Origin of the sequence: Idiomarina aquatica (assembly GCF_003987185.1) — a bacterium.
Classification (GTDB): Bacteria; Pseudomonadota; Gammaproteobacteria; order Enterobacterales; family Alteromonadaceae; genus Idiomarina; species Idiomarina aquatica.
This window is the reverse complement of sequence record NZ_PIPS01000002.1, coordinates 459,753-566,030: the sequence shown is the minus strand read 5'-3', so window position 1 is coordinate 566,030 and position 106,278 is coordinate 459,753. Positions and strand designations below refer to the sequence as shown.

97 protein-coding genes and 1 tRNA gene (1 of these 98 cut by a window edge) are annotated in these 106,278 nt (G+C 52.0%); 57 read left to right on the top strand and 41 right to left on the bottom strand.

The window, feature by feature from the left end; genetic code table 11:
* Nucleotides 1–233 precede the first annotated feature (233 nt).
* Nucleotides 234–422 carry a LysR substrate-binding domain-containing protein gene (locus CWE23_RS09500; protein ID WP_241970605.1) on the top strand — a complete coding sequence of 63 codons (189 nt, stop codon included), beginning with the start codon at nt 234–236 and terminating at the stop codon, nt 420–422.
* Nucleotides 423–517: 95 nt separating this feature from the next.
* Nucleotides 518–1,765, top strand: a complete 1,248-nt coding sequence (locus tag CWE23_RS09495) for an amidohydrolase family protein (RefSeq protein ID WP_126820085.1) — start codon at nt 518–520, stop codon at nt 1,763–1,765.
* A 3-nt stretch (nt 1,766–1,768) separates the two neighbouring features.
* Here CWE23_RS09495 and CWE23_RS09490 read toward each other — a convergent pair whose 3' ends face one another.
* The 6 genes from CWE23_RS09490 to CWE23_RS09465 form a co-directional block, all read right to left on the bottom strand.
* Nucleotides 1,769–2,158: a YdbL family probable chaperone protein gene (locus CWE23_RS09490; protein ID WP_241970604.1), complete on the bottom strand. Its 390-nt coding sequence runs from the start codon at nt 2,156–2,158 to the stop codon at nt 1,769–1,771.
* 17 nt (nt 2,159–2,175) lie between these two features.
* The gene (locus tag CWE23_RS09485; protein WP_105307717.1) at nt 2,176–2,346 is read right to left on the bottom strand and encodes a YnbE family lipoprotein; all 171 of its coding nucleotides are present in this window, start codon (nt 2,344–2,346) and stop codon (nt 2,176–2,178) included.
* Nucleotides 2,347–2,388: 42 nt separating this feature from the next.
* Nucleotides 2,389–4,692, bottom strand: coding sequence for an intermembrane phospholipid transport YdbH family protein (locus CWE23_RS09480; protein WP_126820084.1), 2,304 nt, complete (start codon nt 4,690–4,692; stop codon nt 2,389–2,391).
* Between the two features lie 2 nt (nt 4,693–4,694).
* Nucleotides 4,695–5,486, bottom strand: a complete 792-nt coding sequence (dkgB, locus tag CWE23_RS09475) for a 2,5-didehydrogluconate reductase DkgB (RefSeq protein WP_105306378.1) — start codon at nt 5,484–5,486, stop codon at nt 4,695–4,697.
* Nucleotides 5,487–5,587: 101 nt separating this feature from the next.
* Complete coding sequence (alkB, locus tag CWE23_RS09470) at nt 5,588–6,235, bottom strand: DNA oxidative demethylase AlkB (RefSeq protein ID WP_126820083.1); 648 nt, start codon at nt 6,233–6,235, stop codon at nt 5,588–5,590.
* A gap of 5 nt (nt 6,236–6,240) precedes the next feature.
* On the bottom strand, nt 6,241–7,128 hold the full coding sequence (locus tag CWE23_RS09465) for a LysR family transcriptional regulator (protein ID WP_241970603.1): 888 nt from the start codon (nt 7,126–7,128) through the stop codon (nt 6,241–6,243).
* A gap of 99 nt (nt 7,129–7,227) precedes the next feature.
* Between CWE23_RS09465 and CWE23_RS09460 the strand changes: the two genes are divergently transcribed.
* The 3 genes from CWE23_RS09460 to CWE23_RS09450 are packed head-to-tail and all read left to right on the top strand — an operon-like array spanning nt 7,228 to nt 9,604.
* Nucleotides 7,228–7,866 (top strand): LysE family translocator, encoded by a 639-nt coding sequence (locus tag CWE23_RS09460; protein ID WP_105306379.1) that lies wholly within the window; start codon nt 7,228–7,230, stop codon nt 7,864–7,866.
* A gap of 36 nt (nt 7,867–7,902) precedes the next feature.
* The gene (locus CWE23_RS09455; protein ID WP_126820082.1) at nt 7,903–8,787 is read left to right on the top strand and encodes a 6-carboxytetrahydropterin synthase; all 885 of its coding nucleotides are present in this window, start codon (nt 7,903–7,905) and stop codon (nt 8,785–8,787) included.
* Nucleotides 8,780–9,604 (top strand): M23 family metallopeptidase, encoded by an 825-nt coding sequence (locus CWE23_RS09450; RefSeq protein ID WP_126820081.1) that lies wholly within the window; start codon nt 8,780–8,782, stop codon nt 9,602–9,604. Before CWE23_RS09455 ends, CWE23_RS09450 begins: the two co-directional genes overlap by 8 nt.
* A 26-nt stretch (nt 9,605–9,630) precedes the next feature.
* Here CWE23_RS09450 and CWE23_RS09445 read toward each other — a convergent pair whose 3' ends face one another.
* Entirely contained in the window at nt 9,631–11,427 is a 1,797-nt protein-coding gene (locus tag CWE23_RS09445; RefSeq protein WP_241970602.1) for a M61 family metallopeptidase, read from the bottom strand.
* Nucleotides 11,428–11,481: 54 nt separating this feature from the next.
* Between CWE23_RS09445 and CWE23_RS09440 the strand changes: the two genes are divergently transcribed.
* From CWE23_RS09440 to CWE23_RS09425, 4 genes are read left to right on the top strand one after another with little or no spacing between them, the layout of a single operon-like run.
* Nucleotides 11,482–12,210: a flagellar brake domain-containing protein gene (locus CWE23_RS09440; RefSeq protein ID WP_126820080.1), complete on the top strand. Its 729-nt coding sequence runs from the start codon at nt 11,482–11,484 to the stop codon at nt 12,208–12,210.
* A gap of 17 nt (nt 12,211–12,227) precedes the next feature.
* On the top strand, nt 12,228–13,319 hold the full coding sequence (locus CWE23_RS09435) for a sensor histidine kinase (protein ID WP_241970601.1): 1,092 nt from the start codon (nt 12,228–12,230) through the stop codon (nt 13,317–13,319).
* The gene (locus CWE23_RS09430; protein WP_105306384.1) at nt 13,316–14,143 is read left to right on the top strand and encodes a LytR/AlgR family response regulator transcription factor; all 828 of its coding nucleotides are present in this window, start codon (nt 13,316–13,318) and stop codon (nt 14,141–14,143) included. The genes CWE23_RS09435 and CWE23_RS09430 overlap by 4 nt, the downstream gene beginning before the upstream one ends.
* The gene (locus tag CWE23_RS09425) at nt 14,143–14,976 is read left to right on the top strand and encodes a DUF6279 family lipoprotein (protein ID WP_126820079.1); all 834 of its coding nucleotides are present in this window, start codon (nt 14,143–14,145) and stop codon (nt 14,974–14,976) included. The genes CWE23_RS09430 and CWE23_RS09425 overlap by 1 nt, the downstream gene beginning before the upstream one ends.
* 40 nt (nt 14,977–15,016) lie before the next feature.
* Here CWE23_RS09425 and pyk read toward each other — a convergent pair whose 3' ends face one another.
* Nucleotides 15,017–16,447 (bottom strand): pyruvate kinase, encoded by a 1,431-nt coding sequence (pyk, locus tag CWE23_RS09420; protein ID WP_105306386.1) that lies wholly within the window; start codon nt 16,445–16,447, stop codon nt 15,017–15,019.
* Between the two features lie 87 nt (nt 16,448–16,534).
* Here pyk and msrB point away from each other — a divergent pair, with 87 nt between their 5' ends.
* A complete protein-coding gene (gene msrB, locus CWE23_RS09415) occupies nt 16,535–16,948 on the top strand; it encodes a peptide-methionine (R)-S-oxide reductase MsrB (protein ID WP_198678824.1) in 414 nt (137 codons plus the stop codon).
* Here the strand turns inward: msrB and CWE23_RS09410 are convergent.
* Nucleotides 16,923–17,741 carry a DUF2989 domain-containing protein gene (locus tag CWE23_RS09410; protein ID WP_126820078.1) on the bottom strand — a complete coding sequence of 273 codons (819 nt, stop codon included), beginning with the start codon at nt 17,739–17,741 and terminating at the stop codon, nt 16,923–16,925. The genes msrB and CWE23_RS09410 overlap by 26 nt on opposite strands.
* A gap of 101 nt (nt 17,742–17,842) precedes the next feature.
* Between CWE23_RS09410 and CWE23_RS09405 the strand changes: the two genes are divergently transcribed.
* The 16 genes from CWE23_RS09405 (at nt 17,843) to CWE23_RS09330 (ending at nt 39,096) form a co-directional block, all read left to right on the top strand.
* Entirely contained in the window at nt 17,843–19,288 is a 1,446-nt protein-coding gene (locus CWE23_RS09405) for a glyceraldehyde-3-phosphate dehydrogenase (protein WP_105306388.1), read from the top strand.
* Nucleotides 19,289–19,352: 64 nt separating this feature from the next.
* Nucleotides 19,353–20,480, top strand: coding sequence for a M14 family metallopeptidase (locus tag CWE23_RS09400; protein ID WP_105306389.1), 1,128 nt, complete (start codon nt 19,353–19,355; stop codon nt 20,478–20,480).
* Between the two features lie 51 nt (nt 20,481–20,531).
* Nucleotides 20,532–22,208, top strand: a complete 1,677-nt coding sequence (locus tag CWE23_RS09395) for an alanine/glycine:cation symporter family protein (RefSeq protein WP_105306390.1) — start codon at nt 20,532–20,534, stop codon at nt 22,206–22,208.
* A gap of 146 nt (nt 22,209–22,354) precedes the next feature.
* A complete protein-coding gene (locus CWE23_RS09390) occupies nt 22,355–22,684 on the top strand; it encodes a hypothetical protein (protein ID WP_105306391.1) in 330 nt (109 codons plus the stop codon).
* Between the two features lie 10 nt (nt 22,685–22,694).
* Nucleotides 22,695–23,000: a YeaC family protein gene (locus tag CWE23_RS09385; protein WP_105306392.1), complete on the top strand. Its 306-nt coding sequence runs from the start codon at nt 22,695–22,697 to the stop codon at nt 22,998–23,000.
* Between the two features lie 8 nt (nt 23,001–23,008).
* Nucleotides 23,009–23,479, top strand: coding sequence for a GAF domain-containing protein (locus CWE23_RS09380; RefSeq protein WP_105306393.1), 471 nt, complete (start codon nt 23,009–23,011; stop codon nt 23,477–23,479).
* 3 nt (nt 23,480–23,482) lie between these two features.
* On the top strand, nt 23,483–23,773 hold the full coding sequence (locus tag CWE23_RS09375; protein ID WP_105306394.1) for a hypothetical protein: 291 nt from the start codon (nt 23,483–23,485) through the stop codon (nt 23,771–23,773).
* A complete protein-coding gene (gene proQ, locus CWE23_RS09370; RefSeq protein WP_105306395.1) occupies nt 23,766–24,425 on the top strand; it encodes an RNA chaperone ProQ in 660 nt (219 codons plus the stop codon). Before CWE23_RS09375 ends, proQ begins: the two co-directional genes overlap by 8 nt.
* 29 nt (nt 24,426–24,454) lie before the next feature.
* The gene (prc, locus tag CWE23_RS09365) at nt 24,455–26,518 is read left to right on the top strand and encodes a carboxy terminal-processing peptidase (protein ID WP_105306396.1); all 2,064 of its coding nucleotides are present in this window, start codon (nt 24,455–24,457) and stop codon (nt 26,516–26,518) included.
* Nucleotides 26,519–26,637: 119 nt separating this feature from the next.
* A complete protein-coding gene (locus CWE23_RS09360; protein ID WP_105306397.1) occupies nt 26,638–28,020 on the top strand; it encodes a sodium-dependent transporter in 1,383 nt (460 codons plus the stop codon).
* 12 nt (nt 28,021–28,032) lie between these two features.
* Nucleotides 28,033–29,493 (top strand): Na+/H+ antiporter NhaC, encoded by a 1,461-nt coding sequence (gene nhaC / locus CWE23_RS09355; RefSeq protein ID WP_126820077.1) that lies wholly within the window; start codon nt 28,033–28,035, stop codon nt 29,491–29,493.
* A 13-nt stretch (nt 29,494–29,506) separates the two neighbouring features.
* Complete coding sequence (pepN, locus tag CWE23_RS09350; protein ID WP_126820076.1) at nt 29,507–32,116, top strand: aminopeptidase N; 2,610 nt, start codon at nt 29,507–29,509, stop codon at nt 32,114–32,116.
* A 44-nt stretch (nt 32,117–32,160) separates the two neighbouring features.
* Nucleotides 32,161–32,388: a DUF2835 family protein gene (locus tag CWE23_RS09345; protein ID WP_105306400.1), complete on the top strand. Its 228-nt coding sequence runs from the start codon at nt 32,161–32,163 to the stop codon at nt 32,386–32,388.
* A gap of 198 nt (nt 32,389–32,586) precedes the next feature.
* Nucleotides 32,587–37,431 (top strand): NAD-glutamate dehydrogenase, encoded by a 4,845-nt coding sequence (locus CWE23_RS09340; protein WP_105306401.1) that lies wholly within the window; start codon nt 32,587–32,589, stop codon nt 37,429–37,431.
* Nucleotides 37,431–38,447: a quinone-dependent dihydroorotate dehydrogenase gene (pyrD, locus tag CWE23_RS09335; RefSeq protein WP_198678823.1), complete on the top strand. Its 1,017-nt coding sequence runs from the start codon at nt 37,431–37,433 to the stop codon at nt 38,445–38,447. Before CWE23_RS09340 ends, pyrD begins: the two co-directional genes overlap by 1 nt.
* Nucleotides 38,448–38,541: 94 nt before the next feature.
* A complete protein-coding gene (locus tag CWE23_RS09330) occupies nt 38,542–39,096 on the top strand; it encodes a cell division protein ZapC domain-containing protein (protein WP_105307722.1) in 555 nt (184 codons plus the stop codon).
* A gap of 116 nt (nt 39,097–39,212) precedes the next feature.
* Here CWE23_RS09330 and CWE23_RS09325 read toward each other — a convergent pair.
* A tRNA-Met gene (locus CWE23_RS09325) sits at nt 39,213–39,289 on the bottom strand.
* A gap of 191 nt (nt 39,290–39,480) precedes the next feature.
* Here CWE23_RS09325 and rlmKL point away from each other — a divergent pair.
* From rlmKL to rmf, 5 genes are all read left to right on the top strand, one after another.
* Complete coding sequence (rlmKL, locus tag CWE23_RS09320) at nt 39,481–41,604, top strand: bifunctional 23S rRNA (guanine(2069)-N(7))-methyltransferase RlmK/23S rRNA (guanine(2445)-N(2))-methyltransferase RlmL (RefSeq protein ID WP_126820110.1); 2,124 nt, start codon at nt 39,481–39,483, stop codon at nt 41,602–41,604.
* Nucleotides 41,605–41,610: 6 nt separating this feature from the next.
* Entirely contained in the window at nt 41,611–41,841 is a 231-nt protein-coding gene (locus tag CWE23_RS09315) for a glutaredoxin family protein (protein ID WP_105306404.1), read from the top strand.
* On the top strand, nt 41,838–43,763 hold the full coding sequence (gene uup, locus CWE23_RS09310; protein ID WP_105306405.1) for an ATP-binding cassette ATPase Uup: 1,926 nt from the start codon (nt 41,838–41,840) through the stop codon (nt 43,761–43,763). Before CWE23_RS09315 ends, uup begins: the two co-directional genes overlap by 4 nt.
* Nucleotides 43,764–43,766: 3 nt before the next feature.
* Complete coding sequence (locus tag CWE23_RS09305; RefSeq protein ID WP_241970600.1) at nt 43,767–45,497, top strand: DUF3466 family protein; 1,731 nt, start codon at nt 43,767–43,769, stop codon at nt 45,495–45,497.
* 177 nt (nt 45,498–45,674) lie between these two features.
* Nucleotides 45,675–45,851 carry a ribosome modulation factor gene (rmf, locus tag CWE23_RS09300; protein ID WP_105306406.1) on the top strand — a complete coding sequence of 59 codons (177 nt, stop codon included), beginning with the start codon at nt 45,675–45,677 and terminating at the stop codon, nt 45,849–45,851.
* A gap of 87 nt (nt 45,852–45,938) precedes the next feature.
* Here rmf and fabA read toward each other — a convergent pair whose 3' ends face one another.
* The 3 genes from fabA to CWE23_RS09285 form a co-directional block, all read right to left on the bottom strand.
* The gene (gene fabA, locus CWE23_RS09295) at nt 45,939–46,451 is read right to left on the bottom strand and encodes a bifunctional 3-hydroxydecanoyl-ACP dehydratase/trans-2-decenoyl-ACP isomerase (protein ID WP_105306407.1); all 513 of its coding nucleotides are present in this window, start codon (nt 46,449–46,451) and stop codon (nt 45,939–45,941) included.
* Nucleotides 46,452–46,527: 76 nt separating this feature from the next.
* Nucleotides 46,528–48,441, bottom strand: a complete 1,914-nt coding sequence (locus tag CWE23_RS09290) for an AAA family ATPase (protein WP_105306408.1) — start codon at nt 48,439–48,441, stop codon at nt 46,528–46,530.
* Between the two features lie 166 nt (nt 48,442–48,607).
* A complete protein-coding gene (locus CWE23_RS09285) occupies nt 48,608–49,519 on the bottom strand; it encodes a LysR substrate-binding domain-containing protein (protein WP_126820074.1) in 912 nt (303 codons plus the stop codon).
* A gap of 105 nt (nt 49,520–49,624) precedes the next feature.
* Here CWE23_RS09285 and CWE23_RS09280 point away from each other — a divergent pair, with 105 nt between their 5' ends.
* The 14 genes from CWE23_RS09280 to ttcA all read left to right on the top strand — a co-directional run bounded on the left by CWE23_RS09280 (nt 49,625) and on the right by ttcA (nt 65,364).
* Complete coding sequence (locus CWE23_RS09280) at nt 49,625–50,191, top strand: FMN-dependent NADH-azoreductase (protein WP_126820073.1); 567 nt, start codon at nt 49,625–49,627, stop codon at nt 50,189–50,191.
* A gap of 110 nt (nt 50,192–50,301) precedes the next feature.
* Nucleotides 50,302–51,378 carry an efflux RND transporter periplasmic adaptor subunit gene (locus CWE23_RS09275; RefSeq protein ID WP_126820072.1) on the top strand — a complete coding sequence of 359 codons (1,077 nt, stop codon included), beginning with the start codon at nt 50,302–50,304 and terminating at the stop codon, nt 51,376–51,378.
* Entirely contained in the window at nt 51,371–54,496 is a 3,126-nt protein-coding gene (locus tag CWE23_RS09270; protein ID WP_126820071.1) for an efflux RND transporter permease subunit, read from the top strand. The genes CWE23_RS09275 and CWE23_RS09270 overlap by 8 nt, the downstream gene beginning before the upstream one ends.
* A gap of 134 nt (nt 54,497–54,630) precedes the next feature.
* Nucleotides 54,631–56,271 carry a methyl-accepting chemotaxis protein gene (locus tag CWE23_RS09265; protein WP_126820070.1) on the top strand — a complete coding sequence of 547 codons (1,641 nt, stop codon included), beginning with the start codon at nt 54,631–54,633 and terminating at the stop codon, nt 56,269–56,271.
* A 152-nt stretch (nt 56,272–56,423) separates the two neighbouring features.
* On the top strand, nt 56,424–57,860 hold the full coding sequence (gene ccoN, locus CWE23_RS09260; protein WP_105306414.1) for a cytochrome-c oxidase, cbb3-type subunit I: 1,437 nt from the start codon (nt 56,424–56,426) through the stop codon (nt 57,858–57,860).
* 13 nt (nt 57,861–57,873) lie between these two features.
* Complete coding sequence (gene ccoO, locus CWE23_RS09255; protein WP_105306415.1) at nt 57,874–58,485, top strand: cytochrome-c oxidase, cbb3-type subunit II; 612 nt, start codon at nt 57,874–57,876, stop codon at nt 58,483–58,485.
* Nucleotides 58,485–58,676, top strand: coding sequence for a cbb3-type cytochrome oxidase subunit 3 (locus CWE23_RS09250; protein ID WP_105306416.1), 192 nt, complete (start codon nt 58,485–58,487; stop codon nt 58,674–58,676). Before ccoO ends, CWE23_RS09250 begins: the two co-directional genes overlap by 1 nt.
* Complete coding sequence (gene ccoP, locus CWE23_RS09245) at nt 58,669–59,619, top strand: cytochrome-c oxidase, cbb3-type subunit III (protein ID WP_105306417.1); 951 nt, start codon at nt 58,669–58,671, stop codon at nt 59,617–59,619. The genes CWE23_RS09250 and ccoP overlap by 8 nt, the downstream gene beginning before the upstream one ends.
* 57 nt (nt 59,620–59,676) lie before the next feature.
* Complete coding sequence (locus tag CWE23_RS09240) at nt 59,677–60,174, top strand: FixH family protein (RefSeq protein ID WP_105306418.1); 498 nt, start codon at nt 59,677–59,679, stop codon at nt 60,172–60,174.
* A gap of 3 nt (nt 60,175–60,177) precedes the next feature.
* Nucleotides 60,178–62,583 (top strand): heavy metal translocating P-type ATPase, encoded by a 2,406-nt coding sequence (locus tag CWE23_RS09235; protein ID WP_126820069.1) that lies wholly within the window; start codon nt 60,178–60,180, stop codon nt 62,581–62,583.
* Entirely contained in the window at nt 62,580–62,756 is a 177-nt protein-coding gene (gene ccoS / locus CWE23_RS09230) for a cbb3-type cytochrome oxidase assembly protein CcoS (protein ID WP_105306420.1), read from the top strand. Before CWE23_RS09235 ends, ccoS begins: the two co-directional genes overlap by 4 nt.
* Complete coding sequence (locus tag CWE23_RS09225; protein WP_241970599.1) at nt 62,743–63,390, top strand: sulfite exporter TauE/SafE family protein; 648 nt, start codon at nt 62,743–62,745, stop codon at nt 63,388–63,390. Before ccoS ends, CWE23_RS09225 begins: the two co-directional genes overlap by 14 nt.
* A 75-nt stretch (nt 63,391–63,465) precedes the next feature.
* Nucleotides 63,466–64,392: a universal stress protein UspE gene (gene uspE, locus CWE23_RS09220; protein ID WP_105306421.1), complete on the top strand. Its 927-nt coding sequence runs from the start codon at nt 63,466–63,468 to the stop codon at nt 64,390–64,392.
* A 57-nt stretch (nt 64,393–64,449) separates the two neighbouring features.
* Nucleotides 64,450–65,364 (top strand): tRNA 2-thiocytidine(32) synthetase TtcA, encoded by a 915-nt coding sequence (gene ttcA, locus CWE23_RS09215; RefSeq protein ID WP_420809960.1) that lies wholly within the window; start codon nt 64,450–64,452, stop codon nt 65,362–65,364.
* Here ttcA and CWE23_RS09210 read toward each other — a convergent pair.
* Together CWE23_RS09210 and CWE23_RS09205 are read right to left on the bottom strand one after the other, a co-directional pair.
* Nucleotides 65,361–66,209 (bottom strand): glucosaminidase domain-containing protein, encoded by an 849-nt coding sequence (locus CWE23_RS09210; protein WP_126820067.1) that lies wholly within the window; start codon nt 66,207–66,209, stop codon nt 65,361–65,363. The two genes, ttcA and CWE23_RS09210, sit on opposite strands and share 4 nt — an antisense overlap.
* Before the next feature lie 14 nt (nt 66,210–66,223).
* Nucleotides 66,224–67,030 carry a DUF2189 domain-containing protein gene (locus CWE23_RS09205; RefSeq protein WP_105306424.1) on the bottom strand — a complete coding sequence of 269 codons (807 nt, stop codon included), beginning with the start codon at nt 67,028–67,030 and terminating at the stop codon, nt 66,224–66,226.
* Nucleotides 67,031–67,109: 79 nt separating this feature from the next.
* Between CWE23_RS09205 and CWE23_RS09200 the strand changes: the two genes are divergently transcribed.
* The 6 genes from CWE23_RS09200 to CWE23_RS09175 all read left to right on the top strand — a co-directional run bounded on the left by CWE23_RS09200 (nt 67,110) and on the right by CWE23_RS09175 (nt 73,277).
* The gene (locus CWE23_RS09200; RefSeq protein ID WP_105306425.1) at nt 67,110–67,703 is read left to right on the top strand and encodes a pseudouridine synthase; all 594 of its coding nucleotides are present in this window, start codon (nt 67,110–67,112) and stop codon (nt 67,701–67,703) included.
* A gap of 46 nt (nt 67,704–67,749) precedes the next feature.
* Complete coding sequence (gene mnmA / locus CWE23_RS09195; RefSeq protein ID WP_105306426.1) at nt 67,750–68,892, top strand: tRNA 2-thiouridine(34) synthase MnmA; 1,143 nt, start codon at nt 67,750–67,752, stop codon at nt 68,890–68,892.
* Nucleotides 68,889–69,509, top strand: coding sequence for a high frequency lysogenization protein HflD (gene hflD, locus CWE23_RS09190; protein WP_105306427.1), 621 nt, complete (start codon nt 68,889–68,891; stop codon nt 69,507–69,509). The genes mnmA and hflD overlap by 4 nt, the downstream gene beginning before the upstream one ends.
* Nucleotides 69,510–69,571: 62 nt before the next feature.
* Nucleotides 69,572–70,942 carry an adenylosuccinate lyase gene (purB, locus tag CWE23_RS09185; protein ID WP_105307725.1) on the top strand — a complete coding sequence of 457 codons (1,371 nt, stop codon included), beginning with the start codon at nt 69,572–69,574 and terminating at the stop codon, nt 70,940–70,942.
* On the top strand, nt 70,939–72,102 hold the full coding sequence (locus CWE23_RS09180) for a cupin domain-containing protein (RefSeq protein WP_126820066.1): 1,164 nt from the start codon (nt 70,939–70,941) through the stop codon (nt 72,100–72,102). The genes purB and CWE23_RS09180 overlap by 4 nt, the downstream gene beginning before the upstream one ends.
* A 137-nt stretch (nt 72,103–72,239) precedes the next feature.
* The gene (locus CWE23_RS09175) at nt 72,240–73,277 is read left to right on the top strand and encodes a Glu/Leu/Phe/Val family dehydrogenase (RefSeq protein ID WP_105306429.1); all 1,038 of its coding nucleotides are present in this window, start codon (nt 72,240–72,242) and stop codon (nt 73,275–73,277) included.
* A 17-nt stretch (nt 73,278–73,294) separates the two neighbouring features.
* On the opposite strand, the gene ydiJ is transcribed toward CWE23_RS09175, so the two are convergent.
* Both ydiJ and ppsA read right to left on the bottom strand, forming a co-directional pair.
* Nucleotides 73,295–76,330 (bottom strand): D-2-hydroxyglutarate dehydrogenase YdiJ, encoded by a 3,036-nt coding sequence (ydiJ, locus tag CWE23_RS09170; RefSeq protein WP_105306430.1) that lies wholly within the window; start codon nt 76,328–76,330, stop codon nt 73,295–73,297.
* A 39-nt stretch (nt 76,331–76,369) separates the two neighbouring features.
* A complete protein-coding gene (gene ppsA / locus CWE23_RS09165; protein WP_126820065.1) occupies nt 76,370–78,736 on the bottom strand; it encodes a phosphoenolpyruvate synthase in 2,367 nt (788 codons plus the stop codon).
* A 111-nt stretch (nt 78,737–78,847) separates the two neighbouring features.
* Here ppsA and ppsR point away from each other — a divergent pair, with 111 nt between their 5' ends.
* Nucleotides 78,848–79,657: a posphoenolpyruvate synthetase regulatory kinase/phosphorylase PpsR gene (gene ppsR / locus CWE23_RS09160; protein WP_126820064.1), complete on the top strand. Its 810-nt coding sequence runs from the start codon at nt 78,848–78,850 to the stop codon at nt 79,655–79,657.
* A 32-nt stretch (nt 79,658–79,689) separates the two neighbouring features.
* On the opposite strand, the gene CWE23_RS09155 is transcribed toward ppsR, so the two are convergent.
* The 7 genes from CWE23_RS09155 to bioB all read right to left on the bottom strand — a co-directional run bounded on the left by CWE23_RS09155 (nt 79,690) and on the right by bioB (nt 86,634).
* A complete protein-coding gene (locus CWE23_RS09155; protein WP_105306433.1) occupies nt 79,690–80,487 on the bottom strand; it encodes a DUF1338 domain-containing protein in 798 nt (265 codons plus the stop codon).
* A gap of 33 nt (nt 80,488–80,520) precedes the next feature.
* The gene (locus tag CWE23_RS09150; protein ID WP_105306434.1) at nt 80,521–81,879 is read right to left on the bottom strand and encodes a class II 3-deoxy-7-phosphoheptulonate synthase; all 1,359 of its coding nucleotides are present in this window, start codon (nt 81,877–81,879) and stop codon (nt 80,521–80,523) included.
* 91 nt (nt 81,880–81,970) lie between these two features.
* Nucleotides 81,971–82,855 carry a protease HtpX gene (htpX, locus tag CWE23_RS09145; RefSeq protein WP_126820063.1) on the bottom strand — a complete coding sequence of 295 codons (885 nt, stop codon included), beginning with the start codon at nt 82,853–82,855 and terminating at the stop codon, nt 81,971–81,973.
* A gap of 71 nt (nt 82,856–82,926) precedes the next feature.
* Nucleotides 82,927–83,625 (bottom strand): dethiobiotin synthase, encoded by a 699-nt coding sequence (bioD, locus tag CWE23_RS09140; protein WP_105306436.1) that lies wholly within the window; start codon nt 83,623–83,625, stop codon nt 82,927–82,929.
* A 24-nt stretch (nt 83,626–83,649) separates the two neighbouring features.
* Entirely contained in the window at nt 83,650–84,450 is an 801-nt protein-coding gene (locus CWE23_RS09135; RefSeq protein WP_126820062.1) for a methyltransferase domain-containing protein, read from the bottom strand.
* Nucleotides 84,447–85,598, bottom strand: coding sequence for an aminotransferase class I/II-fold pyridoxal phosphate-dependent enzyme (locus CWE23_RS09130; protein ID WP_126820061.1), 1,152 nt, complete (start codon nt 85,596–85,598; stop codon nt 84,447–84,449). The genes CWE23_RS09135 and CWE23_RS09130 overlap by 4 nt, the downstream gene beginning before the upstream one ends.
* Entirely contained in the window at nt 85,585–86,634 is a 1,050-nt protein-coding gene (gene bioB, locus CWE23_RS09125; RefSeq protein ID WP_126820060.1) for a biotin synthase BioB, read from the bottom strand. Before bioB ends, CWE23_RS09130 begins: the two co-directional genes overlap by 14 nt.
* 108 nt (nt 86,635–86,742) lie before the next feature.
* Here bioB and bioA point away from each other — a divergent pair, with 108 nt between their 5' ends.
* Nucleotides 86,743–88,053, top strand: a complete 1,311-nt coding sequence (bioA, locus tag CWE23_RS09120) for an adenosylmethionine--8-amino-7-oxononanoate transaminase (RefSeq protein WP_126820059.1) — start codon at nt 86,743–86,745, stop codon at nt 88,051–88,053.
* A 15-nt stretch (nt 88,054–88,068) separates the two neighbouring features.
* On the opposite strand, the gene CWE23_RS09115 is transcribed toward bioA, so the two are convergent.
* Nucleotides 88,069–88,434 (bottom strand): hypothetical protein, encoded by a 366-nt coding sequence (locus tag CWE23_RS09115; RefSeq protein ID WP_241970598.1) that lies wholly within the window; start codon nt 88,432–88,434, stop codon nt 88,069–88,071.
* A 122-nt stretch (nt 88,435–88,556) separates the two neighbouring features.
* On the opposite strand from CWE23_RS09115, the gene asnS reads away from it, so the two are divergent.
* A complete protein-coding gene (asnS, locus tag CWE23_RS09110; protein ID WP_126820058.1) occupies nt 88,557–89,957 on the top strand; it encodes an asparagine--tRNA ligase in 1,401 nt (466 codons plus the stop codon).
* A 72-nt stretch (nt 89,958–90,029) separates the two neighbouring features.
* Here asnS and CWE23_RS09105 read toward each other — a convergent pair whose 3' ends face one another.
* Nucleotides 90,030–90,596 (bottom strand): nitroreductase family protein, encoded by a 567-nt coding sequence (locus CWE23_RS09105; RefSeq protein WP_105306441.1) that lies wholly within the window; start codon nt 90,594–90,596, stop codon nt 90,030–90,032.
* A 112-nt stretch (nt 90,597–90,708) separates the two neighbouring features.
* Between CWE23_RS09105 and sppA the strand changes: the two genes are divergently transcribed.
* From sppA to CWE23_RS09090, 3 genes are read left to right on the top strand one after another with little or no spacing between them, the layout of a single operon-like run.
* Nucleotides 90,709–92,574, top strand: coding sequence for a signal peptide peptidase SppA (sppA, locus tag CWE23_RS09100; protein ID WP_198678822.1), 1,866 nt, complete (start codon nt 90,709–90,711; stop codon nt 92,572–92,574).
* A 37-nt stretch (nt 92,575–92,611) separates the two neighbouring features.
* A complete protein-coding gene (gene ansA, locus CWE23_RS09095) occupies nt 92,612–93,640 on the top strand; it encodes an asparaginase (RefSeq protein ID WP_105306442.1) in 1,029 nt (342 codons plus the stop codon).
* Nucleotides 93,641–93,676: 36 nt separating this feature from the next.
* Nucleotides 93,677–95,020 carry a sodium-dependent transporter gene (locus CWE23_RS09090; RefSeq protein WP_126820057.1) on the top strand — a complete coding sequence of 448 codons (1,344 nt, stop codon included), beginning with the start codon at nt 93,677–93,679 and terminating at the stop codon, nt 95,018–95,020.
* Nucleotides 95,021–95,029: 9 nt separating this feature from the next.
* Here the strand turns inward: CWE23_RS09090 and CWE23_RS09085 are convergent, their stop codons facing one another.
* From CWE23_RS09085 to CWE23_RS09015, 15 genes are all read right to left on the bottom strand, one after another.
* The gene (locus CWE23_RS09085) at nt 95,030–96,514 is read right to left on the bottom strand and encodes a bifunctional 2-methylcitrate dehydratase/aconitate hydratase (RefSeq protein WP_126820056.1); all 1,485 of its coding nucleotides are present in this window, start codon (nt 96,512–96,514) and stop codon (nt 95,030–95,032) included.
* A gap of 271 nt (nt 96,515–96,785) precedes the next feature.
* Nucleotides 96,786–97,577 carry a TatD family hydrolase gene (locus CWE23_RS09080; RefSeq protein WP_105306445.1) on the bottom strand — a complete coding sequence of 264 codons (792 nt, stop codon included), beginning with the start codon at nt 97,575–97,577 and terminating at the stop codon, nt 96,786–96,788.
* A gap of 33 nt (nt 97,578–97,610) precedes the next feature.
* Entirely contained in the window at nt 97,611–97,967 is a 357-nt protein-coding gene (locus tag CWE23_RS09075; protein WP_105306446.1) for a hypothetical protein, read from the bottom strand.
* A complete protein-coding gene (locus CWE23_RS09070) occupies nt 97,933–98,811 on the bottom strand; it encodes a DNA polymerase III subunit delta' (RefSeq protein WP_126820055.1) in 879 nt (292 codons plus the stop codon). Before CWE23_RS09070 ends, CWE23_RS09075 begins: the two co-directional genes overlap by 35 nt.
* On the bottom strand, nt 98,808–99,428 hold the full coding sequence (gene tmk, locus CWE23_RS09065; RefSeq protein WP_105306448.1) for a dTMP kinase: 621 nt from the start codon (nt 99,426–99,428) through the stop codon (nt 98,808–98,810). Before tmk ends, CWE23_RS09070 begins: the two co-directional genes overlap by 4 nt.
* The gene (gene mltG, locus CWE23_RS09060) at nt 99,425–100,450 is read right to left on the bottom strand and encodes an endolytic transglycosylase MltG (protein ID WP_105306449.1); all 1,026 of its coding nucleotides are present in this window, start codon (nt 100,448–100,450) and stop codon (nt 99,425–99,427) included. The genes tmk and mltG overlap by 4 nt, the downstream gene beginning before the upstream one ends.
* Nucleotides 100,447–101,223, bottom strand: a complete 777-nt coding sequence (gene pabC, locus CWE23_RS09055) for an aminodeoxychorismate lyase (RefSeq protein ID WP_126820054.1) — start codon at nt 101,221–101,223, stop codon at nt 100,447–100,449. Before pabC ends, mltG begins: the two co-directional genes overlap by 4 nt.
* An 87-nt stretch (nt 101,224–101,310) precedes the next feature.
* Nucleotides 101,311–101,550 (bottom strand): acyl carrier protein, encoded by a 240-nt coding sequence (acpP, locus tag CWE23_RS09050; RefSeq protein WP_105306451.1) that lies wholly within the window; start codon nt 101,548–101,550, stop codon nt 101,311–101,313.
* Nucleotides 101,551–101,690: 140 nt separating this feature from the next.
* Nucleotides 101,691–102,428: a 3-oxoacyl-ACP reductase FabG gene (gene fabG / locus CWE23_RS09045; RefSeq protein WP_105306452.1), complete on the bottom strand. Its 738-nt coding sequence runs from the start codon at nt 102,426–102,428 to the stop codon at nt 101,691–101,693.
* Nucleotides 102,429–102,443: 15 nt separating this feature from the next.
* Nucleotides 102,444–103,364, bottom strand: coding sequence for an ACP S-malonyltransferase (gene fabD / locus CWE23_RS09040; RefSeq protein ID WP_105306453.1), 921 nt, complete (start codon nt 103,362–103,364; stop codon nt 102,444–102,446).
* A gap of 9 nt (nt 103,365–103,373) precedes the next feature.
* Nucleotides 103,374–104,351 (bottom strand): beta-ketoacyl-ACP synthase III, encoded by a 978-nt coding sequence (locus tag CWE23_RS09035; protein ID WP_105306454.1) that lies wholly within the window; start codon nt 104,349–104,351, stop codon nt 103,374–103,376.
* An 8-nt stretch (nt 104,352–104,359) separates the two neighbouring features.
* Nucleotides 104,360–105,385 carry a phosphate acyltransferase PlsX gene (gene plsX / locus CWE23_RS09030; protein ID WP_105306455.1) on the bottom strand — a complete coding sequence of 342 codons (1,026 nt, stop codon included), beginning with the start codon at nt 105,383–105,385 and terminating at the stop codon, nt 104,360–104,362.
* A gap of 10 nt (nt 105,386–105,395) precedes the next feature.
* Nucleotides 105,396–105,566 carry a 50S ribosomal protein L32 gene (gene rpmF / locus CWE23_RS09025; protein WP_006955319.1) on the bottom strand — a complete coding sequence of 57 codons (171 nt, stop codon included), beginning with the start codon at nt 105,564–105,566 and terminating at the stop codon, nt 105,396–105,398.
* A gap of 16 nt (nt 105,567–105,582) precedes the next feature.
* Nucleotides 105,583–106,113 (bottom strand): 23S rRNA accumulation protein YceD, encoded by a 531-nt coding sequence (yceD, locus tag CWE23_RS09020; RefSeq protein ID WP_105306456.1) that lies wholly within the window; start codon nt 106,111–106,113, stop codon nt 105,583–105,585.
* Nucleotides 106,114–106,143: 30 nt separating this feature from the next.
* A protein-coding gene (locus CWE23_RS09015) for a Maf family protein (RefSeq protein ID WP_105306457.1) crosses the window boundary here: on the bottom strand, nt 106,144–106,278 show its end. It continues 480 nt past the right edge of the window; the window shows 135 of its 615 coding nt (coding positions 481–615); the start codon falls outside the window, past its right edge; it ends in the stop codon at nt 106,144–106,146.

Here is a 106,278-nt window from a genome sequence, read left to right as displayed (position 1 = left end):
TGCATCACATCCGGATACCATCCGACATTCACTTTCTAACGATTTCGCCAAGTTGCTCATGCAGTGCTCCCTCGATAAATGCCGGAGAGGTGCGCCCCTCCGGCGGGTTGGTTTCGACTGACCGCTTACTCGCCCTGGGTTAAGGTCGAGTAGCTTGAAATCAGGTTGCGATAATCTGGAATATGATTTGAGAATAGCTCACCCAGCCCCTCAATGTCATTGCGCCAGTCGCGGTGCAGTTGCCAAAGCTGGTGGTTGCTCATCAGCTTAACGACGGTTCACTGGTTGAACTGTTACCGGACTGGAAGGTTCCGCCGGAAATCATTCATGTGGTATTTCCGTCGCGTCGGGGTCTGTTGCCGGCTGTCCGAACATTGATTGACTTTCTCGCCGAACGTTATCGCTCGTTTGATGAAGAGTAGCGGCAGTATACATAGCATTACAGTCTGTAACAGAATGAAGCACTCAGCTGGCGAGCAATTCTTTACAATAGCGCGACAACCAAAAGGAGTCGTATATGTTTAAAGTATTTGCCTGCGTCACAGCTCTGCTGTTTACCGGCACCGCATATTCGCAAACCCATTACGTCAACGGACATTGGTGGGATGGTGATAAATTCAACCAGCAAGATTGGTACGAAGTCGATGGAAAGCTTACTCGCCGTGCGCCAGAAAAGCTCGATAATCGTATTGATTTGCGTGGTGGCTTTGTCATCCCGCCTTTTGCTGAGGGACACAACCACAACCTTCAGTCGCCCTGGCTTGCTGAGAATTATTCCAAGCACTACATCAACAGTGGCATTCTTTACGGCTTGATGATGTGTGGCAGCGCCACACCAGCAACCGCCCAAAAAACACGCACTGTTTTGCGGCAGCAACCGTTTAATATTGATTTGGTCAGTGCGTGCATTACAAGCTCAGATGGGCACCCGGTAAGGATGGCATTACAGCCGGACCCAAGCACGGGCAAAACTCGGCCGCTAGACGATATCTATGATAAGTCATTGATCATCATGGACGAGGTGGAAGACATTCGTGCAAAACTACCACTGATAACCGCATCAGGTACGCGCACCGTCAAGATCATTTTGGTACATCATGAGGACGCCGGGCGCCGCAACAATGAAGAATATTTTGGCGTAAATGGTCTTAACGAGGAAGTTGTGCACGCGTTGGTGCCAACATTAAAGCAGGCCGGCTTGCGCGTGGCGGCACATGTTGAGTCCGCCGCGGATTTTGCCCTGGCGGTGAGTGCTGGCGTTGACATTATCGCCCATTTACCGGGTTATCATTTTTGGGAGGGGTATGAGCCATCTGCTTACCGGTTAACGGGTGAGAGTATTCAGCAAGCCGCGCGGAAGGGCATACACGTGATCACAACCGCAAGCACGGCACGGCTGATCTATGGCGAGCCCAAAAACATCCCGGCGGGTGTGATTGAGAATCAACGGAAGAACTTAACAAAACTGCGTAGTAACGGCGTTTCTATCATCCTTGGTTCGGACAACTTTGCCGGTAATATTTTAACGGAGTATGACTATATAAAAGGCTTAGACGTATTTGGCGACAAGCAATTGCTTAACCTACTGACGCGCGATACCGCCCAAGCGCTCTTTCCAGATCTGAAAATTGGTGAGTTACGAGAAGGCTATGATGCCAGTTTTCTCGTCCTTAAGCGCAATCCTTTGCTGGATGCTGAAGCGCTGAGACAACCCTCAAGGGTTGTCTATCAGGGTGCGGTGTTAGTGACAAACGAAGGTGACTGAGCGCTAAGGTTTTTTCTTCCATTGCCCGTCGATTTTAATGTAGTGGCCGGATTGGGTGCGTTCGATGGCACGCTTTCCGGCCAACAGCTCTACGTCGGCAACGGCGATGTCGTTTTCGTCCGCAATGCGGGCGTATTCTTTGCGCCGAGCTTCATTGATCTGCTCAACAATCTGCCGTGCCTGCGCAGAATCCCGCACCACACCTAAATAGCCATTAGGCTGTTCGCCAACCCAGCCGTCTGCCTTGGCCTGATGTAACTGATCCATTGCCTGTTGCAGGGTCAACTGTTGCAGTGCCACTGCTGGCTCGGAATAAGATAGACCCGACAGCGTAAGCAGGGCGATAAAAGCGGGCGTTGCAAGTTTTGGAAACATCTTCATGACGGATTTCATGTCACAATCCTTTGAAATTAAAATAAACCACTGGATTCGGAAATTACATCGTCGAGCGCTTTGTCCACCCGAACATAAATTTCATGTTCAATTTTGACGTTCAAATTGATCGTTATCGGCTCTTTCGGCGCAGCAACTTGCACGGTTGGTGTACAGGCTGTAAGCGTCAGGGCGGCGACAACGACCATGAGACCGTTGCTGAGTTGTATGCGTGTCATATCATCCTCTGATCAATTAACCTTCTGTTGGATACGTTTACGGATTGTGTCGCTGACGCTGTTGCTCAGCTGCAACCCTTTTATTAGCGCTGCTAAATCTTCTTCGAGGCGAATGTTGAGATTTACCTCGCGGCCATTTTCGACCTCTGGGTTATAGCCTTTTAAGCGTAACCCCAGGATGACGTTACCTTTTTCATCATAGTCGATCTCGCTGCTTAATTCCTCATAGTAAAAATTTTCCAACACGCTGGCGAGTGTACGCAGGCTTGGATTGCTGCCGACGGCTGAGCGCAATGCTGAGGAATCGACCGTCAAATGTCCCCCCGGCGCCACGGCGCTGAGGTAACCTTTGTCGACGGTTAATTGATTAGAGTGCCAAACCAGTGGCAAGGTTCCGGATACTTTGCCATCGATATCAATTCGGTCACTCGGGTATTGGCGCATCAGTTCGCCCAGATCGATTTGCTCGAACACCACCGGAATAAACAGCTGCTGATCCATTCGGTATGCTTGCTCCGGTAGTGACACTGAACCACCAAAGGCGTTGATTTGGTGCTGTGATAATACCATGACGGCCTGCGTCGGTTGCTGCAACGGCACGTCGGCGGTAAAGCTGGCCTGGATCGGACCGATCGCGAAACCTTGTTGAATACTGCCGAGATTGAGCGTGGCGGCGCTCAATTGCAGGTGTTTTGGGTTAAGCGTGAATGGCGAGCTCAGGTCGGTAGCGGCCAGCGCCACGGTATCGTAGATGAGATCGACATCCGTGATCGCCAGTTCGCCTTGCTTGGCAGCCCATTGTTGCGTTGTCAGATCCACCTCTAACGTTGCGGACGCCGCTGCTTTACCTTTGCTGAGTTCAAGCAACGGCGCGTAGTGATGGATCAGCCGTTGCCACCGGCGTTGAGCATTTGCCGCGTCAGGCCAGCTAAAGTCAGCTTGCCATTGCGAGCGCAACTGTTGTTGGGTATCGACTTGGGTGTTATGGCGAAGCGTCAAATCGTTAGCGACGGTTATTGCGCCGTCGGCATTAAGCTGTTGATTGGCGTAGTGAGCGTGCAGCGATGTCTTTACCGGAAAGTCCCGAAATGGCGTTAAGTTGACGCTATCGGTATCAATATTGATCTTAACATCGGCCTGCGTCGCCAACGGCTGTTTAATGTTTATGGTGGCGTTTAATGCCGGCGAGTTAATCTTAAAAATGCCAAACTCTGTTGCTAATTGCGCCGATAATGTTCCATTGTGGTCAATGATAAGTGTCTCTGGAAACACTTTGAGATCCGCATCAAGCTGTAACTGGCTGTCAGCGTCACTCTCAATCTTTACGGCGGCGGTTACCGGCCAATGGGCTTTTGCGAACAACTGTTGGTGGTCCAGTAGCGCTACGGACAGCTCATCACGACTGTACAGTTGCCAGTTTACCCGCTCGATGGTCTGCTGTTGCATGGGGGCCGGCAGTGGTTCGGGTACTATCGGCCAGGCGGTTAGTTGGCCCTGGCTGGTTAGCGTATAAGCGTGGACGATACCGTCTTCGATGGTCAGAGTTGCGTTGGCAGTCAGCTCGCTGGTAGCGATTGTGTTAACGCTAATGGTGGCTGGTTCGGTTAAGCTCAATGACACTTGTGCCGACAGCGCGGATAGCAGTGCTGGCAGACTATCGGGCAAGGTATCGGGGTTAAGTGTGCCGGTTAGGGTGACGTTGGGGCGGGTCGCGGACAACGAGCCGGTATCGACGGCGATCGCCGGCAGTGACAGCTGTCCGCCGGCACTTAGCGCACCGGTGTCAACCTGGTAACTTAGGCTGCTGTCGATGAGATCGTGTTTAAGCGACAAATCGACGCTATTTCCCTGACGTTTAATGACAATAGCGGCTTTTTCCGGTGCGTTAAGATTTGCCTTTAAGGTTACTTGTTGTTGCTCTTGGGTCCATTGCAACCGCGCTGTGATAGCACCGATTGCGCTGACGGCAGGGCCGTTAATGTGCAACGAGCGGATGGTGATGTGTTGCGGCAACCAGGTCGGTAACTTGGTTGCAAGCAGTGCTCCGAGCGTTGGTGGTTGCGTGCTGGTGGTGCCTGCCTGCGCTGGCTGGGTGAGTGTCAGCGACAACTGATCGATGATGACGCGCTGTTGTGACAGCTCAGCGACACGAATGGACCAGTCGTTGATGCCAGCGGCTGCCGCTCGTTGATTAACGTAAATATAAGCTACCGCAGCAGCGGTACTGACGATTAACAGCAATGTCAGTAACACGCTGCCGATGGCAGGCAAAAACCGTGTTGCAATCAGACGCCCGCCCAGACGCCACCACTTCATGGCTAATCCCAGTCAGGGGCAAAGCTGGGGTCGATGAGACGATCGCGCTGATCCAGTGCCTCAATATCGGCCATGTTTTCGTCGGTCAACTGCAATTGTTGTGCGTCGAAGTTACTGCGCAAATGCGACACCTTGGTGGTCGACGGAATGCTCACGTAGCCTTTATGCAACTCCCAGGCAATGGCAACCTGCGCCGGGCTGGCATCGTGCTCGACGGCAATCCGTTGTAAGGTGCTGTTGTCCATCACCGCGCCTTTCGCCAACGGCAGGTACGCTGTAACTTTGATGCCGTGTTCGGCACAGGCTTTGGTGACTTTGCGGTTTTGCATAAACGGATGTACTTCGATCTGATTGGTCAGAAGGTTATCGGCACCAACGTGATTTACCGCCCGGTTGAGCAGATCAACGGTAAAGTTGGACACGCCAAAATGCTTAATCAGTCCACGCTCCCGGGCTTCGGTGAGAGCATCGAGGGTTTCTTCCAATGGCACTTCGTCGTGGGGTGATGGCCAGTGAATAAGGGCTAAATCGATGCAATCCCGTTGCAGTTTGGAGGAGCTTTCTTTTAGGCTATCCAATACCTGTTGGTACTTCAGGCGTTCGTACCACACTTTGGTGGTGACAAAGACATCGCTGCTGTCGGTTTGTGCAAGTGCTTTACCCACATCAGCCTCGTTGTCGTAAAATTGCGCGGTATCGACGTGACGGTAGCCGATGTCGATGGCTTCTGTAACCAGGTCAGTCAGTGCCGGTCCGCTTAAGCGAAAGGTACCCATGCCAAAGTTCGGTAACATAAAAACTCCTTATTTTTCTCGCTGTTAATAAGGTAATACCCAATAAACCGAGAAAAAGTGCAATCCGTGTTGTATCACTATAGTTAGCGTCGTTACCGGCATCAAGATTGGGCCATGCGAAAGGTCAGGTTTATCCGCACATTACCGGTGGCGGGGTGCTGGCCGTCGGCCAGTTTGGCGACGCCATGGTAGCGCAAGCGATCCTCGCCGCCCCACACCAGAACATCGCTGTGTTGCAATTCTATCCGTTGTGGTGAGCCGCCACGGGTGGTGTTGCCCCATAAAAAGGTCACCGGAAGGCCAAACGAGAAGGACACAATCGGCTGGCTAAAATCCGCTTCGTCTTTGTCCTGATGCAGCCCCATCGCCGCTCCCGGACGATAAACATTGATCAAACACACGTCTGGCGCAAACCCTTGAAAGCCGCACAACGTCGCCGCCTGACGAGCCTTTGCCGCCAGCTGTGGAGGCATTTCAGGCCAGGGTTTTTGCGTAATGGGGTCGGTACGTTGATAGCGATAACCCTGTCGATCCGCAACCCAACCGTAGTGGCCGCAGTTGCTGCTGAGCACGGACATCGACTTCCCCCCGGGCGTGGTAAAGTGGCGCAGTGGTGATAGCCGCACGCAGTTACGCACCTCGTCAATCAGCTGGGTGGCTTGCGGCAGCAGCCATTGCTTGAGTAAGAAGCCGGCGCTGCTAAACTGCATGGGTTCGCTGGCCGGGCTGTCGAATAAATCGTTTTGCATAACGGTTATTTACTGATCAGTTGCAACCATTTGGTGAAGGCGACTAACGCCACCGACTGTTGCCGCCGTTTGTGATAAAACACCGCCAGTTCGGGTTTGGTGGTTGTGGCAAACTGCGGGAACAAGGTCAACGACGGAAAGTGCGGCGATTGGCTGTAGCGTTGGTCAACTAACGCAACCCGCGGCTGTGATTGGGTTAACTCCAGCGCCATCAACGTATCGTTGCTGTGAATCACCGGCGTTGCCCGCAAGTTGCTGGCGTAATGCTTCAAGTAAGCGCTCTGATTGGGGCTGTCGCGGTTCACCAACCAGGGCGTCTGCCACAACCGCTGTTCGTCTTGTTCGTTAGAGCAGGGCACGAGCGTGATTTCGCCGAGCGGATGACGGCCAATGTGCTGATCACGGATCTGGGCTGCTGCAATCACTAAATCGAGGCTGTCGTGCGTGAGATTGGCGGTGAGCTCTGCCGTTTCGGCCGCATCCGGCGACTCGCTGCAGCCGACAAAATTCAGTTGAATGTGCGGATAAAGCGACTGAAAATCGGCCAATTGCTGATTGAGCCAAAATTTAAGCCGTGCCGTGGCAATGGCGACGGTTAACGTGGTCGTGTTATTATCGCTTAATTGGCGCGCTCTATCGAGGGTTTGATCCAATTGCTTAAAAATCGATTCCAGTTGCGGGGCAAGCTCAAGTCCGGCCGGTGTCAGTGAATGCACCCGGTTATCACGATGGAACAGGGTCATCTCCAACTGTTGCTCCAGTGCCTGAATTTGGCGAGTGACCGCCGCTTGGGTGACGCCGAGTTGTTGTGCCGCTTGCTTGAAACTGGCGCAGCGTGCAGCAACGTCAAACACACGCAATGCATTGAGCGACGGAGAAGGTTTTTTCGCCATATTGAGCCTCTAATCGCTGTTTTTCAGCGGCTTGCTATTAATAGTAAAGCGTAATTGTAATTAACTAAAAGTAAACTAACTTGCAGGGAGTCGCAAGCTTTGTCTTATTGGGGTGAATTTTTAACGATTGCTTTGGTGCATCTGCTGGCGGTTGCCAGCCCGGGGCCGGACTTTGCCGTGGTATCGCGTTATGCGCTCAGTTTTGGCCGCAAAGCGGGTTACTGGGTGAGCCTTGGCATTGCCGTTGGCATTATCATTCATGTCACTTACTCGTTGATTGGTGTTGCCGTTATCATCCACCAGAATGAGTGGGTGTATTTAAGCTTATTGATGCTCGGTGCACTTTATCTTGGTTACATTGGGCTCGGCGCTATTACCGCCAAACCTCGTGGCAGTGTCGGTGACGACGCCGATAGCGTAAGTTTACCGAGAAAGCGAAAAGCCTTTAGTGTGGGTTTTTTAACCAATGGTCTGAATGTTAAAGCGACGCTGTTTTTTCTCACCCTGTTTACCACGGTCATCAGCCCGGCAACGCCGTTTGCCGTAAAACTGGGTTATGGTATCTACCTGACCGTTGCGACCGGTGCCTGGTTTGTGTTTTTAACCTGGCTACTGACGCAACCGAAGGTGTTTAAAAAGTTGTGGCCGTACAGCCATTGGGTTGACCGCTTAATGGGTGCGATTTTAATTGCGCTGTCGTTGAGTTTGTTATGGGAGTGGCTGCAGTTAGTGCTATAATGCGGCTCAAAATACGGGTTTAGGTAGAACGTTTTAATGCAGTTATTTGTTAATGATCTTACGGTTATCGATTGCTCTTATTTGTGCCCGCAACGGGGCATCGTCGGCGAAAGCTGGATTGTCGATATTATTCTCGACGGTGCGCTAAACGAGCAGTCGATGGTGCTGGACTTCGGTCGCGTGAAAAAGCAGATTAAGCGCATCATCGATGATTCCGTTGACCATAAGCTGGTAGTACCGGCGGGTCACGCGTACACCAAGGTAACGCACACCGATGATGAGAGCTCGCACTGGGTTGATTTTATGCGACCTAACGGCAAGTCAATTCACCTTTACTGCCCGGCGGATGCTTTTGCTTATATCGATGCCGAAGAGGTTACCGCACTGACGGTGACCGATTATCTGCGCGCGGTGATAAAACGTGAGCTGCCGGGGAACGTTGAGGGCTTAACCTTGAGCTTGAGACCCGAGGCCATTGACGGTTTTTACTACCACTATACCCACGGTTTGAAAAAACACGATGGTAACTGTCAGCGTATCGCGCACGGTCACCGCTCAAAACTGCAAATCTTCCTGGACAATATGCGCCAGCCGGTGCTGGAAAAGCAATGGTCGGATCGCTGGGCCGACATCTATCTGGGTTCAGCCGATGACCTCTGTGACGTCACCCAGATGCTGCGCTCTGCCGATGCCCGTCAGGCAGCAACCTCAGCCACTCATGTCGGGTACAGTTACACAGCGGATCAGGGCTTGTTCGAGCTCTGTGTTCCGAAAGCAGAAAACTATGTCATTGATACCGATTCAACGGTGGAGTGCATTGCCCAGTATCTGGCGGATACCATCAAGCAGCAGGTACCGGAACAGGCGGTGCAGGTGCGGGCGTACGAAGGCGTTGGTAAGGGGGCGATAGCTTATGCGTAGTCTGATTGCCGGTGTGTTGACGTTGGTTGCCAGTGCACTGACGGGTGCGCCGGCTTTAGCGAACGACATTCCGTTAGCGTTGTCCGGTGAACGCACTCAGGGCGCGTTACTGCTCGGTAAAACTCATCCTGAGGCCGAAGTTCGTCTGAACGATAAGGACGTGGCGGTTACCCCGGACGGTTATTTTGTGATTGGTTTTGCCCGCAAAGCGGACTTACAGCAGACCGTAACGGTGAGGCTGAACGGTCAGCAGCGCAGCGAGACGCTGACTCTGAGCGAGCGCGAATACAATATTGAGCGGGTGGATGGGGTGCCACAACGTACCGTTACTCCGGATCCTGAGCAGGTTAAGCGCACCAAGCGTGAAGCCGCAAAAGTCTGGCGGGCGCGTCAGCACCGCTCTGACCGGACAGATTTTTTAGCGCCGCTGATCAAGCCGGCGGAAGGCCGCATCAGTGGCTATTATGGTTCGCAGCGGATACTAAACGGTGAACCCCGCAACCCTCATTACGGCGAAGATATCGCCGCACCAACCGGCACGCCGGTAAAAGCCCCGTGGTCTGGCGTGGTGACCCTGGCGGAACCGGATCTGTTTTACTCCGGCGGCACCATCATTATTGATCACGGCTATCGGGTGAATACCACCTATTTGCACTTAAACTCGGTTGATGTCGAAGTCGGACAGACGATTGAGCAGGGCGATGTGATTGGTACCATTGGCGCGACAGGCCGCGCGACGGGACCTCATTTAGACTGGCGTGTTAACTGGGGCCAGGAACGCCTCGACCCCAGTTTGCTGTACAGTCTGTACGAATGACCTGTACGAATGATCAACCTGATTGGTTACGCCCAGCGTAACCAACCGTTCAGATGTTCCGGCTTTTGCACACTGAGATGATAACTGGTCGCTTTGGGTTGTGCGAACGTCAGTTTAAGCGTCAGTAATTCATCCCGGCGGAATGCGTGCACGGTAACCGTATCACCGGGCACAAAACGGCTGAGCAGGGTGTTGATGTTACTGTCAGTGGCCTGAATATTATCAATGGCGATGATGCGATCACCGGCGGACAGTCCCGCGTGGTAAGCGTTTTCGTCGTGATAGACCGACAGCAGTTCAAGCCCGTTGGCGTTGCCTTTATAACGCGCGCCCAAATTCACCGATGCCGGCTTTTCTACCGCTTTGCCGTTACTGCTGTTGTCATCAGCCGGCACAAAGCGGCGCGTGGTCACGCCAAAATTCTGCAACAACGATTCAACCGGCAGGCTTTCTTTGCCGTACAGCGCCTGCTGCAAAAAGTCGCTGACATCGACGCCGGCGTACTGTTTTAAAAACTCTACGACGGTGTCATCGGCGGTGCCGACGGCGGTTTTACCGTAAGTGTGCCAGAGATCTCTCATCACCTGCGCCAGGGTCAGCTGATGATCGGTTTGCAGACGCAGGGTCAAATCCAGACACAGGCCAATCAGCGCGCCTTTGGCGTAATAGCTGACGATGCTGTTCGGTGCGTTTTCGTTCTGCTGGTAAAACTTCGTCCAGGCCAGAAAACTCGACTCAGTCACCGATTGCTGGTATTGGCCAACGCCGCGCTCGACCCGTGCTAAGGTGTTGCCCAGCACTTTTAAATAGCGGTCGGCGTCAATGATGCCGGCGGCATGGGTGATGTAATCGTCAAAATACGAGGTCATGCCCTCGTAGAACCACAATTGTTCGGTGTAGCTCTCGCGATCCAGCTGATAGGGTAAAAACGCTTTAGGTTTTAAGGTCTTAACGTTCCAGCTGTGAAAGTACTCGTGACAGCACAGGCTGAGGAAGGTTTGATAATCGTCGGTCAGCGCGTGCTGCGCCTTGCTGATCAGGCTCTTCCGACTGCACAGCAAGGCGGTCGAATTACGGTGTTCAAGTCCGCCAAAGCCGTCGCCGACCACCATGGTCAAAAAGGTGTAGGACGTAAACGGGGCTTCGCCGAACAGTTTGATCTGGTGCTCGCAGATGCGGGCCAAATCGGACGTGATCCGTGACATATCGGCGTAATGGCGTCCGCTCAGTACCAGTGAGTGTTTGATGCCGTGGGCAATAAACTCCTCAATGCTGAGCTCACCCAGCAGAAACGGGTAGTCGATCAGGGCGTCGTAATTTTCCGCTTCGAACGCTCCAAAACCGTGCGCGCTGCCGGACTTTCTCGGCATACCGGTGGCCAGTTTCCAGTCGGGCCGTTCATCCGGTGCGCTGACGCTGAGGGTCACCGGCTGTTGTTCCTGCCCGGCAACGGCAAGACAGAGGCTGGTGTTGTTGAAAAAGCCTTGTTGTTGATCCAGGTAGGCAGCACGGACAGAAAGATCCCAGGCGTAAACCTGATAATGCACGGTTACTGCGGTGCCGCTGTCGTCAGTGTCCAACACCCATTCGTTTTTGCTCTGTTGGTCTACGCCAACGGACTCTTTGCCGCGTTCCGCGTACAAGCCGATGATGTGTTTGCTAAAATCGCGGATCAGATAACTGCCGGGGATCCAGTTGGGCAGCCATAACCGCTGCTGAGCGGCGGGGGTATCGATGGTGAGCGTTACTTCGAACAGATGGCCCTTAAGATCCATCGGGCTGACGTGGTAGTGAATCAATGTCGACTCCTTTTCTTGACACATGCTGACAACTAGCGATCATAGTAGCATACGTATCGAGCTCACAAAGAGGACTTCATGAGCGGAAAAATACAACAATTGACCGTCGGTCAGCGTGTTGAGATTCAAATATCCGGACTCAATGTACCTGCGCGCTTTCAGACCGACTTTATTGGTGTGATAAAAGGACGTTGGTTTATTGTCGCCATGCCGGATGCCAAGCGCTATGGCGAACTGCGTGAGCACCTGCACGAAGGGGTGCCGCTGATCGTGCGTTTTGTATTAGAAAACGAGAACGGTGAAATTTGTGCGTTTCGAACGGATATTGACTTTGTCGTCAGTCATCCGACAAAAATGCTGTTTTTGGATTGGCCCAGCAACGTTGAAAGTCGCGTTATTCGCCAGGGTCGCCGCTTTGATGCGTACCTGCCGACCAGTGTCGCGCGGTTAAATGAAGATAACAAGGCAGAGATGAGCGTTGACGGCGTGATTCTTGATGTGTCGGAAACCGGCTGTCGGGTGAAGCATCAGTATTCAGCCCCTGAGGGTGATGACAACAACGCGACTGACGACGCTGACAGCCCCAACGAAGGGCATGGTTGGGAAAGTGGCCAGCGGGTGCAGTTGAACGTTCAACAAAAAGGCAACGGTGAATTGAAACTGGGCTGTATCGTCCGCCAAATCAAATGCAAAGACGGTGTTTGCGAGCTTGGTTTACAGTTTAATTCGAATCAGAAAGAAGCCATTAACTCACTCTTTTCCGGCAGCCTGGTCGATATTGACGCACTCGCCCGTGCGGGTGAATAGGAGCCTATGACAGCACCATGACGTTTATTGATCGGTTGATGGCAGGTCCGTTGTTTGAGCACCGTGACCGGTCGTTCTGGCTTTTGCAAATAGGCGGTTGGGCCGGGTATGCGCTGGTCAACTACATTGGCTCGCTGATGCACGAAATGCGCGACATCTACACCGTCGTGCTGTTGCTGGGCGCTTATGCCGGCTTTCTGTTAACCATTCCGCTGCGGTATTTGTATCAGCGCATCTGGGAATTGCATCCGGTGTTGCTGATGCTGGTAGTGATTACCGCGTCGTATGTCTGCGCCTCAATCTGGGCGGTTATCGACAATGCTACGTATTGGGAAATCTATAAATTCGGTTTTCGGCCGGACAGTCCGTTCTTTTATTTTAAGAACAACCTCGCTAAATTTTACATCGTGCTGAGCTGGAGTGGCCTTTATTTTGGCATCAAGTATTATCAGATGCTTCAGGGTGAACGCCAGAAAGCGCTGATGGCGTCTTCGCGCGCGCATCAGGCACAGTTAAAAATGCTCCGTTATCAGCTCAATCCTCACTTTTTATTTAACAGTTTGAATGCCATTTCGACGCTGATCATGGTAAAAGAGAACGATGTTGCCAATAAAATGGTGAACAAGCTGAGCCACTTTTTGCGCTTTTCGCTGGATAACGATCCGATTAAGAAAATTACCCTGCAAAAAGAAATTGACGCGCTGATGCTGTATCTGGATATCGAAAAGGTACGTTTTGATGAGCGCTTGGACATTCGTGTGTCGATTACCGACGAGGCCAAGCTGGCGTTGGTGCCAAGCTTGCTGTTACAACCGTTGATCGAAAACGCCATTAAATACGCTATTGCCAAGGTTGAAGACGTAGGTATTCTGAAATTGCAGGCGTATGTCGAGCAACGGCGTCTCGTCATTTTGATGTGTGATAATGGGCCGGATGCCCCGGATAAACCGCAGGCGCTGCTGAACAACACAGGGGTCGGTTTGCAAAACACCCAGGAACGTCTGCAGGCGCTGTACGGAAAGCAATTCAGCTTTAACCTTAAGCCTAATCAGCCGCAGGGGTTGTGTGTCGAAATCATCTTACCTTATGAAACTCTGGAGAATCCATGAAGTCTTCTTTAACTGCTTATATCGTTGATGATGAATCACTCGCTCGTAAAGGTTTGGCGTTACGACTGCAGCCTTTTACCCAGGTAGAGCTGGTTGGTGAATCGGGAAGCAGTCGTCAGGCCCTAGAAGAGATTATCCAGTTGCGCCCGGACGTTGTTTTTATCGATATTCAGATGCCGGGCCTGAACGGTTTTGAACTGCTTCGTGAGCTGCAGCAACGGCTGGAAGAGCTGCCGGTGGTGGTGTTTGTGACCGCCTTTGATCAATACGCCATTAAGGCGTTTGAAGTCAGGGCGCTCGACTATTTGCTGAAACCGGTGGACGAAGAGCGGCTAAAAGAAACCCTGGAACGTGTTGAGCAGGAACGTCAGCCCAGTGAATATGAAAAGACACAGCAGAAATTGGTGGATTTGGTTTCTGAAGTCACCGGTCAGAAGGGCGATGCGATTTTAGAACGTCTGGCGGCCGGAGCCGATGTGTCGGATCTGAACCGTTATCCGGAGCATCTGGCGATCAAGGACAGCGGCGAAATCACCCGCGTCCCGGTTAATCAAATTGAGTGGGTTGATGCCGCCGGCGATTACATGTGCATCCATGCCGCCGGCGAAACCTTTATTTTACGCCGCACCATGAAAGAACTGGAGCAGGAGCTTAACCCGAATCGTTTTCAGCGAGTGCACCGGTCGGCGATTGTTAATATCGATCAGGTGGAAAAACTCTGTACTCGCCATAACGGTGAGTACCATCTGGTTCTGAAAAATGGTCAAAATCTTAAAGTCAGCCGTAGTTATAAGGACCGCATTAAACAACTGATATTGAGCTGATGAAAAAACTGCTGTGCTGCCTTACTGTTTTATTGCTGACAGGCTGCTCTGCACAACTGGGGTATCGCTACGCGGATACGCTGGTGGAGTGGCAACTGGATGATTATGTGGAGCTTACCGATGACCAGCAACAGCGGGTTTCGGTAACAATCGATGAGCTACACCTCTGGCACGCACAACAGGAGCTGCCAAAATACCGCACCGCGTTGGCCGAACTGCGCGAAAAAATCGCCGCTAAGCAACTGCAGTACGATGACATTGATCGTACCGAAAACCAGTTGTGGCAGTTCTGGGCCAATGTTCAAAACCGACTGCTGGACGAAGTGGCGCTGCTACAGGACTTGTCCATGGCGCAACGCCGCGAGTTACTGAATAATCTGCAGGATAAGATTGATGAGCAGCGTGAGGAGCAGGCGGAGGACAACGACAGCCCAATCCTGGCGCAGATTGACCGGGTGAACCGGCGCGAAGAGCGGTTAAAAGAATGGACTGGTGACGTCACCGACGAGCAACAAGTGCTGATCCGCAAATGGGTACGTGAGCGCCCCGAAGGGGAATTTTGGCTGGATTATCGCCAGCGTTGGCACGACGCCTTTGCCGATGCGTTGTTGCAGCAGCCACCGGACATGGCGGCGTTACAGGCATTAATTACCGAGCCGCGGGCATTGCGTTCCGCAGAACATAAAGCGTACACCGAACAACGTACCGCTGTGCGTCATAAATACTTATGGTTACTGTATGAGTCGCTGACTGATGCGCAACGACAGAAGCTGTTAGAACAGGCGGATGAGTATTTGCAGTTATTGGATGAGCTGATTGCTGATTTTAAGTAAGCGCCGCAAGTGCGGCGCTTATGGGTTGGTATCAGAGCGGTTAACGGACTTCAATCACCTTACAGGTGTTGCTCGAACCGACGGTCTCCATCACATCACCGTGGGTTAAAATCACCAGATCGCCTTTGCTGACGTGTCCCAGCGACTTAATTAACTCAACCGCGTCAAGTATCGGTTGCTTACTGCTGGTTGAGTCAAAATCGACCGGGTAGACGCCGCGATAAAGTGCGCATTTGTTGCGGCTCTGTGGGTGGCGTGACAACGAGAAGATCGGCAAATGCGATGTGATGCGCGACATCAGTTTAGCGGTAAAGCCCGACTCGGTCAGCGCAATGATCGCTTTTACGCCGGTGAGGTGGGTAGCGGCGTACATCGCCGACATGGCCGCAGCTTCTGAGATGCTGGAAAAGCTTTCTTCGAGGTCATCGTGACGCAAATGCGCGCTCGGGTGCGTTTCCGCGCCCAGACAGATTTCAGCCATGGCTTTAACGGTCTCGACCGGGAACTTACCGGCCGCGGTTTCAGCCGATAGCATCACGGCGTCGGTACCGTCCAATACCGCATTAGCAACGTCCATGACTTCGGCACGGGTCGGCATTGGATTCTCGATCATCGATTCCATCATCTGGGTTGCGGTGATCACGACTTTATTCAGCTGACGGGCGCGCGAGATGATTTGTTTTTGCTTACCGACCAGTTGTGCGTCGCCGATTTCGACACCCAAATCGCCGCGGGCAACCATTACCGCGTCGGAGGCGCGAATTACGTCGTCAAGAGCGTGCTCGCTGGCGACCGCCTCAGCACGTTCGATTTTCGCACAGATAACGCCTTTGCCACCGGCCTGGCGCAGGAGCTGACGCGCCTCGTTCAGATCTTCGCCACAACGTGGGAACGACACGGCCAAATAATCCACACCAATTTCTGCCGCCGTTTTGATGTCGCGGTGGTCTTTTTCGGTCAGCGCCTTGGCCGACAAACCACCGCCGAGACGGTTAATGCCTTTGTTGTTGGACAGGGTGCCGGCAACGATCACTTTCGTGTGTACCGCGCTGCCTTCGATGTAGTCGACCTGTAAGCGGATACGGCCATCGTCCAGCAACAGAATATCGCCGCTGCCAACGTCATGCGGTAGCTCTTTATAGTCCAGCCCGACCACCGAGTCGTCCCCGTTTTGCGGATCAAACTCTGCATCCAGGGTAAATTCCTGTCCCGGTTTTAACTGTACTTTGCCGTCGCGGAAGCGGGCGATACGAATTTTCGGCCCTTGCAAGTCACCAAGAATAGCAACGTGCGCGTTCAGCCGTTTTGCGATGGCGCGAACGTTTTCTGCGCGTTGTTTTTGTTCATCGGCGGTGCCGTGTGAAAAGTTAAGACGCACGACGTTGGCGCCTGCTAAGATAAGTTGTTCCAGAACATCGGGTTGATCGGTCGCAGGACCTAACGTCGTAACTATTTTAGTGCGGCGCAGCATGCAAAACTCCAGCAAGCAAAAAATTATGTGTTATTACAAAAGTCTAGCACAGTGTCCGTTACAGAAGTAAGTCAAACCGGAGTGAATATGGCAAAAGACATAAAACAACAGCAGTGGCGCTCGTTATCCGAGCAAGAATGGCGCGAACGGCTGTCAGACGAGGCCTACCGAGTGCTGCGGCAGCACGGTACTGAACGGCCGTTTAGCGGCAAGTACCTGACCTTGGACAAGCAGGGCAACTATCTGTGTGCCGGCTGTGGCCAGGAAATTTTCAGTGCCGCCAGTCAATTTGATGCCCACTGCGGCTGGCCAAGTTTTGATCGTGCGCTCGAGGGCGCCATTGAGTATCGTCAGGACACCAGTCACGGTATGGTACGTACGGAAATTCTGTGCAGTCGCTGCCACGGTCATCTTGGCCATGTGTTTGATGATGGCCCCACCGAAACCGGGCAGCGTTATTGTGTTAATTCAGTCGCTATGACGCATCAGGACGACGTTTAAACTGGCCGTCCTGTAATTCGTCGACGATGTCCTCGGCTTGCTCCTGCCACTGTTCGTACTCTTCGTCAGTGGCATTAACGATGGTACGGATTTGTTGTTCGTTCATTGTTTCGGAGCCGAAGGCGATGGCGACGCGCGCCCAAATGTAAGCCTGACGGGTGTCTTGCTGACCGAGGTAGTAGGTCACCAATGACTCGGAGATTTCAACATTAAAGCGTTGATCCTTTTTGTACAGTCTGAGCGCGTTATACAAATGCGTTAACACCTTGCGTTGGTCTTCTTTGGCGTAGTACGTGGCCAACGCAAACTGCAGTTCGTGCGTTTGCAACGCTTTGCTGCCTTCCATCGCCAGCAGCTGATCGAGCGCCTCGTTATCGCTTCGATTAGCCCAGTGCCAGTACAACAGCAACGGCGCGTCACTGTCGGCAGTTTCTCGTGCCAGCTTATTGATGGCTTTGAGACTGTTTAAGTACGCTTCGATGCGATGAGACTGTTTGAGCTTCAGTTTGCGGTGTTCAATGCCTGACGCCAATTCGATGCATTGCGAATATTTTTGTAAGTCTTTCAGCAAATAGTATTTGTGGTCAGGTTTATCGTCCTGCGCGTTTAAATAACGCGAAATGATCAATTGGCGACGTTCGGCGCGACACCAGTTGTCTTCGTTCAGGTCCGAGCAAAAACCAGGTTCCTGCTCACACATTTCTCTGACGGTGGGCATCCGTTCCCCACATGCGGTCAGGCCCAATCCGGCGATTAGGCTGAAAACCAGCGTGTTAAATGTCCTTTTTGGCATGTTACGACTCATAAAGTTAGTTTCGATTGGCTAATAACTCCGCTTTTCAGTACAATAGCGCGGAATTTTCCTAAGCTTACCACAGAACGAGGACAGAGCTAATGAACTCAACTCAGCAAGATCCAACGCTGTCGAGCTGGCAAGAACGGCAGGAATATGCCGAGTTAATGCAGCCATTAATTGGTAAATTATATCGTAATTTTGGTGTCGAGATTCTGGTTTACGGACGTTCGCTGCTGAACGTTGATACCATTAACATCATCAAAGCGCATCGTTTGATCCGTCGTTACGAAGGTCAAAAAGTTCGTTTGCGTGAGAGTTTCCCATTCCTGGAAGCGATGGCGAAAATGCAATTAGCGCCGGGCCGCGTGGATTTGGGTAAATTGGCTTATGGTTACTTGTTCGCTGGTAAAGACGACGGTCTGTCGGTAGAAGATTACATCCGCCGCGAGCTGAGCGACATTGTCGACGTAGAAGACAGCATCGAGCCGCGTGACGTGGTGTTGTACGGTTTTGGCCGTATCGGTCGATTGTTGGCGCGGTTGCTGATCGAGCGTAACGGTGCCAATAACAAAATGCGTCTGCGCGCTATCGTGGTACGTGGTGGTCGTGATGGCGATCTGGAAAAGCGTGCAAGCTTGCTGCGTCGTGACTCAATTCACGGCCAATTCAACGGTTCTATTACCGTTGATAAAGAAAACAACAGCATCAAAGCAAACGGCACCAGCATCCGGGTGATTTATTCTGATGGTCCTGATCAGGTGGATTACACCCAATACGGTATTGATAACGCCATTGTTATCGACAACACCGGTATCTGGAAAGACGAAGAGGGCCTGGGCTTACACCTTAAGTCGAAAGGGGTTGCTAAGGTGTTGCTGACAGCACCGTCAAAAGGCGACATTAAAAACATCGTATTTGGTGTTAACGATAAAGACATCACCGACGGCGATCGCATCGTTTCGGCAGCGTCTTGCACCACCAATGCCATCACGCCGGTACTAAAAGCGATTAATGACCAGTTTGGTATCAATAACGGTCACGTCGAGACGGTGCATTCGTACACCAACGATCAGAACCTGATTGACAACTATCACAAAGCGGAGCGTCGTGGTCGTTCAGCGCCGTTGAACATGGTGATTACCTCGACCGGTGCGGCGAAAGCCGTTTCTAAAGCGCTGCCGGAGCTGAAAGGCAAGCTGACCGGTAACGCCATCCGGGTTCCTACGCCTAACGTTTCAATGGCGATCATGAACCTGAATCTGGCCAAATCAACCAGCCGTGACGAGTTAAATGCTTACCTGCGTGACACGGCGTTGCATTCCGAGCTGGAAAGCCAGATTGACTATACCGCGTCGACTGAAATCGTGTCATCGGACTTGGTTGGTTCACGTTATGCTGGCATTGTAGACTCACAGGCAACCATCGTTGAAGATGACCGCGCTGTCCTGTATGTCTGGTATGACAACGAGTTTGGCTACAGCTGTCAGGTTGTGCGAGTGGCAGAAGCCATGGCTGGCCTGAAAGTGCCGAGCCTGCCTCGCTAAACTGATCAAAAAAAGCGCCGTAATGGCGCTTTTTTTACACAATATTGAGTAAAAAAGGAACACTATGCATATTAACGCAGCGTTTGACAGTGGCAATATCGACGTGATCAAGGCCGAGTCGCCTGATGATATTCGCCTGGCGATTCGTAAAGACCATCAGTCGGACTTTTACCAGTGGTTTCATTTTAAGCTTTTCGCAGAAGCGGGTGCCGAACACGTGATGACCATCGAGAATGCCGGCAATGCCGCGTACCCCGATGGCTGGAAGGATTATCAGGCGTTAGCGTCTTATGACCGCGAAACCTGGTTCCGGGTACCGACCGAATACAATGGTAAAGAGCTGACCATTCGTCACACACCGGAGCAAGAGTCGGTGTTTTACGCGTACTTCATTCCTTATTCGTACGAACGTCATCAGGATCTGATCCAGTCGGCGCAACAGTCGGTCGACTGCTATCACGAGCTGTTGGGTGAAACCCTTGACGGGCGCGAGCTGAACCTGTTGATCGTCGGTGAACCGGCGGAACATAAAAACACCATCTGGGTAACCGCACGCCAGCATCCGGGCGAGAGCATGGCCGAGTGGTTCATGGAAGGTTTTATCGCGCGCCTGCTGGACGATGAAGACGGTGTGGCACGCAAGTTACTGGAAGATAATGTATTTTATCTGGTTCCTAACATGAATCCTGACGGCAGTGTGCGCGGCCATTTACGCACCAATGCGGTCGGTACCAACCTGAACCGCGAGTGGGCAGAGCCTAGCCTGGAAAAAAGTCCGGAAGTGTTTTACGTGTTAAAACGCATGCAGGAAACCGGCGTCGATATGTTCCTCGATGTGCACGGTGATGAAGCGCTGCCGTATAACTTTGTCGCTGGCTGTGAAGGCATTCCGTCCTACGACGAGCGTCATGAGATGTTGGAAGAAACCTTTAAAGCCGCGCTACTGGCAGCCACGCCGGAATTCCAAACCAAATTCGGTTACGAGCGGGATGAGCCGGGCAAAGCGAACATGACGGTTGCTAACTCGGCCGTGGGTGAGCGCTTTAAGTGCCTGTCTTATACGCTGGAAATGCCATTTAAGGACAACGCCGATTTGCCGGATGAAGATTTTGGCTGGTCAACGGCGCGCTGTCAGCGTTTGGGTGAAGACGTTTTGACGGCAATATTGGCAGTCTCACCGAAATTGCGTTAATAATAGACAAATAACCAACAGCAACAATAACAATAATTAGGGGAGCGAACGTTGGAAACGCTTAATAATTTTCTACTATGGATTGACGGGTTTTTAGGCTCTGCCGCCTATTTCCCGTTTCTTTTACTTGGGGTGGGTTTGTTTTTTACCCTGTATCTTGGATTTCCGCAGGTGCGCTACTTTCGCCACGCCTGGAAAGTGCTTGGCGGTAAGTTTGATAAGAAAGACTCACAAGGTGATACCAGCCACTTTCAGGCCTTATCAACGGCGCTGTCCGGTACCGTCGGTACCGGTAACATCGGTGGTGTTGCGCTCGCGATCTTCTTAGGTGGCCCGGCCGCCATCTTCTGGATGTGGATGACGGCGTTTATGGGTATGACCACCAAGTTTGTGGAAGTGACCTTATCGCATAAATACCGCGTTAAAACCGAAGACGGCACCATGGCCGGTGGTCCGATGTACTATATGGACCGTCGCCTGAACATGAAGTGGTTGGCGGTGATTTTCGCCATTGCCACCATCATCAGCTCCTTCGGTACCGGTAACATGCCGCAAATCAACAACATTGCTCAGTCGATGGAACAGACCTTCCAGATCGACCCGGTGATTACCGGTGCGGTGCTGTCGATTCTGCTGGCGATGGTTATCATCGGTGGTATCAAGCGGATTGCAGCCGTAACCTCTAAGATCGTACCGATCATGGGTTTCCTGTATGTGGTCGGTTCACTGAGTGTGATCCTGTTCAACATCGATAACATTGGCGAATCGTTCGTGTCGATTTTCCGCGATGCCTTTACCGGTTCCGCGGCGGCAGGCGGCTTCCTTGGTGCAAGCTTTGCGTATGCCTTTAACCGTGGCGTTAACCGTGGCTTGTTCTCGAACGAAGCGGGTCAGGGTTCGGCACCTATTGCACACGCTTCCGCACGTGCTAAAGATCCGGTCTCTGAAGGCCTGGTGTCGATTCTGGAACCGTTCCTGGACACCATTTTGATTTGTACCTTAACGGGTCTGGTGATCCTGTCGTCGGGCGTTTGGACGCAGAAGTTTGAAAACAACTTTGCCCGCAGTGACCTCGACTTTATTGTCGGTGAATACACCGATACTGAGCAGGCCGATCGTGAGGCGCTGTACGCCTATCTGAACCAGACCTCGGATAATGACATTGAGCGTTACACCGGGACCGTCGAAGTGGTCAACGGCGAAGCGCAAACCAACGGTCAGTTTACGATTCTGCACGCGCGTTCGGTTGCTGAAGACGTGCGCTTTATCGTTGCCGGTGAAGACGCCTACAGCGGTACCGTTCGTGTCGAAAACGGCAACCTGATCAAAGAAGACATCGAAGTGGTCGGTAAGTCACTGGTGCATTCGGCGGCACTTACGTCATTGGCTTTTGCTAACGGTTATTTTGGTGATTACGGCCAATACATCATTCCGTTAACGCTGCTGATGTTTGCGTTCTCGACCGCGATTGCCTGGTCCTATTACGGCGACCGTGCGGTGGTCTATCTGGTTGGCCAGAAAGGGGTGATGCCTTATCGCATTATTTACGTTGCCGGCTTCTTCTGGGCGTCGTTTGCCGATACCACCCTGGTATGGACAGCGTCGGCCGTTGCCATCGTGTTAATGACGCTGCCGAACTTACTCGGCATGATTTTATTGCACAAAGAAATGAAGAGTACGGTTAAATCCTACTGGCAGGATTTTAATAAGGAAAACAAATCAAAATAACGATTTGTGATGATGCAGAAACGGCCGGTCTTTGACCGGTCGTTTTTTTATCCTGGGCTGAACCTTGAAATTATGGTGAAAAGCCTTATATTGCAAGGATTGCGCGAAATAACCCTGGATTTTAAAAAGCGGGAATTAATAACGTTATGGCTTTAGCTGAATGTCCGTCGTGCCGAAAGCGCGTGTCATCGAAAGCAAAAGAATGCCCCCATTGCCAATTTGTGTTTGCGGGTCAGTCGGAACAGGATCTTGAACGCGAGTTTGTTCGCATCCAGCAGGAAAAACGCGATAAACTGGTGTCGCGGTCAATGCTGGCCTTGTTGTTGGCCATCGCCGGGTTTGTCTATTTGTTTCTGCAACAACCATTGCCCGAGACCTGGCAGTACAACGTCGCCATCGGCGTGTTGATTGTCGGTTTATTGTGGTTTGTTATTAATCGAGTGCAACTTCTCTTTATTAAGCGAAAACGGCGATAGGTGATACCCAGTGCAGTTTGATGATTTAATCAATTCAATGAGTCGTGAGACTTACGATCGCTTAGTCAGCGCAGTAGAAACCGGGCGTTGGCCAGACGGCAATAAACTGACCGACGAGCAGCGCGAAAATTCGTTACAGTTGGTGATGGCCTATCAAGCCCGTTTCATTCCTTCGGATCAGCACATGACGCTGAGCAAAGACGGCACCATGCTGATGAAAAGCAAACGCGAACTTAAACAGCAGTTCAGTGACAACGCGGAGCAGCCGATTGCGCGCTTCTCATTGAATGCGGCAAGCGACGAAACCAATCAATAAGGATTTCCATGTTTGATCTTAACAGTAACAGTGACTTGCTGTTGCAGTGCAAAGCGGTTACCGCTGACGAACCCGATTTAATCGCTAACCTGGCTAATATCAGTGCTATTATTTTTGATGGTATGGCCGATATTAACTGGGCAGGCTTTTATTTTGCGCGCAAGCCGGATGAATTGGTGCTGGGGCCGTTTCAGGGCAAAGTCGCTTGTGTACGCATTCCCTTTGGTAAAGGGGTTTGTGGTACTGCGGCTGCAGAAAAACAGTTGCAGCACGTTGACGACGTGCATCAGTTTAGCGGTCACATCGCCTGTGATGCGGCGTCAAACAGCGAAGTAGTGGCTCCTATCATCGTTAACGGCGAGGTCGTGGCGGTGCTGGATATCGACAGTCCGTCGGTGGCGCGCTTTAGCAAAGAAGATGCCCAACAAATTGGCTTGATTGCGGACTATTGTGCGCAGTTAGACTGGACGCAGCTGTAATTTATGTTGGATAAATTTGACGTTCATTTGTATTTGGTGAGCCACAACGACACCTGGTTTTTTGAGGACCAGAGCGAGTTAGCGGCTGATAATATCAATGAAATGTTGCATTTAATTAACCAGTACCAACTGGAATCTGATACGTTAGAGCAGTTGGAAGAGGCCGTGCGCAGAACATTATTTGACTGGATTGAAGCGCCTGCTTTACTGGATTTAGAATTCGAAGAAATGGACGATTATGTACGTTCCGTTTTAAAAGTTGTTCGAGAACAGGAAGAAGATTGGAATGAATGAACCGGCTAAGCTCACCAAGAGCAAAGATGTTATCGCGTATTTGGCAGAACAGTTTCCGCAGTGCTTTTCGCTAAAAGGAGACGCCAAACCGCTTAAAATTGGCATCTTTGACGATCTAGCCAAGCGCCTTGAAAACGACCCGATGGTCAGTAAAACCCGTTTGCGTACGGCATTGCGCCATTACACCAACAGTTGGCGCTATCTGCACAGTGTCAAACAGGGTGAACAGCGCATTGATCTGGATGGTAACGCTGTCGAGCCGGTTACTGAAGAGCATCAACAACACGCGCAAGAATCGTTGAAAGAATCGAAAGCGAAAGTGGCGGCGAAGAAGAAAGAGCGCCAGGCAGAAGCCGGTGAAGGCGATGCTAAGAAACCTCAGGGTAAACGTGCGGAACGTGCCAAAGTTCCTCCGAAAGCGGCTAAACCTTCTGCGAAAAAACCACGTAAGAATGTTCATAAACCAGCGCCAAAACTGGATGACGTGGAACTTAATGCCTTGTCTATCGGTCAACAGGTTCAGGTAAAAGCCGGTCATCAACCGATGCCGGCTACGGTCACCGAGATTGATAAGGATGATATTCAAGTTCGTCTGGATAACGGCTTGAGTATGAAAGTAAAAATTGCGAATCTATTCGTAAAAGCAGAATAACGTTTTCGTTAAGAAGTAGGAGTCGCCCAATGAAGTATCCGTGGTTTAAAAAGAGCGCTCTGGCACTGTTGCTGGTGTCGCCGTCACTGCTGGCGATTCCTCCCAGTCATGAGGTTTCGGAACTGCCGCAGCTTGAGCAGGAGAGCCATCACGATACCGCTGCTGAACGCGCAACGGCGTATTTCACGCGTTATCACTTTTCGCAGCCAACGCTGAATGATCAGCTGTCTGAGCAAATTCACGAACGCTATCTGAAACTGCTGGATTTCAACAAGATGTTTTTGTTGCAGTCCGACATTGACGCTTCGGAAGAGTACGCACAGCTGTTCGACGATATGTTAGAGAGCGGCGAACTGGATGTTGCCTACGATCTGTATCAGACCAGTTTAAAAAGACGTTTTGAACGCTATGAATACGCGCTGTCGCTGCTCGATGAAGAAAAGCCAATGGACTTCACCGTTGAAGGCGACAAGTATTATTACGATCGCGAAGAAGAGCCGTGGGCGAAATCACGCGAAGAGTTAGACGATCTGTGGTATTCACGGGTTAAATACGACGCGCTGAATTTGAAACTGGCCGGTAAAGAGTGGCCGGAAATCGTCGAAACGCTTGGTAAACGCTATAACAGCGCGCTCAACCGGTTAACCAAATCAAAAAGTGAAGATGTGTTTCAAACCTTGATGAACGCCTTTGCGCGTTCGGTTGAAGCGCACACCAGCTATTTGTCACCGCAAAACTCCGAACGCTTCCGCCAGAACATGAATCTGGAATTGGAAGGCATTGGTGCGGTGTTGCAGTCGGAATACGATTACACCGTCATTCGCAGTCTGGTGCCCGGCGGTCCGGCAGATAAAACCGACCAACTGTCACCGGAAGATAAAATCATCGCGGTCGGCCAGGGTACTGGTGACGACGCGGAAGACTTTGTTGATGTGATCGGTATGCGACTGGACGATGTGGTCGATATGATCAAAGGTCCTAAGGGTACCGTTGTACGGTTACAGGTGCTGGAAGCATCGCAGGGTGCCGGTGGCACACCCAAGGTCGTTGAAATTACCCGCGACAAGGTAAAACTTGAAGACCGTGCAGCTAAGCTGGACGTGAAAACCATGGACGACGGGCCTTATCAAGGCCGCAAAATGGGCGTTATCGAAATTCCCGGGTTTTACAATAACCTGACGGATGATGTCCGTAAGCTGATTGATGAACTGGACGATAAATCCGTTGAGGGCTTGATTGTTGACTTACGCGGTAACGGCGGCGGGTCACTGGCGGAAGCCATCAACCTGAGCGGACTCTTTATCGACCAGGGACCTATCGTACAGGTTAGTGACGGCCGTGGTCAGGTCGACGTCAGCGCGGATCGTGACGGCAAAACTTATTACGATGGCCCATTGGTGGTGATGGTTGACCGCTACAGTGCGTCGGCCTCGGAGATCTTTGCGGCGGCCATGCAGGATTACGAGCGCGCTCTTATCGTTGGTGAAAACACCTTTGGTAAAGGCACCGTGCAGCAACACCGTGGCCTGACCCGTCGTTTTGACTTCTTTGATAAGCCACTGGGTAGCGTGCAATACACCATTGCGAAGTTCTATCGGATTGACGGCGGCAGCACCCAGTTAAAAGGGGTTCAGCCTGATATCGTATTGCCTTCCTATGTGGAAGCGTCAGAGTGGGGCGAAAGCAAAGAAGACAACGCGTTACCGTGGGATAAGGTCGATAAAGCGCCGTATCGTGCGGTCAATAAGGTTAACCGCAGCGAGTTGCCCGAGCTGCAAAGCGCAGCCAACCAACGGATTGAGCAAGATCCGGAGTTTGATTACATTTTCGATGAAATCAAACGTCTGCGCGAAGAGCAGGACAAGACCTGGGTAAGCCTCGATATTAATGCCCGCAAGGCGGAGCAGGAAGAGCAAAAGGCACTGCGTCTGCAACGCATCAACGACCGCTTAAAACGCATGGGCAAAGAGCCGGTCGAGGAAATTGATGAGGTTGACGACGAGGTGTTGGAAATAGATCCTTACCTGCAACAGGCATTAGCCATCGGTTTTGATTACATTGACGATACCCAGTTAGTGCAAAACAAAGGCTAATGGCCACCGCTAGTCTGTATAAAAAACCGCCGGTCACGGCGGTTTTTTATTGTTTGCGTGGCAAATAAGGGCGTTTTGTGGTCAACTATTCCGTTATAAAAAATTGACCTAAAGCAACAATGAAAATAACAAATACAATATCCAGCCGTTGGTCAAGCCGACTGTCTTTCGTTTTAGCTTCCGCAGCTGCGGCCGTGGGCCTTGGTAACATTTGGAAGTTCCCTTACGTTATGGGTGAGAACGGCGGGGGCGCCTTTGTCCTTGTCTATCTGCTCTGCATTGCGTTTATTGGTTTACCGATCATGATGGCCGAAGTGGTCATCGGTCGGCGTGGCCGTCACTCACCGGGCTATGCCGCCAAGGCGGTGGCCGAAGAGTCCGAAAGAAGCTCAGGCTGGCAAGTGGCCGGCTGGCTGGGCATGCTAACCGGTTACCTGGTGCTCAGTTTTTATGCCGTAATTGCCGGCTGGGGCCTGGCCTACGTGGTAAAAGCCGCGCAGGGCGCCTTTACCGGTGCCAGTCCTGACCAGATTGCCGCCAGTTTTGGTGATTTACTGGCATCGCCCGGGCAGTTAACGCTGTGGCATACGCTGATTATTGCCGCTACCGTCATTGTGGTTGGTAACGGTGTTAATAAAGGCCTGGAGCGCTCCGTACGGTTCCTGTTGCCGGCGATGATCCTGCTGTTGGTGGGTATTGCCATCTACTCCGGTGTTATCGGTGATTTTTGGCAAGCGTTCCACTTTATGTTCGATCCGGATTTTAGCAAGTTGTCGGTCAACGGCGTCATGATCGCCTTGGGACATTCTTTCTTTACGCTGGGTCTGGCTTCCGGTGTGGTGATCATGTACGGCGCCTACTTGCCCAAAGAAACCTCCATTGTGCAAACCAGTATTTGGATTGCGGTGTTGGATACCTTTGTCGCGTTGTTAGCCGGGCTGGCCATCTTCCCGTTGGTGTTTGGTTTCGGCCTAACTCCCAGCGAGGGGCCGGGACTTATTTTTACCACGTTACCGATTGCCTTCAGTGAAATGCCGGCCGGTGCCGCGATTGGTACGGTGTTTTTCGTGATGCTGGTGATTGCGGCCTTTACCTCGGCGATCGCGATGATTGAGTCGTCGGTGGCGTTTGTGTCCGAGAAGTTTAACCTTGGCCGCTGGGCGGCGACGCTGGTCAGTGGGGCGGTGTTGTGGCTGTTGGGTCAGTTAACCGTGCACTCGTTCGCCGGTGCCGGCTGGACGAAGCTGGATCTGTCCTTCTTTGGTAAGCAACTGGGCAGTATTTTTGATCTGATCGACGCACTGACGTCCAGCCTGTTGTTACCTCTTGGCGGACTATTGCTGGCGATATTGGCCGGCTGGGTCATGCAACGACAATATTCTGAAGATGAACTGGATAGTACCAAAGGCCTTTACGATATTTGGCTGTTGTGCCTGAAATATGTCGCGCCAATTGCTATTATCATCATCTTTTTGCAGTTAATCGGTGTAATTAAACTTTAGGTTGCTCATAAAATGACACAAACAACAAAACAACCGTCGTTGCTACAGGCGTTGATCCCGCTGTTAGCACTGATTGTGATGCTCGCTTCGTCGGTCTACTTTTTTGGCGAAGATTCCTCCTACGGCCCCAACCAGATCGCGCTTTGGGTCGCATCGGGTATTGCCATTCTGGTCGGCTTTCGTAATGGCTTTAGCTGGGCGCAAATCGAAGAGGGCATCACCGAGGGGATTTCCGTTGCGCTGGGAGCGATGCTGATCATCCTTGCGGTTGGTTCTCTGATTGGTACCTGGTTACTCTCCGGTACGGTGCCGACATTGATTTATTTTGGCCTGGAGCTGCTTAACCCGAGCCTGTTTTACGCCGCCAGCTGCATCATTTGTGGCGTTGTTGCACTGTCCATTGGCAGTTCCTGGACGACCGCCGCCACCATCGGTGTGGCCTTGATGGGTGTCGCTTCCGGGATGGGGCTGGAGCCGGCGATTGCGGCCGGCGCGATTGTCTCCGGTGCGTATTTTGGTGACAAAATGTCACCGTTATCGGACACCACTAACCTGGCGCCGGCCGTCAGTGGTACGGACTTGTTCTCGCACATCCGCTACATGGGCTATACCGCCGGTCCGGCGTTCATTATTTCAGTGATTATTTTCCTGTTCCTGGGCTTAAACGCTGAGACCAATGTCAGTCTGGCGCGCCTTGAGCAAATGCAACAGCAACTGGTCGGTACCTTTAATATCGGCTGGGAAATGTTGGTACCGTTATTGGTGTTGCTGTATCTTGCCGCAACGCGTAAGCCGGCGTTACCAACGGTGTTTTTCGGTGCCTTGTTAGGCGGTGTCTGGGCGCTGATCTTCCAGCCTGATATCGTTGAGCAGATGGCAGGGGATGACAGCCTGCTGGCCGGCATTAAAGTGGTGTGGCTGGCAATGTCCGACGGCACCACCGTCAGTACCGGTAGCACCAACCTCGACTCGCTGTTGAGTGGTGGCGGTATGGTCAGTATGCTGAACACCTTATGGTTGATCCTCAGTGCCATGACGTTTGGCGCGATCATGGAAAAACTGGGCCTGCTGAAACGCTTTATTCAGGGCATGCTGAAGTCGGCGAAGACCGTCGGCTCGTTGATTACCGGCACCATTTTTACCTGTTTTGGCGCCAACGTCCTGACGGCAGACCAGTACATGGCGATTGTCCTGCCGGGACGGATGTTTAAAGAAGAATACGCGCGTCGCAACCTTGATCCGCGGGTGCTGTCTCGTACGTTAGAAGACAGTGGTACCATCACGTCGGCGCTGATCCCATGGAATACCTGTGGTGCTTATATGTTCAGTGTGTTGGCGGTCAGCCCGTTTGAATACGGCATCTATGCGTTCTTTAACTATCTGACGCCGCTGATTGCCATTTTGTTCGCCTATACCGGCTGGACCATTTTGTACCTGAAACCCGGCAGCGACGCACAAACACAAACGCAGTAAATAGTGGAAGGTTATGTCACAGAAAACAGCGAAGTATCGTAAAGATTATCAGGCACCTGCATTCACCATCGAACAGGTCGACCTGACCTTTGAGCTGGACCCGCAGCAAACCCGTGTTACCAACACCATGGTGGTGACACGGCAGGGGACTCATGACGAGCCGCTGGTGCTTGACGGTGAAGCGCTGACGTTAATTTCTTTGACGCTGGACGGCGATCCGGTGAGCGCCGACGACTATTCGGTGACCGATCAGCAATTAACCCTGAACACGGATAAGTCACGGTTTACCTTGACCGTCGTTAACGACATTAACCCGAGCGAAAATAAAGCGTTGGAAGGTCTGTACCTGGCACAGAATACCTACTGCACTCAATGCGAAGCGGAAGGCTTTCGACGCATTACCTATTACCTTGACCGGCCGGATGTGCTGGCAAAATTCACCACCACCGTTATTGCCGATAAGCAGCAATACCCGTTCCTGTTATCAAACGGTAATTTGATCAAACGCGACCAACAGGGCGATAAACACATCGCGGTGTGGCAGGATCCTTTCCCTAAACCGAGCTATTTGTTTGCCTTGGTAGCGGGTGATTTCGATGTACTGCGCGATACCTTCACGACGTGTGAAGGCCGCACCGTTGAGCTGGAATTGTTTGTCGATAAGGGTAACCTTGATCGCGCCGAGCATGCCATGACCTCGTTAAAGAATGCTATGCGCTGGGATGAACAGCGTTTTGGTCTGGTCTACGACCTGGATATCTACATGATCGTGGCGGTTGATTTCTTCAACATGGGCGCGATGGAAAACAAAGGCCTGAACGTCTTTAACGCGAAATATGTGCTGGCAAATCCGGCAACGGCAACCGACCAGGATTTTCTGAATGTGGAATCGGTGATCGGTCATGAATATTTTCATAACTGGACCGGCAACCGCATTACCTGCCGCGACTGGTTCCAACTGAGCCTGAAAGAAGGTCTAACGGTTTTCCGTGACCAGGAATTCAGCTCTGATCTGGGATCTCGGGCGGTCAACCGTATTCAGGACGTCAAAGTGATCCGGTCGCATCAATTTACCGAAGATGCCGGGCCGATGGCGCACCCGATCCGTCCGGATAAAGTGCTGGAAATGAATAACTTTTACACCGTTACTGTGTACAACAAGGGTGCGGAAGTGATTCGTATGATCCACAGCTTGCTTGGCGAAGCGGGCTTCCAGAAGGGCATGAAGCTGTACGTTGAGCGTCACGACGGTCAGGCGGTTACCTGTGAAGATTTTGTCACGGCGATGGAAGACGCCAACGGTGTTGATTTTACCCAGTTCCGCAATTGGTACGCGCAGGCGGGCACACCGCAGGTAAAAGCGGATGTGGCTTACGACCGCGCCAAACAGCAGGTGCGACTGACGCTACGCCAACACACACCGGCGACCCCCGGACAGGATCACAAAGATCCGTTTCATATTCCGGTCAAAGTGTCGGCACTGGCTCCGTCAGGCGCCGTGATTGAATTGTCCGAGTCGTTACTGGAACTGACGGAAAAAGAGCAGACCTTCGTACTCAACGGCGATTTTGCCAATAAATTAGCGGCCGATGAACAGCCGGTGCTGTCGTTATTTGATGACTTTTCCGCACCGGTTAAAGTCGAACGTGACATCCGTCAGCAGGACCTGCTGGTACTGATGGCTCACGCGCCCGATCCGGTCAGCCGCTGGGATGCATCACAGCAATTGTTTGCGTCGTTAATCCATCGAGCCATTGCTGCGCAGACGACAGTGAAGCTGGACGATGATACGGTCGCAGCCTGCCGTGCGTTGTTGCAGTCAGACTCGGATCCGGCGTTGATTGCGCTGGCGTTGACGTTGCCTAATGCAGCGACGCTTGCCGACAGTTATGACGAAATTCCGGTTGAGCAACTGCGGCATAACCTGCAACAACTGAAACGCCAATTGGCCGCAGCGCTGGCTGAGCCGATGCAAGCTCGCTATGACGAACTGACTGAGCAACTGCGCAGTCATTCTTACCAATTAGAAGGCCGTGATATCGCGATGCGCCAGTTGCGCAACACCTTGCTGCTGTATCTTGCCGAAGTGAATACCGAGGCAGACTGGTTTGTTGAACAATATCAGCTGACCGACAACATGACCGATACACTGGCGGTGTTACAGGCAACGGCCTGGACTCAACACCCGGCGGCAGAGGATTTGCTGCAACGCTTCGACCAGCGTTGGCAGGGTGAAAAACTGGTGATGGATAAATGGTTCCAGACCCAGGCGCTGGCCGACCATGAGCGTACCGTTGAGCGTGTGCAACAACTGATGCAACACAGCGACTTCAGTATCGATAACCCGAACCGGGTGTACTCGTTACTGGCGGCGTTTACCCAGAATCTGGCGCAGTTCCATCGTGCCGATGGCGCCGGTTACCGACTGGTGGGTGAGGTCATCGAACGGCTTAACAACAGCAATCCACAAGTGGCTTCGCGGTTACTCAGTGCCTTTATGTCATGGAAACGTTATGACCCGGCACGACAGGCATTGATGAAGCAACAACTGGAACAATTGCAGGCGTTGCCGAAGCTGGCCAGTGACTTGCAAGAAAAAGTAGAAAATAGTCTTTCTGCATAACTATTTAGCCGTTTAATCAGTAACACTCTGGCGTCACCGAAAAAATGAATACAGCGTACGAATTTTCGCTCGCAATGAGCTACCAGGAATTCACCGAAATCTATTACGGCGGTGGCGCTCAACAATTAGTTGTTACCTCTACAAACGGCACCCGTGTTGCTATTCCGGCCGGTCGTATGGTGCCTTTTGTCGACTCTCGCGGCGTCCGTGGACTGTTTCGGTTGACCGTTGATCAGAACCATAAATTCGTCGCGCTGGAGCGCTTGCGCTGAGCGAATTCTCATAATTATGTTGTTTAACGTCATAACCTGCAGTGACTGCTGGTCTAAAGAGTGAACTATTCGGCGAAATAGCGTTGAAAGCCCGCGGTAAATGTTCGACAATAACATCCATCATAGATTATCGGGCCGTGGGTCGCTGTTCGGCTTACCTACGACGTTTCACTAATAAAGCTCAAGGACACTGCAATTATGTCGTTGGTCGATGGTCAAACTCCAGTTTTACTGGAGAAAGTTTTTGATCTAATCAAGAACAAAGTCCCTTCTTCTCAGTCTCAACTGGTACAGGAGTTTACTAAACGTCTGTATCGCAACATTGCCTCTGATGACCTCAGTCACCGAAACGACAGCGATATGTATGGCGCTGTGTTAGGTTTATGGCATAGCTTTAACGAATACAAACCCGGTGATAAGGCACTGATCAAAGTGTATAACCCTGACGTTCCAAACGACGGCTGGGAATCACCGCACACCATCATCGAGATCATCCAGAGCGACATGCCGTTTATGGTCGACTCGGTACGGATGGCCTTGCAACGTATGGGCATCACCACGCACCTGCTGTTGCACATGCCAATCAGCCATAACCGTGATGACAACAACCAGGTCACCGAGATGCTGAAGCCGGGTACTCGTGGTGAGAACCATGTGGACACGGTGTTCTTAATCGAAATCGACCGTCAAACCAGCAAAGATGAAATCAAGGCGATTCGCAAAGAACTGATTTCGGTGATGGAAGAAATCAGCCTGGCGGTCAGCGACTGGCAGCCAATGCGCGAACGCCTGAAAGACGTTTCAAACGAAGTGTTGGATGAACGTTACCCGGGTAGCAAGCAACACAAAAAAGAGATCCAGCGTTTCTTGAGTTGGCTGGCAGACGATAATTTTACCCTGATTGGTTATCGTGCGTATGACCTGCAGCCGATTAAGGGTGACCACGAGCTGAAACAAGTCTCCGGCAGCTCATTGGGACTTATGCGCAATTCCATCAGCGATAAAGGCCGGTTGATTTCAACTCTGCCGGAAGATGGCCGCGAAATCAGTCATGACGACCGTATTTTGCTGTTGACCAAGACCAATTCTAAGTCGCGCGTACACCGTCCGGCGTATTTCGACTATATCGGCATCAAACGTTTTAACGATGACGGCGAAGTGATTGGTGAAGAACGTTTCATCGGTCTGTACTCAGCGCATTTCTATAACGACAGTGCCCGTGATATTCCGTTGGTGAGTGAGAAGATCAAACGGGTGCTCGACAGTTCTGGTTTTGCACCGCAGTCACACGCGGCCAAAGCACTGCTGAATATTCTTGAGACCTACCCACGCGACGAAATTGTGCAGGCGGACGAAAACGACTTGTTGGAAGTTGGCTTGGGCGTGCTGCAAATGCAGGAACGCGATATGACGCGGGTATTTGTCCGTCGTGACATCTTTGGCCGTTTTGTATCGGTGATGGTGTATGTTCCGAAAGAGCGTTACAACACCATTTTACGCCAACGCACCCAGCAGATCCTGCAGCGTACCCTCAACACCGACTACGATGTTGACTTTACTACCTATTTTTCAGAGAGCTCGCTTGCTCGCACGCATTACACCGTTCGCTTACGCGAAGAACAACAGGACGTGAATGTGAAAGAATTGGAACAGAATCTTATTGAAGCCGCCCGTACCTGGGAAGATAACTTTGAACGTATCGTTCAGTCGTCGTTTGGCGAAGCTAAAGCCACACAGTTATTGAAGCGTTACGGTAGCGCGTTCCCACGGGCCTATAAAGAAGAAGTGCTGCCGTCGGTTGCGATCTCTGACCTGAAGCAACTCGAGTCGCTGGATGACGAGCATAAGCTGGGTATGGTGCTGTACCGTGCGCAGGAGGAAAAAGACGACAGCGTTCATTTGCGTCTGAAGTTGTTCCATAAAGATCAGCCAATCCATTTGTCGGACGTATTGCCGATGCTGGAAAACTTCGGCCTGCGAGTTATCGGTGAAAGCCCGTACCCGATCAAAACCGCCGATGGCGTAACTTACTGGGTACTGGACTTCCAGATGATCCACACCGGTGGTCCGTTGGAGCTGGAAGTTACCCGCGAGCTGTTCCAGGATGCCTTTGCGAAAGTCTGGAAGGGCGAGCTGGAAGACGACGGCTTTAACCGCTTAGTGTTGGGTGCCGGCATGACCGGTCGTCAGGTGACCATTTTACGGATGTTCGCGAAGTACATGCGTCAAATCGGTACTACCTTCAGCCAAAACTACATCGAAAGTACCTTCAGCAAGTATCCGTTACTGGCTAAGCTGGTGGTGAAAATGTTCTTTACCCGCTTCCAGCCGGGCACCAAAGATGCCAAGAAGAAACTGGAATCGCTGCATACCCGCATCAACAGCGAGTTGGATAATGTGGCCAACCTTGACGATGACCGTATCATCCGTCGCTATGTGGAATTAATTGATGCGGCGTTACGCACCAACTTCTTCCAGCAGGATGCGGAAGGTAACGACAAGCCTTACATCTCGGTTAAGTTCCTGCCGGAACTGGTGCCGGAAATGCCGTTGCCATTGCCGAAGTTCGAAATTTTTGTGTATTCACCGCGCGTTGAAGGTGTTCACCTGCGTGGCGGTAAAGTTGCCCGTGGTGGCCTGCGTTGGTCTGACCGTCGGGAAGACTTCCGTACCGAAATTCTTGGCCTGGTCAAAGCACAGCAGGTTAAGAACACCGTAATTGTTCCGGTTGGCGCGAAAGGCGGCTTTATCTGTAAAGCACTGCCGGAAGACCGTGAAGGCATGATTGCCGAAGGTCAGGCGTGTTACAAGACCTTTATCCGTGCGTTGCTGGATATTACCGACAACATCGTCGAAGGCGAAATCGTTGCGCCGGAAAATGTCGTCCGTCATGACGAAGATGACCCGTACCTGGTGGTTGCGGCCGATAAAGGTACTGCGACCTTCTCGGATATCGCCAACGGCATTTCAGCGGAATACAATTTCTGGCTGGGTGATGCGTTCGCGTCTGGTGGTTCGGTTGGTTACGACCATAAGAAAATGGGCATTACCGCCCGCGGTGCCTGGGAGTCGGTAAAACGCCACTTCCGTGAGATGGGCATCGACTGTCAAACCACCGACTTTACCTGCGTGGCCATCGGTGACATGGGTGGCGACGTATTTGGTAACGGTATGTTGTTGTCAAAACACATCCGGTTGCAGGCGGCGTTTAACCATCTGCACATCTTTATTGACCCGAACCCGGATGCTGCCAGCTCCTGGAAAGAGCGCGAGCGCCTGTTTAAGATGCCGCGTTCAAGCTGGGAAGACTACAATAAAGAGCTGATTTCGAAAGGCGGCGGTATTTTCAACCGCAGCGCCAAGGCCATTGAACTGAGCCCTGAAATGAAGCAAATGCTTGGTTCACAGAAGAAATCGATGACCCCAAATGAGCTGATCAAAGCCTGTCTGACCATGAAGGTCGACCTGATTTGGAACGGTGGTATCGGTACTTATGTGAAGGGCAAACAGGAAACCGATTCGGATGTTGGCGACCGCGCCAATGACGCGTTGCGTGTTAACGGCTCTGAGCTCAATGCCAAAGTTGTGGGCGAGGGCGGTAACCTTGGCTTTACCCAATTAGGCCGGATTGAGTTCGCACAGAAGGGCGGCCGCATCAATACCGACTTCGTTGATAACGTGGGTGGTGTTGACTGCTCGGATAACGAGGTCAACATTAAGATCCTGCTGAATGGTTTGGTCAACAGCGGCGACTTAACCAAGAAGCAGCGTGACCAATTACTTTATGACATGACCGAAGAAGTGGCTGAAATTGTACTGGATGACTGTAACCGTCAGACTCAGTCGATTTCGGTTACCGCTCTGCGTGGCGCGGATCAGATCAAAGAACTGCAGCGCTTTATTCATGAGTTGGAGCGTCAGGGTTCGTTGAACCGTTCGCTGGAGTTTTTACCCAGTGACGATGAACTGGCAGAACGTCAGGCGGCCAACAAAGGCTTAACGCGTCCGGAGCTGTCGGTAATCACCGCGTACGGCAAGATGGTCTTGAAAGAACAGTTAATCACGGACGAGATCACAGAAGATCCTTATCACTCGCGTGAACTGTTCGATTCGTTCCCGAAACCATTGCGTGAACGCTTTGCCGAGGCAATGGAGTCGCACCCACTGAAAGGTCAGATCATCGCCACTAAACTGGCGAACAATATCGTTAACGATATGGGACCAAACTTCGTGCTGCGTAAGCAGGAAGCAACCGGTGCAACAGTTGCTGAAATTGCCACCGCTTACGTGGTCGCGCGCGAGTGCTTCCGGGTCGAAGAACTGTGGGAGCAGATCGAAGCGCTGAACAACAAGGTGCCGGCCGAATCTCAGAACGAGATTTTATTCCAGCTGCGCCGTATGGTTCGTCGCGCCACGCGCTGGTTCCTGCGCCACCGCAATCCATCGTTGCACAGCATTCAGGAACACTTAGCGTTCTACATGCCGGCGTTTGATGACTTGCGTGAAAATTGCCTGAACTACATGACCGACGATGAGGCCAATGTGCTGCGTGAAACCGCCAGCAAATACGAAGAGCTTGGTTATCCGGCCAAGATCGCGAAGCAAGTTGCTTGTCTGAGCACGGTCTTCTCGGCCATGGACGTGGCGGAAATTGCCCATGACACCGAGCAAGCCTTTGATACGGTAGGTCGCTTGTACTTCTTCCTGGGTGCGAAGTTGAATCTGCACTGGTTCCTGAACCAAATCAACGCGCAGCCGGTGGCCAACCATTGGCAGGCACTGGCTCGGGCGGCGTTCCGCGAAGAGCTGGACTGGCAGCAGCGTTCATTGACGCTGGTGGTGTTGAAATCGACCTCACAGGACAGTGCACCGGAAGCTCGTTTACAAGAGTGGATGGAGCAGAACGAAGTGCTGTTGCAACGTTGGCAGAGCATGCTGTCAGATTTCCGTACCACGAAGAGCCATGAGTTTGCTAAGTTCTCAGTGGCACTGCGGGAACTGATGCTGTTAAGTCACAACTGCGCGCCTAAGGTGATCGGATAGTGTATTCGGTCATCAGAAGCTGGTTATTTAAGCAAGACGCAGAGCGCTCGCACGATTTAATTCTGGGCGCGCTGCGGCGCTTTAGCCGTACTCCGTTGTCGCTGTTTTGGCGGCAACGGTTGCCGTCGAAACCGGTCACGGTAATGGGGCTAACCTTTGATAATCCGGTCGGGCTTGCCGCTGGCTTAGACAAGAATGCGCGTTGTATCCATGCCTTTAGCCAAATGGGCTTTGGCTTTATCGAAGTGGGGACGGTAACACCGCGACCACAGCCCGGTAATCCGAAACCTCGTTTGTTCCGGCTGACGGCGGATGAAGCCATCATCAACCGCATGGGCTTTAACAACGACGGTGTTGAAGCGCTGGTCGAGCAGGTACAGGCCGCGCGCGCTAAGGGTTTTAACGGTGTGCTCGGCATCAATATCGGTAAAAACAAAACCACCGAAGAAGCGGACGCGCTGGACGACTATCTGCAGTGTCTGGACAAGGTGTATGCACTGGCGGACTATGTCACCATCAACATTTCCTCACCAAACACACCGGGACTGCGTAACTTCCAGCACGGCGATGCACTGAATTCGCTGTTGGCAGGACTCAAGCAGCGCCAGTCTGAATTGTCGGAAGTTCACGGGAACTATGTTCCTATCGTGGTGAAGATCGCACCGGATCTGAGTGACGAAGAGGTCATCACCATGGCCGAAGCGTTTAATCAGCAAGGCATTGACGGTGTGATAGCAACCAATACCACGCTTTCGCGGGATGGTTTACAGGATCAGAAACTCGCTCAGGAAGCGGGCGGTTTGAGTGGTCCTCCGGTAAAATCAGCCAGTACCCGGGTGATTAAGTTACTGCGTCAACATCTACGCGATGAACTGCCAATCATTGGTGTCGGCGGTATTGATTCGGCCACTGCGGCAAAAGAGAAGCTGGCAGCCGGTGCGAACCTGGTGCAGGTTTATACCGGGTTTATCTATCACGGACCGAAGCTGGTTAAAGAGATTGTTGAACAGTTGTGAGCGCGTATTACAATTAACACTTGTAAGCGCGCCGCGCTTTTAGTATTTTATCTGACCAATTCTAACTCTAACAATAATTAACAAAGGATTGATTTTGCGAGATTCAGCGCAGTGGTTCTGGTGTTATAACCCGGAACAAAAACAGTTGGCAATCGACACCGGCGACGGTGAGCCGCTGGTGCTGCCGTATAAACCGCAACAACTGGTTAATATCGGTTTTTCGCAACAAGGCTTTGACGTTGAAGACGCCAATGCCTATCAACAGGTGTTAGAGTTTCTGCAGTCCTACCATCAGGACGCTTTACCGGTAGAACCCCACAAAGCGGCATTGTGTGCCTTGGGTTTTTGTCGTTTTGGCTGTCCGCAAATGCCACAAAGCTGGCACTTCCAAAAATCTGATCTGGAACAGTGGCCACAACAACGACAGTTGTGTGAGCTAAACTCAGGCTTTGATCAAGGCTTGTTTTTAATTCTCGAAATGGATGACGAGTTTGCCAGCTGTATGCTGTTGAGTAAGCGCATGCAGGTATCGGCGATTAAAACCTTGCGCCAGTTTCAGGTGATGAAAGTGCTGAATAACCGCTTATTGCCTGCCACCATCGATCTTGCCACCGCGGCACAAAAGCAGTGGAATACCAAACTGGCATAAGTGTCACGAGCCGGTTGATAGTTCACAGACGCTAAGTATTCAAGAAACAACGGTTTTGTGGTTAAAAGGTCAGTTTGAATGTTTATCAGGAAGTCTTCTTTGGAAGGCCTCGGAAGTGGTTGCGGGGGCAGGATTTGAACCTACGACCTTCGGGTTATGAGCCCGACGAGCTACCAGACTGCTCCACCCCGCGTCCGAGTGAGATGCATACTAAGGGCGTTTGAGCCTTTACGCAAGTATTATTTCACGATTATGACGCGTTTGCTTAAATAGCAAACAAATCGTCTACTTCCTCAACAAAGGTGGATGAATACAGACACCACCGCCGCCATTCTGTATAATCACAAGCGATTTATTCCTAAGAAAAGAGATTAGCTAATTTTGATGCAAACCTATTTTATTGCGTGTGCCAAAGGCATAGAACCACTGTTGTTTGACGAGTTACAGAGGCTCGGCATTGAGGACGTAAAACAAACCATGGCCGGTTGTCAGATAACAGCATCGCTGCAACAGGCGTACACCGTGGCGCTCTGGTCGCGGTTAGCAAGCCGCGTGCTGTTGCAACTGGGCAAAGCCGAGGTCACAACGGCTGCCGATATTCAGGCCGTGATAACGCAATATGACTGGCAGCAAGTCATGACGTCCTCAGCCACGCTGGTGGTCGACTTTAACGGTCACAGTGATGAAATCCGCCACAGTCAGTTTGGTGCGCAGGTGGTGAAGGACGGCATCGTCGATTACTTTAAAGCGCGCGGACTGGGTCGTCCTAACGTTGATAAACAGCACCCGGATATTCGCATTGCAGCACGGTTGCACAAAGGCGAACTGGTGTGGTCACTGGATTTTAGTGGTGACAGCCTGCATCGACGCGGTTACCGTCAGCAGCAGGGGGAGGCACCGTTGCGTGAAAACCTCGCGGCTGCTGTGCTGTACCGTGCTGGTATTAGCGAGCAATTGCAGCAGCCGACGTTCAATTTTTATGACCCGTTTTGTGGTTCCGGTACCTTAGTGATCGAAGCGGCGCTGATGGCGTTGGATTGTGCTCCGGGACTGGGCCGCGCTCATTGGGGCTTTCTGCACTGGCAGGGGCATCAGCCATCGCTCTGGCACGAATTGTTGGAGCAGGCAGAACAACGCTTTAAACAAGCTCGGGCGAGTTTTACCGGGGTCATCAAAGGCACTGACAGTAGCCCGCGGTTGATTGATGCCGCGCGCGGTAATGCCAAGCGAGCGCTGCTCAATCAGATCGTCGAGTTTGAAGCCTGCGATGCGCTGGATGCAGAGGCTCCCGCAGAGGCCGGGTTACTGGTGACCAATCCACCGTATGGTGAACGATTGGGTGAAGAAGTCGAAACGCTGCTGTTATATCGTCGTTTCGGACGCCAGTTAAAAGCCCATTTTAGCGGCTGGCAGGTGGGCATTTTAGCCGGTGACGAAAGCCTCTTGAAGCGTCTTAAACTGCGCAGCAGCAAAAAATATAAATTACTTAATGGTGCTTTGGATGTCACTTTAGCCAACTATGACTTAACCAAAGAGCAACCAGAATTTACCGAAAATCAGGGTAACGACATTGCCAACCGGCTCAAAAAGAACCACCAGAAGCTGAGTAAATGGGCGGCCAAAGAGGGCGTTGAAGGCTGGCGTTTGTATGATGCTGACTTACCCGATTATAACGCCGCAATTGACGTGTACGGAGACTACCTGGTGGTGCAGGAATACGCACCACCGAAGACCATTCCGGAAGGCGTCGCCCGCGACCGACTTTGGCACTTACTGGAAACCATCAGTGATGTGCTGCCGTTTGCTGAAGAAAACATCATTTTAAAGGTGCGCCAACGTCAGGCTGGCAGTCAGCAGTACCAAAAGCGTAATGAACGCAGTGAAAGCGTGACCCTGTCGATACGCGAGTATCAGGCCTTGTTCGAAGTGAACCTGACGGACTACCTGGATACCGGGCTGTTTCTTGATCACCGTCTGGTGCGCAAAGAGTTGTTTGATAAGTGTCAGGGGCTGGATGTGCTGAACCTGTTTGCTTACACCTGCTCAGCATCGGTGCAGGCGGCGTTAGGCGGTGCTAATCGAGTGGTGTCGGTGGATATGTCGAAAACCTATCTGCAGTGGGGTAAGCGCAACTTTGATCTGAACGGTCTGCGCGGCCGACAGCATCAGTTTATCCAGGCCGATTGCTTTAACTGGTTGCGGGACAACCGCGACATCGAGCCGTTTGATGTGATTTTTCTGGATCCGCCGACCTTTAGTAACTCAAAACGAATGGAAGGTACACTGGACATTCAGCGCGATCATGTCGGTTTAATTAAGACCGCAGCGCGGCTGTTAACCGAAGACGGTGTTATCCTGTTTTCCAATAATCGCCGCAAGTTTGTCATCGACGAGGCTGGCCTGGAAAAGGCTGGCTTCAGCGTCAACGACCAGACACAGGCGTCGATTCCGGAAGACTTTAAGCGCCATAAAGGCATTCATCACTACTTTATTATTTCGCGTATTTAACCGCTTATGTATTACCTACTGACAAAGTCACATTGTCCGTTGTGCACTCAGGCCCTGCAATTATTGTATGGGCTGGATATTGACGAACCACTGGAGTTAACGGTGGTGGATATCGAATCGGATGCGGATCTGCAACAGGAATATGGCTGGCTGGTGCCAGTCCTTAAAGACCAACAGGATAATGAGTTGCGCTGGCCGTTTGATCAGCAGCAACTGCTGGAGTTTATCAATTTATGAATTTATTACGGGTTCAGGACGCACAGCTAGCGTTCGGCGCCGACGCGATATTGGATCACGTTAATTTTGTACTGGAGCCGGGTGAGCGGGTGTGTCTGGTAGGACGCAACGGCGCTGGTAAATCAACCTTATTAAAAGTGATCGACCAACAAGTGGCACTGGACGATGGTCAGGTGCAATACGTTGGCGATACGGTAGTCACCCGATTGCCTCAGGACCCGCCGGCACAGTCGCCGCAGCGGGTCTATGACTATGTAGCCGAAGCGCTGGCGGAAAGCGGCCGCTTGCTGGCCCGTTATCATGAGCTGTCACAGCAAATGGGTGCCAATACCTCGGATGCGTTGCTGAACGAAATGGACGTCTTGCAGGCGAAGATTGATGCGCTTAACGGCTGGCAAATGGAAACCCGCATCGAGCAGGTTCTGACCAAACTCTCGCTACCGGCGGATACCTCGATGGCCGAGCTTTCCGGCGGTTGGTTACGACGCGTGGCATTGGCGCGGGCGCTGGTGGTTGATCCGGATGTGTTGCTGCTGGACGAGCCGACCAACCACCTTGATATCGATATGGTGCGCTGGCTGGAAGAGCAAATTAAAGACTTTAAGGGGGCGGTGTTATTCATCAGTCACGACCGTGCCTTCATCCGCCATCTGGCAACCCGTATTATCGATCTTGATCGCGGCCAGCTGCACAGCTACCCGGGCGATTATGACCGTTATTTGCAGAAAAAACAGGAGCTGCTGGAGGTTGAAGCGGCGCAAAATGCCGAGTTCGACAAAAAGCTCGCGGCCGAGGAAGTCTGGATCCGGCAGGGCATTAAAGCCCGCCGTACCCGTAATGAAGGACGGGTGCGGGCGTTACAGGATTTGCGTAAGCAACGTCAGCAACGACGCGAATTGCAAGGCCAGGCAAACTTGCGGGTTAACGAAGCAGGGCGCTCGGGTAAGCGGGTGTTCGAAGGCGAGGGCATGAACCTGAGCTTTGCTGAGAAATGCGTGATTAACAACCTAGACCTGCTGTTGCAGCGCGGTGACAAAGTCGCCTTTGTTGGCCCGAACGGCTGCGGCAAAAGTACGCTGATAAAAGTCATTTTGGGAGAGCAGACGGTCGACAGCGGTAACGTTAAGCTAGGCACCAACCTCGAGGTGGCTTATTTCGATCAGCACCGCTCGCAGTTGGATCCGAACAAGTCAGTGATGGACAACGTTGGTGACGGTAAACAGGACATCGTGTTCCAGGGCCGGCCACGGCATATCTTAAGTTACCTGCAGGACTTTCTGTTTTCACCCAAGCAGGCGCGGACGCCGGTTTCGGCGTTGTCCGGCGGCGAGCGTAATCGGGCCTTACTGGCCAAGATTATGCTGAAACCCAGCAACCTGCTGGTATTGGACGAACCGACCAACGATCTGGACATTGAAACCCTCGAATTGCTTGAGCAGATCATCGCCGAGTACCAGGGCACGGTATTGTTGGTCAGTCACGACCGTGAATTCGTTGACAATACAGCCACCTCCGTGTTGCTGTTTGAAGGTAGCGGTAAGATCACTGAAATCATTGGTGGTTTCACCGAGCTGGAACATTATCTTGCGGCGCAATCGACAACAAAATCGACCGCGGAAGGAACCAAACCGACCCCAAAACAGTCACAAAGCACAAGTTTGGCTGATAAGGGTTCTGCAAAACGTCAGAAAAAGTTATCCTACAAACTGCAACGAGAGCTGGACGGTTTGCCGGCGGCGATCGAAGAAAAAGAACAACAGCTAGAACACGTTCAACAACAACTGAATGATCCGGAGTTCTTTAATCAGCCCATCGAGGTGACAGAGCCTGTGATGCAACAAGCAGCCGAGTTAGAAGAAACCATCATGGCTTTGCTTGAGCGCTGGGAAGAGCTTGAAAACTTATCAAAACAGAGTAGTTAGTTAATGATGAAACAATTTGCACTTAAAGGGTTAAGCGCAGCAATTTTGGCGTCGATGAGTATGGCCGCGCAGGCCGACTTATTCCAGATTGAAGAGCTTCCGACTGCGGAAAATTATCGCGGCAGCTTTCCAAAGGCAATGAACGAGCAGGGCTTTGTGGTGGGTATTTCGCGGTTTCCGACCGCAGTCGATATCGATCTCAGTCAGGTTTCAGCCTCAGTGCTGGCGAACGCAGGCATTACCGATATCGATGAGGTGGATACCTTAACGCCGGAACAATATGAGTACATCATTAACAACGTTGCGGTGAATGCCAACAATAACCTGCAACAAATTCAAATCGGTTTAAACGCCGCCTATCTTTATGATGGAGTTACTCAAACGGTGCCGTTACTTGGTGATACGCAGGACCTGAGCACCGACAGCTTTTTGTATGACATCAATAGCAGCAATGCGGCGGTAGGCAGTAGCACCGGATCATTCTCACCGACCGAATACACCTTCACCGATTCTGAAGGCGAGGAAGTGACCTTAACGTTTTACCTGCGCGACTTTATCAGTCGTGGTGTTTGGCTGCGTGATGGCCAACGCAGCATTATCGAGCCGCCAGAAACGGCGGAACTCGGTGGTGAAAGCGCGATTATGGACGTTAACGACTCAGGTCTGGCGGCCGGTTATGCCAGCGTCGCGCTCAGCCCTTTTGCTGAAGAGCGAATTGCTTCTTGTACCCCAGAGGATCCGGACACGGTCGTAACCCGTCCGACCAAGGCCTGTGCACACGGGATTTGGCTGGAACTCTACAATCAGCGCGCAAACAACATTGCCCCGTCATTTTATTCAAACAGCAATTATGCCGCGCGCCGCTCAATTTACGACATTCGTGGTTACCTCTGGCAGTTGGATAACAACGGTGAAGTGATCAGTGCCACCGAACTGGGTACCTTACAGGAGCGCGACGAAGAAGATCAGCGCGACTTCTCCAGTTACGCACTGGCCGTTAATAACAACGGCATCGCGGTAGGACAAAGCTGGACTTATCACCCTGAGCGCGGCGCCATCCGTATGCCGGCTATTTTTGAAAACAGCGAAGCCTTGCCGGTTACCGAAAGTGCTGACTATTTCTGGGGTGCGGCAACGGACATCAATGACAGCAATAAAGCCATCGGTTATCTGGTTGAAAACCGCGCCGGTAATCTGCGCAACACGGCCTTTGTCTACGATCTGGAAGCGACTGACGATGAACCGTTGACGTTATTGCCGGGCTTTTTCTCCGGCTCGTCAACCGTACCGAACGCCATTAATGAAAACGGCATCGTTGTCGGCACCGGTGAAATCGAAGCGACCTTATCAACCGTGCGCCGTCGGGTTGGTTTTTGGTATGACACAACGGCAGAAAACCCTGAGTTCATTAACCTGAACGACGCGGTGTCCTGTGACAGCCAGTACTTTATCGTTGAAGCCAATGATGTAACCGACTCAGGTGAGGTGCTGGCAACGGCACTGAAGACCGAAGAGTACGTCGACGGCGACGGTGAAACGCAAACGCGCGAAGTGGCGGTAGCGATCAAACTCAACCCAATTGACGGTGAGTTGAATAACTGTCGTGAAGAGGAAAATAAGATTGAGCGTAGCGGCGCGGCCTTTGGTAGTGGCTCATTGGGTGTGCTCGCATTGTTGGGCTCGCTTATAACCTTTAGCCGCCGTAAGACGGCTCAAAAGATCAAAAAATCATAATAAAATCATCATAAAAAAGTAACACAGTTTCAACTCTTTATCGTTTTTCAAGTTGGCTGTGTTACTTTTTTCGATTGAACTCTCCGCCAATCAGACTATCAATAGTAATGAGGGCAACAAAAACGCTCTCCGATAATCTTAAAATAATCTGTGAACAACAGGCGAAGGGGTAGTTCTATGAAAAGACAAAAGCGTGATCGCTTTGAAAGAGCCCACACTCAAGGCTATAAAGCCGGATTATCTGGACGTTCGAAAGATAACTGTCCGTATCAAACCCAAGATGACATTCGCTCCCAGTGGCTAGGAGGATGGCGTGATGCAATGGAGGCACGAAATACCGGCTTGTTCCGCTGATTTGTCACATATCATATTAGCTAGCTGATGAATAAAAAAAACGCCGGCAACCCAACAGGGTTCCGGCGTTTTCTCGTAAGGCGTCGATTAAAACGTGGTGGTGTCCGTAAACAATCCGACTTTCAAATCTTTCGCTGTGTAAATAGGGCGGCCATCAACCTCAACACGGCCATTGCCGACGCCCATAAACAATTTGCGCTTGATAACACGGGTCATGTCAATGTAATAGCTGACCTTTTTGTGCTCCGGTAAGATTTGTCCGGTAAATTTAACTTCACCAACACCCAGTGCACGACCGCGGCCAGGACCACCGGACCAACCCAGGTAAAAACCGACCAACTGCCACATCGCGTCCAGTCCGAGACAGCCAGGCATCACCGGGTCGCCTTTAAAATGGCAATCGAAGAACCACAAATCTGGATTGATATCGAGCTCGGCGTGAATAAAACCTTTACCAAACTCGCCACCATCGGCGGTGATATTAACGATGCGGTCCATCATTAACATGTTAGGAGCGGGCAGACGACTGTTGCCTTCGCCAAAGAGTTTACCTTCGCTGCAATCAATTAAGTCTTGACGCGAAAAACTGGATTGATTCATAACAACCTTTTTGGTTAGTGAGTACGAAATTGACTGCAGGGAGTTTAGCGTACAGCTGTACGCCAAACAACTCCGATTAGTCAAACAATCGCTTCCACCAAGGCTTTCTTTGCTGCTCGTCAGGATCGTGAATGTGTCCGCGCACGCGGTCAAACAATTCGTTTTTACTGACCCCGGTTAACAGCTCCAGTGCTTCTTCGACGTGTTCAACGGTGTGAACGGAGAATTTGCCGTGCTCAACCGCTTCGATGATTTCCGGTGCCAGGTTGAGCTGCGCCTGGTTTGAGGCCGGAATGATCACACCATGCTCACCGGTTAAACCGCGTTCCTTGCAGAGTGCGAAATAGCCTTCGATTTTTTCGTTAACTGCACCAATGGCTTGCACGTTACCGAACTGATCCATCGCGCCGGTAATCGCCAGCGATTGCGTCAACGGGGTTTCGGCTAGTGCTGAAATTAAGCAACACAGTTCCGCCATGGAGGCACTGTCGCCGTCCACCTCAAAATAGGACTGCTCAAACACCACCGTTGCGGATACCGACATGGGTTCATGGCGGGCAAACTGATGGGCGAGGTAGGCGCTTAGGATCATCACCCCTTTGGTGTGGATGTTGCCAGACATCTCAGACTTACGTTCGATGTCGATGATGTCGCCGTCGCCGTAATGAATGGTGGCGGTAATGCGTGACGGTTCGCCGAACTCAGTACCGCCGACGGTAATCACGGTAAGGCCGTTTACCTGGCCAACCACTTCGCCGTCGGTATCAATTCGTACTTGTTTTTCGATGATGCTACGGCGGCTCATTTCGGCCAGTTGACCTTCACGAGTGCGCTGACGTTCCAGCACCTGTTCGATGGAGTGCTCGTCGATTTGCGTTTTAGCATTTTGCGCAGCGATGTCGTTGGCTTCACGCAGCAGTTGTAACAGATAGATGGTGTCGAGGCTCAACTCCTGCTGAAATTCGGTACGCCGGGCACTGGCTCGTAGTACCGCGGCATAGCCGGAGTCGGCCAGCGGTAACACATCGGCTTGCTGCCAGACAAATTGCAAGTAACGGAAGTAATCCGTAACTGGCTCGCGATATAACGGAAAATCACGGTGAAAATCCGCTAAAAATGGAAACAGATGGTCAAAATCCTCGTCGTAATCCCGCAACTGACCGTACTCATTACGGTTGCCAAGCAGCACAATTTTAATATCGATAGGTACCGGCTGAGGCCGATAAAAATAAGCCGTACCGCTGTCTGGTGACGGTTGTGGCCACTCAAACACACCGCTCAACAGAATGTTTTTTAAGCGTCGCCACAATTCCAGATTTTCCAGCAACTGATGAACTTCCAGCGCCAACACGCCGCCATTGGCCTGATGAATTAAGCCGGCTTCGATAAGGTGCAGATCGGAACGCACGGTGCCTTCTATCGACTGTGCACCGATTTGCCCAAACAAACGGGTTTCTGTCACCCGATCACACAAATAAAACGGAGCAGGGTGCTGATGTCCAACAATCACGGAGGCCAGTTGATCACTACCGAAATCGTCTGCGGTTTTATCGGCAATACGTTGCATGTAATCGCGCAGTTTCGGCGTATCAAACTGACTGATGATTTTCGCATGTAACGCCTCGCGTTCAGCAACCTCGGTTTGAATGTACTGCAGAATCGCCTGCATCACTTCAGCCGCGCTACCGGACGGAACATTCACACATAACGGCCGTAACGCATCCGCCGGATCGGCCAGATACAACCAGTCATACCAACGGCTGTGTTGCCACTGATGGTCGTGGAAATATTCGTCCAGTACGTACTGCTTTTGTAATCCCGCAGGGATAACCGCAAACACGTTGGCGTAACAGCCACGCTGACGCATCGATTGTGTGAGCGCATCCAGTGCGCGTTGTTGGCCGACTAATAAACGTTCTTCACATTCAGCCGGTCGTTGTTGTAGCCATACCTCAGTGTCTGGGCGCAGCGCCTGCGGCGATAGTTGCATATTGGTTTGGTTCCTAAAATCGATAGTCCATAAATCACTATAGGTCGCATTCTACCAGAAATCGGCAGAACACCGACCAAATCCTTCTAAAACCTAATTGCGTATAATGTATATTATGTTAAATGCATGGTATAAATCATTATTGAGAGCTGTTAGCACTCACAATTTAAAACGCGCGCTGTGCAACTTCCGGGAGTTTTTCGGCCAGAAAATCAATCAATACGCGTACGGCCGGCTTTAATCCGCGTCGGTGTGGATACGTCATGTGCATGATGCCGATCGGTAATTGCCACTCAGGTAATAGCTGTTGTAACTGACCTTCCGCCACCGCTTGTTGGCACAGATAATTGGGTAACGCGACAATACCCTGCGCCTGAATGGCGGCTTCTCGTAATAAAATCATGTCGTCGCTGATGAGTTTGGGTTGAAACGACAACTGTCGAGTTGCACCGTCTGCATGCGTCAGTTCGTAGCGGTAACGTCCACTGGTGTAATGCAGGCTCAGTTGTGGATGCTGAAGCAAGTCATCGGGTGTCTCTACCGGTGCTGCCGCCAACAGGCGCGGTGCCGCAAATAAGGTTGATGGCGCATGGCTCAATGGTCGCGCAATCAGTGACGAATCTTCGATCTGTGGCCTTACCCGCAACGCCAGATCCACGTTTTCATCCAGTAAATTAACGGGACGATTGGTCACCATCAGGTTCAGTTGAATTTCCGGGTACAGGGTCATGAATTGCGGCAACACCTGTACCAGCAGACTTTGACTGATCGCATAAGGGGCACTGACGTTGACCCGGCCACGGGGCTTTTCCAGTAAGCGTTGGGTGACCTGCTGTGCAGACTCCGCGGCATCCACCAGCGCCTCGCAGTGCACCAAAAACGCTTCACCGACATCGGTTAGCCGTAACCCCTGCCGACTGCGGTTAACCAGCCGTACGCCCTGCTCCTCCTCGAGCTGTGTCAGCCGTCGGCTGATGGTTGATTTTGGCAACTCCAGTTCACGAGAGGCTTCATTGATGCTGCCTGCACGTACGGTTTTGGCAAACAGGTAGTAATTGGCGATATCCGGCAGTGACATAATGATAGACGTTCTAAATATGGAACATAGGTTCCCATAATAGCTACTTTTTATTGTTTACGGAACAAATATACTGACAACGTCTATCAACTTCGGAGGTTTACTATGAAGGTTTTACACTTAGATTCCGGTATTTTTATTGAACAGTCGGTCAGCCGTCAGCTGAGCAAGGACATCGTCGCCAAATTAACGCAACAAGGCGATGACGTCGAAGTAACCTATCGCGATTTAGTCAGTAACCCGGTACCTCATTTGCAGGCCGAAGAATTGCTGGCAGAAGATAAGCCACTGATCAACGAACTGGTGGCAGAACTGCAGGCCGCGGACGTCGTGGTGATTGGTGCTCCGATGTACAATTTTACCATTCCAACTCAACTGAAAGCATGGCTGGACCGCGTGTTGCAGGCCGGCGTGACGTTCCGTTATACCGAGAACGGTCCTGAAGGTTTATTAACCGGTAAAAAGGCGTACCTGGCGTCAGGACGCGGCGGTGTTTATTCGCAAGGTGAAGCAGCAGCGCTGGATCACCAGGAAGCGTATCTGAAAACAGCTCTGGGCTTTATCGGCATTACCGACGTGGAAGTGGTTCGCGCCGAAGGCTTGAACATGGGTGACGAAGCCCGTGCTCAGGGTCTCTCACAAGCGCAGGCACAAATCGCGGAACTTGCATAACACCCCCCGTAGACGCGCCGTTGGTTATAGTTAAGCGAATAACAGAATAAACCAACGGCGCAATGATTGCGTAAGAATCACTCAGTTAGTCCTTAACCGAAGTCGTTTTTATGCAAAACTTTTGTCGTTCTCTGATGCTGTCTGCCGTTCTGGGTACCCTGCTCGCCGCGCCCAATACCGCTGCGCAGACCAAGGTCGATGTGATAAAGGCTAAGCGCCAACACAGTATCCAGGCGTTGTCCGTTCCTGCTACCGTCAATGCCCGTAACATCAGTGATATCAGTTTTGGTACCGGTGGCCGGTTACAGCAGTTTCAGCTCGATGTCGGCGCCCAGGTGCGCGCCGGCGACGTGATAGCCCGCTTAGACAGTCGTCAGATCAATGCCGCCATTAAATCATTGGAAGCTCAGCGTGACGCCGCCGAGGCCACTGTGGCTGATGAACAGCAGCAGGTAGCCGAACTGGAGTCGCTGGCCGAAACTCAGTTTGTTGCTCAGAGTGAATTACGCCGCGCGCGTGCTGCATTGGCAGTGGCCCGCGCCAAGTTGGCCGAGTACCAGGCGTTACTGAGCGAGCGAGAAGTAGAGCGAGACTACCATCAACTGCGTGCGCCGTTTTCGGGCGTCGTGGCTGAACGGCACGTTGACCAAGGTGAATGGGTCAATCAGGATCAGGTCGCCTTTCGCTTGGTCGAAACGGGTCAAGTCTATGTAGACGCTTACCTTGCCCAGCGCTATCTCGAGCAAATTGATGACAGCACGGAAGTCGCTGTGCGTTACGGCTCGGATCAGCGTATGCCTGCAACCATTGCGACTAAGGTCCCCTATTTGTCGGATAACGCCCGTACCTTCTTGCTCCGCCTTACGCCGCAGCGCACTGAACCACTGACCGTTGGCGCGGCTGTCACGGCCGACGTGGCGATTCGCAGCAAAAAGCCGCACTTAACTGTGCCTCAGGATGCGGTAATTCGCTACAGCGACGGCCGTACTTCGGTTTGGATTGCCCGCCGTGAAAACCAACAATGGCTTGCCCGCGAACAGCTGGTTGAACTCGGTGAACGCTTTAACGGCTGGGTTGTTGTCCGCGCCGACGGCTTGTCGGCTGATACCCGCGTGGTGGTGCGCGGTAATGAATCGTTAACCGACGGCGAAGTGCTGCAGCTGACGGAGAGCAACGACTATGATTGAAGCCTTGATCCGGCACAAGCACGTTACCATCGTGGCGGTATTGATCCTGTGCTTGATGGGCCTTGCTGCAGCATTGAAGATCCCGGTGCAGATGATACCGGACTTGGAAGTCAGAACCATCTCGGTACAAACGTCCTGGCCGGGGGCAACCCCGCAGGATATCGAAAAAGAAATCCTGGTTGAGCAGGAAGAGTATCTGCGCACCGTACCCAACCTGCAGCGCATGGAAAGCAGAGCCAGTAATGGTCAGGCGTCCATCGAACTGGATTTTCCGTTCGGAATTGACGTTACAGAAACATTAATACTGGTTAACAATGCATTAAGTCAGGTTCCAAATTATCCTGACAATGTCGATCAACCGAGAATTTATGCCGCTTCCTTCTCCAGCAACGCGTTTATGTACTTTCGGGTCGCTCCCCTACCCGGCAATCCCAAAAATATCGACATGGTACGGATGCGTGATTACATCGAAGACAATGTGCGGCCACGCATGTCCTCAGTTGCCGGGGTGTCGCAGGTGGAAGTCAGCGGCGGTGCCCAACGACAGGTTCGCATTCAACTGGATCGACAAGCGCTCAGCAATCATGGTTTGACCGTTTCCGACGTGCAACGGGCATTGCAGACTCGTAATGCGGATACCTCGGCCGGCGAGCTGGAACAAAATAAACGTCGTTATCTGCTGCGAACCGTTGGTCGTTTTGACACCATTGAAGAGATGCAGCAAACCATTATCGCCCGCGACGGTGACAAACTGGTGCGGCTGGATGATATCGCCCGCATCGATCTCAATCATTTCGAAACCAACAGCGAGTCGTGGTTTAAAGACGAACAGGTGTTGAGCCTGCAGGTAAAGCGGGAGTCCGGCTCCAACGTCATTGATATTAAGTACGCCATGTTGGCTGAAGTTGAGCGCATCAATGAAGAGCTGTTAAAGCCCGCTGGTATGCACATCGTGCTCAATTCCGATGACGTGCGTTACGTCGAAGCTTCCATTCAGAACGTGTTGTTTAACCTCGCCCTGGGTGCGGTGTTTGCCACCTTAGTAATGTACGGGCTAATGCGCTCCGGACGGGCAACAGCCATTGCCGTGGTGGGGATTCCCATCTGTACCCTGGCTGGTTTTATTGGCCTGCTGTTACTGGATCGTACCATTAATGTTATCTCCCTCGCGGGAATTGCCTTTGCAATTGGCATGACCCTCGATAACACCATTGTGGTGCTGGAAAGCATCGAACTGGAACGGCAAAAAGGCGCCAAGCCAAAACAGGCCGCGGTATTGGGTGTACAACGCGTATGGACAGCGGTGCTGGCGTCGACACTGACCACCGTGATGGTGTTTTTACCGATTTTATTTATTGTGCAGGAAGCCGGTCAGTTGTACTCCGACATTGCGATAGCCATTTCCTCGGCCATCATTGCGTCGATGTTGGTGTCGGTTACCCTGGTGCCGCTACTGTCGGCTTATTTCCCGGCGCGGGCTAAAACCAAGGTCACCGATCGGTTGTTGTCCGGTGTCGGTAAGCTCGCCGATCGCACGCTCGCCAGCCGTAAACGTCAGGTTGTTACCGTTGCCGGTACCTTTGCGTTGGTGGTCGGGGTGTGGTGGCTACTGACACCGCCGGCCGAATACCTGCCCGAAGGAGAAGAAGCCAAGACCTTTGCGTCAATGAACGCGCCGCCGGGTTACAACCTACAAACCATGTCGGCGATCGGCGATGAGATCCGCGCGATTTTCGATCCGGCCTTAACCACCGAACAACAACAGGTCACCAGCCCCGACGGGTTAACCATACCGGCGTTAAAAACGATCAGTTACAGCGTGTCGCCGACCAATTTGCGGATCATCGCTGAAACCCGCGATGCCGATCGGATTGAAGAGCTCATGAATGCGATAACCGAGGTTTATGAGCGTTATCCGGGTATGCGCGCATTCGCCACCAAAGGATCCATCATCAGCAGCAATGACGGCGGTACCCGCAGTATTAATGTTGATGTGGGTGGCACGGATTTGGCGGAGGTTTATAACGCAGCCCGAGCCATTTATACCCGCGCTGAAGCGGTGTTTGACAACCCCCGGATTCAGAGTTCGCCAGGTTCGCTGACGCTGCAGCAGCCACTGCTGGAAATACACCCTGATTTCGCCCGTTTGGCAGAACTGGATTTGGACGCACAGAGTCTGGGTTACGCGGTCGCGGCATTAACCGACGGTGCCTTTGTGGGTGAGTTTTTCCAGGGCGACGATAAGATTGATATGTACTTATTTAGCCAAGACGGTACCGACACAAAACCGGACGCCCTCGACGCCATGCCGGTGTATCAATATCAGGGCCGCGCGCTGCCGCTGTCCGCGCTGGCGACCGTGACAGAAACGGTCGATACCAGTACCGTCCGACGCGTGAACAGTCGTCGTACCGTAACGCTTAATATCATTCCGCCCGACTCGGTGGCGCTGGAATCCGGTGTCGCTCAGGTGCGTAATGATGTGATAGAGCATCTGCGCGAACGTGGTGTGATTGATAAAGACATCAGTACTGAGCTATCCGGCGCGGCCGATCAACTGGCGGAAACGCAGGCCGCCTTGAGTCAAAATTATCTGCTTTCTGTCGCCATCGTCTATTTGCTGATGGTCGCGATATTCTCGCACTGGGGCTATCCCTTGTTGATCATGCTCACCATTCCGATGGGCATCAGCGCGGGCATACTGGGGCTAGCATTAATGAATGGCGTTGGCGAATTGCTGCCCTTACTGGGTATGAAACCGCTCAACCAACCCTTTGATATGATCACCATGCTGGGTTTCCTGATCCTGATGGGGACGGTCATTAACAACCCGATTCTGGTGGTTGAGCGTGCCGTTTATCTGCGCGATAAAGACGGCTACCCGTTGATTGATGCCATTAAGGAAGGCTTGTTATCACGCGTACGCCCTATCACCATTACCACCCTCACGACCTTGTGCGGTATTGCGCCATTGGTGTTTATCCCTGGTGAAGGTACCGAATTATACCGTGGGGTCGGTATTATCGTGATGTTCGGGCTGATAGGTGCTGCCGTGGTTACCATACTGACGTTGCCTGCATTGTCAGCGTTGATGCTGCGGGGCACGACAAAACAGTAACGCTTTTACTTTAGTTAAATTCATTAAGGTCGATACAAGATCGACACCGTCTTTGACTATGGTCTACTTTCTTTATTGTAAAGAGAGCGTAAAGTAGAGCGATAATAGAACTTTCACTGTTTTGAGGGATCAACATGGGTTTCATTCAACGTTTTAGTATTACCCGTCGGCTGGTAGCGTTACTAGGTATTGCTGCTTTTGGTACTGCCCTAATGGTTGCCTTCATGATGTTCATTCTTAACGGACTGCTCATCGAAGAAGAAAAGCGCAAACTCGACGCGGTATTGGACGCGGCTCATACGATGGTCAGTTATTATCATGAGCAGGCCAGTAACGGCGAGATCAGTGAAGAGCAGGCTCGTGCTCAAGCGTTTGCCCGACTTGATGAGATACGTTACGAGAGTTCTGAATACATTTTCACGCTCAACCGTCAGGGCGAAATGGTACAGCACCCCTTCACCAAAACGCTGGTCGGTAAAAACGTACTCTCCTACGAAGACCCGCAAGGGACAAAACTGTTTGAAGAAATGGTCAACAAGGCTCGCAATGCGGATCGCGCTACGGTCGAGTATATCTGGCAAAAAGGCAGCGACAGCAGCAACCTGGTACCCAAAATCAGCCGCATCCGGGTATTCCAGCCCTGGAACTTGATCATTGGTACCGGTCAGTACACAGATAACATCGCCTCAATGCTGTGGCAGGAATTCTTTAAACTGGTCGGCCTTGCCGTGGTTTTATCAGTACCACTGCTTTTGTTGTTCGTGTTGATCATTCGCAGCATAACCCGCCCGCTTAAACGCATTAATGCCGCGATGGTAGACATTGCTCAGGGTGAAGGCGACCTGACCCGCCGGTTAAATGCCGATGGCGGTGACGAACTGGCACAACTGGCCGCATCTTTTAACGAATTTGTCAGTAAAATTCAGCAATTGGTAAAAAGTGTGCAAAACAGTGCGCAGGAAGAAGAACGTGCTGCCGAGCGTTTGGCAGCACTGAGCAGTCAAAGCAGCGAACAGAGTGATGAGCTGCGGTCGCAGACCGACTCCGTTGCGACCGCCATCAACGAACTCTCCTCTTCCGCCGGGGAAGTCGCAGAACATGCTCGGACAGCGGCAGAATCGGCCAATACCGCCGATGAGGAAGCCGGTCGTTCGGCGGTAATTGTGCGCGAAGCGGTAAATAATATTGAAGCACTTACCGCGCAACTGCGGAAAGCCGGCGAACAGGCGCGCCTGTTACAGGACGGTTCCGATAAAATTGGCAACATTCTTGGCGTCATCGTCGCCATTGCTGAACAAACCAACCTACTGGCGTTGAACGCAGCGATTGAGGCGGCTCGTGCCGGTGAAGCGGGTCGTGGTTTTGCCGTAGTTGCCGACGAAGTACGCACACTGGCTACGCGCACACAGCAATCAACCGATGAAATATCGACCATTGTCGACAGTATTCAGGGCGCGATTAAGGACGTTACTCACATCATTTCTGATGTCGAACAGCGTTCTCAAACCACCAATGAAGGCGCCCTCAAAGCGGAACAGGCGATCAGTCAGATTCAGGAAGCGGTTGCCAACATTTCCTCGATGAACGTTCAAATTGCCTCAGCCACTGACGAGCAAAGCCGCGTGACTCGTGACTTAAGCGAAAATGTCACCGGCATCAGTGACCTCTCCGGTGATAACCAAAGTGCCAACCAACAAGTGGCCGAAGTGAGTCAAAAACTCACCAAAAACAGTATTGATTTAAGTCAATTAGTATCACGATTCAAAACCGAATAGCCTTTATTATTATGGGGATATTAGTATTATCCCCTCTGTACCTTTAGGTACATAAGGTGTAAAATTCGCGTACTTTTACAAGGAAGCTGACTTTTGGTTAAGCGGGTAAAAGTCACCATTTTTCCTGATCTCAATCACCGCGGAATATAAAGATGAGTCAAACAATTCCACAACAACCGATCGAATATAATATGAAGGTCGTTCGGCAGTTTACTGTCATGACCATTATTTGGGGTATCGTCGGCATGGCGTTGGGTGTTTTGATTGCGGCCCAGCTGGTCTGGCCGGAGTTAAACTTCAACACGCCTTGGCTAACTTACTCTCGTCTTCGTCCGTTGCATACCAATGCGGTTATTTTTGCATTCGGTACCAGCGCACTGTTCGCCACGTCTTATTATGTGGTGCAAAAAACCTGTCGTACACGTTTGTTCTCGGACAAACTGGCTGCGTTTACCTTCTGGGGTTGGCAAGCCGTTATCTTGTCGGCTGTTATTACCCTGCCTCTTGGGATCACCAGCACCAAGGAATACGCTGAACTTGAGTGGCCAATCGATATCTTGATTGCGGTGACCTGGATTGCCTATGCCATCGTGTTCTTCGGCACCCTGGCGATTCGTAAAACCTCGCACATTTATGTGGCTAACTGGTTCTATGGTGGCTTTATTGTGGTTATTGCCATGCTGCACATTGTTAACAGTATGGCGGTGCCGGTAAGCTTCATGAAGTCTTACTCAATGTACTCAGGTGCAGTCGACGCCATGATTCAATGGTGGTACGGCCACAACGCGGTTGGCTTCCTGCTGACAGCCGGCTTCCTGGGTATGATGTACTACTTCGTACCGAAGCAGGCTGAACGTCCGGTTTACTCGTACCGTCTGTCGGTTGTCCACTTCTGGGCGCTGATTTCGCTGTACATCTGGGCCGGTCCTCACCATTTACACTACACTGCCCTGCCGGACTGGACTCAGTCTCTGGGTATGGTGATGTCAGTGATTCTGTTCGTACCTTCATGGGGCGGCATGATCAACGGTATCATGACCCTGTCAGGTGCCTGGCACAAGCTGCGTACTGACCCGATCCTGCGCTTCCTGATCGTGTCACTGTCTTTCTATGGTATGTCGACGTTCGAAGGTCCAATGATGGCCATCAAGTCAGTAAACGCCTTGTCGCACTACACTGACTGGACCGTCGGTCACGTTCACTCCGGCGCACTGGGCTGGGTTGCGATGATCACCATCGGTTCTATGTACTACCTGGTACCACGTCTGTTTAACCAGAAACAATTGCACAGCATTAAGCTGGTCAACGTACACTTCTGGCTGCACACCATCGGCGTTGTGTTCTACATCGTTTCGATGTGGATCTCAGGCGTCATGCAAGGTCTGATGTGGCGCGCGACGAACGCTGACGGTACGCTGACCTACAGCTTCGTAGAAAGTGTACAGGCATCTTACCCGTTCTGGGCAGGTCGCTTCGTTGGCGGTGTGTTCATTGTCGTCGGTATGCTGATTATGGCGTACAACTGTTATCAAACCATCCAGGCGGGCCGTCGTGAGACAGCTGCTGGTAACGTCGTACAAACCGCCTAAGGGAGATTGACAGATGAAACACGAATTTGTTGAAAAGCACCTCGGGTGGTTATCGGTTCTGATGATTCTCGCGGTGTCCATTGGTGGTATCGTTCAGATTACCCCATTGCTGTTCCAAAGCCAGGTGCAAGAGCCGATTAAAGGTTTGCAGCCTTACACGGCACTGGAACTTGAAGGTCGCGATATCTACATGCGCGAAGGCTGTGTGCAATGTCACAGCCAGATGATTCGTCCGTTCCGTGCAGAAACCGAGCGTTACGGTCACTACTCGCTGGCGGGCGAACACGTATGGGAATTCCCATTCCTGTGGGGTTCTAAGCGTACCGGTCCTGACCTTGCGCGCGTTGGCGGACGTTACAGTGATGAGTGGCACTATGTGCACTTAATGAACCCACGTAACGTTGTTCCAGAATCGAACATGCCGGCCTTCCCTTGGTTAGCGGAAAATACCCTAACGGGCGAAGATACTGCGAAGAAAATGCAGGTAATGAAACAATTGGGTGTACCTTACACCGAAGAAGACATTGCCGGCGCTAAACAAGCAGTTCAGGGCAAAACCGAAATGGAAGCGCTCATTGCGTATTTGCAGTCCCTGGGTACAGCACTATCACGGGCTGATAAGTAATGGGTTTTGGTGAATGGCACGGCATTTGGACGATCATCATACTGGTCTTATTTTTGGCCATTGTAGGCTGGTCGTTCTTTAGCCGACGCGCAAAAAAACAATTCGATGAAGCAGCCAATTCTATCTTTGAAGAAGATAAGGCTTCATCGGTAAAGGAAAGCGACAAACCGGAGTCGAAGAAAGATGAGTAGCTTCTGGAGTGCATGGATAATTGTTCTTACGCTGGCAACCTTGGTTGCGTTGATTTGGTTGTTGCGCTGGAACATGAAGAACTACACCCACATCGAAGAAGGTCAGGAAATGGACCACGAATTCGATGGGATCGTAGAAATTAACAACCCCTTACCGAAGTGGTGGACGTACTTATTCTGGGCGTGTTTTGCCTGGGGCTTCCTGTACCTGGCGCTCTACCCTGGCCTGGGCAACTTCCAGGGTTTGCTGGGCTGGAAGAGCTCTAACCAGGACGTGCAATCGTTAGAAGAGTCACGTCAGGCCATGGAAGAAGCGCAAGAGCAAGGCTTGATTGTTGAGTACGACCGTGCGGTACGTGATGCCGAAGAAAAATACGGTCCGATCTTCGAAGCTTTTGCCGAGCAGTCTATTCCTGAACTGGCGAAGAACGAAGACGCATTGGATGTCGGTCAGCGCCTGTTCCTGCAAAACTGTGCTCAATGTCACGGTTCAAACGCGATGGGCGGCCCGGGCTTCCCTAACCTGACCGATGATGACTGGTTGTACGGTGGTGAGCCACACGACATCAAAACGTCGTTGTTGCAAGGCCGTCAGGGCAACATGCCTGCTTTTGGTGAGCAGTTTACGGATCAGCAAATCACTGAATTGGCTAACTACGTTGCCAGCCTCAGTGGTCGTAATGTGGATCCGAAGTTGGCCGAAGCCGGTAAACAGAATTATGCGGTTTGTGCTGCATGTCACGGTCAGGACGGTAAAGGTAACCAGCAACTGGGCGCACCTAACCTAACGGATAACGTGTGGCTGTACGGTGGTTCAATTAATAAAATTGAAGAAACCCTGCACTATGGCCGTAACGGCGTCATGCCAGCATGGAAAGATATCCTCGGAGAGGATAAAATCCACGTGGTGTCGGCGTACATTTACAGCTTGTCGAATGACTAAGCGACTTTCTTAGTAAAACCCCGCCACGGCGGGGTTTTTTGTATGAGGTAATAGATTATGGTGAAGCCTTGGTATAAGCAGTTCTGGCCTTGGTTCCTCATTTCAGTTCCGGTGCTGGTGATGATTGTCTGTGCGATCATCATTTATCTGGCCGTAACCCAGGGTAATTTTTCGATGGTTGTAGACGATTACTACAAACGCGGAAAGACCATCAATGCGGTTATTGAGCACGTTGAAAAGGCTCAGGAACTGAACATCAGTTTTGAATTTACCGCCAACAACGGTGAATTTGCACTGCGCTACAAGTCCGGTGCGCCCGAGCAGCTTAGTGCCCTCAACGTCAAGTTTGTGCACGCAACCAATGCCGAAAAAGATTTTTCTCGTCGCGTCACTGTCGCGGCTGACGGCGTCTACCGCGCTGACATTCCTGAAGCCATTGATGGTCGTTGGACCGTTACTGTGGAACCCTTTGACCGGCACTGGAAGGTGAGTCAAAAATACACCTTGCCAGCCGCCCAGTGGACCCTGATTGAGCCTTTGTTGTACGGCGTTTAAGCAATGACCGAAAAAAACGATCCCAAGCCCTGTTTTCATTGTCTGCAGCCCATTCCTAAGGGCGTTGATTTAACGGTAACCTTCGATGGACCCCCTCAACCGGTATGTTGTGCCGGTTGTCAGGCGGTTGCGGAAACCATCATTGAGCACGGCCTAAGTGCGTATTACAAACACCGTGATTTGGATAAGCCACAGCAAACGCCAATCTTGCCCGATGAACTCAAAAATCTGGAGGTTTATGACCATCCGGATGTGCAAAAAGAGTTTGTCCGCGAGCTGGAAGGCGATCTGCAACAGGCGGCTTTGACCATTTCGAACATCACCTGCTCGGCCTGTGCCTGGCTTATTGAACGCGAGCTACAGGCCACGCCCGGCGTGACTAAAGCCATCGTTAATTTGTCCAGCCAACGTCTGCAGGTAACCTGGGATCCTCGTCAGGTCGGCATCAGTGACATGATCAAGCGGTTAGCCGCGATTGGCTATCAGGCCCGTCCGTTTCAGCCTAACCAGCAGGAACAGCAATTCAGTCGGCAGCGTAAAGGCTTTATTCGCCGGCTGGGGTTAGCGGGATTGGCGACCATGCAGGTCATGATGCTGGCATTCGCGCTCTACTTCGGGGTCGTCAGCGATCTGGATGACACCACACGTCAGTACATTTGGTCGGTGAGCCTGATTTTTGCCACTCCGGTAATTCTGTACAGTGCGCAGCCCTTTTACATCGGTGCGTTGCGAGCGTTGCAGGCAAAAACGCTGAATATGGATGTGCCGGTCAGTATTGCCTTGCTCGGCGCATACGCGGCCAGCGTCTACGCCGTCACACAAGGCAGTGGCGAGGTGTATTTTGAATCGATCTCGATGTTTACCTTTTTCCTATTGTCGGGACGGTATCTGGAGCTGTTAGCAAAAGAAAAGGCGCTGCGGTTCGCCACCAATCGCTTAACACTAATGCCGCAACTGGCCCAACGCGAAACCAGCGACGGCCTTGAGTCGGTAGCGGTAAAGCAGTTGCATGTTGGTGATGTGATTGTGGTTAATCCGGGCGATACACTGGCCGCCGACGGTCAGTTGTTGTCGGATGAAGCCTGGCTGGATGAGAGTCTGCTCAGTGGTGAAAGCGTACCGAATCGCAAAATCAAAGGCCAGACTGTGGTCGCCGGTAGCATCAACCAGCAGTCCGCGATTCGCATCCGCGTTACCGCCGCTGCCCAACAGACGGTACTGGCCGGTATCGTTGCGATGCAGGACTCAGCGCTGGCAGAAAAACCCAAAGTGCAGCAGGTCATCGATAAAGTGGCCAGTTATTTTGTCAGCAGCATTCTGGTTATTGCCACCCTCACCTTTTTGGTGTGGTGGTGGATTGAACCTGAACACGCATTATGGGTTACCCTGGCCGTATTGGTGGCGACCTGCCCCTGTGCGCTGTCGCTGGCGGCACCAACGGCGATCACCGGCACCATTCACCGGCTTAACCGCAAAGGCATTTTGGTAAAAGGCTCGCAAGTACTGGAATCGGTGAAGCAACTGGATGTCATTTGCTTTGATAAAACCGGTACGCTGACCGAAGGTAAGTTCAGTATTACCGAGCGCAGAGACTTTATTGAGCCAGAGCAGATCAACCAGCTGGTGGCCGGCATGGAAGTCTATTCCGAGCACCCTCTGGCGTTACCGCTGAAGCAATTATCGGCAATACCGCGTCCGTTTAAAGAACAGGTACGAATGGTGGCTGGCTCCGGGCTCGAAGTCGTTACCGAACAAGGCGAACACTATCGCTTGGGCAGCCCCGGGTTTATCGCCGAATGGCACCCGCAGGCGGCCGCCGAGACGCGTTTTAATGTGGTTCTGGCCAGTAAGCAGCAGTTGTTGGCACAGTTTACCATTGAGGATAATCTGCGCGATGATGCCAAACAGACCCTCGACACTCTGCAGCGTCAGGGCATTCGTACCCTGCTGGTCAGTGGCGATGATAACGGCCGGGTTGCGGCCACCGCCAGTCAACTGAACATGACCGAGTATTACGGCGAGTACAAACCGCAGCAAAAACTGGATTTGATCAAATCATTGCAACAAAGCGGCAACACCGTATGGATGATCGGTGATGGGCTTAATGACGGTCCGGTGTTGGCTCAGGCTCACCTTTCCATGACCTTTGCCAACGCCTCGGATCTGGCCAAAACCGCCGCTGATGTGGTGATTTTGTCGGATCAACTGAACAGCGTCGAAGAGGTGATTCGAAGTGCCCGCAAGTCTCGTGTTATCATGCGCCAGAACTTTACCTGGGCGGTGGCCTATAATGTGTCCATTCTGCCCGTTGCAGCACTGGGCATTATTGCGCCCTGGGTGGCCGCGTTGGGAATGTCATTAAGTTCCCTGTTGGTTATTGCAAACTCGTTGAGGTTATACCGCGAATGAGTGTTATCTATGCGTTGATTCCCGTCGCCATTATTTTTGTCGTGATCGCTGTTATCGTGTTTTTCTGGGCGGTACGCTCTAATCAGTTCGAAGACATCGAGCGTGAAGGTTCACGCATTCTGCTCGATGACGACGAAGAGCAGGAAAACCGGAACGACCGTGAACAACGTTGATATTGTTACCGCATTTATTATGGGACTGGCCGGTGCCGGACATTGCTTAGCCATGTGCGGCGGCATTGCCAGCGCCATTGGTGTACAGACACGCTGGTCCAATATTGTGCTGTACAATATTGGCCGCATGGCCTCCTATGTGCTGCTCGGCGCTATTGTTGGTGGCGCGGTTGCTTTGATCGCGCCCGACTCCCCTCACACCACTAAGGTCCTGCGCTGGCTAGCGGTGCTGTTTTTACTGGCACTGGGGTTGTACTTTACCGGCTGGTGGCCAATCCTGAATAAACTTGAGCAGGCGGCCAAGCCACTATGGAATCGTGTCAAAGGTCTTGCTCCGGCGCAAACCGGTGGCCGACTGACGGTGTTTCTGGCCGGCGCGGTTTGGGGCTGGTTACCCTGTGGGCTGGTGTACAGTGCACTGAGCTACGCTGCGGTCAGCGGTGACGCGCTGCAAGGAGGCCTGTTAATGGCGGCGTTTGCGATCGGTACGTTTCCGGCGATGGTTGGCGCCGGTTACTTCAGTCAGGCCATGCGCAGTATCTTACAGGCACAAGGCTTCCGCCTGGCCATCGGTGTGTTACTGATGATTTACGCGCTGTGGACCGCACTGACGCTGATCCGTCCGCATTTTTGATCGACAGACTAGGTACTTCGTTTTATCTGCGCTAACCTTAATGGTAGATTCTTTACATGATTAAGGTGGTGAAAAATGGACGCGTTTCGTCACATACTGGTTGTTGTCGATCCGGCCGATGAGCAACACAAAGCCATAAATCGTGCGATGCACATGGCTAAGCTCAGTGATGCCCGATTAACTCTGTTCCTCTCGATTTATGACTTTTCCTACGAAATGACGACCATGTTGTCGCGCGAGGAACGCGACACCATGCGTGCGAATCTGATCGCTGACCGCAAAGCCTGGCTGACCGACCTCTTGACTCATTACGATACCACCGAAGTGCGTCTGGACATCCAGGTGGTTTGGCACAACCGTCCGTTCGAGGCGATTATTGAAACCGCGCTCAAAGAGCAGCACGATCTCATCATCAAAGCGTCGCACGTAACGTCGAGCCTGCAAAACCTGTTGTTTACACCGACCGACTGGCATTTGCTGCGCAAAGCGCCCTGCGCCGTACTGATGGTGAAAGAACATGCCTGGCCGCAACACGGACAGATCATCGCCGCCGTCCACAGCGGTTCCGAAGAAGCGCACCATGAATCACTGAACACCCGCATCGTTGAACATGCCGAAGCGATGAGCCACATCCTCAACGCCAGTGTTCACCTGGTCAATGCGTATCCCGGCGCACCGGTCAATGTGGCCGTGGAAATTCCCGAATTTGACGTCACCCAATACACCGAAGAGCTACAGACTCATCATCAGAACAAGATGCGAGAGCTTGGCCGTCGCTTCAACATTCCTGAACCACAGCAACACGTTGCCCAGGGTTTGCCGGAGCAAGTGATCCCTGAATTTTCTGAAAAGCTGGATGCCGAACTGGTGGTCATGGGCACCATCGGCCGCACCGGCATCACCGCCGCGTTGCTGGGCAATACCGCCGAACACGTGCTGGAGCAGCTCAACTGTGATGTGCTGGCCGTTAAGCCTGAGGATTTTGTCAGTCCATTGGCGTAATGACGACAGTCAGGTATAATCGCGCGCTTGCAAGCAGTCAGTTAAATAGGTGTCATTGTGGCAGTAACAGCGGATAGTAAGTACGGTTTCAATAAATTGCAAAAGCGCATCCGTCGCGAGACCGGTAAGGCCATCGAGCAATTTGGCATGATCGAAGCCAATGACAAGGTGATGGTGTGTTTGTCAGGCGGCAAGGACAGCTACACGCTGTTGGATACCCTGCTCTATTTGCAACGTGTAGCGCCGATTCGGTTCGAGTTGGTTGCCGTTAACCTGGATCAGAAGCAGCCGGGTTTCCCTGAGCACGTGTTGCCGGAGTACCTACAGCAGCTTGGCGTTGATTACGAAATCGTCGAAGAAGACACCTACAGTATCGTCAAAGACAAAATTCCTGAAGGCAAAACCACCTGTTCACTGTGTTCACGCCTGCGCCGCGGTATTTTGTACAAAACCGCGAAACGTCTGGGGGCTACCAAAATTGCACTGGGCCACCACCGCGATGACATGATCGAAACTTTGTTTTTGAACATGTTCCATGGTGGCAAACTGAAGTCGATGCCGCCCAAACTCGTCAGCGACAATGGTGAGCACGTGGTTATCCGACCATTGGCGTTTTGCCGCGAAAAGGATATTGCCCGTTATGCCGAGGCGATGGCGTTTCCGATCATCCCTTGTAATCTGTGTGGCTCGCAGGAGAACCTCCAGCGTAAGCAGATTAAGGCAATGCTGAGCGAGTGGGACAAGCGTTTTCCGGGACGCATCGAGAGCCTATTCACGGCCATGCAGAACGTCACGCCATCGCACTTAGTTGACGCTAATTTGTTCGATTTCCGAGCTGTTACCGCCACGGGTGAAGCCGACGAAAACGGTGACTGGGCCTTTGATGTGCCGCCGCTGAGTCATGAGCAGACGCAACAAAAAGGGCCGCTGAGCGACCCTGCTAACGCGATTAAAATAACGCAGATTGCTTAATTTGCCGTCTGCGGCTTATCGCCTAATTGCGCCGCCATCTGTTGTTTTACTTCCATAACCAACGGGCGATTGACGCGAATCATTGATTGTAGTTCTTCAATGTACTCATCGCCCCGCTCTGAGTAGCTACCCAGCCCCTCAACCAATTCGATGGCGCGCAATTCTTCATCACGGGCGCGCTTACGCTCGCGCAGCAAGCGCAAATCCATGTACGGTGGATGGGTGTTAATGTTGCGCATGTAGCTGCGAACCGACTGGTTGACCGAGTCGAATTTAGCCACTTCATACACCTGTCCTTCCGGCCGCTGGTTAGGAACTATGCCGCAGCCTTCGCGGTAACACCACTGACCAAACAGGTTCAAACCGCGGCGGGCAAACCGTGACGTGCCCCAGGCCGATTCATTGGCCGCCTGCATCAGCACCATCATCTCAGGCACCACATCGACTCTACGCTTGAGCACGGCAAACACCTGTTCGTTGCTTAAACTGGGGTCCACTTCGTAATAATCCATTAACTGTGCCAGTTGCCGGCGATCGGCATCGTTGAGCATATTGGCTTTAAAATTCTCCTCAATTTCCAGCAACTTGGACCGCGAGTGCAAAATACGCAGGTTCTCGGCTTCGATCAGCGGTAACAAATAGCTGAAAAACTCGAGTTTCTTCTCGTTCACATCGGTAAACTGAGAAAAGTCCGGTAACGCATCGTAAACGCCAATTTTGGGCACCGGCGGCAGCCCGGTGGTTTCACTGTATTCTGTTTCCGCAGGCTCGAAAGTCACGGTGAACGGCAGCAGCAACGCCAGTAAACTGACAACAACAAAAAATACGATAAAAAGAAAACGCATGTTATTCCTCATAATCAGGCGGTCCACGGCGAATCGTCGTCACCCTGCGGTTGAGGCTTGTCGAGCTTGATGGTAACCCCAACGGTTTCTTTGTAAACGACACCAACCAGGTTGAAGATCAGTGGCACCACAAAAATCAACGGCAGAAAGAACATAAACGAACTGAGTATTACCAGCCCGGTGACCACAAATAGCAACAAAATGAACTGTGGTAATTTGTAATGCACAATTCGTAGCGAATAATAAATGGCATTCAATGGCGTGATGCCGCGTTCCACCACCAGCGGTAACGCGTAAGCAAATACCACGCTAAAATAAATCTGCGCAAGGACACTTAGCCCCCAGTGCAACTGGCCGGTCAGGATTAAACCGAGTTGAGTGATGATACTGGTGGCCAGTAACGTTGCAATCAGCGGGCCTGCGCGCGAAAAGCCGTCAAAGATGTCGGCGGCTTTGGTCGGAATATCCACGCTGTGACGGATACCCATTAAAATCAACCCACCCCAGAACGGCGCGCCCACAGCCGAGCCAATCAGTGATAAGATCATCAATGCGTTCTGGGAAACCGGTTGCCCTGCCTGTTGCGGCACGACTTGATCGACCCATTGCTCAGGCAGCACACTAAAGGCCACCAGGGTCAGTACCAATAAAATGCCCAGAAACGCCAAAAAACCGAGGAACAGCGAAACCCAGTGGCTCCGTGTAGCGGCCAACGTGTAGCGGAAAATTTCGCCAAGGTTCAGTGCATACTGACCGCGTAGTGCGTCAGTGAGGTTGCCACCGATGATCATTTGCTGTTGTTCGTCGTTATTTGTTTGCATGGGTTACCATAGTACTTGAAACAAGAACCCCCTATAGTAGAGGATCTTCCCCCTCGTTCACAATCAAAAGGAAACCTTGATGCAACGACGTCACGCAAAACGTACTTCGCGTCCACGCCCGGCAAACCCGAAGCTGGTGTTGTTTAACAAGCCCTACGGTGTGCTCTCGCAGTTTTCCGGCGAAGCCGGAGATGCCACGCTAAAAGACTGGGTGCCGCACAAGGACGTTTACCCTGCAGGACGCCTCGATAAAGACAGCGAAGGGCTGATGCTGTTAACCAATGACGGCGTTTATCAGGCGCGCTTGTCAAATCCGAAATACAAGGTCTGGAAGACCTACTGGGTGCAGGTTGAGGGTGAACCGACCACCGAACAGCTGCGGCAGTTGCAACAAGGCGTTGAACTCAACGACGGTAAAACCAAACCGGCAGAAGCCTTTGTCATGGACGAACCACACGCCTTATGGCCGCGTAATCCACCGGTGCGGGAGCGCAAAAGTGTGCCCGACAGCTGGCTTTGCATCAAAATCCGCGAAGGCAAAAACCGTCAGGTACGACGGATGACGGCACACGTTGGGTTACCAACGCTACGCTTGATTCGCGCCCAAATCGGTCCTTATAAACTGGCCGGATTAGCCCCCGGAGAATGGCGCGAAGAGCCGCCAGTGTGGTAGAATGCGCGCCCAATAGCTTAAGTAACCGAATAGGTAGTGTGATCGAATGAGTGACGTCGCCACGAAGCCCGTAACTAACAATGCCAACAAGAAAGTCATCGTCGGAATGTCCGGCGGTGTGGATTCGTCCGTATCAGCCTACTTGCTGTTGCAGCAGGGCTTCCAGGTTGAAGGCTTGTTTATGAAAAACTGGGAAGAAGACGACTCGGACGAATACTGTGCCGCAGCAGAGGATCTCGCTGACGCCGAAAAAGTTTGCGAAACCCTGGGCATTGAGCTGCACACGGTCAATTTCGCGGCGGAATACTGGGACAATGTGTTCGAACATTTCCTCGACGAGTATAAAGCCGGGCGCACTCCCAACCCGGACATTATGTGCAACAAAGAAATTAAGTTTAAAGCGTTTCTGGAGTTTGCCGCAGAAGCCCTGGGGGCCGATTACATTGCGACCGGCCACTATGTCCGCCGTGCCTATGACGGCAAGCAGTGGCAATTACTGCGTGGCGTTGATAACAACAAAGATCAGAGTTATTTCCTCTATACGCTGAGCCACGAACACGTCGCTCAGACCCTGTTCCCGGTCGGCGAACTGGAAAAACCCGAAGTTCGCCGGATCGCCGAGCAGCAGGGTTTGGTTACCGCCGGTAAAAAAGACTCTACCGGGATTTGTTTTATCGGTGAACGGAAATTTAAAGACTTTTTGCAGCAGTACCTGCCGGCGCAGCCAGGAACCATTGAATCGGTTGATGGCGAAGAGCTTGGTCAACACGAAGGACTGATGTACCACACCATTGGTCAGCGTAAAGGGCTGCACATCGGCGGCTTGGCCGATGCGTCTGACGATCCTTGGTATGTGGTGGATAAAGACATTGAGCGAAACGTATTAATCGTCGCTCAGGGTAAGCATCATCCGCGTTTGTATTCAAAAGGACTGGTTGCCGGCCAATTGCACTGGATTGATCGTAAGCCACTACAACAGCCATTACGTTGCGCGGTGAAAACGCGTTATCGGCAGCAGGACATTCCCTGCCAGGTGACGCCATTGGGTGACGACCAGGTTGAAGTGATTTTTGATGAGCCGGTAGCGGCGGTAACCCCGGGTCAGTCGGCGGTCTTCTACCTTGATGAGGTTTGCCTTGGCGGCGGTATTATCGAACAACGTTTGACCGACTTTGAGGTCAAGCTATGAATGATTGGCAACAACGGGTACTGGCGCTGTCGGGCATGGCGCTGAGTGCGGCCGCGGTACAACAATTGGCGCGTTCCGGTCAGGTGCTGCACGATACCGTTACCGACACGCTGATCAACAGTGTGCTGAACCTGGAACCGGAATCCACGCTGGCCGTTTACGGTTCGCTGGAAGCCATGCGCCCCGGCTTTAATACGCTGTTGCAGCAAATGGGCAACGGCACGCAAAAAGACCTTGAATTAACGCGTTATATGGTCGGCATGATCCACCTTTCGCGACGTCTGTTGAACGATAAAAAGGCCTTGGCCGAACTCGGCCGGCAGTTAGAGCAAGTCAGCCGCCAGTACCATGAGTTTGGTTTCGAACGTTATCGTATTCTGCAAAGTCTGGCGTCGATTTATCGCGAGCTCATCAGCCCGCTGGGACAACCCATCCGCATCAACGGCAATCCGACACATTTAAAAAATGAAGCGAATCAGCATCATATTCGGGCGTTGTTACTCGCGGGTGTGCGCAGTGCCGTACTGTGGCAACAAGTGGGCGGCAAACGCCGGCACTTTTTATTTTCGCGCAAACGTATGCTGGATACCGCAAAGCAGTTATTGCAGTCCGCCTGAAGCGTGCACAATTTATTGATACTTTAATTAACTACTATTGACCTCTGGAGAACATCAACATGCTGCCTTTTTCAACCCTAACCGCCCTATCACCGGTCGACGGTCGCTATGCCAGCAAAGTAGAAGCGTTACGTCCTATTTTTAGTGAGTATGGTTTGATTAAGTTCCGTGTCACTGTTGAAGTTCGCTGGTTGCAGCAACTGGCAGAGGTTAACGGTATTGATGAAGTGCCGGCGCTGAGCGCTGAGGCTATGCAAGTATTGGATGACATCGTTAATAACTTTAGTGTTGAAGACGCTGAGCGGGTGAAAACCATTGAGCGTACCACCAACCATGACGTTAAAGCGGTTGAGTACCTGTTAAAAGAAAAAGTCGCTGACCACAGCGAGTTGGCCAAGATCTCTGAGTTCATTCATTTTGCCTGTACCTCAGAAGACATCAACAACTTGTCTCATGGCCTGATGCTGGCAACCGCCCGTGATGAGGTTTTGGTGCCACTGATGCAGGAACTGGTCGATACGGTTAAAGCCAAAGCCAAAGAATACAAGTCGGTTGCGATGATGGCGCGTACGCATGGCCAGCCGGCAACACCAACCACCATGGGTAAAGAGTTTGCCAATGTCGCCATTCGCCTGCAGCGCCAGTTAGAGCAAGTTAAAGCGGTTCGTCTGATGGGCAAAATTAATGGCGCGGTCGGTAACTACAATGCGCACCTTGCCGCCTACCCTAACGTCGACTGGCATCAGGTGTCAGAGCAATTCGTCCGTTCGCTGGGTCTGGATTGGAACGCCTATACCACACAGATTGAACCGCACGACTACGTGGCTGAGCTGTTTGATGCGGTATCGCGCTTTAACACCGTACTGATCGACTTTGACCGTGATCTCTGGGGCTACATCGCGCTCAACCACTTTAAACAAAAAACCGTCGCCGGCGAAGTCGGTTCTTCGACCATGCCACATAAAGTAAACCCGATTGATTTTGAAAACTCTGAAGGCAACCTGGGTATCGCCAATGCGGTCATGTCACACCTGGCGCAAAAGCTGCCGATCTCGCGCTGGCAGCGCGATCTGACCGACTCAACAGTGTTGCGTAATCTGGGTGTCGGTATCGCCCACGCGGTCATCGCTTATCATGCCAGCCTAAAAGGGCTGAGCAAACTGGAAGTTAACGCCGACGTATTGAGTAAAGAGCTGGACGCGAATTGGGAATTGCTGGCAGAGCCGGTGCAGACGGTAATGCGTCGCTACGGCATTGAAAAGCCTTACGAAAAACTGAAAGAACTGACCCGTGGTAAACGGATTACGCCAAGTGACCTGGCGGCCTTTATCGACGCGCTGGAACTGCCGCAGGCGGCCAAAGATGAAATGAAAGCGTTAACGCCGGCAACCTATATCGGCCGTGCTGAAGCCTTCGTGGATGAATTGTCGTGAAATTGAACGCCGACGTTTTTAACCGAGCCGAATTTCTTAGCGGCACCTGGCAGCAGCAACCGCGGTTGCTGCGTGCCGGTTTTCCGGCCTTTGAAGACCCGGTCGAAGCAGAAATTCTGGCCGGTCTGGCAATGGAAGACGGTGTCGACTCACGCATTGTGCAATGCCGTTATGATGCCGATGGCAAGCCCACCGACTGGCACGTAGAGCACGGTCCGTTCAGCGATTACGAAAGCTACGGTGAAAACAACTGGACCTTGCTGGTGCAGTCGGTCAATGAATGGTTGCCGCAAGTCGGTTCATTGCTCAGTGCGTTTGAATTTTTACCGGAATGGCGTCTCGACGACGTGATGGTCAGTTTTTCCTGCGAAGGCGGTGGTGTCGGGCCTCACCTTGATCAGTATGATGTGTTCATCATTCAGGGCAGCGGACGCCGGCGTTGGCGTGTCGGGCAGCGGCAGGCCATGACCAGCTATCAACCGTGTACCGATCTGACGCTGGTGGAAGAGCCGTTCGACGCGGTGATTGATGAAGTGCTGGAACCTGGCGATGTGCTCTATATCCCGGCCGGTTGCCCTCATGACGGCGTAGCGCTGGAGCCAAGCTTAAACTATTCGGTTGGCTTTCGCGCCCCGTCGCAAGCGGAGTGGTTATTGCAACTTGGCGATCAGGCCCTGCAGCACGATGTGCTCAACCGGCGCTATCAGGATCCACAACTGCAGCCTGACACCGCAACACACGAAGTCAGCGACACTCAGTTAGCACAGTGTAAGCAGTTGTTGGCGGATGCGTTACAGGGCAACGGTGCCGATGACCTGCTGATGCGCATCATGTCCCAAAGCAAACGTGAGTTGGTCGAGCCGGAACTGCCCTACGTGGCTGAACAAATTCCTGAGTTGTTGCAGCAACAAGGGGCTATCATTGCCCGCGCTCCCGGTGCACGTTGGTTGTACAGCGCCTCCTTGCAGTCCTATTACAGCGGCGGCGAACGCTTTCAACTGAACCGCGCGATTCAGCCACTGGCTGAGGCTCTGGCGAGTTTACGTCAGGAAGCAGCAGCCGAGCCATGGTTAGCCTTGGTTAATAACGACAACGCGTGTCAGTTGCTAGCCGACTTATTGAATTTAGGCACTTTTGTGCTTTTTTTGGAGACCGATTAGCAGTTTACGTTAACTGTAAACAAGAGTTGCTAAACAGGCGTTTGAATTCGTTTTTTTATTTCGTGGATTAAGTAGCGCAGACCCTGTCTTGATGGTAATGTGCGCGCAATTTCGAGAACCAATGAGGAAGGAAATTCATGTCTCTATTCGAGCATCCTGAATTTGATCATCATGAAGAAGTGGCATTTTGCCATGACGAAGAATCTGGCCTGAAGGCCATCATCGCTGTTCATGATACAACGCTCGGCCCAAGCCTTGGTGGTACACGGCTTTGGAATTACAGCTCATCAGCCGAAGCATTAACCGACGTATTGCGTTTGTCACGCGGTATGACCTACAAAAGTGCCATGGCCGGTTTGCCGCTGGGTGGCGGTAAAGCCGTTATTATTGGTGACGCAAAAACCATCAAGAGCGAGCAGCTGTTCCGTGCGTATGGCCGTTTCATCAATAGCCTGGGTGGTAAATACATCACTGCGGAAGACGTCAACATCCGCACCAGCGATATTGACATTGTGGCACAGGAAACTCAGCACGTTGCCGGTACCGCGGATAAAGCCGGTGACCCTTCCCCACACACCGCACTGGGCACCTATTTAGGTCTTAAAGCCGCGGCCAAGCATCGCTTGGGCAGTGAAGATCTGAATGGCGTTAAAATCGCGGTTCAGGGTCTGGGTGCAGTTGGTTATGACTTTGCCAAGTACTGTCGCGAAGACGGCGCTGAGCTGATCGTTACCGACATCAACGAAGAAGCACTGGAGCGCGCGAAGAACGAATTGGGCGCAACCGTTGTCGGCTTAGATGAAATCTACTCGGTTGACGCTGACATTTATGCGCCATGCGCGCTGGGTGCGACCATCAACGATGAAACACTGAAGCAATTGAAGTGCAAAATCATTGCCGGTAGTGCGAACAACCAGTTGGCCAATCCTAAGCATGACAAGATGGTCAAAGACATGGGCATTCTTTACGCACCGGATTATGTCATTAATGCCGGCGGCGTTATCCACGTTTGTTCAGAAGCGGCTAACATGTCGTTGGAAGAGACCGACAAACGGGTACGTGATATCTACAATACCCTGGATAAGCTATTTACCCGTGCTAAAGAAGAAGATCGTCCGACCGGAGAACTGGCTGACGAAATGGCGCGCGAAATCATCGCTAACGCCAAAAAGTAAACGGTGTTACTCGCGTGCTAGTCAAAGCACGCGAGTACAACTTCCAGCGGGTGCCTCACCCGCTTGTTTTCCATCCGTTTAACCTGTGAACGACAGGAAAACCCGGTGGCGACAATGCCGCTGGTTCCGTACGCATCAATCGCCTGTTGCCAGCCCATTTGATACAGCGCCTTGCTGTCCTGCTGATGTTGTTTTTCGTGGCCAAAGGTACCGGCCATACCGCAACAACCAACGTTCACTACATCCAGTTGCAGACCAAACGCCCGAAACAGCTGTTGCCAGTGTTTCGCTGACTCCGGAATAAAACTCTGCTCTGTACAATGTAACAGTAATCCATAGGTGCGGTTGGTGGTCTCCGCCATCGGTGACAGTGGCTTACCTTCAAACCACTCAACCACCGTTTTCACTTGCAGCTTAGCCGCGATCTCATCGCCCAGAGCCTGCCGGTATTCGTCGCGGAATACCAGTGCCGTTGAACTGTCGACGCCGACCAATTCAATGCCACGTTCACATAACGGCAGCAGTTGCTCAGCCACGGTTGCCGCCGTTTGTTTAAACTCACTGAGATAGCCTTTTACGTGTTGCGCTTTACCATGGCCTTTAAACGGCAACAACACCGGCGTGTAGCCCAGTCGTTTAACCACCATCGCAAAGGCTTCGACCACACCCGCCTCATAGAAACTGGTAAACGGGTCCTGCACAATAACGACAAAGTTTTCGCGTTCGGCGTCATCACAGGCCAAAATGTCGCTCGTATCCATGCTCGGCAATTGCAGCTTTCGCCAGCGTTGCGACAGACTGGGTACTGAAAACTCCGGCGTATCGACGTAACCGACCACTGATTCCAGTACCGTTCGCGACACCGAGTTATTAGTCAGCGCGTTGCTTAGACGCGGCGCCTTAGCCCCCCAGCGTGCGGTGGTTTCCACATTTTTAACCAGCCAGTCTTTTAGCGGCCTGGCGTAGCGACTGTAATAATGTTCTAAAAAGCGCGCTCGGAATGTCGGTACGTCAACGCTGACCGGGCATTGGTTGGTACAGGCTTTACACGCCAGGCATTTATCCATCGACGCCCGCACCTCGTGACTGAAGTCGTCGCGGTGCAACCAACGATTGAGCATTTTCTTCGGCCACGGCAGTGGCTGTTGCGGTGACTGCGCCGCATCGAAGCCTGCCGCTGCCCCCAGTCGCAACCATTCGCGCATCAATGACGAACGCCCTTTCGGAGAATAGCGGCGATCACCACTGACTTTATAGCTCGGGCACATAACCGCACTGGTGTCGTAGTTAAAACAAAGCCCGTTACCATTACAGTCCATGGCATTGCGGAAGCTGTCGCGGGTCGCTACCGGAATTTGCCGGTCATAATAACCGCGCTTAGTTGCATCAACGGACACCAATTGGTGTTCGCCTTCAAGCGGTGTGCAGATTTTTCCCGGATTCAGTTGGTTGTTGGGGTCGACGGCCGTTTTTATCTTGCGTAATTCGGTAAATAATTGCTCACCAAAAAACGCCGGCGCGTATTCCGAACGATAACCTTTACCGTGTTCACCCCACATTAACCCGCCGTATTTTGCGGTTAAGGCGGCCACCTTGTCACTGATTTCGCGCAGCACCTTTTCGTCATTGGGTTCGGTTAAATCCAGTGCCGGGCGTACGTGCAGCACCCCGGCATCGGCATGACCGAACATGCCATAGTGCAAACCGGCGTTATCCAGTAACTGGCGGAATTCCATGATAAAATCGGCCAGCTTTTCCGGCGGCACTGCGGTATCTTCAGCAAAGGCTACGGGCTTACGACGACCTTTGGTAGCCCCCAGCAATCCGACCGATTTCTTGCGCATGGCGTAAATGGTTTGAATGCTTGGCAGGTCGTCACAGATTTGATACCCGATCACACCTTTTGCGTCTTTGCTGTTGATCAGCTTATCCAGCCGTTCACACAACGACGAAACTTTACTGCGGTTTTCCTCTTCGTCGGTACTGGCAAACTCCACCATGTTAATACCGTTCATGGTGTGCCCTTCGACATCGGTCAGCAACGGTTCAACCGAATGCCAGATGATGTCTTCACGGGCCAGGTTGAGCACTTTACTGTCGATGGTTTCAACCGAGGTGGCATTGGCCTGCACCAAAAACGGCGCGTTATTCAGAGCCGCCTGAAAATCGCTGTATTTAACATTAACTAAGGTACGGTATTTCGGGATTGGGGTGATGTTAAGTTTGGCTTCTGCGACAAAACCCAGGGTGCCCTCAGAGCCAGCGATCAGCCGTGAAACATCCAGGGTGTTGTGCTCAGGATCATAGGTGTGCTTGAGATCATAGCCGGTTAAAAAGCGGTTTAACGGTGGAAACTTGGCGTCGATATCATCACGAAAGCCAACGCAGGTATCCAGAGCCTGACGATACAAGCGTCCTACCACGGTCGCTTTTTCACTGATGGCTTGTGCCTGCTGCAGCGATACCGGACCACTTTCCAGCTTTTCGCCACCCATTAACACGGTACTCAACGCAAGAATGTGATCACTGGTTTTCCCGTACACCAGTGAACCTTGCCCAGAGGCATCGGTGTTGATCATGCCACCTAAGGTGGCACGATTACTGGTCGATAAATCCGGTGAAAAGAAATAACCGTAGGGGCGCAGTGCGTCGTTCAGTTGATCTTTCACCACACCGGCCTGCACACGAACCCAGCCCTGCTCCACGTTCACTTCGAGTACGCGGTTCATGTGACGACTGAGATCGACCACCAAGCCGGGCGTTAACGATTGGCCGTTCGTGCCGGTGCCGCCGCCACGTGGCGAAAATTGCACGTCCGCAAAGCGTTGCTCGGCCGCCAGCGAGGTGATGATCTGCAGATCAATGACGCTCTTGGGATAAAGCACGCCCTGCGGTAGCTGCTGATAAACACTGTTATCGGTGGCGGCAATAAGCCGCCCCGAATAACTGACATCCACATCTCCGCTGTAACTGGTTTTTGCAAGCGCCTGTAAAAACGTTTGGTACACTTGCGGTAAGCCGCGTTCGGCGACCAGCTTAGGAAGTTGCGTCATGTTCGTGTGTTATCCTCGTGTTCAGTCAATCGTAACAAGTTATAGGTTTTCAGCCAGGTACATCCAGGTTTCAACCACGGTATCAGGGTTCAGTGACACCGAGTCGATGCCGTGCTCGACCAACCACGCCGCCAAATCAGGATGATCGGATGGCCCCTGACCACAAATACCCACGTATTTGCCACGTTTTTTAGCGGTGGTGATGGCCATCGCCAACAACCGTTTAACCGCCTCATTTCGTTCGTCAAACAGGTGCGCGATGACGCCGGAGTCGCGATCCAGACCGAGGGTTAGCTGAGTTAAATCGTTTGAACCAATGGAGAAACCATCAAAGATATCGAGGAACTCGTCGGCTAACAACGCGTTTGACGGCAATTCACACATCATGATGACGCGCAGACCGTTTTCACCCTGTTTAAGCCCCTGCTCTTCGAGCAGCTCAATCACTTTACGGCCTTCTTCCAGCGTACGTACGAATGGGATCATGATTTCGACGTTGGTCAGTCCCATGTCGTTACGAACCCGTTTAATCGCCTCACATTCAAGCGCGAAACAGTCGCGGAATTCTTCTGAGATATAACGTGAGGCACCGCGGAAACCCAGCATGGGGTTTTCTTCGTCCGGTTCATACTGACTGCCGCCGATCAGGTTAGCGTACTCGTTCGACTTAAAGTCACTCATACGCACGATAACCCGTTCCGGAGAAAACGCCGCACCCAAGGTGGCGATGCCCTCGGCCAACTTGGCAATGTAGTATTCACGCGGGCTGGAGTAGCCGGCGATCATGCCACGGATGGTTGCCTGTAGCTCTTCGCTTTGCTCGTCAAAATTAAGCAACGCTTTAGGGTGTACGCCAATCATGCGGTTGATGATGAATTCCAGTCGCGCCAAACCAATACCGGCGTGCGGTAAACGGGCAAAATCAAAGGCGCGATCCGGGTTACCGACGTTCATCATAATTTTCATCGGCAAGTTTGGCATTTTATCCACGGCGGTAGAGGTGACATCAAACTCCAGTTCGCCATCGTAGATGTAGCCGGTGTCGCCTTCGGCACAAGAAACCGTTACTTTGCGGCCGTTGCTGATCAGCTCATCGGCATTACCACAGCCGACCACCGCCGGAATGCCCAATTCGCGGGCAATGATGGCGGCGTGACACGTACGGCCACCGCGGTTGGTTACAATGGCGGCTGCACGCTTCATGATCGGTTCCCAATCCGGGTCGGTCATGTCGGTAACCAGTACGTCACCCGGTTGCACTTTATCCATCTCGCTGATGTCGTTAAGCACTTTCGCGACACCGGAGCCAATGCGTTGACCGATGGCGCGGCCTTCACAAATGACGTCACTTTTGTTTTTCAGCGCAAAACGCTCGATGGCCTGACCTTTCTGATTGGAACGGACCGTTTCCGGACGTGCCTGGACGATGTAGAGCTTGCCATCAACGCCGTCTTTGGCCCATTCGATGTCCATCGGACGGCCGTAATGTTGTTCGATAATGACCGCCTGGCGCGCCAGTTCTTCGACTTCCTCGTCGCTCACCGAGAAGGTCATGGATTTCGCCGGCTCGATATCTTCGATCAGTGTTTGCTTACCGTGGTCACGATCCTCAGAAAACACCATTTGGATCTGCTTGCTGCCAAGGTTACGGCGTAATACCGCCGGCCGCCCCGCTTTCAGCGTTGGCTTATGAACATAAAATTCGTCGGGGTTAACCGCCCCTTGCACCACCATCTCGCCTAAACCGAACGAAGACGTGATAAAGACCACGTCCTCAAAGCCGGATTCAGTATCAATGGTAAACATGACGCCCGATGACGCGATATCACTGCGCACCATCCGTTGTACCCCGGCTGATAATGCCACACCACGGTGGTCGTAGCCCTGGTGCACACGATACGAAATGGCGCGGTCATTAAACAATGACGCAAAAACGTGTTTTATCGCTTCCATTACCGCGTCAAGACCGCGCACGTTGAGGAAGGTTTCCTGCTGACCGGCAAAGGAGGCATCCGGCATGTCTTCGGCGGTAGCGGAACTGCGTACCGCAAAGCTGAATTCGTCGTTGTCTTCGCTGAGTTCTGAGAAGGCGGTTTTTATGGCTTGTTCAAATTCAGGCTGGAATGGTGTGTCGATAATCCACTGACGGATTTGCTGACCGGCTTTGCTCAATTCATTGACGTCATCGACATCGAGGGTATCGAGGAGTTGATGGATTTTATCGTTAAGCCCACTTTGCTCAAGAAACTGATTATAGGCGTCTGCGGTGGTGGCAAAACCACCCGGGACTTCAACTCCGGCGCCGGCTAGGTTGCTGATCATTTCGCCTAAGGAGGCATTCTTTCCGCCTACCCGATTAACGTCCTGCATGCCGAGTTGCTGGTACCACAATACGTATTCTTGCACGTCACTGTCCTCAAATTTTTGTCGATGGAGGTGAAAGTGCTCAGCATTTTACACTTTGCAGCACAACAAGTTAATATCTGTCCACACATTATTAAAATAAGAACTGTAAATATGCGCACCGCGTTTTATATCTCTGATGGCACCGCATTAACCGCGGAGGCCTTTGGTCATGCTTTGTTATCGATGTTTCCGGTTGAGTTTCAACACAAAACGCTACCCTTTGTCGATACTCAGGATAAAGCTGAAAAAGTCTGCCGCCAAATCCGTCAGTCGCTGAAGGAAAACGGTGAACCACCGCTGATTTTTCATACTTTTGTAAACGAAAAATTGAAAACTAAGATCACCAACTGCGGCGGTATATCCTACGATTTCCTGGAGCAATTTAAGGGCTCAGTAGAACAGGAATTGAAGGTAAAAGCTGAGCCGAAAACGCACCGTACTCACGGGGTACATAAAAATTATAATTTTCGCGTCGATGCCATTAACTACGCGCTGGATAACGACGATGGGAAACGCCTTAATCAGCTTGATGAGGCAGACATCATTTTGGTTGGCGTGTCACGTACCGGTAAGACACCGACCAGTTTGTATCTGGCCCTGCAGTACGGCATCAAGGCGGCAAATTATCCGCTCACCGAAGACGACGATTTCGAACACCTGGATTTACCCAAGGAACTGAAGCAACAGCGCCACAAGCTGTTTGGACTAACGCTGAATGCACAACGCTTGCATGAAATTCGCAGTCAGCGTCGGCATGGTAGCCAGTACGCATCGATGCAACAATGTCGGTTTGAATTACAGGAAGTGGAAAAGCTGTATCGCCGCGAGGCCATACCGTTTATCAATTCGACGCATTTTTCAGTGGAAGAAATTGCCGCTAAGATTTTAGCCAAAACCAATCTGCAACGGCGCCGTTATTAACGACGCCATTGCCGAATGGCTGACCTACATATTTAGGCGGCGTTGGTGCTTTCGAAGATTTTGTCGGCGGACGCTGCCACAAAACCACTGTACAGCTTGCCGTCTTCAACTTCGTAACGTTTCGCAAACTCGTAAAAACACGATGGAATTTCAACGGTTTGATCGGAAAACGCCACAGGATGACGGTTGGCCATGGTCGAGGACTGCTCTAAATAAACCTCAGGTGAGCCTTTAATCTCACCGCCTGAGGTATTCAGCGTAAAGCCGGCCTGTTTCAGTGTTTCATTAACCTGCTCGAGCGAATCAAAGCCAGGCAGGTAATTAACGCTAACGGTAAAATGGTTGGCGCAGAAACCAAACGCCGACATCCACGCTGCGTATTCACTCTCTTCCAGCAGCTCCAGATAATCGGCGTGGCTGACCTGCCAGTGCGTTCCTGAATACAAAAAGTCGTCTTTGCTGACTGCGTCCGCGTCAACCTGTGCCACCATGGCCTTAACTTTTTGCTGCAGGCTGTCGCTGAACTCTGCGGTCATCAGCTCGCTGATAAACACTTTTGGCAGCGTCGGATCGTCGTGCTCATAATGCTTGGCGCGAAGCTTTTTCTCTTCAAAGTGATAATCGCCACCTTCTTTATAGCCTAACGCTAAAAAGTGTTGAGCCAAGGCTTCCAACCGCACCGGCGCAATGTCAAAGGTACGGAAAGCAACGTGATCGTTAACGATCGGATGACCTTTACCCAACACTTCATGCACTTTTGGTGCTGATGGCGTACGCGAAATATAGTCTTGCCATAAACGCTCAAATAATTGCTCAACTTGCTGAGACATGACAATAAGATCCTTTACAACTGTAATGAGAATTTAACCGTGTCCGTTACGTGCTGAACGTAACGACTCAGCCACTAAAAACGCCAATTCTAACACTTGGTCAGCATTAAGTCTTGGGTCACATTGTGTACGATAGCGGCTGGACAAATCCGACTCACTGATTTGATAGGCGCCACCGGTGCACTCAGTAACATCCTCACCGGTCATTTCCAGGTGAATACCGCCGGCATAGGTGCCCTCGGCCTGATGTACCGCGAAAAACTGGCGTAATTCCTTGTGGATCGCATCAAAATTACGCGTTTTCAAACCATTGTCGGCTTTCGTGGTATTGCCATGCATTGGGTCACTCGACCACACCACATGACGGCCTTCAGCCTTCACGCGACGCACCAGCTTCGGCAGGTTATCGGCCAAATTGTCCGCACCCATACGGCTAATGAGCGTAATTCGTCCGGCTTCGTTACCCGGGTTGAGAATATCCAACAGCTCGATCAGTTCGTCTTCCGGCATGGTTGGACCGACTTTAACGCCAATCGGGTTATGAATGCCGCGCATGAATTCGACGTGCGCGTGGTCCAACTGGCGGGTACGCTCACCGATCCAAATCATGTGCGCCGAGCAGTCGTAAGGCAACCCAGTCAGCGTGTCTGTACGAGTCAACGCTTGTTCATAAGGTAATAACAGCGCTTCGTGTGACGTAAACAGCTGTGTCTCGTGCAGGGTTGCGTTGGTCTCAGTGTTGATGCCCAACACTTCCATAAACTGCAACGCCGACTGAATTTGCTCGGCAATTTGCTGATAACGTTCTTTCAGCGGGTTGGTGGCTAAGAAGCCGAGGTTCCACTTATGCACTTTGTGCAAGTTCGCCAGACCACCCTGAGCAAAAGCACGCAACAGGTTAAGGGTCGCCGCTGAATGGTGATAAGCCTTCAGCATTCGTTGCGGGTCCGGCTGCCGCGCCGCCTCGGTAAAATCAATCCCGTTGATGATATCACCGCGATAACTCGGCAGGCTGACACCATCAATGGTTTCCAGATCGCTCGACCGTGGTTTTGCGTACTGTCCCGCCATGCGGGCAACCTTGGTGACAGGACAATTGCCGGCAAAGGTCATCACGATGGCCATTTGCAGGATCACTTTAAAGGTATCGCGAATTTTCGGCGCGTTGAAATCGCTAAAAGATTCGGCGCAGTCGCCGCCTTGCAACAAAAAGCCACGGCCGTGACAAACGTCCGTTAACTGTGTGCGTAAGGCACGGATTTCTTCAGCAAACACCAACGGTGGGTATTGGCTTAATTCCTGCTCAACCTGTTTTAGCTGTTCAGCGCTTTGGTAATTCGGCTGTTGTTTGATGGGCTTATCGCGCCAACTACGTGCATGCCACTGGCTCATAACTGCATACCCAGTTTGTAAATGATTCGGAACCCTCAAATCTAACGGGGATAGCGCCTAAAAGCAACGCTATCCCCGTGATATTAAGCGGTTATTTTGCGGCGCGTTGACGTAACACGTGAATTCGTTCATCCAAGGGCGGATGACTCATGAATAATTTGCTTAAGCCGCTGCGTTTGCCGTTGATACCAAACGCCAGCATGGTGCCATCAAGGCGTGATTCCTGCGCGCGTTTTAAGCGCTCCAGCGCTGCGATCATTTTGTGCGGACCGACCAACGCCGCTGACCCCGCATCGGCACGGAACTCACGCTGCCGCGAGAACCACATGACGATGATGCTGGCCAGCACCCCAAACACCACTTCCAGCAGCATCACGATGCCAAAGTAAGCGAAGCTACCCAGCCCACCGCCCTGCTGGTTGTTGCCGCGGGTGGCGTTATCAATAACGGAAGCAATGATGCGCGCAAAGAACATCACAAAGGTGTTCACCACCCCCTGGATCAGGGTTAAAGTCACCATATCGCCATTCGCAATGTGGCTGACCTCGTGCGCGAGCACCGCTTCGACTTCGTCCTGGCTCATGGCATCAAGCAGTCCGGTTGACACCGCCACCAGCGATTCTTTTTTACTGCGACCGGTGGCGAAGGCGTTCGGCTCAGGCGACTGATAGATAGCCACCTGCGGCATCGGCAGTCCAGCCTGTTGTGCCTGACGTCTGACGGTCTGCACTAACCACTGTTCGGCGCTGCTGCGCGGTGTCTCAATGACCCGCGCGCCGGTTGCGCGCAGTGCCATCCAACGTGACAACCACAGCGACACAAAGGCACCGCCAAAACCGAACAAGGCACAGAAAATCAACAACCCGCCGGCATTATTTAAACTGTAACCGGTGGCGTTACTGATCAAATTATAAATAAAACTGACCACCAGAATAATGGCCAGGTTCGTGGCAAGAAAAAGCGCAATTCTTTGCATAAGTTCCTCGGAAAAAAACCGCCTTAACTGACTGCGATATGGGTGTTCGATGACGTTTTTACAAGTTCATTTTAGGCGTTTTTCAGCAAAATATTTTTTACCCCGGGTAAATACTGGCTCAAATTGCGTTGCTGCCAGTCCGGCGTATGCGGGATCTCGCCTAAACACGGCGCCTTAAGGCGCTGTCGCAGGGTGTCGATGTTTTGCTGGCGAAACGGCATCGGCTCGGCGCCGGTATCAACGGCTATCCAACCGGCCAACTTACAACCGTCGGCGGTAATGGCGCGGGCTGATAACACCGCATGGTTTAAACAGCCAAGTTTCATGCCCACCACCAGGATAACTTCAGCGCCGCTGGTTTGGACAAACTCTGGCATGGTGTAGGTACGGCTGAGCGGTAATTCCCAACCGCCGGCGCCTTCAATCACTAAGGCGTCCGGCTGCAGAGCAAGCACTTCGGTTAGACTTTGTTGCAACCGCTCCGGAGTAATTTCAATGGCAGCCAGTTGTGCCGCAATGTGGGGGGCGATTGCGGGTTCGAATGCCAGCGGGTTGGTCAATGGGTAGTCGCACTCCATCGACATCGCTGCCCGCAAAACACGAGCATCGGCATTCATCCAACGATCCTGTTGCCATTCACAGCCTGAAGCAACGGGCTTCATCGCCAGCGTCTGCAGTTGCTGCTGATTTAAGGCGTCGAGTAAAGCTTTAGCGGCCACGGTCTTGCCCGCATCGGTATCGGTTCCGGTGATAAAATAGCGTTTTGTCATCTTTTCTTGATTAATTATGATTAACTAATTGTTAATTTGCTTGTTGAATTTAATGGACATAATAACCCAGGTTAATGGTAACCCTTGATCAGTCCGGAAACGTTCGTAGTGTTTGGAAAAGTTCGCAAACCGACGCGGTGTCATCAGCCCCGGCTGTTGCGAGCGCTCAACAAAACTGGCACCAACCCCTTTAATACTTTGCAGTAATGCACGGGTATCGACAAAATATTGCGTGTGCGTGGCCAGCTCAACGTCATAATCGTTGACCCCGGCCCGCGCTAAACAATCGGCGACGTCATCGACGGTTTTAAAAGATTGCGTATGCGGGTGCTGATCAACCGTCTCCCAACTGCGTTTAAGCTCAGCAAAGGTGCCGGCCACCGGCAGATTGAACAGTGCCTGGCCGTTGCCCTTCAATACCCGCTGCATTTCGGCGATGGCGGACTCGAGCCGTGCGCACCATTGCAGCGACAGGTTGGCAAAACACGCATCAAACTGATCGGCCGCAAACGGCAAGCGTTCCGCACTGCCCTGCAGCAGAGGTACCGTTACCGGGGTCTGCCGACGAGCCTGTTCAAGCATCCCCGCCGCCACATCGACGCCATAGTACTGAGCGGCCAAAGCGCTTAATTGCAGATAAAACGACGCCGGCCCACAGCCAATGTCCAATAACCGCCCCGCAACCGGCTGCAGGCGCTCGAGCAACTGTCCGCCGACGGTTTGCTGAATGGCGTGGTGACGAGTATAGTCGGCGGCCGCTTTGGAAAAATAGTGAGCGATACGGTTAGCCGTCGATGTTTCACTGATGGTGTTTACCTGGCTCATTCTGCAACGCCTTGGCTCGGAGTCTGATTCGGAGCATGGTTCAGAACATGGCTTGGCAATTGCTGCGCCACTTTATCAAGTGCTTGAGTCAGCGCCTTCAGGTGTTGTTCGGTATGGCCACTTTGCAGGCTGATACGAATACGTGAGGTACCGGCCGGTACCGTCGGTGGACGCACCGCACTGACCCAAATGCCCTGTTCGCGCAGTAACTGTGCCGCCGTCATCACCGCCTCGTCGTCACCAATGACCCAGGTCTGTATGGGCGAATCGGAATCGATGGTCGCCAGGCCGGCTTGCCGCATATAGCTTTTGAAGCGATCGATGTGCTGTGCCAGCTGTTGTCGCCTGCGTTCCCCTTCGTCGCTGCGAATGATCGCCAGCGAAGCCCTTATGGCAGCCGCCTGGGACGGTGGAAACGCCGTTGAATAGATGTATTCACGGCAAAACTGCACAAGTGTTTCGATATCATCGTCATTGCCGGCAACGAAGGCGCCGGCGACACCAAAGGCTTTACCAAAGGTACCGGTCAATAGTCGCGTCTGTTTATTTAACGACGCAAAACTGCCCAGCCCGGCAGAGTTCCAGACGCCCAACCCATGCGCATCGTCCAGTATCAGGTTGAGCTTTTGCTCAGCAACGGTCGTTGCTAATGCGGCTGCCGGCGCCCGATCGCCGTCCATACTAAAGGTGCCTTCGGTCACCAGCCAATCGCCCGGGTTGGCATTGAGCTCGTGCAAGGCGTTGTGATGAAACCGTTTAAAGCGCTTTTTGCTGTGCCGGATGCCGTCAATTAACGACGCGTGACTCAGTCGATCAAAATGAATCGTGCCGCTTTCAGGCAAGGTGGTCAGCACCCCGTGGTTGGCGGCAAAACCGCTGTTAAATAATAAGGTTCGTTGAACCCCTAACCATTCAGCCAGTTCTTGCTCCAGCGCCTGGTGCTGCAGACAATAGCCACTCAGTAACGGTGAGCCGCTACTGCCGGCCCCCCAATCGTTCAGCGCCTGCTGGGCCGCTGCAATCACCTCAGGGTGCTGGCTCAGCGACAAATAGTCGTTACCGGCGAACATGCCGTTTACGGTGGTGCTTTGGCGTGGCAGCCGACGCCGAAACAGCGACGACTGCCGGCGTTGATTAAGACGCGTCATAATAGCGGACTGGCTGCTCCTGTTCTTGCAACGCGTCACCAATCACCGCTTCGTGAATCTCATCGTCATAACCGTGATGCGGTTCCGGCTCGATACCTAGGCGCTCGAACAAGCGCAAATCTTTGTCTGCCTGCGGGTTAGCCGTCGTCAGTAGCTTCTCGCCGTAGAAAATCGAGTTTGCACCGGCGAGGAAACACAACGCCTGCATTTCGTCGGACATATCTTCACGACCGGCGGATAAGCGCACATGGGATTGCGGCATTAAAATACGTGCCACCGCGATGGTACGCACAAACTCCAGCGGATCCAGATCCTCCAACGCTTCGAACGGCGTGCCCTGAACTTTGACCAGCATGTTAATGGGTACACTCTCCGGGTGTTTCGGCAAATTGGCCAATTGCACCAACAGCGCCGCCCGGTCTCTGACCGACTCGCCCATGCCTACGATGCCCCCGGCACAGACTTTCATGCCGGCATCACGGACATTTTTTAAGGTCTGCAAACGGTCCTCATAGGTACGGGTGGTAATGATGTCACCATAAAACTCCGGCGAAGTATCCAGGTTGTGGTTGTAATAATCTAATCCGGATTGCTGCAACAGCTTCGCCTGTGGCTCACTCAGCATCCCCAGTGTCATACAGGTTTCCAGGCCGAGTGCCTTAACGCCCTTAATCATCTCGATAAGGTATGGCATATCGCGATCTTTTGGGTTACGCCAGGCCGCGCCCATGCAAAAACGGCTGGCGCCTTTGGCTTTAGCCGCCTCGGCCTCGGCCAGTACTTTCTGCACTTCCATTAAGCGTTCGCGATCAAGACCGGTGTGATAATGCGCGCTTTGCGGACAGTATTTACAATCTTCCGGGCAGGCGCCGGTTTTGATTGAGAGCAGCGTGCTGACCTGAACTTGGTTGGGGTTAAAGTGCCTGCGGTGCGTGCTTTGGGCATCAAAAAGCAGGTCATTGAATGGTTTGGTCAGTAGCGCTTCCACTTCTTCAACGCGCCAGTCGTTTCTTATTGTTTGCGGGGTTGTTTGCATAACTTAATCCGGTTTGACGTCAACAAATGTCGACTAGGGTATGCGAGAACGGTAGACTGTCAACGAAAAGGCAACTATTAAACTTTACTAGTGGTTAATTATTATACTATGACACCCTCTTTAACAACCCGCTCCTGGCAACAGCAACTGGATTTCGACCAACGTCACCTATGGCACCCTTACACGTCGATGACGGATCCGTTGCCCTGTTACCACGTCAAAACGGCCAATGGCTGCGACATCGAACTTTCCAGCGGTGAGCGTCTGGTGGATGGCATGTCGTCCTGGTGGGCGGCCATTCATGGCTATAATCATCCGCGCCTGAATGCGGCCGCGCATCAGCAAATCGATCGTTTGTCTCACGTCATGTTCGGAGGGCTCACTCATGAACCGGCCGTCACCCTGGCAGAACGACTCATCAAACTGACGCCGGCCGGTCTCGACCGGGTGTTTATCGCTGATTCCGGTTCGGTCAGTGTTGAGGTGGCCATCAAAATGGCGTTGCAATACTGGGTGGGTCGTGAACAACCGCAGAAAAACCAGCTGCTGACGGTGCGCGGTGGCTATCATGGCGATACCTTCGCCGCGATGTCAGTATGCGACCCGGTCAACGGTATGCATCATTTATTTAAGCACGCACTGTGTAATCAACAATTTGTCGATAAACCCCGACTCAGTTTCTGGCAAGACTGGGACCCTGCAGAAGAACACCAATTACGGCAGGTGTTTGAGCAACAGCACCAGCGCTTAGCCGCGGTCATTCTCGAACCTGTGGTGCAGGGAGCCGGCGGGATGCGGATGTATCACCCCAATTATCTTCGGGTGCTGCGTTCACTGTGTGATGAGTTTGGTTTATTGCTGATTTGCGATGAAATTGCCACCGGCTTTGGCCGCAGCGGCAAACTGTTTGCGTCGGAGTTTGCCGACATCACACCGGATATTCTGTGTGTGGGTAAGGCACTCACCAGTGGCTATATGACCTTGGCCGCTGTCGTCACCAACGCCGATGTGGCAACCGCTGTCAGTGCTGAAAAAGCCGGTGGCGCACTGATGCATGGCCCTACCTTTATGGGCAATCCACTGGCGTGTGCGGTGGCGGCCGAATCGCTGGCAATGATCGCCGAAGGTCACTGGCAACAGCAGGTGGCACAGATAGAACAGCAATTGCAACAGCAACTGAATCCGTTGCAACAACTCGCCGGCGTTAATGAGGTACGGGTGTTGGGCGCCATTGGCGTGGTCGAAATGCAGCAGCCGATTGATGTGGCCGCAGCACAACAGTTATTCATTCAACGCGGGGTGTGGATCCGACCGTTTGGCCGCTTGTTATACATAATGCCGCCCTACCTTATCGAGCCAGAACAGCTCAGTCGGGTGACCGCGGCCATGGCGGAATACGCCCGCTCGGTGTCCGCTTAAGCCGGTGGCATCGGCTCAAAACCCAAACAGGTAGAGTGCGATGCCGCCCAACAACGTAAAAATCAGGATCAGGTTGTTGATCCAGATATGCTGGCGGTGGCGACTGAATAACATCAGATTGATGGTAAAGGTTATCAGGCTGGTCAACAGCCCAAAGAGCAACAGTATGATAAACAGGTCGCCCAGCGTAATGTGCCAGTGTGTGCGCACGTCAACGCCAAATATTTCGGTCAGCAGGGTCTCGTGTTCGGGACGGGCGTAATGATAAACAATCAGTGCCGCAACAAAGATGCACCAGCCAATGATCGACAGCCAGCCGAGTACCCGACTCCAGAAAGACAGTTTTTTCAGTTCATCGATGCTGCCGACACGCATGGACATTTCCCGCAATTCGTGGACAAATAAGCTAATGTTACTCTTGAGTCTGCGCCAAAGCGCGGTAACATAGCAACCTTTATCGAAAATTTTGTATTACACACCAGTATTTCGGAGATCAATAACTCATGTCGTACGCTTCGGTAGTTGATGTTTTGGCAGGTAAAGTAGCGGTTGATGATACCGTTACCGTGCGCGGCTGGGTGCGTACCCGGCGCGATTCAAAAGCAGGTATTTCCTTTATCAACGTCCATGATGGCTCGTGCTTTGACGCTATTCAGGCGGTCGTTCCTGCTGAGCTGCCGAATTATCAGTCAGAAGTGTTAAAGCTGACCACCGGCTGCTCGGTCGCGATTACCGGCATCGTGGTTGAATCTCAGGGTAAAGGTCAGTCCTACGAGCTGCAGGCGACCGGCGTTAAAGTGTACGGCTGGGTTGAAGATCCGGACATCTATCCGATGGCACCGAAACGTCACAGCATGGAATACTTACGGGAATACGCGCATCTGCGTCCGCGCACAAACGTAACCGGTGCAGTCATGCGGGTTCGCAATACCCTGTCGCAGGCGATCCACCGCTTTTTCCATGAGCACGGTTATCTGTGGGTCAGCACCCCTATCATTACCACCTCTGACTGTGAAGGTGCCGGTGAAATGTTCCGGGTATCGACACTGGATTTGTTAAACGTACCGAAGACCGAAACCGGTGAAGTGGATTTCAGTGAAGACTTTTTTGGTAAAGAAGCCTTTTTAACCGTATCCGGACAGTTGAACGTCGAGTCCTATGCCTGTTCACTCAGCAAGGTGTATACCTTCGGACCGACCTTCCGCGCCGAAAACTCCAACACCAGTCGTCACCTGTCTGAGTTTTGGATGGTGGAGCCGGAAGTTGCCTTTGCTGACTTAAACGACATCGCGCACTTGGCTGAAGATATGCTGAAGTACGTGTTTAAAGCCGTGCTCGAAGAACGCCCGGACGATATGGCGTTTTTCCAACAACGCATTAATTCAGAGGTTATCGAGCGGCTGGAAAAAATGGTCGACGCTGATTTTGTGCACATGGATTACACCGACGCGATTGAGATCCTGCAAAACTGCGGCAAGAAATTTGAGTACCCGGTGGAATGGGGTGTCGATTTACAATCCGAACACGAACGGTACCTGGCCGAAGAACACGTCGGCGCACCAATCATTCTGAAGAACTACCCACGCGACATTAAAGCGTTTTATATGCGTCAGAATGACGATGGCAAAACCGTTGCCGCAATGGACGTGCTGGCACCGGGCATCGGCGAAATCATTGGTGGCAGCGCACGGGAAGAACGTCTCGACGTGCTCGATAAGCGCATCGAAGAGATGAATCTGCCGGCCGAAGAATATGGTTTCTACCGCGACTTACGCCGTTACGGCAGTGTCCCTCACGCCGGTTTTGGGCTTGGCTTTGAACGTCTGGTCGCCTACGTAACTGGGATGCAGAACATTCGCGACGTGATTCCGTTCCCACGGGCACCAAAATCTGCGCAGTTCTGATTGCTATAAACACGATGAATCACAAAAAAGCCGGCAGTTGCCGGCTTTTTTATGGGACCTTGATCATCGTCATCAGGCGATAACTATATCGGTGGCTTTTTGGAAGAACGCCGAGGGATCCTGCGCTGGTTTAATCGGGGTTGGTACCGCCGGTGTGCCAATATAAAGAAAGCCGACAATCTCATCGTCTGGCCCGCAACCAAGTTGCTCACGAACGTAGTCATCTTCAGCCAGCCAGCCGGTGCGCCAAATTGCGCCCAGACCTTGTGCAAAACACGCTTGTTGCATTGCCATGGTGGCGCAGGCAACGCTGGCAAATTGTTCGTGCCGCGGCACTTTATCGTTATCGACATAGCGCAGACAACTGGCAATGATCAATGGCGCGCGAAACGGGATTTGACCCGCCTGCTCGACCCGCTCGTCGGAAAAATCATTGAATCGTGCCGCCTGCTGGTAGATGTCTGCCAGAATTTTACGATCCGCACCGAGAAACTCAATAAAACGGTACGGCGATAAATTCATATGATCGGGCACCCGAATGGCTGCTTGGCGAATAATATCAAGTTGTATAGGGGTCGGAGCCGGCTCAATCAGCCGCGGCATTGACGAGCGAGTTGTTAATAGGTCCAATGCGTCCATGAGTATCCTCTGACTGTTACAAATTTGTCACGCTTCGTTACATAATTACTGTGGTTTCTCGACCTTGGATTGTATAAGCTAAAAAATAATAAATAGTAAGAAGCGAGAAGTTATGCGGTATATAGGCTCAATGTTCCGGTATTTGTGGCGTTTTATCAACGGCATTCGCGTTATTTTATTGAATGTCATCTTTTTTGCGCTGTTGATTGGTTTTTTTGCATTAATGTTGCAGGAAGAGGAACCCGTTGAGGTCCCTGAAAATGGCATCTTAGTGCTCAATCCACAGGGGATCCTGGTAGAAGAAGAAACCTACATCGATCCGGTTGACCAGTTCTTCAATAAAGCACTGGGCGCCGACGATCAGATTCCTGAAGTATTGTTAACGGACGTTGTTAAGGCGCTGGAAAAAGCCAAAAACGACGATCGCATAGGCGCCGTATTCCTCGATTTATCCGGGTTGTACCCCAGCGGTATCAATAAACTGCAACGCGTTGCGGCCGCCATTAATGACTTCAAAACCACCAATAAACCGGTCATTACCGCTGCCGATTATTATGCTCAGCATCAATATTATCTCGCTGCGCACGCTGACACGGTTTATCTGAACCCATTAGGTTCCGTTGCTTTCGACGGGTTTGAGTACGGTCAGATTTACTTTAAAGGGCTGTTGGAAAAGCTCAAGCTTAAGCCGCACGTGTTTAAAGTGGGCGAATACAAATCTGCGGTTGAGCCGTTCATCCGTGACAACATGTCTGACGAAGCGCGCGAAGCCAATGCGTTCTTGTACAACGATTTATGGCAACAGTTTAAACGCGATGTCACTCATCAGCGTGATCTAGGCGACGCCTTCGTTAAAGGCGAGCTGGCGCCTTATATGGAAGCCTTTGAACAAGCCGATGCCGATATGGCACAGATGGCGCTGCAGGCGAATCTGGTTGATGCATTGAAAACGCGGGCTGAAGTGCGCAACGAACTGATTAACCTGGCCGGTTATGACGACGATAAAGAAACCTATCGCCACGTTGCGTTTGCCAATTACCTGGCGGAGCGCAACGGTGAAGAAGACGTTGCCCTGCCCGGTCAGGAACGTCCGCAAATTGCGGTTGTGGTTGCCCGTGGGCAAATCGTCAACGGCAGTCGCCGTGCCGGTATGATTGGTGGTGACAGTACCGCCGAGCTGATCCGCAAGGCACGTGAAGACGACAACACCAAAGCCATTGTTTTACGTATCGACAGCCCCGGCGGCAGTGGTTTTGCGTCAGAAATTATTCGCCAGGAAATTCTAGAAGCGAAGAAGCAAGGGATTCCTGTGATCGCGTCAATGAGTACCGTGGCCGCGTCCGGAGGTTACTGGATTGCTGCCGATGCTGACCAGATTTGGGCCGCACCGAGCACCATTACCGGTTCGATTGGTGTTTTTGGCCTGATGATCACGGCCGAAGACAGTGCCAACGCCATCGGTATTAACAGCGACTCTTACAGCACCACCGAATTGCCGTCCATCAATACCCTTGAGGGCATTACCGACGCGCAGAAAACCCTGTTGCAACGCTCAACCGAAAGCTTTTACGACTACTTCCTGGAGGTTGTTGCAAACGCGCGCGGTATGACCAAAGCCGAAGTGGATGCCGTTGCGCAAGGCCGCATCTGGACCGGTAGCCAGGCACAGGAACGCGGCCTGGTGGACTTCCTGGGTGACTTTGATGATGCCGTAACGGCGGCAGCTGAAGCGGCTGGCATTGAAGATTACCGAGTAAAAACCATCGAGCAGAGCCTGACACCACAGCAACAATTTTTTGCTGAGTTATTGGGCGACGCCGCCGTACAAAGCGTACTGTCAACCACGGTCGACAATGATGCGCAACATTGGTTAATGGGAACGGTGAATAACGTCCTGCAACAGAGCAAATCGTTGCAGAACTTTAATGACCCGAAAAATATTTATTCCTACTGTGCACTGTGTCCGCAACCGCGATAAACTATTGGCCATGATTCAGCAGTAAAACGGATAGATCATGGCCAATAAGCGTAAACGCATTTATGTTGCCTACACCGGCGGTACCATAGGAATGCAAAAATCGGCTCAGGGATACGTGCCAGTGGCAGGTCACCTGAGCCAATGTGTTGAACGGATGCCGGAATTTTTCCGCGAGGAAATGCCCGAATTTACCATCCACGAATACCAACCGCTGATGGATTCGTCAGACATGTCGCCGGCGGACTGGGTCATGATCGCCCGCGATATCGAATCCCACTACAACGATTACGATGGTTTTGTCATTCTGCATGGCACCGACACCATGGCGTATACCGCCTCTGCGCTGTCGTTTATGCTGCAGAACCTGGCCAAACCGGTGATAGTGACCGGTTCTCAGATACCGCTTTCTGCGCTGCGCAGCGACGGTCAGACCAACTTGCTCAATTCCCTGTATATTGCCGCCAATTACCCCATCCACGAGGTCGGCTTATTTTTTAATAACACCCTCTACCGCGGTAACCGCTCGACCAAAGCTGACGCCAACGGCTTTAATGCCTTTGCTTCGCCGAATTTTCCGCCGTTGCTGGAGGCAGGCATCGAAATTAAGGTTAACGCTGGTAAGTTAAGGGAAGTCCAGCAGAATCAGCTCAAAGTCGTTGAAATGACACCGCAGCCGATTGGTGTGGTGATGTTGTACCCGGGCATTTCCGCCGAGCTTATCGACAATCAGCTAAAACAACCGGTCAAAGCAATGATCATACAAAGCTACGGCGTTGGTAATGCCCCTCAGGACAAACGTTTATTAGACAGCTTTAAGCGTGGTATCGAGCAAGGCATTACCATTGTTAATTGTACCCAGTGCTTTCGTGGTCGCGTTAACATGGGCGGTTATGCCACCGGCAATGCGCTGGCGGAGCTGGGCGTAGTCTCGGGATCCGACATGACCATTGAAGCGGCGCTCACAAAGTTGCATTATTTACTGTCACAAAATCTCTCTGCCGAGGTTATTGCCGAACGTTTGGTCGATAATTTACGCGGCGAGCTCACTGTCGACGTTGCGCAGTAGTCGACTGAACTTCATCCTAACGATAATAATAACAATATGACACAAAGTTCACCGGCATTTGCCACCCGAATCGGTTTTATCCTGGCTGCAGCGGGCTCCGCTGTCGGCGTTGGTAATATTTGGGGCTTCCCTACTCAGGCCGCCAGTAATGGCGGTGGTGCCTTTCTGCTCGTGTATTTGGTGATGATTGCCGTACTGGCCTACCCAATGCTGGTTGCCGAAGTCACCATTGGCCGTATTCGTCGACAGAATCCCATCGAGGCATTACGCAATTTATCCGAGCGTCCTTTCTGGCGAGGCTTTGGTTTGCTCAGCGGCATCGTCGGACTGGTCGTGTTAAGTCTGATTTTGAGTTTCTATGCGATTGTTTCCGGCTGGTTGATCGCCTACATGTTGGCACCGTTGATGGAATTACTGGGGCTGGCTGCAACCGCGGAATGGCTTTTGACGTTCTCGCTGGAACGAAACCTCATTACCATGCTGTTTTTTATGCTACTGACCATTTATGTGGTGCGTTCGGGGGTTAATGACGGTATCGAGCGCTGGTCACGCCGGTTAATGCCATTATTGTTCATATTACTGGTGGGTATGGCAGCGTACATTTTGACGCTTGACGGCGCCATTGAGGGCTTAAAGATGTATCTGGTACCGGACTTTTCCGCGGTATCGGATCCGAACTTGATCATTCGTGCTATGGGACAGGCCTTTTTCTCGCTGTCGCTCGGTGTTTGCGTAATGATGACCTACGGCGCCTATCTGTCAGAGCAAGAGAATATTCCTAAGACCGCAGCCTGGGTGGCCGGCATTGATACCTCGGTGGCCTTTTTGGCCGGGTTGTTGATATTGCCAGCGATGTTTGTGGCGCAAAATAACGGGGTCGCGATTTACGCCGACGATGGGTCGCTGTTGTCCGCTGATACCCTGGTGTTTACGGTGTTACCGGCGATGTTCGATACCTTGGGAGCGGCCGGCCCTTTTGTGGCGATTGGCTTCTTCCTGTTGATGGTGATCGCTGCCATTACCTCGTCCATATCCATGCTCGAAGCACCGGTTAACGCATTGCGCGAGGAAACCCGTTGTGATCGCCATGCCGGCGTTTGGGTGGTCGCCTTGCTGGTAACCGTGCTGTCCACCGTCATCATCTATCACTTCGAGCAGTTATTCAGCGCGGTGATTACCCTCAGTACCGTGTACATGCAACCCATCATGGCGCTGGTGTTTGGCGTTATGTTGACCTGGGTATTACGGCAAAACCGGTTGCTTAAGGCGTTGCAGCAAGGGTCACCGGACATCGGCCAGAGTTGGTTCTGGAAAATCTGGCCGTGGTATGTAAAGTTTGTATGCCCGGTGTTGATTTTATTGGTGATTTGGCGCGGTTAAGCGACCGCGCTAAATCACCAGCAGATCCATAAATTCGTGTACCGCAGTGCGGCGAAGGTCTTCAGCATTGCGGTACAGCGCCATGATTTTGGCGACCCGTTGACGCGGAAAACGTGTTGCTAAATTACGCTCAAACTTCTCTGCCAGTACCTTGAATCCCTCCTCACGACGACGGCGGTGACCAATAGGGTATTCCACCTCGACTTTGTCGGTATGGCTACCGTCGTTGAAAAATACCTGCACGGCGTTAGCGATGGACCGTTTTTCAGGCTCGTGATAATCACGACTGTAACGCTCATCTTCAATCACCACCATTTTCTCGCGTAGTTCATCAATCTCAGGGTGACGCTGATGAAACTCGTCCTCGTAATGATCCGCGGTTAATTCACCAAACAACAATGGTACTGCGGTCATATATTGCAAACAGTGGTCGCGATCGGCAGGATTCGCCAATGCCCCCTCTTTCGAGATGATGCGAATCGCTGACTCGTGCGTGGTTAACTCAATGCGTTCAATTTCATTGATGCGGTCGACGACCTGCGGATGTAAGGTAACCGCGGCTTCGCAGGCGGTTTGTGCATGAAACTCAGCGGGGAACGACAGCTTGAACAGAATGTTTTCCATAACATAGCTGCCGTATTGGCGCTGAAAGGTAAATTTCCGCTGCGTCTCCGGTTTCAATTTCTGGTCTTTATTGGTCTTACTGAAAAGAACATCATAAAAGCCCCACTGTGGCGCCGACAACGCACCCGGGATACCCATTTCTCCACGCAGGCTGATATCGGCCAGCCGCACGGCGCGCGAGGTCGCATCACCGGCCGCCCAGGATTTGCGAGAACCGGCATTCGGCGCATGTCGATAGGTTCGCAATGCCTGACCATCGACCCAGGCTTGCGAAATCGCGGCCATGATCTGTTCGCGGTTGCCGCCCCACAGCCAGGTCGCTACCGCCGTGGAGGCAACCTTAACCAACACCACATGATCGAGACCAACGCGGTTAAAGCTGTTTTCGATGGCCAAGTTGCCCTGGATTTCATGGGCTTTGATCATAGCTTCTAATACCACAGCCATAGTCAGAGGCTGTTGTCCCTTTCTGACCCGCTGTTGCGAAATGAAATCGGCCAACGCCAGAATGGCTCCGAGGTTATCCGATGGATGTCCCCACTCGGCTGCCAGCCAGGTGTCGTTAAAGTCCAGCCAACGCACGATACAGCCGATGTCCCAGGCCGCTTTTACTGGGTCAAGCCGAAACGAAGTTCCGGGTACCCGCGCGCCATCAGGAACCTGAGTGCCTTCTACCAGCGGACCCAGGTGCTTAGTACACTCGGGAAAACGTAATGCCAGCAAACCACAGCCGATGGTATCGGCGAGGCAATGACGTGCGGTTTGCCAGGCTTCTTCGGATTCTACCCGGTAATTGAGGACATAATCGGCAATCGCCTGAATTTCTTCGTCGTAATCGGGTCTTTCGTTGCGTTCAACCGTTGAACTCATACTCGGACTCCCTGTTATCTGATGCATGATCGTCTTCATTTTACTTACGAAAACTGAGCACGATCCGATCGATAGATAAAAAAAACCCGGAACCAATCCAAATTGTTCCGGGTATAGGGGAATGGCTCATGGGATGAGCCGTGCGCTAACTCATTAATCTGTTCATTTTTTAGTCTAGACAAAAATCTAAAAAAACCACAACTTTTTTTACATTTTTTTAACGCAATGAAAAATAACCAAAGAAACCAGTCATGCCCAAGTTATCCACAGCTTAAACAGAGCCTTTAAACAGCTTATAATAATTGGCCGTGGTGGTTTCAGCGACCTGTTGCAGGGTAATCCCCTTCACATCCGCTACACACTTCGCCACGTCCACAACATAGGCCGGCTGGTTCTGTTTGCCGCGATGGGGAACCGGTGCCAACCAAGGGCTGTCGGTTTCAATCAGTAAATGTTCCAGTGGCAACGCTTTCACCACCTCACGCAGTTCTTTGGCGTTGGCAAAGGACGCAATACCCGAAATCGAGATGTAGAAACCCAACTCGTCAATGGCACGTTTTGCCATCTCTAATGACTCGGTAAAGCAATGCAAAACACCACCAGCTTGCTCTGCCCGCCCCTCTTTAAGCAGCGCTAAGGTGTCTTCTCTGGCATCGCGGGTGTGGATGATTAACGGTTTATCAAGTTCTTGCGCCACCTGAATGTGCTCGGCAAAATGTTGCTGTTGCAGTTGCTTGCTTTCCGGATGATAGAAATAGTCCAAACCAGTTTCGCCAATCGCAACCACCGAGGGTTGCTGGGCCAGCTCACGCAGCCGCTTGCCGACGTCATTGACCGGCGTCTGGCTGTCTTGCACATACAACGGATGCACACCACAGGAAATCGACACATCAGAGTACTCCGCTACGGCGTTTCGCATAGCGTCAAAGTCTTCCAGCGTGACACAGACACAGAGCATATGCTCGACCTGACGTTCGCGCGCATTACTGATGATCTGTGGTAACTCTGCTCCAATCTTTGCAGGGTCGATTTTATCGAGGTGGCAATGCGAATCAACGTACATCCGGACTCCTGAAATTAACGTTTAATGACACAGTTAACGAAATATTGAGCCGATCAGTTTACCATACTCAGTTTGGTAGTCATGGGTAAGCCGCCGAATTCGTGCTTCGATGTCGTTATCGTTGTCTTCATGGATCAGCAGTCCCAGCCAGCGATTGTCCGGATTATTGCGCGGGTTCAACCAGCAACAGACCTGTGCGGTCACGGTCGATGACGGTGTCGAGCAATCCGGCAGCGTTAACGTTAACGACAGCCGGGTCCCCATTGCCGGTACCTGATGACCCGGGCTGAGCGGCACAAAAATAACAAGTTGTTCAAACCGGTGTAGCGTGCTTTGTGCCAGTGTTTGTGGATCGTTAAAGCGATGAGCCAGATGGAGAGGAGAAGTCATGTTGAGCCCATTGTTGCCAATAAAGACTTAACAATAGACCTAAGTTGAGGCCTTTGGCCTGCTGAAATCGCTGACGTAATTGTCGGCATTCATGGACGGCGTGCAGCAAGGCATTCGGATCGACCCGATATTGCTGCTGCCAGCTACGGTAACGTTGTTGCAGCGAGCCAAAGTGCATGCGTGAAGCCGCGACACCCTGCTGCGTCGCCAGCAAGTCGAGTAACAGATGTTCACTGATATCGAGCCACTGTTGCGCGTCATCCTTAGTTTTGATGACCGGCGGCAGTGCCCCTTCAAACCAACTGGTGTATAGGCTCGCGGCCAATTCGTCGTGGCCATCGTCGGCCTTCGCCGGCAGTGCCAGATTGATCCACTGCATGCGACTGCGCAGTGTCGGCAGTAAATGATCCGGCTGCTCAACCGCCAACAGCCAGAACATTCCGGCCGGAGGCTCTTCCAGCACTTTCAAAATCGCATTACTGGCCTGCTCGGTCAGTTTATCGGCCGGTCGCAACACCGCGACCCGGGCGCCACCCTGGTTGGCCGTCTGCACCAGCTTGCGCTGTAACTGTCTGACCTCATCGATACCAATGCTGTTCTCGTCGGTTGCGTCAATTTGCCAGAAGTCCGGATGATTACCAGCTTTAAACAACAAACAGGATTTACACTGACCACAGGCGTTTTTGCCCGGCTGCCGGCACAACAAATAATTGGCCAGGGTCAGTAAAAACTGTTCACTGCCCAGTTGCGGCTGATGGCGCATATAATAGGCGTGCGCCAAGCGCTGTTGCTCGGCACTTTTTAACAGCTTCAACCAAGGTTCACGCAGCCACGGGAAACTCATGTAAACAAGTTCTCCTCAATGGCACGCAAAATATCCTGATGCACTTGCTGCATCGCTTGACCCGCGTCGATGGTTACCACACGAGGATTGGTGGCTGCCAATTGACGATAGCGTAGTCGTGTGCGCTCGAAAAACGCCAGGTCTTCCTGTTCAAAACGATCCAGTTCGCCGCGGCCTCTGGCACGCTGCAGGCCCTGTTGCGCATCAATATCAAGGTACAGGGTTAAATCCGGTTCAAAGTCACCCAGCGTCAATTGCTTTAAGGATTTTAGCGTTTCCGCACCCAGTTGCCGGCCGCCGCCCTGATAGGCCTGCGACGACAGATCATGGCGGTCGCCGATCACCCAGCGGTTTTTCTGTAAGGCCGGTTTTATCACATTATCAACCAGTTGCACCCGGCTTGCGTACATCAGCAATAGCTCAGTCATCGAGCTGACGTTTTCTTGCCATTCCTGTTTGACCAGTTCTCGCAACGCCTCAGCCAGCGGTGTTCCGCCCGGTTCACGGACGGTCTCGGCGCGTATGCCCTTGGCCTGTAAATGGCTTACAATGCTTGCAATCGCCGTGCTTTTGCCGGCGCCCTCAAGCCCTTCAATAACAATAAATTTACCGCTCATTGTTCTCCCTGAGAATCGTCCGTTGCTGTGTTCAGCTGATATTTTCGCACCGCTTTGTTATGTTCCTCGAGCGTTTTTGAAAACACATGACCGCCCTCACCGTTGGCGACAAAATAAAAATAGTCGGATTGCGCCGGATCAGCGGCAGCCCTTAGTGAGGCCTCTGACACCATGGCAATTGGCGTTGGTGGTAAGCCGTCAATACGATAGGTATTGTATGCGGTTTTTTCACGTAAATGGGCGCGGGTCAGGTTGCCGTCAAACGCTTCAATGCCATAGATGGTGGTTGGATCCGACTGCAATCGCATACCGGTCGCCATACGGTTGGCAAACACACTCGCCACCATAGCTCGTTCACCGTCGATGCCGGTTTCCTTTTCGATGATGGAGGCTAAGATCAACAACTCATAAGGCGTATCGACCGGACAGTCGGCGCTGCGCTGCTGCCAGATTTCATCGAGTTTTTGCTGCATCGCCTGATAGGCGCGGCGTAAAATGTCTTTATCCGTTTTATCTGCGCGATAATGATAGGTTTCCGGCAGAAACAGACCTTCGGCGTTTGTATAACCGTCAATAAAGTCGAGCTGTTCAATCAGGTTATCCGGCCGCAGTGTGGCTTTCAAAAAGGGCTGCGCCTGCAAATGCTTTAACCATTGTTCAATTCGCAGCCCTTCCACCAAGGTGACGCTAAATTGCATTTCATCACCGCGCTCAAGCTTCTGCCAGAGCGTTTGCCAACTGTCCGTCGGACTCACCTGGTAGACCCCGGCCTGTAACCGGTCAATACCGATCAACAACTGACTCAGTCGATAGTCAATGCGATCACTGTCGCGTTTTAGGTGGTCATTAATCTGCGCAATGATATGGCGCGCACTGTCTCCTCGTTGAACCCGCAACATTAACGGTTCCGAGAACGTGGTGCGGCTGACAAACGGGGTCTGCAGATATTCCAGCGCGAACCAGCGGCCGCCAACGATGGCTGCAGCGATTAGGATAAGCGCAATGACAATGAATTTTTTCATTCGATCAACAGGTTGAGTTGCTCTGGTAAATCGGAGGTACTTAAGACTTTATCATTTAATCGCACAATTGGCACGACTCCACGCACGGAATTACAGGTAAAGACTTGTTCCGCAGCCAGCACATCATCCAGCTCAAACTCGCCCTGTATGACCTCTCCTAACCAGTTATGCTCACAAATCACTTGTCGTGCGACACCGGCCACGCCCGCCATTGTCAGCGATGGTGTATACCAACGCTTGCCATGCCGCCAAAATAGATTGCCCTGACAGGTCTCCACCACATAATTTTGTTGATCGAGCACCAATAAATCCTGGTAGCCGCGCTGCTGCCGTTCATTAGCGAGCATTACCTGCTCCAACCGGTTGAGCGTTTTTAAACCGGCGAAACACGGTTGTCGTGCCAGCCTCAGCTCCGCAATACCCACCTCGCTCAGCGATGACGGCAACGCCGGTAATGTTGAGGTGCTGATATACACCGTCGGTTCAGCATCCGCTGCCGCCTGATAGCCACGCCCGCCCTGGCCACGGGTAATGATGATTTTAGCGACATCGGCGGGTGTTGCAGCCAATGCCTGTTGCAGCCAAGTTTCGACCTGTTGCATATCCGGCACCGGCATAGCTAACCGTTGACAAGCGGTGATCAACCGTTGCTGATGATGGCCCCACCAAAGGGGTTTTTGCTTGCTGATGCGCAGCGTTGTAAAGTGGCCGTCGCCAAATTGCAGCCCACGATCCAGGCCGCCGGTATGCGCTTCACCATTTTGCCAGAACATTGTGTTTCGCGCCCTCTTCTCGGTTTATGCTACAGATACAAAAAAGGCAGCCCCAATGGACTGCCTTTTGCAAACGCTGTGCGTTGATTAGTCGTCTGAATGAGCAGACACGTAATCGATAGCCGCTTGAACGGTTTTGATTTTCTCTGCTTCTTCATCAGGAATCTCAGTTTCGAACTCTTCTTCCAGAGCCATTACCAGCTCAACGGTGTCAAGAGAGTCAGCACCCAGATCGTTTTCGAATGAAGCTTCAGGCTTTACTTCTTCTTCTTTAACGCCCAGTTGTTCAACGATGATTTTTTTTACGCGTTCTTCAATAGTGCTCATGATAGTAAAATCCTTCAATAGTCGTCACGAGTGTGAAAATTGGCTGTAGTGTAGTGAAACCAGCCTCAATAATAAAGCAAAAATTCGTTAAAAGTTAAGAGGTCGTACCCCTGACCGATAAAATGTCAGTGAACGCGCTCTTATACCATCGCCATACCACCGTTAACGTGAATCGTTTCGCCGGTGATGTAAGCGGCGCCCGGAGAAGCCAGGAAGCTAACCGCAGCGGCAACTTCTTCCGGTTTACCCAAGCGTTCTGCCGGAATATTGGCAAAGATCGCTTGTTTCTGATCATCCGTCAACGCTTTGGTCATGTCCGTATCAATAAAGCCCGGCGCCACACAATTGACGGTGATGCCGCGCGCAGCGACTTCCTTAGCAAGCGACTTACTGAAACCGACCAAACCGGCTTTGGCCGCACAATAGTTTACCTGACCCGGGTTACCTGTGGTACCCACGACAGAACTGATGTTGATGATGCGACCGCTGCGACGCTTCATCATGCCGCGGATAACCGCCTTACAAACCCGGAATACCGCTGATAAGTTGGTGTTGATGACCGCTTCCCACTCATCGTCTTTCATGCGCATCATCAGGTTATCACGGGTGATGCCGGCATTGTTGACCAGAATATCAATTTTACCGTACTCTTTTTCAAGTCCCTTGATGGTGTCAGTAAGCTGCTCGGTATCAGTAACATTCAATGCAATGCCTTTACCGTTGTCGCCTAAGTACTCATCAATGGCAGCGGCACCTTGCTCGGATGTGGCGGTGCCGATGACAAAGGCGCCCTGCGCCACGAGTGATTCGGCGATGGCACGGCCGATACCACGACTGGCACCGGTTACCAGTGCAACCTGTTCTGTCAGTGACTGCATGATGTCCCCTCTTTATTATGGCGTTGCTATCGTATCCGCGCTGTTCAGCGCAGTACACGAAAAAGATTTTGTGATTCGTTTATTCAAGCCGGTCAGTACTTTTCCCGGCCCCACTTCGTAGGCTTTCTCGATACCCATTTGCGCCAACGTCTCAACCGTTTCGGTCCAGCGTACCGGATAATACAACTGTCGCACCAGTGCGTCTTTAATGGCCTCTTCATCGCTGTTGGCACTGACATCGACGTTATTGATGACCGCCACCGATGGTTTGTGGAAAACCACCTCTTTCAGCGCTGCTCGCAGCTGCTCTGCAGCGGGTTTCATCAGTTCGCAATGCGACGGCACACTGACCGGTAATGGCAACACCCGCTTCGCCCCGGCTTCTTTCAGTGCCTCGGCAGCACGCGCAACGGCGTCTTTATGACCGGCAATAACCACCTGTCCCGGTGAGTTGTAATTAACCGGTGTGACCACTTCATCACCAGCCTGCTGTTGGCAGATCTCTGCAATGGTATCGTCGTCCAGGCCAATCACCGCAGCCATGGCACCGACTCCCGGCGCTACCGCACTCTGCATGGCCTCGCCCCGCAACGCAACCAGCCGCACGGCGTCTTTAAAGTCAATACAACCGGCACAAACCAGCGCTGAGTATTCGCCTAAGCTATGGCCGGCCATGGCGCTAACGTCAGTAAGACCATTGGCCCGTGCAACCCGGTACAGCGCAACGCTGGCAGTAAGCAACGCCGGCTGTGTCTTGCGGGTGTCGTTCAGCTGCTGTTCTGGACCGTTTTGCACCAATTGCCATAGGTCATAGCCCAGCACTTCGCTGGCTTCAGCGAAGGTTTCTTCGATTTGCGGATAATCCGCTGCCAGGTCAGCTAACATGCCGACCGTTTGCGAGCCCTGACCCGGAAAGAGTAATGCGGTTTGTGTCATGTTGTCCTCTTAATACTTAACTAATGCGGAACCCCAGGCGAAACCTCCGCCAAAAGCTTCCAATAATAAGGTCTGACCGCGTTTAATGCGGCCGTCTCGTACCGCCCAATCCAGCGCAATAGGCACCGACGCGGCCGAGGTATTACCTGTTTGATCCAACGTCACGACAACTTGTTCCATCGGCATGGCCAATTTTTTTGCTGTCGCTTTAATAATGCGTAAATTCGCCTGATGCGGTATCAGCCAATCGAGGTCCTGGGCACTCATGTCGTTAGCTTTTAGTGTTTGGGTAACCAGCTCACTCAACTTGGCCACCGCCACTCGAAACACCTCATTGCCTTTCATGTACATCCAACTGCTTTCCGGTGTACCTTCGGCGGTCAGTCCGCGAGCGTTGCGTACCGGCTGTTTTGCACCTAACAAGTGACCATATTCACCGGCACTGTATAAATGGGTCGACAGGATACCAGGCTGACTATCGGCCTCAATCACCACCGCTCCGGCACCGTCACCGAACAATACGATGGTATTACGATCCTGCGGATCACACAATCGTGCCAGTACGTCGGTACCGACCACCAGAATACGTTGATGCTGACCGCTGCGGATAAACTGATCGGCAACGCTCAGTGCATAAATAAAACCAGAACAGGCTGCACCGACATCAAACGCCGGGATCGAGCTGACACCGAGCATTTTTTGGATCTCACACGCGGCGCTGGGAAAGGCATGTTCCGCTGAGGTTGTGGCAACCACAATCATGTCCAGATCGGCGGCTTGCCAACCGGCGGCATCTAGCGCCTGTTTCGCGGCTTCGTAGCCAAGTGTCGCGGCTGACTCAGTGGCTGATGCCAGGCGCCGTTCTTTAATACCAGTGCGCTCGGTTATCCATTCATCAGACGTGTCAACGCGACGAGATAAATCGTCATTTGTAAGTCGCTGTTGCGGCAGGTAATGGCCCGTTCCAGCGATTTTTGAATAGCTCATAAAGGTGCTTAATGTTGTTCTAATAGGACCGACTCAACCCGATCTTTAATTCGTTCGGGGAGTTGCGCTTGCGCTTCGATTATCGCTTGTCGTATGGCACTGCCAAAGGCTTTGGCATTAGCACTACCATGACTTTTGATAACCACTCCACGCAATCCTATCAAACTGGCACCGTTATAGTGGTCGGGCTTCAGGCGTTCCCAGGATTTTTGGGTACGTTTTTGCAGAAAACGGAAGAACCAGCGATACATCCAGTGTGACATCAACGCTGATTTTAGTTGCTCGACAATCAGGGTCGCCAGGCCTTCGCAACTTTTTAGGGCGATATTACCGACAAAACCATCGCACACGATAACGTCGGCTTTGCCGCTGAATAAGTGATTGCCTTCGACAAAACCCTGATAATTTACATGCTCGGATTCGGTCAGCCGCAGCGCCGCATTTTTCACCACGTCGTTGCCTTTAATCTCTTCCTCACCCATGTTCAATAACGCAACTTTCGGGCTCGGTGCATTTTCCAGCACTTGTGCGGCTACGCTGCCCATCACCCCAAATTGAAATAAGGTTTCGGAGTCACAGCTGGCGTTTGCGCCTAAATCCAATAAGTACGACCGCCCGCCCTGTTGGTTCGGTAGCGCAGCCATCAATGCCGGGCGTAACACGCCGGGCAGGGTTTTTAACTGGAAATAGGCTTTCGCCATGAGCGCACCGGTATTACCACCGCTGATGACCGCATCGGCCTCGCCTTTACTGAGCAGTTCCAGCGCAACACTCATCGAGGAGTTCGGTTTTGATCGCAGTGCCTGACCGGGTTTGTCGTCCATGTGCACGACTTGTTCGGCATTGATCAGGGTAACTTGGGGGTGTTCGTGCAGACCATGCTGTTGCAGCAGTGGCGTTAAACTATCGCTTTGTCCGACGACAAAAAAATGATGTGAGGAACATTCATGAAGCTGCTGAGCCAGTGCTTCAATTACAATAGAGGGGCCGTTGTCGCCCCCCATTGCATCAATCGCTAACTTAATTTCAGGCATGGCCTGAGAATTACTTGTTAACGACCTTACGACCTTTGTAGTAACCATCAGCTGTTACGTGGTGGCGACGATGAGTCTCACCAGAGGTAGAGTCAACCGACAGTGTAGGGCCGCTGAGTGCATCGTGTGAACGACGCATGTCGCGCTTTGAACGACTTTTACGATTCTGTTGAACAGCCATTTACGCTATCTCCTAGTTATTTACGCTTTAATTCTTGCAACACTGAGAACGGGTTCTCCGAGTCGTCTTTCGATTCCTCTTCGATTTCACCCCAACTCATTGCGTCGCGGTCAACCTGACAATTCTTAGGGTCGTGTTTAGCAACCAAAGGCATTGCCAGAATTAATTCATCTTCGATAAGTCCGTGCAGGTTGACTTCACCAAACTCATTAACCTCGATCGCTTCATAGCGTTCTGGTAACTCATCCGTGCCCTGCCGAGAAGAAACAGGAGCATACGCAAATTGCGCGGCGATATCAACCGCAAAAGGCATATTACAACGTTGACACGTCAATTTAACCGCAGTGGTCGCAGAACCGGCAAAATAACTGATGCCCTGCTCATCGATGCCAAATTCAACCTTGACTTCGGGATCACTGTCGCAGACTTCGGCCAGTAAACCTTGAAAACGCGAGAGCGTTTTGGCCGGTACCAAGCCATCAAACGTTTGCTTTTTGTTCGCACTTTTGACGGGATCAACCGTCACTGGGATTCTAACCTTTTGCATAGCGGGCGCAGTCTACCTTAGTGATGGGCTCTAAGCAAGCGAATTATCGCCTGCCAGCGGGTTTATATGAAGGCGCCGCAGCATACGTAATAATTCGATACTGGGCAAGCCAATTAAGGTGTTGGGGTCGTCACCCTGCAACGATTTAAACAGACTGATACCCAG

What these genes read in the sequence shown, in the direction of transcription:
- CWE23_RS09495 (WP_126820085.1), top strand. Translation starts at nt 518, where the DNA reads ATGTTTAAAGTATTTGCCTGCGTCACAGCTCTGCTGTTTACCGGCACC.
- CWE23_RS09490 (WP_241970604.1), bottom strand. Translation starts at nt 2,158, where the DNA reads ATGAAATCCGTCATGAAGATGTTTCCAAAACTTGCAACGCCCGCTTTT.
- CWE23_RS09485 (WP_105307717.1), bottom strand. Translation starts at nt 2,346, where the DNA reads ATGGTCGTTGTCGCCGCCCTGACGCTTACAGCCTGTACACCAACCGTG.
- CWE23_RS09480 (WP_126820084.1), bottom strand. Translation starts at nt 4,692, where the DNA reads ATGAAGTGGTGGCGTCTGGGCGGGCGTCTGATTGCAACACGGTTTTTG.
- dkgB (WP_105306378.1), bottom strand. Translation starts at nt 5,486, where the DNA reads ATGTTACCGAACTTTGGCATGGGTACCTTTCGCTTAAGCGGACCGGCA.
- alkB (WP_126820083.1), bottom strand. Translation starts at nt 6,235, where the DNA reads ATGCAAAACGATTTATTCGACAGCCCGGCCAGCGAACCCATGCAGTTT.
- CWE23_RS09465 (WP_241970603.1), bottom strand. Translation starts at nt 7,128, where the DNA reads ATGGCGAAAAAACCTTCTCCGTCGCTCAATGCATTGCGTGTGTTTGAC.
- CWE23_RS09455 (WP_126820082.1), top strand. Translation starts at nt 7,903, where the DNA reads ATGCAGTTATTTGTTAATGATCTTACGGTTATCGATTGCTCTTATTTG.
- CWE23_RS09450 (WP_126820081.1), top strand. Translation starts at nt 8,780, where the DNA reads ATGCGTAGTCTGATTGCCGGTGTGTTGACGTTGGTTGCCAGTGCACTG.
- CWE23_RS09445 (WP_241970602.1), bottom strand. Translation starts at nt 11,427, where the DNA reads ATGTGTCAAGAAAAGGAGTCGACATTGATTCACTACCACGTCAGCCCG.
- CWE23_RS09440 (WP_126820080.1), top strand. Translation starts at nt 11,482, where the DNA reads ATGAGCGGAAAAATACAACAATTGACCGTCGGTCAGCGTGTTGAGATT.
- CWE23_RS09435 (WP_241970601.1), top strand. Translation starts at nt 12,228, where the DNA reads ATGACGTTTATTGATCGGTTGATGGCAGGTCCGTTGTTTGAGCACCGT.
- CWE23_RS09430 (WP_105306384.1), top strand. Translation starts at nt 13,316, where the DNA reads ATGAAGTCTTCTTTAACTGCTTATATCGTTGATGATGAATCACTCGCT.
- CWE23_RS09425 (WP_126820079.1), top strand. Translation starts at nt 14,143, where the DNA reads ATGAAAAAACTGCTGTGCTGCCTTACTGTTTTATTGCTGACAGGCTGC.
- pyk (WP_105306386.1), bottom strand. Translation starts at nt 16,447, where the DNA reads ATGCTGCGCCGCACTAAAATAGTTACGACGTTAGGTCCTGCGACCGAT.
- msrB (WP_198678824.1), top strand. Translation starts at nt 16,535, where the DNA reads ATGGCAAAAGACATAAAACAACAGCAGTGGCGCTCGTTATCCGAGCAA.
- CWE23_RS09410 (WP_126820078.1), bottom strand. Translation starts at nt 17,741, where the DNA reads ATGCCAAAAAGGACATTTAACACGCTGGTTTTCAGCCTAATCGCCGGA.
- CWE23_RS09405 (WP_105306388.1), top strand. Translation starts at nt 17,843, where the DNA reads ATGAACTCAACTCAGCAAGATCCAACGCTGTCGAGCTGGCAAGAACGG.
- CWE23_RS09400 (WP_105306389.1), top strand. Translation starts at nt 19,353, where the DNA reads ATGCATATTAACGCAGCGTTTGACAGTGGCAATATCGACGTGATCAAG.
- CWE23_RS09390 (WP_105306391.1), top strand. Translation starts at nt 22,355, where the DNA reads ATGGCTTTAGCTGAATGTCCGTCGTGCCGAAAGCGCGTGTCATCGAAA.
- CWE23_RS09380 (WP_105306393.1), top strand. Translation starts at nt 23,009, where the DNA reads ATGTTTGATCTTAACAGTAACAGTGACTTGCTGTTGCAGTGCAAAGCG.
- CWE23_RS09375 (WP_105306394.1), top strand. Translation starts at nt 23,483, where the DNA reads ATGTTGGATAAATTTGACGTTCATTTGTATTTGGTGAGCCACAACGAC.
- proQ (WP_105306395.1), top strand. Translation starts at nt 23,766, where the DNA reads ATGAATGAACCGGCTAAGCTCACCAAGAGCAAAGATGTTATCGCGTAT.
- prc (WP_105306396.1), top strand. Translation starts at nt 24,455, where the DNA reads ATGAAGTATCCGTGGTTTAAAAAGAGCGCTCTGGCACTGTTGCTGGTG.
- CWE23_RS09360 (WP_105306397.1), top strand. Translation starts at nt 26,638, where the DNA reads ATGAAAATAACAAATACAATATCCAGCCGTTGGTCAAGCCGACTGTCT.
- nhaC (WP_126820077.1), top strand. Translation starts at nt 28,033, where the DNA reads ATGACACAAACAACAAAACAACCGTCGTTGCTACAGGCGTTGATCCCG.
- pepN (WP_126820076.1), top strand. Translation starts at nt 29,507, where the DNA reads ATGTCACAGAAAACAGCGAAGTATCGTAAAGATTATCAGGCACCTGCA.
- CWE23_RS09345 (WP_105306400.1), top strand. Translation starts at nt 32,161, where the DNA reads ATGAATACAGCGTACGAATTTTCGCTCGCAATGAGCTACCAGGAATTC.
- CWE23_RS09340 (WP_105306401.1), top strand. Translation starts at nt 32,587, where the DNA reads ATGTCGTTGGTCGATGGTCAAACTCCAGTTTTACTGGAGAAAGTTTTT.
- rlmKL (WP_126820110.1), top strand. Translation starts at nt 39,481, where the DNA reads ATGCAAACCTATTTTATTGCGTGTGCCAAAGGCATAGAACCACTGTTG.
- CWE23_RS09315 (WP_105306404.1), top strand. Translation starts at nt 41,611, where the DNA reads ATGTATTACCTACTGACAAAGTCACATTGTCCGTTGTGCACTCAGGCC.
- uup (WP_105306405.1), top strand. Translation starts at nt 41,838, where the DNA reads ATGAATTTATTACGGGTTCAGGACGCACAGCTAGCGTTCGGCGCCGAC.
- CWE23_RS09305 (WP_241970600.1), top strand. Translation starts at nt 43,767, where the DNA reads ATGATGAAACAATTTGCACTTAAAGGGTTAAGCGCAGCAATTTTGGCG.
- rmf (WP_105306406.1), top strand. Translation starts at nt 45,675, where the DNA reads ATGAAAAGACAAAAGCGTGATCGCTTTGAAAGAGCCCACACTCAAGGC.
- fabA (WP_105306407.1), bottom strand. Translation starts at nt 46,451, where the DNA reads ATGAATCAATCCAGTTTTTCGCGTCAAGACTTAATTGATTGCAGCGAA.
- CWE23_RS09290 (WP_105306408.1), bottom strand. Translation starts at nt 48,441, where the DNA reads ATGCAACTATCGCCGCAGGCGCTGCGCCCAGACACTGAGGTATGGCTA.
- CWE23_RS09285 (WP_126820074.1), bottom strand. Translation starts at nt 49,519, where the DNA reads ATGTCACTGCCGGATATCGCCAATTACTACCTGTTTGCCAAAACCGTA.
- CWE23_RS09280 (WP_126820073.1), top strand. Translation starts at nt 49,625, where the DNA reads ATGAAGGTTTTACACTTAGATTCCGGTATTTTTATTGAACAGTCGGTC.
- CWE23_RS09275 (WP_126820072.1), top strand. Translation starts at nt 50,302, where the DNA reads ATGCAAAACTTTTGTCGTTCTCTGATGCTGTCTGCCGTTCTGGGTACC.
- CWE23_RS09270 (WP_126820071.1), top strand. Translation starts at nt 51,371, where the DNA reads ATGATTGAAGCCTTGATCCGGCACAAGCACGTTACCATCGTGGCGGTA.
- CWE23_RS09265 (WP_126820070.1), top strand. Translation starts at nt 54,631, where the DNA reads ATGGGTTTCATTCAACGTTTTAGTATTACCCGTCGGCTGGTAGCGTTA.
- ccoN (WP_105306414.1), top strand. Translation starts at nt 56,424, where the DNA reads ATGAGTCAAACAATTCCACAACAACCGATCGAATATAATATGAAGGTC.
- ccoO (WP_105306415.1), top strand. Translation starts at nt 57,874, where the DNA reads ATGAAACACGAATTTGTTGAAAAGCACCTCGGGTGGTTATCGGTTCTG.
- CWE23_RS09250 (WP_105306416.1), top strand. Translation starts at nt 58,485, where the DNA reads ATGGGTTTTGGTGAATGGCACGGCATTTGGACGATCATCATACTGGTC.
- ccoP (WP_105306417.1), top strand. Translation starts at nt 58,669, where the DNA reads ATGAGTAGCTTCTGGAGTGCATGGATAATTGTTCTTACGCTGGCAACC.
- CWE23_RS09240 (WP_105306418.1), top strand. Translation starts at nt 59,677, where the DNA reads ATGGTGAAGCCTTGGTATAAGCAGTTCTGGCCTTGGTTCCTCATTTCA.
- CWE23_RS09235 (WP_126820069.1), top strand. Translation starts at nt 60,178, where the DNA reads ATGACCGAAAAAAACGATCCCAAGCCCTGTTTTCATTGTCTGCAGCCC.
- ccoS (WP_105306420.1), top strand. Translation starts at nt 62,580, where the DNA reads ATGAGTGTTATCTATGCGTTGATTCCCGTCGCCATTATTTTTGTCGTG.
- uspE (WP_105306421.1), top strand. Translation starts at nt 63,466, where the DNA reads ATGGACGCGTTTCGTCACATACTGGTTGTTGTCGATCCGGCCGATGAG.
- CWE23_RS09210 (WP_126820067.1), bottom strand. Translation starts at nt 66,209, where the DNA reads ATGCGTTTTCTTTTTATCGTATTTTTTGTTGTTGTCAGTTTACTGGCG.
- CWE23_RS09205 (WP_105306424.1), bottom strand. Translation starts at nt 67,030, where the DNA reads ATGCAAACAAATAACGACGAACAACAGCAAATGATCATCGGTGGCAAC.
- CWE23_RS09200 (WP_105306425.1), top strand. Translation starts at nt 67,110, where the DNA reads ATGCAACGACGTCACGCAAAACGTACTTCGCGTCCACGCCCGGCAAAC.
- mnmA (WP_105306426.1), top strand. Translation starts at nt 67,750, where the DNA reads ATGAGTGACGTCGCCACGAAGCCCGTAACTAACAATGCCAACAAGAAA.
- hflD (WP_105306427.1), top strand. Translation starts at nt 68,889, where the DNA reads ATGAATGATTGGCAACAACGGGTACTGGCGCTGTCGGGCATGGCGCTG.
- CWE23_RS09175 (WP_105306429.1), top strand. Translation starts at nt 72,240, where the DNA reads ATGTCTCTATTCGAGCATCCTGAATTTGATCATCATGAAGAAGTGGCA.
- ydiJ (WP_105306430.1), bottom strand. Translation starts at nt 76,330, where the DNA reads ATGACGCAACTTCCTAAGCTGGTCGCCGAACGCGGCTTACCGCAAGTG.
- ppsR (WP_126820064.1), top strand. Translation starts at nt 78,848, where the DNA reads ATGCGCACCGCGTTTTATATCTCTGATGGCACCGCATTAACCGCGGAG.
- CWE23_RS09155 (WP_105306433.1), bottom strand. Translation starts at nt 80,487, where the DNA reads ATGTCTCAGCAAGTTGAGCAATTATTTGAGCGTTTATGGCAAGACTAT.
- CWE23_RS09150 (WP_105306434.1), bottom strand. Translation starts at nt 81,879, where the DNA reads ATGAGCCAGTGGCATGCACGTAGTTGGCGCGATAAGCCCATCAAACAA.
- htpX (WP_126820063.1), bottom strand. Translation starts at nt 82,855, where the DNA reads ATGCAAAGAATTGCGCTTTTTCTTGCCACGAACCTGGCCATTATTCTG.
- bioD (WP_105306436.1), bottom strand. Translation starts at nt 83,625, where the DNA reads ATGACAAAACGCTATTTTATCACCGGAACCGATACCGATGCGGGCAAG.
- CWE23_RS09135 (WP_126820062.1), bottom strand. Translation starts at nt 84,450, where the DNA reads ATGAGCCAGGTAAACACCATCAGTGAAACATCGACGGCTAACCGTATC.
- CWE23_RS09130 (WP_126820061.1), bottom strand. Translation starts at nt 85,598, where the DNA reads ATGACGCGTCTTAATCAACGCCGGCAGTCGTCGCTGTTTCGGCGTCGG.
- bioB (WP_126820060.1), bottom strand. Translation starts at nt 86,634, where the DNA reads ATGCAAACAACCCCGCAAACAATAAGAAACGACTGGCGCGTTGAAGAA.
- bioA (WP_126820059.1), top strand. Translation starts at nt 86,743, where the DNA reads ATGACACCCTCTTTAACAACCCGCTCCTGGCAACAGCAACTGGATTTC.
- CWE23_RS09115 (WP_241970598.1), bottom strand. Translation starts at nt 88,434, where the DNA reads ATGTCCATGCGTGTCGGCAGCATCGATGAACTGAAAAAACTGTCTTTC.
- asnS (WP_126820058.1), top strand. Translation starts at nt 88,557, where the DNA reads ATGTCGTACGCTTCGGTAGTTGATGTTTTGGCAGGTAAAGTAGCGGTT.
- CWE23_RS09105 (WP_105306441.1), bottom strand. Translation starts at nt 90,596, where the DNA reads ATGGACGCATTGGACCTATTAACAACTCGCTCGTCAATGCCGCGGCTG.
- sppA (WP_198678822.1), top strand. Translation starts at nt 90,709, where the DNA reads ATGCGGTATATAGGCTCAATGTTCCGGTATTTGTGGCGTTTTATCAAC.
- ansA (WP_105306442.1), top strand. Translation starts at nt 92,612, where the DNA reads ATGGCCAATAAGCGTAAACGCATTTATGTTGCCTACACCGGCGGTACC.
- CWE23_RS09090 (WP_126820057.1), top strand. Translation starts at nt 93,677, where the DNA reads ATGACACAAAGTTCACCGGCATTTGCCACCCGAATCGGTTTTATCCTG.
- CWE23_RS09085 (WP_126820056.1), bottom strand. Translation starts at nt 96,514, where the DNA reads ATGAGTTCAACGGTTGAACGCAACGAAAGACCCGATTACGACGAAGAA.
- CWE23_RS09080 (WP_105306445.1), bottom strand. Translation starts at nt 97,577, where the DNA reads ATGTACGTTGATTCGCATTGCCACCTCGATAAAATCGACCCTGCAAAG.
- CWE23_RS09075 (WP_105306446.1), bottom strand. Translation starts at nt 97,967, where the DNA reads ATGACTTCTCCTCTCCATCTGGCTCATCGCTTTAACGATCCACAAACA.
- CWE23_RS09070 (WP_126820055.1), bottom strand. Translation starts at nt 98,811, where the DNA reads ATGAGTTTCCCGTGGCTGCGTGAACCTTGGTTGAAGCTGTTAAAAAGT.
- tmk (WP_105306448.1), bottom strand. Translation starts at nt 99,428, where the DNA reads ATGAGCGGTAAATTTATTGTTATTGAAGGGCTTGAGGGCGCCGGCAAA.
- mltG (WP_105306449.1), bottom strand. Translation starts at nt 100,450, where the DNA reads ATGAAAAAATTCATTGTCATTGCGCTTATCCTAATCGCTGCAGCCATC.
- pabC (WP_126820054.1), bottom strand. Translation starts at nt 101,223, where the DNA reads ATGTTCTGGCAAAATGGTGAAGCGCATACCGGCGGCCTGGATCGTGGG.
- acpP (WP_105306451.1), bottom strand. Translation starts at nt 101,550, where the DNA reads ATGAGCACTATTGAAGAACGCGTAAAAAAAATCATCGTTGAACAACTG.
- fabG (WP_105306452.1), bottom strand. Translation starts at nt 102,428, where the DNA reads ATGCAGTCACTGACAGAACAGGTTGCACTGGTAACCGGTGCCAGTCGT.
- fabD (WP_105306453.1), bottom strand. Translation starts at nt 103,364, where the DNA reads ATGACACAAACCGCATTACTCTTTCCGGGTCAGGGCTCGCAAACGGTC.
- CWE23_RS09035 (WP_105306454.1), bottom strand. Translation starts at nt 104,351, where the DNA reads ATGAGCTATTCAAAAATCGCTGGAACGGGCCATTACCTGCCGCAACAG.
- plsX (WP_105306455.1), bottom strand. Translation starts at nt 105,385, where the DNA reads ATGCCTGAAATTAAGTTAGCGATTGATGCAATGGGGGGCGACAACGGC.
- rpmF (WP_006955319.1), bottom strand. Translation starts at nt 105,566, where the DNA reads ATGGCTGTTCAACAGAATCGTAAAAGTCGTTCAAAGCGCGACATGCGT.
- yceD (WP_105306456.1), bottom strand. Translation starts at nt 106,113, where the DNA reads ATGCAAAAGGTTAGAATCCCAGTGACGGTTGATCCCGTCAAAAGTGCG.